Origin of the sequence: Pseudoalteromonas ruthenica, from assembly GCF_008808095.1 — a bacterium.
Classification (GTDB): domain Bacteria; phylum Pseudomonadota; class Gammaproteobacteria; order Enterobacterales; family Alteromonadaceae; genus Pseudoalteromonas; species Pseudoalteromonas ruthenica.
Genome location: NZ_CP023396.1, coordinates 517,753 through 633,095 on the forward strand (window position 1 = coordinate 517,753; position 115,343 = coordinate 633,095).

A 115,343-nucleotide genomic window follows, 5' to 3' on the forward strand; every position below is an offset into this window, starting at 1 on the left:
CAAGGGCAACTAATAACGCAAGCAAATGTGGTGGTTGATACTCATCTGCCACAGCGCTTTTCGTTGACCTGGTTAGGACACAATGCGCGCCAAGCGAGTGTCAATCTCGGTGAGCTGCGCAGTAACAAAGAGTATCATCACCTTCCTAGTTTACAGGTGCGTAGCAACACTGACTTGCGGTTATTGATGCGTTCACAAAACCAAGGGTATTTACTGCATGATACGCAAAAATCTGCTTGGCGTATTGGCTATTCGCTAGCTGTGGCTGGGCGTTGGTACGACCTACAACATGCGCGACAATTGCCAATCGCTGCACAGCAGTCTACTCAATTGCTGCCGCTGGCCATTCGCTTACAAGATTTTGAACGTCAAGTGGCAGGCCGATACAGCGATATTATTTACTTTCGAGTAGAGCCTCGCGAGTTGTAATTGTTCAGGTCAGATGCTGCTGCGACCAAAGCATGGCTTGTTGTTTGTTTTTCACACCGATTTTTTGATAAATCTTATGTAGGTGAACACGCACGGTCGCATCGCTGATGAATAATCGCTCGGCAATGCTAATAAGCGGCATTCCAGAGGCCAGTAACTTAAGTACCGTCATTTCTTTTTCGGTCAATAAAGACTTTTGGCTTTGCTGGTGCTCTTCTGTGGCTAGGTAATGGCGCATCCAGTGATCCGTTACTTTACGTGGGAACCACAGCTTTCCTTCAGCAATGGCCTGCAGGCCTTGCATCACTTGCTCATCAGTACTTGGGGCAATAAAAACACCGCGCAGATTAGGCCAACGTTTAAGGTGGCCGAAGTTCATATCGCTGGGCACATTGGCTATGACTAAGTGCTTTAACTTGTTTTGATGCATAAAGCGGGTAACGGAGGTTGGGTCAACTAAATCACTGATTACCTGATAATCAAGTAATAGGATATTGAATTGCGGGTAACTGCTGATTAGCCGGGTGGTCGTGTCCTTGACGTGCGCTGAAGTCATTTATCTCTATCCTTATCTTAACGACTTGCAACGGATACTAGCACATTTGTATTAGGGATGTGAATAAAGAAGGGACGCGCCACCATGCCATGACGCGTCGTAATCGCTTATTTAACTTCTTTACCTGCTGCTTGTTGGTCAGCATGATAGCTAGAGCGTACAAAGGGACCACAGGCTGCTTGGGTAAAGCCGATGTCATCTGCGTACGCTTTTAAAGCGTCAAATTCCGCTGGTGGCACGTAACGTTTTACCGGCAAGTGGTGTTTCGAAGGCTGTAAATACTGGCCTACTGTGAGCATATCGACGTTGTGCTCACGTAAGTCGCGCAGCACTTCTTCGATCTCGCTCATTTCTTCACCTAACCCTACCATTAGGCCTGACTTGGTGCGCACCTCAGGGTGTGCCTCTTTAAAGCGCTTTAATAGCTCTAAAGACCATTTATAGTCTGCGCCTGGACGAGCCAATTTATAAAGGCGTGGGGCTGTCTCTAAATTGTGGTTAAAGACATCTGGTGGTGTCTCGCTGAGAATCGCTAATGCTCGGTCCATGCGACCACGGAAATCTGGCACTAGAATTTCAATAGTAATGCCCGGGTTGTGCTTACGAATTTCGCGAATACAATCGGCGAAATGTTGGGCCCCTCCGTCACGTAAATCGTCGCGGTCTACCGAGGTGATCACCACGTAGTTGAGCTTCATGTCCTTGATAGTCAGTGCCAGCTTTTCTGGCTCTTGAGCATCAGGTTTCAGTGGACGACCATGAGCGACATCGCAAAACGGACAACGACGCGTACAAATGGCTCCTAAGATCATGAATGTGGCGGTGCCGTGATTAAAGCATTCAGAAAGGTTAGGGCAGCTCGCCTCTTCACACACGGAGTGCAAGCCGTGCTTACGCATTGCCTGTTTAATGCCATCAATGCGCTCGTTAGATTTAGGTAAGCGGATTTTCAGCCACTCTGGCTTACGTAGCATTTCGTCTTTTTCAGTCGGTAGGACTTTGACCGGGATAAGCGCCATTTTCTCAGCGTCACGTAATTTTACACCCGGTTGCATTCTTACTGATGATTTCGTCATTCTTTCGCTAACCCTTGTTGATACTCAACGTGTTCGGGGTTGAGTCGTTTAATTAATTGCTCGACAAGCCCTTGACCGGCTTGCTCTGTGGACTGAGGCCCATTTAAATCTTTACATTGCACCATTTGCATACCCGCATAGCCGCACGGGTTAATGCGCAAGAAAGGCTCCAAATCCATATTGACGTTCAAAGCCAAACCATGGAAGGAGCAGCCTCGACGCACGCGTAAACCTAAGGAGGCAATCTTGGCGTCATTAACATAGACCCCAGGTGCATCTTTTTTGGCGTAAGCGTCGATTCCATATTTACCAAGACTGTCGATGATACTGTCTTCTAGCCAAGTAACCAGGTCGCGTACACCGATTTTCAATCGACGTAAGTTGAAAAGTACGTACAGCATTTGCTGTCCAGGGCCGTGATAAGTGACTTGTCCGCCACGGTCTACTTTGACCACAGGAATGTCACCGGGCATTAGCAAGTGCTCGTCTTTGCCTGCTTGGCCTTGCGTAAATACAGGCTCATGTTCTACCAGCCAAATTTCATCGGCACTGGTCTCGTCACGGGTGTCTGTGAAGGTTTGCATTGCCTGCCAAATAGGCATGTATGGGCGAGAGCCCAATTGGCGTACTATTAAGGTGCTCAATGTCAGTCCTTAAAAGGCTTACAGAACGTAGCGTACATCATCAATGCTACCTAATTCAGTATAGATAACTTCGATATGCTCTTTTGATGTCACCGTGGCAACTAAAGTCACTGACTCATAATTACCTTTACTGCTCGGTTTCGTTTTTGGTGCATAGTCGCCAGGGGCGTGCTCTTGCATAACCGTTAATACCTGTTCCGTCAGGCTCACGTTAGCAAGACCCATCACCTTAAATGTGAAAGGACAAGGAAACTCTAGATATTCATCAAATTTGGTATTTTTGACCGGTTTGACCACGACAATAAACCCTCTTAACTACAGACGACGGTGTGTTTAAAGTATACGGAGCAAAGCTCTTAATAGTGCGTATTCTAGCATTTTTTAAGGTAAAAAAAACGCCCCAACAAGTGGGGCGCTCGGTAATGCGTGATCCGCTATAACAAATCAGCGGCGATTACATGATTTGTAAGCGCAAATAGTCGTAGATCTTGCTGAAAAAGCCACCTTCTTCAATACTTTCCAGTGTCACCAGTGGGTAGTTGGCCACATCTTCACCGTCAAGTTGTAAGTACAAAGTGCCTACTTTGGTGCCTTTCTCTAGTGGCGCTTCAAGTGTCGTATCGAGCTCAAAGTTTGCTTCTAGGTTCTTCTGTTGGCCACGAGGGATAGTGATAGGCGTGTCTTCTAAAATGCCTAACGCCACAGCTTCTTTGTCGCCCATCCAGATGCGTTGGTCGGCAAATTTGTCGCCAGCTTTATACGGTGTGATGGTTTCGAAGAAACGAAAGCCGTAGTTAAGCAGTTTTTTGCTTTCCACTTTACGTGCACGCTCAGAGCTAGCACCCATGACCACGGCTATTAAACGCATATCACCCTTAGTGGCAGAAGATACTAAGCTATATCCGGCTTCGCTGGTGTGACCAGTTTTAATGCCGTCTACGTCGAGGCCTTGATCCCACAGCAAACTATTGCGGTTAAATTGTTTGATACCGTTGTAGGTAAAGTCTTTTTCTTTATACAGTGCGTATTCGTCTGGCACATCACGGATAAGTGCAGCACCCAAGGTCGCCATATCCCGAGGGGTAGTGAAATGCTCGTTGGTATCTAAACCATGGCTGTTGATAAAGTGGCTGTTATCCATGCCAAGCTTCTGCGCGTGGGCATTCATGAGATCGGCAAATGCCGATTCACTTCCCGCAATATGTTCGGCCATCGCTACACACGCATCGTTACCCGATTGAATGATGATACCGCGATTTAAGTCTTCAACGCTTACTTGCTTACCGACTTCGATAAACATTTTTGATGACTCTGGGAAATTTTTCGCCCATGCATTTTCACTGACGGTCACCATATCTGAGGGGGAGATGTTACCGGCATTAATTTCTGTACCGATGACGTAGCTCGTCATCATTTTCGTAAGGCTAGCGGGTGCCAATTTAGTGTCGGCTTCGCCTTCGGCGATCACCTTGCCCGTTGTGAAATCGACAAGAAAGTGGCCCTTAGCGTTAACTTCAGGTGGAGCCGGAATGATCTGCGCTTGAGCGGCAAACACTGAGCTTGCACACAGTAATCCGCCTAGGCCTTTGAGAAGAGAATGTTTAATTGATTTCATTATGCTTTTAAATATATTTTAGGTGAAAATGCGAATTGGTTAATATCTTAAAGGGCATGGTCATCATAAAGCAAGAAAGCTTGGGCGAATTGGCCACTTTTTAATTGCTTCAATAGCGACTGTGCCTGATTTTCATCAGTTATTGGACCTAAGCGTAAGCGAAAAATTCCATCATTTTGCTTTTTAATATTCGTTGGTACGTGATACTGCTGCTCCAATTGATAAGCCAAAGCTTCAATATTAGCGAGTTTTGAGCCCGCAGCGACTTGAATATACTTAGTACGAGGTTTTGCGTCGGCAAGGGTAACTGCTTCGAGCTTAACCCGCGCTGTACCTTGGCGGTGATAGCCCAGTTTGTAGGCTGCTGAGTATGATAAATCAATAATCCGGTCGTCATGAAACGGGCCGCGATCATTGACGCGAACGATCACGCTTTTGCCGTTATCGAGGTTGGTCACTCGAACGAAGCTGGGTAAGGGCAGGGTTTTATGGGCTGCGGTCATGGCGAACATGTTGTAGGTCTCGCCATTGGAGGTGTGATAGCCATGAAACTTACGGCCATACCACGAAGCAATACCTTGCTGTGTAAACCCTCGTTCGTCAAAAATAGGCACGTAATGGCGCCCACGAACTTCATAAGGACGATTTGCAGCGGCACTTTTGGGTTCATCGGTGATCACCGCGTCTTGCAGCTCCAGCGCGGTAGGCTGGCGTAAAGGTGCGGCATCATGACGCATATGATAGCGCCCCGATGGCGTACTACAGGCACTTATTAAAAGCGTTATAAGAGTAAGAAAAAGCGCACGAACTGCCATTATTTATTTAACATCCGTTTTTCTGTGGCGATACTCATAATAATGCCAAAACCCGCCATCAGAGTCACCATTGAGGTGCCGCCATAACTGATCAGTGGCAAGGGGACGCCTACGACAGGTAATAATCCAGACACCATACCGATGTTGACAAACACATAAACAAAGAAAGTTAGGGTTAAAGCCCCTGCGAGTAACTTACCAAAGGCTTCTTGGGCATTCACGGCGATATAGAGGCCGCGAGCGATAATGAATAAATACACCCCTAAGAGGATTAACACGCCAATTAGGCCAAACTCTTCGCTCAGTACTGAGAAGATAAAGTCGGTATGGCGCTCGGGTAAAAACTCCAACTGTGATTGGGTGCCTTGCAACCAGCCCTTGCCTTCTATGCCGCCCGAGCCAATGGCGATTTTTGACTGAATAATATGGTAGCCAGCACCGAGGGGGTCGCTTTCCGGGTTTAAGAAAGTAAGGACTCGCTGCTTTTGATAGGCGTGCATACCATAGTGCCAAAATAAGGGAGCGCCGGCGCCAACGAGCACAGCCAAAGAGCCAACTAGCTTCCAGCTTACACCGGCTAGAAACAACACAAAAATCCCCGAGCTGGCGATCAGAATAGATGTCCCCAAGTCTGGTTGTTCTTTAATTGGCAAAGTGGGCACCATGACGATAACCAGCCCGATAAACAAATGCCCCAAGCGAGGCGGCAGATGATTGCGGCCAATATACCAAGCAACGCCCATGGGCACCGCAAGCTTCATAATCTCTGAAGGCTGAAAACGAATACCAATGTCGAGCCAGCGCTGTGCACCCTTGGAACTGACACCGACAAACAACACCGCGATGAGCATCAAGGTGCCCATCAGATACAAAGGCACAACAACACGCTTTAACGTAGGTGGAGAGACTTGTGCAAACACTAACATAGCCACTAGAGCGCCACCCATCCGGGTGCCGTGGCGCATCATCATATTCCAATCTTGGCCGCTAGCACTGTAGACGATGCACAAGCTTGCGAACATCATGGCGAGCAAGGCTAAAAACAGCGGCAGGTCGATATGCACGCGTTGCCATAAAGAGTTATGCTGATGTAATGGCGTCATTGCGATTCATCCTGTACTTCGCTGGCAATGGGGTTCGCAAGGAAATAGTAGTCCATTACCTCGCGGGCGATTGGGGCGGCCACCGAGCTGCCACCACCACTGTTTTCAACAATGACTGTGACAACGATTTGCGGGTCGTCAAACGGAGCAAAACCAACATAAATGGCGTTATCACGATGGCGCTCTTTGAGCTTATCAGCGTCGTAACGCTCGCCCTGGGCAATACTCACCACCTGTGCGGTACCCGTTTTACCGGCTGGATCATAATTAGTCCCTTTGAATGCCTTATGCGCCGTACCTGTGACTTTTTTCACGGTATTATGCATGGCATCTAAGGCAATTTGCCAATGCTCAGGATTTTGTAATTTTACCGGTGGCTTTTCGTCGTCATTAACGGTGGTAATATCGCTATCACGGCGTAATTGATGAACTAGGTGGGGCGGATTGTGTACGCCGCGATTGGCCATGATGTTGACGGCATTAGCAATTTGAATCGGGGTTGCTGTCCAATACCCTTGGCCGATTCCTACAGAAATCGTATCGCCACGCCACCAAGACTCGCGAAAACGGTCTTCTTTCCACTCCTTGGAAGGCAAAATAGCCGTCGTTTCCTCGTGGATATCAATACCGGATAAATCGCCAAAACCAAACTGCGCCATAAAATTACTAATTTTGGTTATGCCAGCACGGTATGCGATGTCGTAAAAATAAGTATCGCATGACTCTTCTATGGCTTTATAAACGTCGACATGGCCATGACCCCAGCGCTTCCAGTCACGCCATTTGTGTTCAACGTTGGGAATTTGGAAAAAGCCAGGGTCCCACATTTTTGTTTCTTCGGTCACCAACCCCTGCTCTAAGCCAAAAATCGCCATATGTGGTTTGATGGTTGACGCCGGGGCATAGCGGCCTTGGGTAGCACGGTTTATAAGCGGTCTATCAGGGTTAAGCAGGGCTTTGTAATTTGCTGAGCTAATACCGTGCACGAATAAGTTAGGGTCATAGCTGGGGTTAGAGTACAGCGCTAAGATGCCTCCCGTTTTTGCATCTAATGCGACAATGGCACCACGTTTATCTTTTAATGTCATTTGCGCGATTTGCTGCAGCCCAATATCGAGGGTCAGCATTAAGTCTTTACCGGGCACCGGAGGCGTTTCCTCAACGCGACGTAATACTCGGCCTCGGTTATTAATCTCCACCGATTGCGAGCCTACCTGACCATGTAACTGCGACTCATAAAACTTCTCAAGTCCGAGCTTACCGAAATCCCGGGTGGCGCGATAATTGGTGGCCAAGCCTTGCGCTTCCAGGTTGGTTAGCTCTTTTTTATTCAGTTTGGCAACATATCCAAGAGCATGAGTGAGGGTATCTCCGAAGGGGTAGTACCGGGCTAAGCGAGCCTCGACACTGAACCCTGGGAATTTATGTTGGTTTACAGAAAATAGCGCGACTTCTTTGTCATTCAAACGGCTTTTTAGCACCTGACTCTGGAAGCGGCGGTTGTGGCGGATATCGTCGAGAAACTCTGCACGCTGCTGCTCGCTAATATTGAGTAACGCGCTAATATCGTCCAGCGATTGTGTTAGGTCATCCACCTGTTCGGGGATCACCTCGAGGTTATAAACCGGCTTGTTCTCGGCCAGTAAAGTGCCGTTCCTATCGTAAATTAAGCCTCGGTTAGGGGCCACAGGCAGTACTTTAATTCGGTTATCGTTGGAACGGGTTTGATAGGTCTTGTGCGCCACCACCTGTAGGTTGTATAGATTCGAAATTAAAATGGCGACCAGAATAAGAACAAAAATAAAAGCCGTAAAAGAACGGCGCGCAAACAAATTGGCCTCGGCGGAATGATCGCGGATAGGAGTGCGTTTACGCAGCATAAAAACGGCTATTCTCGGTGATAGGGGTGATTGTTATTTAAGCTCCAGCCTCGATATAGGCTTTCCGCTACGATAATGCGAACCAGCGGGTGAGGCAAGGTTAAATTCGATAACGACCACTTTTGCTCGCTGCGGGCAATGCACTCGGGAGCTAGCCCCTCTGGGCCTCCGATAAGCAAACTGACATCACGACCATCGAGTTGCCACTTTTCCATGGCCTTGGCAAGCTGGTGCGTGTCCATCGCTTTGCCTGTCACTTCTAAGGTAACAATACGATTTCCCTTTGGAATGGCCGCTAAGGTGCGCTCACCTTCTTGCTGTAAAATACGTTTGATATCGGCATTTTTGCCGCGTTTACCAGCGGGTATTTCAATCAGCTCTAGAGCCATGTCCTTGGGAAACCGGCGTTGATACTCGCTAAACCCTGTCTCTACCCAAGATGGCATTTTGGTCCCCACGGCGACCAGTTGGATTTTCACCGTTAACCCCAGAGCTTCTCGAGTTGGTAAAAGTCACGAGTTTCATCTTGCATTACATGCACGACCACGTCACCTAAGTCCACCAATACCCATTCACCGATGTCTTGTCCTTCCATGCCTATCACATCTAAGTCATGTTCCTTGGCCTCTTTGGCAAGATGTTGGGCGATGGATTGAACTTGGCGTTTGGAATTACCCGAACAGACAACCATGAAATCAGTAATGTTCGATGTGTCGCGAACGTCCAAGGTAATGACGTCACGCGCTTTCATATCGTCAATTTTATCTAATGCAAAATCAAGAAGATTGTTGGTTTGCAAAATGCACTCTCTAAGTTAGTTAAAGCTTTCTAAGCGGCGTATTTTACCACTATTATCAACCTATATACAGGCGCTTATCGCGGATATATTGGTACACGGGCGGCGTAAGCAGTTCCTCACAAGGCTGCTGACGTTGCAATTTGGCGCGCACCTCGGAGGATGAAACCGCCAGCTGCGGGCCGGGTAAAAAGTAAACAAGCCCGCTGCGTTGGTTATTGAGCGCCGCCCCTTGCTGACACTGATGCTGTGATAAGTATTGCGTGAGTGTTGCGGAGAGGTCAAGGCGCTCTTGTGGACGCTGATAGACCACTAAATGACACAAAGATGTAATTTGCTGCCATTGATACCACGAATCAAAGCTGTTGAATGAGTCCAAGCCCATCAAAAAGAGTATTGGCTCTTGGTAATTACCGGCACTATCCAGTTCTTCACGTAACTCTTGTAGGCTCAGTAGTGAGTAGGATGGACCTTCCCGATGCAGCTCGCGCTCATCGATTTTAAAGCGCGGCTCGGAGGCTATGGCTAAGCGTAACATCGCCAGTTTGTCAGCATTACTGATGTTGCTCGCCTGCTTGTGAGCAGGGACGCGGTTGGGCATAAAAAATAGTTGCTCACTATTGAAGTGATTTAAGCACTGATTAGCCATATTAAGATGGCCGATATGAACCGGATCAAAAGTACCGCCGAACAGAAGCATATTTACTCCGAAAAAATAGGCGCAGAAAATGGTAAGGTGCGACAGAAGCTCATACTGATGTGTGCAAGCATGGGGTAGGGTGAAGATAACTTGCCGCTTTTAAACTGGCTATCAAAATCACTGAGTAAATCACAAAGTTGCTCTATACGTGCCATGTCTAAGCGCTGCAGGGCTCTTTGATACAAAGGTTGCTGATTCTTCCAAATCCCCAGTTTTTTACACGCGCTATTAAAATCCTGTCCTTGATGGCGCAACTCTGCGAGTGTGAGGAGTTGCTGCGCTTCCTTGCCAAGAGCCCAAGCGATGGCGGTGGGCTCGGTGTTATCATTTTGTAATCGTGCCAACACCTGCATCGCTTTGTCACCCTCGCCACCAAGGACCGCATTAGCCAAATCAAAAATATCAAACTTATTTTGATTCAATAACATGCCTGTAAGGGTACGCCCATCAATGGCTTTATTTGCGTACAGCAAAGCCAGCTTTTCTAGCTCTTGGTGACACGCCAGGAGGTTCCCCTCTGTGGTATCGAGCAGCACCTGCTTAGCATCCCCTTCAAGATTAAGACCTAGACGTTGACAGTGGTTATCAAGCCAGCGCCGTAAGTGATTGCCGGTTAGTGGGTAGCAGGGGACAAAGATGCCTTCTTTATCAAGCGCTTTAAACCAGGCTGAACGCTGGACGTCTTGCGATGCTTTCATGCCACGGATCACAATAATGCAATCAGGATTCACGCCTTGTGCACATTGCTTCAGGTGCTCGGCGCCGGTTTTCGCAGGCTTTTGGCCGTTTAAGTCTAATTCTATTAAGGTGCGGGAGCTAAATAGCGACAGGCTGTGGTAGTGGCCGTCTAACTCTTGCCAGTCAAATTGCGCTCCGGCGGTGAGTTTAATGACCTCATCAAAGCCTTGTTGGCGCGCATTTTGGCGAATATGGCGGATACACTCATCAACTTGAAAGGGTTCATCGCCAAACACCATGTAAAAAGGTGCCAGCCCACGGGATAGTTGCTGTGCCAGTTGATTCGCGTAGATGCGCATTAGAGCTGTGCTAACTCCCTAACAATGCGGCGACTCGCCTGTTTGCGTAGCTCCTCCAACAAAATCGTCATTTCATTGGCTTTAGCTAAGGCATTGTCTGGATCGTCTTGGTAATTGCGATAAAGCTCAAAATATTGCTCGATAGGGTCTTCACCTGCTCGCTTAAGCGTGTAAGACACCGAGTAAATAAGCTCGTATTCTGCGACCTGACCGTTTTTAAACAGCGACAGTGTTCGTCTATCTAGGCGGTCGGAGGTGAGTCGTAACATCGGAGAGTTAGCGCGCAACCCTTTATTGACCTGCACATTACTGCGTGCGAGTTCACTCAATAGTTGCTCATACAGAGCTGAATTAGGATCGCTGGCGTTGACTTCCAAAGTCATGAGATCTTGCGGTAGATCCGAGGCCTTTTTAAGGTGAAAACCACAGCTGCTTAGTAATAATACTAAGCAGCTGATCACTAGGCTATGGCGTAGTGCACTGGCAGCGAACATCTTAGTTCGCCACCACATTAAGCACTTTGCCTTTGATGTAGATGACTTTACGCACGGTGAGTCCATCGGTGAACTTCTGTACGTTGGCATCTGCAAAGGCTGCTTGCTCAACGGCCTGCTGATCTGCATCGGCCGCTAGAGTCAGCTTCGCGCGGACCTTACCATTGACTTGAACTACCACCAGTTTCTCACTTTCAACCATGGCTGATTGATCGGCAACAGGCCATTGTGCGTCAAGGATATCGCCAGGCTTGGCGAGGTCTTGCCACAACTGATGTGACAGGTGTGGGGTAATCGGTGCCAGCATAATCAGCATTGCTTCTAACGCTTCATTGGCTACGGCTTTGTCACCGTCATCAGCTAATGGTGCCTTGATCAGCTTGTTCGATAGCTCCATTACCGCTGCAATGGCGGTATTGAAGGTTTGGCGACGGGCTAAATCATCAGTGATTTTAGCGATGGCTTTGTGCAACTCGCGACGCAGTTCTTTTTGCGCTTTCGTTAAGCTGGTAACATCTAGCTCAACAAAGCCCGCTTGCTTCACATCATAGGCATACTTGTATACCCGTTTGATAAAGCGGTGCGCGCCTTCAACACCGGAGTCAGACCATTCCAGTGTTTGCTCTGGTGGTGCTGTAAACATCATAAACAAACGCACGGTATCGGCACCGTATTGGTCGATTACCGTTTGTGGGTCAATGCCATTGTTCTTGGACTTAGACATCTTGCTCATGCCGGCGCTTTCCACCGGTTGACCATCATCCTTGTGCCAAGCTTTAATAATACGGCCTTTGTCATCAGTTTCTACTTCGACATCACTGGGTGAGAACCAAATATCACCGCCTTTTTCGTCTTTGCGGAAGTAGGTGTCGGCCAGTACCATGCCTTGGCAAAGTAGGCGCTCAAATGGCTCATCAGAGTCGACCAAGCCAAAATCACGTAATAATTTGTGGAAGAAACGCGCATAAAGCAGGTGCAAAATTGCGTGTTCAATACCGCCAATATACTGGTTGACTGGCAGCCAATAGTTAGCTGCACCTGGCTCAAGCATGCCTTCGTCGTAACGTGGGCTGCAATAACGAGCGTAGTACCAAGATGATTCCATAAAGGTATCGAAGGTATCGGTCTCGTGGAACACGGTTTCACCGTTGACGCTTGCCTTGGCCCATTCAGGGTCTGATTTAATGGGGGAAGTCACGCCGTCCATCACCACATCTTCTGGTAGGCGCACCGGTAGCATATCTTCTGGCGCTGCCAGTTCGCTGCCATCTTCTTTATTCAACATTGGGATAGGTGAACCCCAATAGCGTTGGCGGCTAACGCCCCAATCGCGCAGGCGGAAATTAACCTTGCGCTCACCCACGCCAAGTTCAGCTAACTTATCGGCAATGGCATTAAAGGCGGCCTCAAAATCCAGACCATCGAATTCACCAGAATTGATGAGCGTGCCTTTTTCTGTGTAAGCGGCTTTGGATAAATCACACTCGTCACCTTCATTGGCAGCAATAACCTGCTTGATCTCTAGACCGTATGCTGACGCAAACTCAAAATCACGTTGATCGTGCCCTGGTACTGCCATAACCGCACCTGAGCCGTAGTCCATCAACACAAAATTAGCTATCCAAATCGGCACTTCTTTACCGGTTAGCGGGTGAACTGCGTTCAAACCCGTGGCGATGCCTTTTTTGTCCATAGTGGCAACGTCGGCTTCGGCTACTTTAGTGTTTTTACACTGCTCAACAAACGCCGCAACATCGGCATTGGTCTTCGCAGCTTCTTGAGCAATAGGGTGGCCTGCGGCAACAGCCACATAGGTAACACCCATGAAGGTATCGGGACGTGTTGTGTAGACGCTGAATTCGCCTTGGTTATCGGCGCGTTTGAAGGTAATGTCGACGCCTTCAGAGCGACCAATCCAGTTGCGCTGCATGGTTTTAACTTGCTCAGGCCAGTGCTCAAGCTTGTCTAAATCATCTAATAATTCTTGCGCGTAGTCGGTGATTTTAATAAACCACTGCGGAATTTCTTTTTGCTCAACCACAGCGCCAGAGCGCCAACCACGACCATCAATCACCTGCTCGTTTGCCAAAACAGTCTGATCTACAGGGTCCCAGTTAACAGTGGACATTTTTTTGTACACTAGGCCTTTTTCGTACAGCTTAGTGAAAAACCATTGTTCCCACTTGTAGTAATCTGGGTGACAGGTGGCAATCTCACGGTCCCAGTCGTAACCAAAGCCTAATAGTTTGAGCTGGTTACGCATGTAATCAATATTTTGATAGGTCCATTTGGCTGGGGCGGTGTTGTTTTTAATTGCGGCATTCTCTGCCGGCAAGCCAAAGGCGTCCCAACCCATGGGTTGCATAACATTTTTACCTTGCAAGCGCTGGAAGCGAGAAACAACGTCACCAATGGTGTAGTTACGCACGTGACCCATGTGTAGTCGACCACTCGGGTAGGGGAACATGGACAGACAGTAAAACTTCTCTTTTGAGTCGTCTTCACGAACTTGGAAAACCTTGTTTTCTTCCCAGTATGACTGGGCCTTAGCTTCTATTTCCTGCGGGTTATATTGCTCTTGCATCTACTATTCCAGACTTCTTGCAAAATGATGACAAATTTGCCGATAGCATACCCCAAATCGATATCTAATCACAGCAAGGCACAGGCTTTTTTATCGCTGTTATTGAATTGTCGGCAAGCGGGCTATAGTTACAAAGAGAGAGGCTGTTAAATTCAAAAGGAGCGAACATGGCAGATTATCGTCAATGGTTGGGTCAGTTTAGTGATTGGCTCAAAGATGTGAAAGAGCATGAAGTGAAAGACATGGTGTCCTCCTTTATGGAGTCAAAGCAGGCTTTGCAGGAGCTGAGTAAAGACAAGTACGAGCAATATAAACAATATTTACAGCGCGACATCGACCACCTCATTGAACACGAGAAACACTACAACGAGCTAGCATGGCAAGAACTTAAGGAGTCGCTGTGGTTCGAGTTATCACATATCGAAGATAAGTCACAATTGGAGTGGCAAGCGCTTAGCCAAGACTTTAAGCATAAAGGCATTTATCACGCTGGAGAATGGATAGCCATGGGGACCTTAGTGTGCCAAAATTGCCATCATCAGGTGGATATTTACCACGCCAGTGAGATTCAGCCTTGCAGTCAATGCGAAGGAATTCACTTCAGCCGTCAGGCACTGCAGCCATAACGCAGTGCTCAGCGGATAATAATTGGGGCCCTCTGATAGGGCCCACTACAAGATGTGTCGAATGAAAGATAAAAGCAATAACGGTGTTACTCCTCTTAGTGCCAATGCGTTGGCCCCACAAATTTCAGCAAATCATGTGCGCACTTGTTTAGCGCATCCCTACCCCGAGGACTTACCTTTTATCGGCCAGCAGCGTGCCGACAGTGCTTTGGAATTTGCCCTGGGTATGCAGCTTCCTGGGTACAATGCTTATGTGATGGGAGAGCCAGCGTTAGGGCGCTTTACGTTAGTGCAGCATAAGCTGCAACAACATGCCAAAGAGCGCGAAACGCCGCGTGAGTGGCTCTATGTTAATAATTACGATGATCACCGCGAGCCTATCGCCTTGTTAATGAATCCGGGCGAAGGACAAGTCCTAGTCGACGATATTGATGCGTTGCTGGATGAGATTCTTGATACCTTTCCGGCTGCGTTTGATAACCCTGGATTCCAACGCAAGAAAAAGTCCATTGATCGTGAATTTGAAGATAAGTACGAAGATGCGTTGGCTGCGGTGGAAGACTTGGCCAATGCCCGCAGTGTCGAATTGATCGAGGATGAGAATAACGTAGGTTTTGTGCCAATCGTCAACAATCAGCGTCTCAGCGATGAGCAATTCAGTGCCCTTGATGAGCCCACGCAAGAGCGCTTTCTCGACGCTATCGCAGAGCTTGAAGGCGCATTAATTGATGCCCTTATTGAGCTGCCAAAATGGAAGCGCGAGTCTAGCGAGGCATTGCGTAAGCTGAAGAAAAGCACCGCCGAAGCGGCAATCAAACCGCTTTTACGTGAGCTTGAGCACAAGTATGCCACCCATGTTGGGGTGTTGCGTTACTTAAAAGATTTACGCTCAGAATTAGTCGATACGGTACTCGAGTGGCTTGATGAAGAGCAAGGCAGTGAAGATAACAAAGATGAGTATGATCGTGATGAGATGCTCACCGAATTCTTTGCTCCCAATTTATTGGTGTCTTTTAAAGAAGACGACCCCGCGCCAGTTATTTATGAGCCTAATCCGACCTTTGGTAACCTGTTTGGCAAAATAGAATATTCAACATCGCAAGGGTCGTTGGTAACCAGTTATCGGAGCATTCAGCCTGGCGCACTGCACCGTGCCAATGGTGGTTATCTGATTATGGATGCGGAAAAAGTGATGACCAACGCGCAAGTGTGGGATGGCTTAAAACTATCATTAAAAACACATCAGATAAAAAATGATTTACCTTACCAAGACAGCTCGGTAGGTAGCAGCTTCACCTTACGGCCGCAATTGATCCCGCTGGATGTAAAAGTGATTTTACTGGGTTCTCGGGATTTGTATTACACCCTCAATGAATATGACGAAGAGTTTGCCGAGCATTTTCGCGTTCTGGCTGATTTTGATTATTACCTGCCAGGCTCAGATAAATACCAATATCAATTTATCACTAAAGTGATTGAGTACTGTCGAGAAAAGCTGAAAATTGAACCTAATAATGAGGCGATGGCACTGCTGTTGCGTTTCAGCCACCGCCAGGCTGAGCATCAACAAAAGTTGTCAGCACGTTTTGCCGATGTACTTGAGTTAGTGGCTGAAGCAAGCTTTTATGCTCGTCAAGACAGCAGTGAACAGATCCTAGCTGCCCACGTAGAGGAAGCAATTGCTGGGAAAGAGTATCGCACTGGGCAAATGAGCGAAAACATGCTGAGTGATATTCGTGAAGGACACATTCTTATTGATACACAAGGTGAGGCAGTCGGCATTGTTAATGGCCTTACCGTGTTGCACGTGGGTGATACCTCATTTGGCACTCCGGCGCGTATGAGCGCCTCGGTTTATGCAGGCAGTGATGGGGTGATTGATATTGAGCGCGAAGCCGAATTGGGTAAGTCTATTCACTCAAAAGGTGTCATGTTGCTAACCGGCTACTTAGGGAATAAATACGCGCAGGATTTCAGCCTGACTCTCAGTGCCAACATCGCAATTGAGCAAAGCTATGGCTATATCGATGGTGACAGTGCCTCGCTGGCTGAGTTATGTGCTTTGGTCTCAAGTATTACCCAAGTGCCCATAAAGCAAGGCATTGCACTGACTGGTTCAATCAACCAACGCGGTGAAGTGCAAGCCATTGGCGGTGTTAACGAAAAGATTGAAGGGTTCTTCAAACTTTGCCAAATGCGCGGTTTAGATACTCACCAAGGGGTCATTATTCCCAAGTCAAATTGTTTGAACCTGGTGCTCAATCAAGAGGTAATAAGTGCCGTTGAGCAGGGGAAGTTCCATATTTATCCAGTTTCGAGTGTCGATGAAGCCCTCAGTTTGCTGACTGGTAAGCAATGCGGGCAATTTCATCAGGGCCAATACCCCGAAGGAAGCTTGCACGACTTAGCCATGAAACGCTTGCGGGCTATAGCTGACATTGTTGCTGGTGAGGAAGAAAAGGATGATTAATGCGTTATTAATTCTCGCCATTGTCGTGTTGTTGGTACTGACCTTTCGCGGCCATCGGCGCAATCAAGCGGCGGCAGCAGAAAATGGCGATGCTGAGGCGCAATTTCTGGCCGAGAACAAACACAAAGAAGGCGTTGTGGAGCTTGATTGTGGGGTGCAAATGCTGTGGCATACTCGCAATCAGGCTGGTGAGCAGCCAAGCGCTAAGTCGAAAGTAACGGTGCACTATCGGGGCACATTGCTCGATGGCAGTGAATTCGATAACTCCCAGAAGCGAGGCCAACCCCTGACCTTCAAATTAAACCAAGTGATCAGTGGCTGGCAGCAAGGGTTGCTTGCCATGCATGCTGGAGAGCGGGCCACGCTGTATATTCCAGCTAAACTTGCCTATGGTAATCGCCGGGTGGGGAATATCGCCCCAGCAAGCTTGTTAATCTTCGACGTTGAGCTTATTGCTGTTAACTAAACTGTTGTAAATACGCTAGGTCAGCGTAGCTGATTTAGCGTGTGCCCCGTCAATTTTATGTCCCCTATATAAGTAAAATTGAAAATACAATGTAAAAATATATTTGACAACGCTGTCTTTGTGGCAACAATAAACGGTGGGAGGGCTCAGTGATCAGTGCATGAGCAGCTGGTCGGTCTTACAACGAAAAAATGAGTCAAATATGTCTACAACAACACAACTATTCACCGTGCTGGGGATCAGCGCAGCCGTCTCCACAGCGGCCCACGCCATTAATGTACAACCCGATCCACAGAACCCCGAGGGCTATGTCGTCGCCAAAGCCGATATTGAAGCCATGGCAGCGGCGAAAACAGCCGATCCTATGTATCAAGTGTGGGCGCAGGCACTGCGTACTCGCGACAATGCCGTGGTTGAAGCTATTGTCCCAGGAAGCGCCACAAACCCCGAAAACGTGCAGCGCGCACAACGGGTATTTCCACAGTAGCAGTGGGACTTTCTTACGCAAATGGCGGCGCCAGAGTACACCTACACGCGATTTTTAAGAGCAATAGGCAAATTCCCCGCGTTTTGTGGCGATTACAACGATGGTCGCGATGCCGATGCTATTTGTAAACGCTCAATAGTCACAGCCTTTGCTCACTTTGCCCAAGAAACTGGCGGTCATATCAGTAAAGACAACGTCTCTGATAACCCTTTGGGGTTAGAGGAGTGGCAACAAGCGTTAGTGCATGTGCGAGAAATGGGATGGTCCGAGGGCGAAGAGGGCTACACCACAGGCTGCGGTCAAAATGATTGGCAAAATCGCCGTTGGCCATGCGCTCCAGGTCAGGGTTACTTTGGTCGCGGCGCAAAACAGCTCTCTTATCATTTTAACTACGGGGCATTCTCAGAAGTCATGTTCGATGGTGACGCCACCGTATTGCTAACTAACCCGGCGTTAGTGGCGGACTCATGGTTAAACTTGGCTTCAGCAATTTGGTTTTTCCTCACTCCGCAAGCCCCGAAACCGGCAATGTTACACGTGATTGACCGTACTTGGGTGCCGTCGCAGCGTGAGCGTAATGCCGGGATTGGTTATGGCTTTGGCACCACCATTAATGTTATCAATGGTGGTATAGAGTGCGGCGAGCAAAATAAATATAAGGGCCAACCAGTCAATCGCATTCGTTATTGGCAGGGCCTCGCTCATCACTACAATATCGTTATAGAAAGTGACGAAGAGGACACCTGTTGGCAACAAACCCCTTATGGCAGTCTTAATCTTGAGGGCGCGACAGATGTGTTATACACCAATTGGGAGGGTGATTGGGGCTATTATGCCGACCGCCCCGGTGGCTATTCCTTCGAATGTAAGTTAGTAGGTTATCAAACGGCTTATTCGGCCTTGGTCCCCGGTGACTATGAGAAATGTGTTACTAACTTCTATCAGTCTCATGCCGGCTGGCCGCAAGTGCGCGTTAGCGACACCTTGCCTAGTGAGCCGCCCACAGAGCCGCCTGTGGATGGCGTTGCAGCGTGGGATGCAGCAACGGTCTATGTACAAGGTGAGCAAGTGAGCCAAGGTGGGCAAATCTATGAGGCCAAGTGGTGGACTCAAGGTGATGACCCTCTTAATGGTGGGCCATGGCAACTTATTGACAGTGGCGGCCAAAGCGAGCCGACACCGCCAAGCGATCCGGTAGACCCTGCACCCGGTGACGGGGCAAACACTTGGGATGCGGCGACTATCTACGTCGGGGGTGACCAAGCCAGCAAAAATGGTGTCCTGTATCAGGCTAAATGGTGGACACAAGGTGACGACCCCATCAATGGCGGGCCTTGGCAGCGCGCCAATAATTAAGCTCATGAGTATAGCCTGCCTTCGCGCAGGCTTTTTTATGTCATTGGTCGCAACCCACTGTTTTTCACCTAAGTGTTACATTAGCGTTAATATCGAGGTGTAACTACCCACCATTATTCAACAGGGGAACAATCCATGACAAAGCTTTCGGTTTTAGGCCAAGCGCTATTGCTGGCAGGTATGTTTAGTGTCACATCAAGCGTTGCGGCCGCTGATTTAGACCAACAAATTCAACAAGCCAATGAACAGGTTGCCGATAAGGTGATCACTTGGCGACGTCATATTCATCAATATCCGGAATTGAGTAACCGTGAGTTTAAGACCGCGCAGTACGTGGCCGAACACTTACAAAGCTTGGGCCTTGAGGTGGAAACCGGCGTGGCTCATACCGGGGTGGTAGCCAGGCTCAAGGGTGATAAACCGGGACCCTTGATTGCCTTGCGTGCGGATATGGACGCACTGCCTGTGACCGAGCAAGTAGACTTGCCTTTTGCTTCGCAGCAGAGTGCCACTTATCGTGGTCAAAAAGTGGGGGTGATGCATGCCTGTGGTCACGATGCCCATGTCGCTATCCTTATGGCTGTGGCTGAGTCCTTGGTGGCGTTAAAGTCTGAACTAGCTGGGGAAATACTGTTTGTGTTCCAACCAGCGGAAGAAGGCGCTCCTGAGGGAGAGCAGGGTGGTGCCGAACTGATGCTTAAAGAAGGCTTATTTGCACAAAAGCCTGAGGCGGTGTTTGGTTTGCATGTCACCTCGTCACTCAATACCGGGCAAATTGGTTTTCGCTCAGGGCCGTTGATGGCCAGTGAGGACTCATTTAACATCAAGGTCAAAGGTCGTCAGACTCATGGTTCACGACCTTGGAATGGAGTCGATCCCATTGTTGCTTCTAGCCAAATCATTATGGCTACACAAACCATTGCTTCGCGCCAAGTCGATGTCACCAAAGCGCCTTCGGTGATTTCTTTTGGTGCCATCAATGGTGGGGTACGCAGTAATATTATCCCTGATGAGGTGGAGATGGTGGGCACTATTCGCACCTTTGATCAGCAAATGCGCGCCGACATCAAGCAGCGTTTGCAAAAAACCGTGGAGTTAACCGCCCAGGCAGCCGGGGCAAAGGCTGATATCCATATCGACCATGGTTACCCGGTCACCGTGAATGATCCGCAGTTAACAAACATGATGACCCCCACGCTGCAACAGGCCGCAGGCAGTGACAATGTCATCACCACGGATCTGATCACCGGCGCTGAAGACTTCTCTTACTACGCCCTGGAAACCCCTGGACTGTTCTTCTTTTTGGGAGTGACGCCAAAGGATCAGGATGCCAAAACGGCGCCAAGCAATCACTCGCCGCACTTTTACATCGACGAGAAAGCGTTGCCGCTAGGGGTCAAAGCGATGACCAACTTGGTGTTTGATTACCTCGACAAGCAATAAAAAAAGCGCCGTTAGGCGCTTTTTTTAACTCTTCTAGAATAGTACAGACTCAGGCCCAGCAAGCACAGCAGCGCTAGCCACGTAGGCCAACGACCATACTGGGCGTATAGGCTGTCGCCAGAGATCAAGCGAACATCAGCGCGCAGTACATCCGCATCAAATTGCGCAAGACTAAGTTGTGATTGCGAAATCGGGTCATACACGCCAGTCACCCCAGTATTAGTCACTCGTACCAGTGGGCGCTGCAGCTCGAGCGCGCGCATGCGTGAGATTTGCATATGTTGATGAGGTCCGTGGGAGTCGCCAAACCAGGCATCATTACTCACGGTAAAGAGGATATCCGAATCACTGCGGTAATTATCTCTGACTAAATCGGGAAAGGCGATTTCGTAACAGATAGCGGCAAGGATGTGGTAGCCGTTGGCAATTAGGTTATCTTGCACGCGTTCACCGCGACTAAAACTCGACATTGGCAAGTCAAACAGCGGTGCCAAAGGGCGTAATAAGTCTTCAAAAGGCACAAATTCGCCAATAGGTAGTAACTGATGTTTGCGATAGCGGTTTTTATGGAGGTAGCGGTACTGACCTGCGCTGCTGTCTTGTTGTTTTTTACCCACCACCACTAAGGTGTTGTAAACATTGCGGGTATCATATTGATAGTCGACGATGCCGGTGATAAGCGCAGTATCATTAAACACCGCCGCCTTATCCAAGGATGTGAGGTATTCCCCCGCTAACTGTTCGAGCTCGGGGATCGCAGCCTCAGGCCACACCACCAGATCGGCATCCCAATGTAGGCGCGTCATATCTTGGTACTTGAGCATGGTGGGCCAGAAATTCTCGGGTTGCCAGCGCATGCTTTGCTTGATATTGCCTTGTACTAAGGCCACATTCAGCTGTTTGCCAGAATACTGGTTATAATTGAATACTGTGGCTAGGGCTGCAACTAGGGCGCCTGCGGCGAGTGTTGCCACAAGGGGTTGCCAGACCTTGGCACAAAATAAACGATAAAGGCCATAACCCACGGCCAGCACCAGCACACTTAAGCCAAATTCACCCACCATCGGCGCGAGAATATTTACTGGTGAATCGGTTTGGGTGTAGCCCAGTGATAACCAAGGAAAGCCGGTTAGTAGTGTGCCGCGCAGCCATTCGCTGAAGGCAAAGCTGATTAACAGCGGAGCCAGCCAAGCGCCGCTGTGTTTGTGTATAAACGCCGTGAGTGCCAGTGCCAGTGCAGGATAAAGTGCTAAATACACCACCAGTAAGGCCATAATGGCAATGGAGGCGAGCAGTGGCATACCACCAAACTGGGCTATGGAGACGTGCACCCAGCTTATTCCCGCAGCAAACCAGCCGATGGCAAAGATAAATCCGTACCAAGCAGCTTGTTTGACCGGTGCCTGATAACTGCAATAACACAGCACCGCAATACTAAAAAAAGCTAAAGGCCAGGCGCCGAAAGGGGCATAAGCAAAGGTTAAAACAAGGCCGGCAACCAGTGCCAGCCATGTTTTTTTATCACTAAATTGCTGTTTAAGCCGCGTCAGTATCTTCGCCATCGCTCGATTTCGGCAAGGTAACTTGCAGCTGCAAAATACGACGGCTGTCGGAATTTGTGACCTTAAACTGCAAAGGATCAATGTCTATGATTTCACCGCGCCCAGGCATATGGCCGAAGGCATGTAACACAATACCGCCAATGGTATCGGCTTCGCTGGTGTTGAAATCGGTTTTAAACACGTCGTTAAACTCTTCAATAGGCGTCAGAGCTTGTACAGAGTAAACGTGCTTAGAAACCTTACGGATGGCTTTACTTTCGTCTTCATCATCATGCTCGTCTTCAATCTCGCCGACAATGATTTCGAGAATGTCTTCAATGGTCACTAAGCCAGACACACCACCATATTCGTCGATAACAATCGCCATGTGGTAGCGCTGTTGGCGAAACTCGTTCAGTAGCGTATCAACCCGCTTACTTTCCGGGACGACTACCGCCGGGCGGAGCATATCGCGTAGGTTTGGTAAGGCGGCCTCTTTGTCCATCAGTAATGGCAATAAGTCCTTGGCCAATAAGATACCCTCGACGTGGTCTTTGTCTTCACACACCACCGGAAAGCGCGAGTGCGAGGACTCGATCATCATCGGTAGTTGATCGAACAGTGGTTTATCTACATCTAAGGTGATCATGTGTGAGCGTGGGATCATGATGTCGCGCACTTTCAGCTCCGACACACCCAATACGCCTTCCATCATTTCCTTGGTCTCAGGGTCAATCAGATCGCGTTCTTGCGCATCTGAGATGACTTCAACCAATTCTTCCTTATTTTGGGGTTCTCCTTGGAACATCTGGGTGATGCGATCCATCCACGATTTTCCAGAAGAACCCTCTCTACTATGCGAGTTTTCGTCGCTCATTAGCTTTATGCGCTCCAAGTTGAATTAATTCCGATAGTGAGCAGAGCCTCACTATTGGGATTAACACTCATCATCCCTGTATGGGTCGCTGATATCAATGGTTGCCAACAGGCGTTTCTCAATCGCTTCCATTTCTTGGGCATCAGCGTCATTTATATGGTCATAGCCAAGTAAATGCAAGCACCCGTGTACCACCATGTGGGCAAAGTGGTCATGAAAGCTTTTTTGCTGCTCCAAAGACTCACGATATACCACTTCGGGGCAAATAATCAAATCCCCAACTAAAGGTAGCTCTACACCTGGGGGGGCATCGAACTCAAAAGACAAAACATTGGTCGGTTTATCTTTGCCTCGGTAACTATGGTTGAGGCTTTGGCTTTCCTCTGCATCGCTGATACGAATAGTTATTTCGCTGTTGGGCTTAAGCTCATCAAGCACCAACGCGGCCCAGCGCTGAAATTGCTCAGCGCTCGGTAAATTATCAAATTCACAAGCAAGTTGCAGATCGACAGTGGTGGTCATGAGTCAGACTCTTTTTTATTTTGCTCTTTAGCGGCGCGTTTGGCGCGCTGTGCTTCATCATGGCTTTCGTAAGCTTCAACAATAGCAGCGACCACGGGGTGGCGCACCACATCATGAGCTTGGAAAAAGTTAAAGCTGATGGCCTCAACATCACTGAGCACCTCAATTGCATGACGCAGGCCTGAGCGCGCGCCGCGAGGCAAGTCGACCTGCGTAATATCACCGGTGATCACCGCTTTTGAATTAAAGCCAATACGGGTTAGGAACATCTTCATTTGTTCCACTGTGGTATTTTGGCTCTCATCAAGAATGATAAAAGCGTCATTCAACGTGCGACCACGCATATACGCCAACGGGGCCACTTCGATGACGTTTTTCTCTATGAGTCGCTCAACCTTCTCAAAGCCAAGCATTTCAAATAAAGCATCATAAAGCGGGCGCAGGTAAGGATCGATTTTTTGGGTAAGGTCACCAGGTAAAAAGCCTAGTTTTTCACCCGCTTCAACCGCTGGGCGGGTCAATAGAATACGGCGAATCTCTTGGCGTTCGAGGGCATCGACGGCAGCGGCTACGGCTAAGTAAGTTTTCCCGGTCCCTGCTGGGCCAATACCGAAGCTAATGTCGTGATTTAAGATATTAGCTACATACTGACTTTGATTGGGGTTACGCGGTTTGATGACGCCACGGCGGGTTTTAATAAACACTTCTTTACCCCACACACTGGGCTGCTCTTGTTCGAGCACATCAGCTTCGGTGATGGCTAAGTGTACGTGTTCAGGTTCGATCTCTTTTTGCTTACCTTTAACAGGAGCCGTATCAACGTAAAGATTTTTTAGAATTTCCCCGGCAGCTTTTGCAGTGTGCGGCTTGCCGGTGACTTTAAAGAGGTTTTCGCGGTGTGCAATTTCAACTCCCAGACGACGCTCGATGTGCTTAATATTTTCGTCGAAGGGTCCACACAAAGAAGAAAGGCGGGCATTGTCTGACGGTTCTAAGTATATATCGATATTCTTCAGCTGGTTACTCAAAGTTGCTTCCTGTTGCTTGGCGCTGCGTAAACGCAGCGCACGATTATTTTAATTCGGGGTGAATGTACCGACGCCGATGTCATTGGCTTGCGGCTCGCTCGGTGCTTTGGCAAGAATGTCGCTCGGCGCGACATCGCGACGTAGATTCATTTCATCTTCAGTGCGCAGCAGTTCTCCACGCAGTGAATTAGGCAACGCTTCAGTAATACGGACATCAACAAATTGGCCGATCACAGAATGTGGACCCTCGAAGTTAACTACACGGTTATTTTCGGTGCGTCCACGCAGCTCCATAGGATTCTTTTTCGAAGGCCCTTCCACCAAAATACGCTGCTCAGTAGCAAACATATCACGGCTGATTTTCTGTGCCATTTGGTTGATGCGATCTTGTAAAATGTATAGGCGCTGCTTTTTCTCGTCTTCGCTGACGTCATCCGGCAAGTCTGCTGCGGGTGTACCAGGGCGGGCACTGTAAATAAAGCTGAAGCTCATATCAAAGCCGATGTCGTTGATAAGCTTCATGGTTGCTTCAAAGTCTTCGGTGGTTTCGCCTGGGAAGCCGATAATAAAGTCTGAGCTCATACTGATATTAGGGCGAATCTTACGCAGCTTGCGAATAGTCGACTTATATTCAATGGCCGTGTGGCCACGCTTCATTAGGTTTAACACGCGGTCTGAACCACTTTGTACTGGCAAGTGTAAGTGATCAACTAACTCAGGTACATCAGCATAGGCATCAATAATATCAGGCGTAAACTCAACAGGGTGCGAGGTCGTGTAGCGAATGCGATCAATACCATCGATAGCGGCCACATAACGCAGTAAGTCAGAAAAGTAACAGATTTCGCCGTCATGCGTCTCGCCACGATATGCGTTAACGTTTTGACCCAGCAGATTCACTTCACGCACGCCTTGCTCAGCCAGTTGCGCAACTTCTAAAAGTACATCATCCAGAGGGCGGCTTACTTCTTCACCACGAGTGTAGGGCACCACGCAGAACGTGCAGTATTTTGAACAGCCTTCCATAATCGATACAAAGGCACTGGGTCCTTCCGCTTTGGGCTCTGGCAAACGGTCAAACTTTTCGATTTCAGGAAAAGTGATATCAACCACTGAACCTTCTTTCGCCTGCACTTGTTGAATCATTTCAGGCAAGCGGTGCAATGTTTGTGGGCCGAACACGATATCTACGAAAGGCGCACGTTGGCGAATGGTATCACCCTCTTGTGAAGCTACGCAGCCACCAACACCGATAACTAAATCGGGGTTTTGCTCTTTGAGTAGTTTCCAGCGGCCAAGTTGATGGAATACTTTTTCTTGTGCCTTCTCACGGATTGAGCAGGTGTTAAGTAAAATGACATCCGCATCGCTGGCTTCTTCGGTCAACTGATAACCATTGGTGTCATCAAGTAGATCGGCCATTTTCTGGGAGTCATATTCATTCATCTGACAACCCCAGGTTTTTATATGCAGCTTTTTACTCATTGAGATAATGCCTCGCTTTCAATCCGGTAGATAATGCACGACAGAGCTTTGGGTTGGACTAATGGCCCGAGCTTCGCCTAAAGGACGCGTATTTTATATGCTATCGCGCTATGAGCCAAGTATAGATTTGATATTTACACTGTGACACAGGATGACATCAAAGCAACACGCTTTAGCCTGCGCTTAGACTGCCACCATTGCCTTAACTGAGTTACAATCACCATAATATTGAAGCATTTAGAGGCAATAGGCCATGAGTGTAAAAAATGTGCTAATCGTCGGTGGCGGTATGGTCGGAGCTGCTTGTGCCATTAAGCTGGCGCAACAAGGCATTAAGGTGACGGTATTTGAGCGCCACTTTCCAGATGCCACTACTGATTTGCAAAACAGCCGTGTTGATATTCGTGTCTCAGCGATAAATCGTGCCTCCGAGCGATTGCTTGATGAGCTCGGAGCTATGGCGGCGATTAAAGCGACGCGTAGCGCGCCATACACAGAGTTAGAAGCCTTTGAGCAGCCCAACGCGCGTTTATTATTTACCGCAGAACAGCTGGGGTTAACCCATTTAGGTCACCTCATTGAAAACAACGTGATTCAAGCAGCGTTATGGCAACAATTCTCACAGTACGATATTACAGCTATCGAAAGTGCTGAGCCAATAAGTGCGATTGACGATGACGGTGAGCAAGTAACACTGACCTTAGGGGCAAAGCAGTATCAAGGCGATCTACTCATTGCTGCCGATGGCGGGCGTTCCGCTGTACGCTCGATGTTAGGAATAGGTAGCGAGGGGTGGCAATATCAGCAGCATTGTATGGGCATATTGGTTAAGCTTGATGCCCCGCAGCAGGTGCGTACTTGGCAGCAATTTCAGCGCACCGGGCCAGTGGCGTTTCTACCCATGCAGGCGCCTTATGCCAACTTGATTTGGTATCACCATGGTGATCACTTAGCTCGTTTAAAGGCTTTACCAAAAGAGCAACTGAAACAAGAGATTATTACTCATTTCCCAAGCTTGCCAGGTGATTTTGATATTGAGTCTGTGGCGGTTTTTCCGCTTACCAGAGCCCATGCTCAGCGCTATGTTCAAGGACGCTGCGTGTTAATCGGGGATGCCGCTCATACCATCAACCCGTTGGCAGGGCAGGGGGTCAATCTCGGCTTTGCTGATGTAGTGGCGCTTAATGCACAGTTACAAAATGACAACCCCATTGATATTGCATTGCAGCGTTATTGGCAAGCGCGCCGGTATGCCAACTTGGCTATGATGAGCACAATGGATGCATGTTATTGGGGGTTCTCTAATGAGAGTGGGCCATTAAAATGGGGGCGCAATCTATTTTTACGCGCAGCAAACCAGGCTGGGCCGATAAAAGATTGGGTACTAAAATACGCGATTGGTCACTAGATCAATCGCCATCTTGCAGCCGTGCCGGATTTTTTATTAAGTGAATTCTATAAATGCTTATAGGTGGTCGCGATAAGCAAGTAGTGCTTAGACTATGGTGATGTATAAAAGGTGAGATAATAAAAATGGTGCGGAAGGAGAGACTTGAACTCTCACATCCGAAGATACTGGAACCTAAATCCAGCGCGTCTACCAATTCCGCCACTTCCGCATTTTTTACTTTACCTAAAGAAACCTAATTAGAGCGTCTAGTTAGAGACACTAGGCTCATTCCTCAACTTTAGGAAAGTTGGCTGGAGTACCAGGATTTGAACCTGGGAATGGCGGGATCAAAACCCGCTGCCTTACCGCTTGGCGATACTCCAACGAAATCTCAAATCTATTTGTGGACCAGGATTTGAATCTGGGGGTGGATGAGTGAGGGATCAAAACCTCTCTCTTCTGCCCTTACCGCTTGGCGATACTCCAGCAATCCAGGATGATTATTTTAGTTCTTATCGAGAACATGGTGCGGAAGGTGAGACTTGAACTCACACATCCGAAGATACTGGAACCTAAATCCAGCGCGTCTACCAATTCCGCCACTCCCGCATAGTGTATTTTTCATTTTCTTATTGGTAGAAAGAAAATGGTGGCTACGCCCTGATTTGAACAGGGGACCCCATCATTATGAGTGATGTGCTCTAACCAACTGAGCTACGTAGCCAATGGCTGGAGTACCAGGATTTGAACCTGGGAATGGCGGGATCAAAACCCGCTGCCTTACCGCTTGGCGATACTCCAACGAAATCTCAAATCTATTTGTGGACCAGGATTTGAATCTGGGGGTGGATGAGTGAGGGAACAAAACCTCTCTCTTCTGCCCTTACCGCTTCCACTTCGTGGCGAGGCGATACTCCAATGAAATCAAATTTGATAATTTCAGTTCCTATCAAGAACATGGTGCGGAAGGAGAGACTTGAACTCTCACATCCGAAGATACTGGAACCTAAATCCAGCGCGTCTACCAATTCCGCCACTTCCGCAATATAATCTGGAGCATTTTGGAACTTAAGCCTAGGCTCATTCCTCAACTTCAGAAAAGTTGGCTGGAGTACCAGGATTTGAACCTGGGAATGGCGGGATCAAAACCCGCTGCCTTACCGCTTGGCGATACTCCAACGAAATCTCAAATCTATTTTGTGGACCAGGATTTGAATCTGGGGGTGGATGAGTGAGGGATCAAAACCTCTCTCTTCTGCCCTTACCGCTTGGCGATACTCCAGCTATAGAAAATGATAATTTTAGTTCTTATCGAGAACATGGTGCGGAAGGAGAGGCTTGAACTCTCACATCCGAAGATACTGGAACCTAAATCCAGCGCGTCTACCAATTCCGCCACTTCCGCAATATAATCTGGAGCATTTTGGAACTTAAGCCTAAGTTCATTCCTCAACTTCAGAAAAGTTGGCTGGAGTACCAGGATTTGAACCTGGGAATGGCGGGATCAAAACCCGCTGCCTTACCGCTTGGCGATACTCCAACGAAATCAAATTTGATAATTTCAGTTCTTATCGAGAACATGGTGCGGAAGGAGAGACTTGAACTCTCACATCCGAAGATACTGGAACCTAAATCCAGCGCGTCTACCAATTCCGCCACTTCCGCATAAAGTAATTTTCATTTTCTTATTGGTAGAAAGAAAATGGTGGCTACGCCCTGATTTGAACAGGGGACCCCATCATTATGAGTGATGTGCTCTAACCAACTGAGCTACGTAGCCAACTTTTACTTGTTCATCATCGCTGATGCGGGGCGTATTATGCTGATCTGCCGAAAGCGCGTCAACACCTTTTTAGTAAAAACATAACGAGGATGAATTGTTTGCCTGAAAAACAAGCGAAGCGAATAAAAAACAGCTTCTTTTTCTCACTCACAAACAAAAAAGCCCGCTAATAAAGCGGGCTCATTGAAGCGGTGTTTATTACACGTTGAACAAGAAGTTCATTACATCGCCATCTTTAACAATGTAGTCCTTGCCTTCTTGACGCATTTTTCCAGCTTCTTTTGCGCCATTTTCGCCCTTGTATTCAATGTAGTCATCAAACGCGATTGTTTGTGCACGGATAAAGCCTTTTTCGAAATCCGTATGTATTTTTCCTGCTGCTTGTGGCGCTGTTGCACCAACAGGAATCGTCCAAGCACGAACCTCTTTGACGCCCGCAGTGAAGTAAGTTTGCAGCTGTAGCAACTCGTAGCCGCCACGAATCACTCGGTTTAAGCCTGGTTCTTCAAGGCCTAAATCTTCCATAAATTCATTGCGCTCGTCTTCTTCAAGCTCTGACAGTTCAGCTTCTATGGCTGCACAAACCGGAATGACCACTGCATCTTCATTCGCAGCAATCTCGCGCACGGTTTCTAAATGCGGGTTATTTTCAAAGCCGTCTTCGTTGACATTGGCGATGTACATAGTTGGCTTAATGGTTAAGAAGTTTAAGTAATCAATGGCTGCTTTTTCTTCTTTTTCCAAGCGGAGTGAGCGCAGTGTTAAGCCTTCATCTAAATGCGCTTTTACTTTCTCAAGCACACTTATCTCGAATTTTGCGTCTTTGTCGCCGCCTTTGGCTTTCTTTGCTTGACGTAGTAGCGCTTTATCAGCACTGTCCATGTCAGCCAACACAAGCTCAGTATTGATAACTTCAATATCATCGGCAGGGTCGATTTGCCCGGCAACGTGGACAATATTGTCATTTTCAAAGCAGCGCACAACATGACCAATCGCATCGGTTTCGCGAATATTGGCGAGGAATTGGTTCCCAAGACCTTCACCTTTCGAAGCGCCTTTTACCAAACCAGCGATATCAACGAACTCCATGGTCGTAGGTAGAACACGTTGTGGGTTAACAATCTCTGCAAGCTGGTTTAAGCGTGCGTCGGGTACTGGAACAACGCCTGTATTTGGCTCGATAGTACAAAAGGGGAAGTTTTGCGCTTCAATACCAGCTTTGGTAAGCGCGTTGAAAAGGGTTGATTTACCAACATTAGGCAAGCCAACAATACCACATTTAAAACCCATATTATGTATACCTGTTTGTGTTCAAGCCACGCGTCATTATGGCTTAAATGAGTGGAGTCTGTTTTGTGCTTTAAGCACACCGTCTTTCGCCAAAATATCCATGCAGCGCACAGCCTCATCAACTGCGGCGTCGATCTTCTCCTGATCAGCTTGAGGCGCCTTGCCTAATACCCAACCGGTCACTTTATCACGGTGACCTGGGTGGCCAATACCTATACGCAAACGCATAAATTCTTTGTTGTTAGCCATTTTCGCAATGATATCTTTTAGTCCGTTGTGACCGCCGTGTCCACCGCCTTTTTTTAACTTAGCGATGCCCGGTTCTAAATCCATCTCGTCATGAGCAACAAGAATATGCTCAACGGGGATTTTGTAAAAGTTAGCTAAACTGGCCACAGATTTACCACTGAGATTCATATAAGTGGTTGGAATCAGAAGCTTAAATTCGCTGTCACCGATAATAACTTTGCCGGTTAATCCGTGATGTTTTGCGTCAGGTTTTAGAGTGCAGTTATAGCGTGCGGCCAGTTCTTCGATAAACCAGGCCCCTGCATTATGGCGGGTCTTTTGATATTCGGGGCCTGGATTAGCCAGGCCCACTAGCATTTGAATAGTATTCAAGGTGCTAACACCTTAAACCTTATTCTGCGTCGCTATCAGACGCTTCTTCTGAGTCTTCAGCTGGAGCAGCTTTGTTAGCGTTGACAGTTACAACCGCTTGGTCGTGGTCAGCGCCTTTAGCTAGTTCTACTGAAACAACACCTGCTGGTAGTTTGATCTCAGATAGGTGTAGTGAATCACCAGGAACTAGGTCAGCTACGCTTACTTCGATGAACTCAGGTAGCGCTTTAGGTAGACACGTGATTTCGATTTCAGTTAGTTGGTGAACAGCAGTTGCACCTTTTTTGCTAACTTCTTCATCACCGATGAAGTGAATTGGCACGTTAGTGTGGATCTTAGAGTTCGGGTCAACACGTTGGAAGTCTAAGTGAGTGATCTTAGGCTTGAACGGGTGACGGTGAATGTCTTTAAGAATCGCTTCAACAGACTCACCACCGATGTTCAGGGTAAGAATGTGCGTGTAGAAACCTTCGTGGTCTTGTGCTTGGTTCACTTTGTTGTGGTCAAGCGTTAGTGATACAGCGTCTTTGCCTGCACCGTAAAGGATCGCAGGAACTTTGTCTGCACGACGTAGGCGGCGGCTCGCACCAGTACCTAGCTCTGTACGTACTTCTGCATCAAATGTGTAAAAATCGTTAGACATGATGTCTCCAAATTATCAAATTAATATAGTGTAAGACCTTCGCGACCAAAGGCCTTAACCCAATTGGCAAGCGATGTAACACCACAGCCAATTAAAAAAGGCGCGCTATAGTACCACCGGCCTTGGTTAAAATAAACAGCAGAATAAAAAAAACACCGCCGAGGCGGTGTTTTCTATTTGAGCTCATCGGCGAAGCAGCTTTAGTGCTCAAACATCGCCGAAATAGATTCTTCGTTGCTAATACGGCGGATGGTCTCGGCCATCATATCAGCCAAGGTTAATACCTTGATATTGTCCAAGGCTTTAAGCTCATCTGACAACGGAATTGAGTCGGTGACAATGACTTCGTCAATTACTGAATTACGCAGATTTTCAGCTGCATTACCGGATAATACTGGGTGGGTGGCATAAGCAAACACGCGTTTAGCGCCATGTTCTTTTAATGCTTCAGCAGCTTTACAGAGTGTGCCGCCAGTATCAATCATGTCATCAACGATAATACAGTCGCGACCTTTGACATCACCAATGATGTGCATAACCTGAGACACATTGGCTTGAGGACGACGCTTATCAATAATAGCGAGGTCTTTGTCATCAAGTAACTTCGCAATAGCACGGGCGCGAACTACGCCACCAATGTCAGGTGAGACAACGACGACGTCGTCAAAATCACGCTGAGCCATGTCTTCGATAAGTACAGGGCTGCCAAATACGTTGTCCACCGGCACATCGAAAAAGCCTTGGATTTGCTCGGCGTGGAGGTCTACCGTTAGCACACGGTCGACGCCAACACTTGATAAGAAATCAGCAACAACTTTGGCAGTGATTGGCACACGAGCAGAACGCACACGGCGATCTTGACGGGCATAACCAAAGTACGGCAGTACAGCGGTGATACGCCCAGCTGAAGCGCGGCGCAGCGCATCAACCATGACGATTAATTCCATCAGGTTGTCGTTGGTCGGCGCACAGGTAGACTGGATAATAAAAACGTCCGAGCCACGGACGTTTTCATTAATAGATACACTGATTTCACCGTCGCTAAAACGACCAACTTCGGCATCGCCTAGTTCGATATATAAACGTTTTGCAACTTTTTGAGCTAGGTCAGGCGTTGCATTACCAGCGAAGAGCTTCATGTCTGGCACGGTAGGGTTCCTCGGGCACTGAAATTTTGGACTAACATGCAAGTGAATTTGCAGGCTAACTTAAACACTTTACTTCTACATTAGTTTAAACCAAGCGCTGTATGAGCAGGAGATTGATTTAAACTTTTGGCAACAAAGCCTTGCCACTCGGTGGGCAGCTTTTCTAGAACGTCTAACGCTGCGCGCTCGCTATCGAACGCGGCGAAACAACACGCCCCAGTGCCAGTCATTCTCGACGGGGCGTATTTTAGCAACCACTGCAGTGTTTTTTCAACCTCGCTGTAGAGCTTTTTGACCAGTGCTTCACAGTCATTTCTATGCTCTGCATGCTGCCATTGCTGTGGTAGGGGGGCGCTATCTCGAGGTAAATCAGGGTGGCCAAATACCGCTGCGGTGCTTATATGCACTTGTGGATGTACTACCAAATACCAGTGTTGTGGTACATCAACCGCTTGTAATTGTTCACCAACCCCTCGCGCTAGGGCACTGCGCCCGCCTATAAACACGGGCACATCGGCACCGAGTTGAATGCCTAATTCTGCTAGCTCATCCAGGCTCAGCTTGTTGCCCCACAGTGAATTAAGAGCAAGTAGGGTTGTTGCTGCATCCGATGAACCACCGCCGACGCCGCCGCCCATAGGCAATCGCTTGTCGATATCAATATTCACTCCGCACACTTCGAGACCACGCTGCTGATAGGCTTGGCGCAAAAGTTCGCCAGCGCGGAAAATAAGGTTATCCTCGTTGGCCACGCCATTCATTGGCGCCAACTCGAGGCGTGAGTCTTGGCGTGGTTGAAAGTGCAACTCATCGCCGTGGTCAAGAAAAGTGAAAAGGGTTTCCAATTCATGATAGCCGTCATCCCGACGCCCCGTTATATGCAAAAACAAATTAAGTTTAGCCGGTGCTATCACGCTAAGTGCACAAGAGTTCATTGCAGTTGCCATTCATTAATTAATAACTTCACGCGCAGAGTATCGTGGCTCAGGGTGATACGCGTGGGTAGCCAAACGCCCTGAATAGCCTCGTAATTTTGGTAACGAATCTGCCACTGACGATTATCCGGGCTCAGCCAGCTGGCGCTACGTACGCGTTGTTGTTGATCAAACTGAGCTGACTCGGCGTCGTAGGCCGCTAACAGCCATTGTTCTGGGGTATCTAAAGGTAACAGCCAACCGCTTAAACGATACACTAAGCTCTGTGCGTTATGTCCTTGATATTGTTCGCCATCGATATCCAGCTCAACGATATAGGGGTGGCGTTTTAAGCGCAAAACGTTGGTGCCGATAAAGGTGTTTAAATCGAGGCTGTATTCATCGCCTTGTTGTTGCCAAACAAAATTAGCTGATTGCCGCTTCTGTGGTGAAATAAACGCCATTTTACCTTCACTGCGAAAGTGTTTTATTTGCTTGAGGGAGGTGCGCCAAGTGTCGCTAGGTGGTGTGGATTCCGGGATTGTTTGTACACAGCCTGTGAGAAACAAAAAAAACACCAGCAAAATCAATCGAAAGTTAATCAAATGTCTTTCCCGCCTTTCCTTATTCGCTTGATTTTCGTAAAATTATTCGCTTGAAGCAGGTTCAGACCAATGTTATTGCAAGCGATTTTCATTTAGCGTCGACGAATTCGTTTACTGCCATCGATAAAATCTGTTTGGCAGAAGCTATCCATCTATGCGCTAATTTAAAGAATGAGTAAGTATTTAATAAAATTGGTTGTTAAGCAATAGTTGTCCACCATGACCATAGTCGCACTGGGTATTAATCACAAAACAGCATCGGTTGATTTGCGCGAGAGAGTAGCCTTCTCTCCTGAACAACTTGACCGTGCACTACGGCAACTCACAATGCAAGATGAGTTTGCCGAGTCCGTGATCGTCTCGACCTGCAATCGCACTGAAATATATTGTTCACTTGAGAGCGGTACTCCGGAGCAAGTGTTGCAGTGGCTCGCGCAGTTTCACCAACTTGATAGCAAAGAACTGGCGGAAAACGTGTACAGCTTTGATCACAGCCAAGCTATCTATCATTTGATGAAGGTGGCCTGCGGTCTTGATTCATTAGTACTGGGTGAGCCGCAAATTCTTGGGCAAATAAAACAAGCGTACGCCAGCGCTAAAAAGAATGGCGGCGTTGGGGTCTTATTCGAGCGCTTATTTCAAAAAACGTTCTCTGTCGCGAAACAGGTGCGTACCGAGACGAATATTGGTGCCAGTGCGGTGTCGGTGGCCTACGCTGCAGTGAATTTAGCCAAACATATTTATGGCAAGCTAGATAACACTCGTGTGCTACTCATTGGCGCTGGTGAAACCATTGAGCTGGTTGCCAGACATATTCATCAGCACTCACCCCAATCAATGACTGTTGCCAACCGTACCATCGACCGCGCCCGAAATTTAGCCGACGAGTTCGCCGCTGGCGTGATATCCTTAGCGCAGTTGCCGGAACAATTACCACAGGCCGATATTGTCATCAGCTCAACGGCCAGTACGTTGCCCATTATCGGTAAAGGGGTGATTGAGCAGGCGCTGAAAAAGCGTAAAAACAAACCTATGTTGTTGATTGATATCGCTGTTCCACGGGATATCGAAAGCCAAGTAGCGGAGCTGGATAACGCCTATTTATATTCAGTGGATGACTTGCAAGCGATCGTCAGCGAAAATATGGCAACGCGAGAGCAAGCAGCAAAAGAAGCCGAGCAGATTATCACTGCGCGAGTCAGCGAGTTTGATAATTGGCTAAAGTCTCTCGATTCAGTGGGACTCATCCGCGATTATCGTAATGATGTGACGCAAACGAAAGAACAACTCCTTGAGCGAGCAATGGCTCAGCTAGCCAGTGGCAAAGAGCCAGAGAAAATCATGGTTGAGCTCGCGAATAAACTCACTAATCGACTGATGCATGCGCCTACTAAGGCGATTAAAGATGCGGCCGAGAAAGGCGAAGTGGGGCAGCTGGCACAAATGCAAAAAATGTTAGGAATTAATCAGGAATAACAAACACATGAAAGAGTCGGTATACCGCAAGCTAGAAACCTTAGTGGAGCGTTATGAAGAAGTTCAAGCGCTACTGAGTGATCCTGAAGTGATAGGTGATCAAGATAGGTTTCGTGCTTTATCCAAAGAATATGCAGAATTAGAAGAAGTGGCTAAAGCCTTTACCGGCTATCAGCAAGCACAAGAAGATGTGGGCACAGCACAAGAAATGCTCAAAGATTCCGATCCTGATATGCGTGAAATGGCGCAAGAAGAATACAAAGAAGCAAAAGCTCAAGTGGAGAGCTTAGAAGAGCAATTGCAAGTATTGATGTTGCCTCGCGACCCTCGTGATAACAACAATGTGTTCTTAGAAGTGCGGGCCGGTACGGGCGGTGATGAAGCGGCTATTTTCGCAGGCGATCTATTCCGTATGTACAGCCGCTATGCAGAAACTCAGAAGTGGCAAGTAGAGCTAGTCAGCGCTAACGAAGGTGAACACGGCGGTTATAAAGAGGTGATTGCCAATATCAAAGGCGACGGCGTATACGGTAAGCTAAAGTTTGAATCCGGTGCGCACCGAGTGCAGCGTGTGCCTGAGACGGAATCGCAAGGGCGTGTTCATACCTCTGCATGTACGGTCGCGGTTATGCCTGAGATCCCAGAAGCCGAAGCCATCGAAATTAATACCGCAGATATTAAAGTGGATACCTTCCGCGCCTCGGGTGCCGGTGGACAGCACGTTAACAAAACCGACTCTGCTATTCGTATTACCCACATTCCTACAGGCGTTGTGGTTGAGTGTCAGGATGAACGTTCACAACATAAAAACCGCGCTAAAGCAATGTCGGTTCTTGCTGCTCGCTTAGAGCAAGCGGAAACAGAAAAACGTCAGGCAGAAGAGGCCAGCCAGCGTCGTAACTTGGTGGGCAGTGGCGACCGCTCAGAGCGTATTCGTACATACAATTACCCACAAGGGCGTATTACTGACCACCGTATTAACCTTACCCTGTATCGTTTGAATGAGGTGGTTGCCGGTGATTTAGGCGCTGTGATTGACCCACTATTGATTGAACACCAAGCCGATTTGCTTGCTGCAATGGGTGACGACTAATTGTCGAGTTCGACTATTGATGCCGTGCTGCGTAATGCAGCAACGGCGCTCGCAGACAGCAGTGAATCACCACGCCTAGATGCACAAGTATTATTATTACACGTGTTGCGTAAACCACGCTCCTACCTATTTGCTTGGGGCGATAAGGCCCTCGAAGAGCGTCAACTGCGTGAGTTTGAAAAGCTATTAAGTCAGCGTTTGCAGGGGGTGCCCGTTGCCCACTTAACGGGCACCCGCGAGTTTTGGTCCTTACCATTGGCCGTCAACAGTAGCACCTTAATACCAAGACCCGATACCGAGACGCTTGTTGAACAGGCGTTGGCGCTCGACCTACCTGAGAATGCGCAGGTTTTAGACCTCGGTACAGGCACAGGGGCAATTGCTTTGGCGCTGGCTAGTGAACGTCAGCAATGGCAGGTGCAAGGGGTTGATGCCAGTGCCGATGCCGTTACCTTAGCGATGCACAACCAACAGTCCCTCGGTATTGCAAACGTGCGCATCTACCAGAGCGATTGGTTCAGTGCTATTGCCGCCCAGCGCTTTGACCTTATTGTTAGTAACCCGCCCTATATCGATGAGAGCGACCCTCACCTGAGTGTTGGAGATGTGCGCTATGAACCTCTCAGCGCTTTGGTTGCCAACGACAATGGCTTGGCCGATATTGACCATATCATTGCCCAAGCACGCGCTTATTTGCACCCAGGTGCAACGCTGATGTTAGAGCATGGCTTCGAGCAAGGGCAGGCTGTACGGCAACTGTTGACTAATTACGGGTACGTTAATGCGCGGACAGTGGTCGATTTAGGTCAAAATGAGCGCATCACCTTGGCTGAATACACAACTTAGGCCTATGCTTAGGGAGTGACATTGGTCGTTGATTTTTAAAAGGAACTAACATGTCCGAAGACTTTTTATTCAGTGATGAGGAAATTGAAGAAGTCGAGCAAGATAGCCTTGGAACTTGGAAAATCCTCATTGTTGATGATGAACCAGAAGTCCATGCTGTGACGAAACTCGCGCTTAGTGATTTTGAGTTCCAAGAAAAACGGCTGGAGTTTATCAGTGCCTACTCAGGCAGCGAAGCGAAACAGCTAATTAATCAGCACCCAGATGCAGCCATTGTGCTACTCGATGTGGTTATGGAAACCGATGATGCCGGCTTGAAGGTTGCAGAGTACATCCGCCATGAAGCCAAAAACCATCATGTGCGCATTATTCTCAGAACAGGTCAGCCTGGCCAGGCGCCAGAGCGCCAAGTCATCGTTAATTACGATATCAACGATTACAAGTCGAAAACTGAACTGACAGCGCAAAAGCTGTTCACCGTAGTGATGTCCAGCCTGCGCTCGTATCGTGATATTTTAGCCATCGAGCAATCGCGCCAGGGGCTGGAAAAAATTATCACTGCTTCGCGAGATATATTTGCTTCCCACTCCATGGAAACCTTTATTCACGGAGTAATTCAGCAGCTCACTTCCTTACTCGGCTCAGTTGATAAGGCCATGTATGCGACCTCTTTAGTGGCCAGCAGTGAGCAAAAGGATGCGAAAAACTTAGTGGTTTTTGCCGGTCAGGGGGAGTTTGAACAAAGTGAGGGTAAATCTCTAGATCAAGTCCTCAGTGCAGAGCAGTTTAGCGCCTGTACACAAGCGCTCAATGAAAAAACCATTATCTATAAAGACGATTATCTGTTTGCCCATTGCTCTAGCCAATACAATAATAGCGCTTTGCTTTATATCTCCGGAGTGCCTAAAAACCTGACTACCACGCAACGACACTTAATTGAAATCTTTGCTCAGAACGTACAAATTGCGTATGAAAATGTACAGCTGCAATCGGAAATAGAAGACACTCAGCAGGAGTTGGTGTGGCGCTTAAGCGAGGCGTTAGAGCAGCGCAGTAACGAGACAGGCAATCACGTTCGCCGGGTGTCGCATATCTGCTATGAGTTGGCGCGGGGCTTGGGGTTGAGTGAGCAAGAGTGTGAACTGGTGCGCAGTGCGTCTCCTCTGCATGATGTCGGCAAAGTGGGCGTGCCTGACGCTATTTTACACAAGCCAGGGAAGCTTGATGAGAACGAATGGCAGGTGATGAAACAGCATGCGCAAAAAGGTTACACTATTTTAGCTAATTCTAAACGGCCCTTAGTACAAGCAGGAGCCACGATTGCTCAAGAGCATCATGAGTGGTGGGATGGCAGTGGCTATCCACAAGGTAAAAAAGGCCAAGATATTCACGTGTTTGGCCGCATAGTGGCGTTGGCAGATGTCTATGATGCCTTACGTCATCGGCGCAGTTACAAAGAACCTTGGGGTAAAGCCGAAGTCGTGGAAGAAATTCAACGCTTACGCGGGACCCAGTTTGAGCCCAAGCTCGTAGATGTATTTATTGAAAAACTAGACACGCTAGAAACAATTCTAGCGCGCTACCCAGATTAAGGAATGGTATGGATTATATTGCGCTAAAACACACCCATGTGTTGTTTGTAGTCTTGAGTGTGGTGCTTTTTTACACCCGCGCTTTCTCACGTATCGGTGGTGGTAAAATTGCTGCGAATAAAGCAGTATTTATATCCAGCCATATTGTTGACACCTTGCTGCTACTGAGTGCGATTGCGCTGCTTGTGGTGGCCAGTATCAACCCCCTTGCAGTGCCATGGCTATGGCAAAAAATTATTTTAGTGGTCGCTTACATTGTTATCGGTTTTAAGCTGCTTAAAGCGCCTACACAAGGCCAAAAATGGTTATGGTTAGGGGTTAATACCCTCGTGCTTTTAGCGATTGGCTACTTGGCTGGGTCGAAATCTGGCTTCTTTAGTTAACAATTAACCACTAAAAACCGCCGAAATTGGTATATCTTCACGATCCTAGGTAAACTAGCGCTCAGTTTTTTTAGCTCGTGAGATGTACCCTATTCTATGTCTGATGTGTGGTTAGATGACCAATTCGATCTAGAGCACAGCTACAGTGTCAGTGCCATCACTCAGTGTATTCAAGCTGAAGCTCGGTGGCATGCACAAGCTAATGTTGATGATGCCTTTGCTCAACTCAAACAGTTACAACAAGCCGCCAGCGAGGTGTATGCGCGTTACAGCGATAAACACCAAGCGCTTGATGCTATCGTTGATTGTTTTTACAGTGACTGGAGCTTCAGTGGCACGCAACAAGAGATGCCAGAGTATCGCCTAAACAGTGTTTATTTTACCTTGCTATACCGCACAGGTAACAGCCTATCATTGGCGATTGTACTGCAAGCCATTTTAGAACATTGTCGCTTTAACGCCGATATTGCACTGATTGATCAAAGTGTTATGGTGCAGGTATCGTTTAGTGCGCAGGAATACTACCTCATAGAACCCGCCTCTGGGCAACAGATATGGCATTTACAGCCTGAAAACGCGGAAACTGATAATGAGACATTACCTGAGATGGTGTTTGATGAAGAGGCATATAAGCTGTATCTGGCGCATCAAAAATGGGCTTTTATCGGTGCTGAACGTTTTGGCGACGCGCTTGCCTGTGTGGAATTACTGATTGAACTACTCGGTGATGATCCCTATGAGCGGCGCGACAGAGGGTACTTGCTCAACCAAATTGACCGACCAGAACTGGCCAAGGCTGATTTACGTTTTTTTGTCGATGAATGTCCCGACGACCCGGCCATTGAGCTAGTCCGTCATCAAATTGACGAGCTGGATAACAATAACAACACACTCCATTAGGGTAAGGATTTTTTATGGCTCAACCTCATGAGGCACTGATCACCAACGATGCGGTGGTGATGGGTATGCTCGCCGTGATCCTCGGCGTTATATTTAAAACGGCACATAGCCAGCATCGTTTCTGGCAAAAGTTTTATAAGTATGTTCCCGCGCTTTTACTGTGCTACTTTTTACCGTCGTTGCTTAATACTTTTGGCATCGTTGACGGCCACAGTTCCAATGTTTACTACGTTGCTTCGCGGTTTTTGCTACCTGCATGTTTGATATTATTAACCATTAGCATAGATTTAAGAGCGATTATTAATCTCGGCCCTAAGGCGCTGATTATGTTTTTAACCGGCACCGTGGGCATTGTGATTGGCGGGCCTTTAGCTATTTTAGTGATGAGTGCCATCTATCCTGAAGCGGTTGGCGGTCATGGCCCTGATGCCGTATGGCGGGGAATGACGACAATTGCCGGAAGCTGGATTGGTGGCGGAGCTAACCAAGCATCAATGAAAGAGATGTTCGAGGTTGGCGGCGATATTTTCTCGGCAATGGTGACTGTGGATGTGATTGTTGCCAATCTATGGATGGCGGTACTGTTGCTAATGGCCGGTAATCACAAAGCCATAGATGCGAAAACGGGTGCCGACACCACTGCCATTGAGGATTTGAAAAAGCGGGTCGAAGCCTACCATGCTGAGCATGCGCGTATGCCCACACTGAATGACTACATGACCATTATCGCCATCGCGTTTGGTATTACCGGTTTTGCTCATTTTTGCGGTGATCTGTTAGCCCCGTACTTTAACCAATTTGCATGGGCTCAGGAATACAGCCTAAATAGTAAGTTTTTCTGGCTCATCGTTATTTCGACTACCATAGGCATTAGCTTGTCTTTTACTCGGGTACGCCATATTGAGGCTTTTGGAGCGTCAAAGGTGGCCTCAAGCTTCCTCTATATTTTGGTTGCATCCATCGGTTTACACATGAATATTACCGCCATTTTAGACAGCCCGTTGTATTTCGTAGTGGGTGCTATTTGGATGCTTACCCATGCCAGCTTGATGCTGATTGTCGCGAAACTGATCAAAGCGCCGTTGTTCTACATGGCGGTGGGTTCGCAAGCCAATGTCGGTGGCGCCGCATCAGCGCCGGTGGTGGCATCAGCCTTTCACCCCTCCTTGGCTCCGGTGGGCGTACTACTGGCGGTGTTAGGTTACGGTGTGGGTACTTACATGGCTTATATTTGTGGCTTGATTATGCAATCAGTCGCCCCTTAAGGAAATGACAATGACGATTGAAAAGTTAACTATCGGTGCCATTGAGTTGGCAAACAAAAACCCCTTCGTGCTGTTTGGTGGTATGAACGTACTCGAATCTCGCGATTTGGCGATGCGTATCGCAGAGCACTATGTGGAGGTCACGAATAAACTCAATATTCCTTATGTATTTAAGGCCTCTTTTGACAAAGCAAATCGGTCGTCTATTTCCTCATATCGTGGTCCGGGTATGGAAGAAGGGCTGAAGATTTTTGAAGAGATTAAGCGTACTTTTGATATTCCATTGATTACCGATGTGCATGAACCCTATCAGGCAGCCCCTGTTGCTGAGGTCGTGGATGTTATTCAGCTCCCGGCATTTTTAGCACGGCAGACGGATTTGGTAACGGCCATGGCGAAAACCGGCAACGTTGTAAACGTCAAAAAGCCACAGTTTTTAGCCCCTCATGAGATGCGTCATATCATCAATAAGTTTGCCGAAGCGGGTAACGAGCAAGTGGCTTTGTGTGAGCGAGGAACCAGTTTCGGCTATAACAACTTAGTGGTTGATATGCTCGGCATGGACGATATGAAAGCCATGGCACCGGTTATTTTTGATGCCACTCATGCGCTACAACGCCCGGGTGGACGCAGTGACAGTGCCGACGGTCGCCGTGCTCAAGCGGCTGAATTGGCGCGCAGTGGTATGGCTCTTGGCATTGCTGGACTATTCATTGAAGCTCACCCAAATCCTAACGAAGCTAAATGTGATGGCCCATGTGCACTGCCATTGGCGAAACTGGAAGGGTACCTGAGACAAATGAAAGCCATTGATGATTTGGTAAAGAGCTTCCCGGCGCTTGATACCAGTGCCAGCGATGTAGATTAATGTCTCAGTTTGTATTGCGTTTTTCAGAGCCAGCGTGTTGCGCTGGCTTTTTTGTTAATAAGTGTTTTTCATATACTTGGGAAAAATCGTTGAAGTATTCACTTAACCAATTACTTTGATGTTGTCGGTACGACTCGCTGGGTAAAATATGGTCGCGGATAATAGGGTTAATACGGTTGATAAAGGTCGTAGCAAAGTCATTATCAGCGCGCTTGGCACAGCCGATAGCACCAAACACGAGACTTTCTTGGTTATTGGCTATGGGTAAAGTGACAAGCTGAGCGTCATGATGACGGTTGTAATAAGTGGCGATAAAGGGGTAGTCGATGCCGAAGTCGATGCGTTCGTTGACTAACATATCGCCTAACACCGAGGCCTGATCGGCACCACGGTAATTAAGCGTCACCGCTTGATTATTTTGTACTCGCGATTTGATTTGCTCAATCCATGGGCTGTATTTCCGTCCGGCACCTTGTCCATAGCGCAAACCTTTATCGTTTAAGAGCGAGTAAAGGCGCACGGGGCTGCCATGTTTTTCGGTTATAGAGCGCTGTTTCTGCGCTGTGGTGACGATACCCATTGGCGGATAAACGCTGGTGCGCGTAGAGAATGTCACTAAAGGATGATTGTCGCGTTTGATTAGGCAGGGCACACATACATTTTTGCCTTGTTCAAAATAACTCTTTAAGCGCATTTGCGGTAAATGAATGGAGTCATGTTTTAAATCCGGAGTCCGGGCGATAATCTCATCAACGATATCATCGCAAATGCCTGAATCAGAGCTGTTGGCGGGCATGGAAAATGGTGGCGCATTAATGCGTAACCAAGTCACATCGTAGTCATTGGCAAAAGCTGGAAAAGCAACACTTAGTAGCAAATATAGAAACTTCATAAAAGCAGATTATGACGTTTTTACTTATTAGTCTAGAGGGAGACGTTCTGTTGCTTTACCGAGCAGTGATTTTGGGCCGTGTTCTTAATCTGTCTTTTATCAAGTTTATTGTCTGCACCTAATCTAATGTTATACTTTACCCACATAAAAAAAACTAATCGTTAGTTATGGCTCGGCGACTCCCCCCTCTAAATTCTCTAAAGGCTTTTGAAGCAGCGGCAAGGCACTTAAGCTTTACCAAAGCAGCAGAAGAGCTGTATGTAACTCAAGCAGCCGTAAGCCACCAGATCAAAACCCTAGAAGAGCATTTAGGGTTGAAATTATTTTTGCGAAAAAATCGCTCCTTGCTATTAACTGAAGAGGGGCAAGGGTACTTTCTCGATATTAAAGAGATTTTTGCACAATTAGTGGATGCTACAGAAAAACTGTTAGCGCGTGGAGCCAAAGGGTCGTTAACGGTGAGCCTGACTCCAAGCTTTGCGATTCAGTGGTTGGTGCCTCGGTTAAGTTTGTTTAACGAGTTACACCCAGAGATCGATGTGCGTATTAAAGCGCAAGACCAGGACGACAATTCACTTCAAGATGATGTTGATATTGCTATCTATTATGGTCGCGGTCATTGGAGTGGCGTGGAAACTCATAAGTTGCACACCGAATACTTGGTGCCTTTGTGTAGCCCTATGCTATTGAACGGCCCTAAGCCGCTGAACGAGCCACAAGATTTGCAGTACCACACACTGTTGCACGATACCACGCGCCGACCATGGAAGTTATGGATGAAAACCGCTGGAGTACGCAATGTGCAAGTTAACCAAGGGCCGATATTCTCGCACTCGTCGATGGCGATGCAGGCTGCTGCCCACGGTCAAGGTGTGGCGCTTGGCAACTTGGTGCTGGCGAAACCAGAAATTGACGCGGGGCGATTAATTGTGCCGTTTAATCATACCTTAGAAAGTAAAAACGCTTACTACCTAGTCTTTCGCGAGTCGCAATCGGAGCTCGGTAAAATCGTCTCATTTAAAGAGTGGATGCTAGGGTTAGTTGAAAAAGAACAGGAGCAGCTTTAATGCAGTGGATTGAAGCGCAATCACCGATTGCCCAGTTTATTTTTGCCCACGGTGCAGGGGCAGGCAGTGACAGTAACTTTATGCAGCAAATGGCAGCGAACATGGCCGCTTTGGGTGTGAGCGTGGGGTTATTCGATTTTCCATACATGCAGCGTGCTAAGCAAGAGAACAAACGCCGACCACCGGAAAAAGCCGATAAGCTGTTAGCCAGCTTTAACGAACACCTTGAGCAGAGTCGCTCAGGCTTGCCGCTGTTTATTGGCGGCAAATCCATGGGCGGGCGCATGGCCAGTATGTTGGTTGCTGAGCACCCAAGTGATGTCCAAGGCGTGATTGCCTTCGGGTATCCGTTTCACCCGCCAGGAAAAAAAGACAAACTGCGCGTCGCTCATTTTGCCGATATCAAAGTACCTTTTTGTGTGCTGCAAGGAGAGCGCGACACTTTTGGCAAGCAATCAGAGTTGCTCGAGCTTGTCGATACGCGTCCCGCTCAGCTCCATTGGTTAGAAGATGGCGATCATTCTTTGGTGCCGCGCAAAAAAAGTGGCTTTACCCAACAACAGCAATGGCAAAAGGCAGCGGAGCTCGCCGTGAGCTTTATCAAGGAGCATTTATGAGTCAGTTATTTCTTATTAGTGGAGCGCTTTTCGCGGGGCTCAGTGTTATACTTGGCGCCTTTGCTGCCCATGGCTTAAAAAGTCGCTTATCGGAGTACGCGATTGGCGTTTTCCAAACCGGTGTTGAATACCAAATGTATCATGCCCTAGGGTTGATTCTGCTTGGCATATTGGCCAAGTTTGGTGTCAACCTTACCATTAGCGGCTACTTTATGATCGCCGGCATTGTGCTCTTTAGTGGCAGCTTGTATGCCTTAGCCCTAACAAGTATCAAGTGGTTTGGGCCGATTACTCCGATCGGGGGCCTGTGCTTTATTATCGCTTGGGCCGCCATGATCATTAAACTGTTACAAATGAAATAAGTCACCACCATGTCCTGTATTGTTATTTATTGTCGCGCTGGTTTCGAAAATGATGCCGCCGCAGAAATCACCCACCATGCCAGTCAACATGGCGTCGGCGGCTATGTAAAAGCCAAGCCAAACTCGGCATTGGTGGTGTATCACTGCTACAGCCATGATGAAGCGGAATACCTGCTTAAGAAAATTCCATTTAAAGATATGGTGTTTGCTCGGCAATGGTTTGTCGGCAAGCAAATAGCGCGTATGCCTATCGATGACCGTGTTACCAGCTTATGTGAAGCGGCCAAAGAGTTTCCATTATGTGGCGAACTGCGCGTGGAAACCTGTGACACCAACGACGGCAAAGAGCTTTCTAAGTTTTGTAAGAAAATTAGCACGCCACTGGCGAAAGGGTTAGAGAAACAAGAAACCTTACTGCGCCAGCAAGTGAAAAACCGACCGATATTACATGTGTTGTTTATCGCCAGTGACACAGCTTATGTGGGCTATTCGTTTAGTTTTAATAATTCAGCACTGTATATGGGGATCCCCCGTTTACGTTATCCGAAAGATGCACCGAGCCGTTCAACGTTGAAACTAGACGAGGCCTTTATGGTGTTCGTTCCAGAAGACGAACAAGAAGACAGGGTGCGCTCCGGAATGAAAGCGGTCGATTTAGGCGCCTGTCCTGGCGGCTGGACTTATCAGCTAGTACGCCGGGGGATGTTCGTGCAAGCCATTGATAATGGTCCTATGGACCAAGCGTTAATGGAAAGCGGGCAAGTGAAGCATTACCGCGAGGATGGCTTTAAGTTCCGCCCAGAGCGTCGCAACATCGATTGGTTAGTATGTGACATGGTAGAAAAACCCAGCCGTGTTACCGAGCTTATGATTGATTGGGCGGTGAATGGCTTCGCCAAAGAGCTCATCTTTAACTTGAAACTGCCAATGAAGAAACGCTTTGACTGTGTATATGAAAATATGCAGCGCATTGATCAAGAGTTGCGCGAGTATGGAGTGAAGTTTAACTTACAGGCTAAGCACTTATACCATGACCGCGAAGAGGTGACGGTGCATGTACAGGTGCTGCGCGTACCGCAAAACGTCTATAGCTAGTCAACAAAAGCCGGGCAATAACCCGGCTTTAATCTTTATCTCTCGGTTGGTTGTGCTTGTCGCTTCAATACCCATGCCAGCACCATACTAGCGGCAATAATACCGAGTAAATCGGCGCTTAAATCGACTAAATCAAATGTACGCGTGGCAATAAACGCTTGGCTTATCTCTTCAATCAGCGCAAATGCAAACACCAAAAGAGCGCCCCAATACACCTTCACTTTACCGTAAAGCGGCACTACTCTCGCGCCGAGCGCAAGCGTAGCTAACAGTGTAAAAGTCGCAAAAAGCACAAAGTGGCCAAGTTTGTCGCCGTAAGGTATCGCTGCGACCCATTGGAAGAAAAGGCTGTTTTGGCCGCTATTGGCCAAATAAATAATCCAGCCCAAGAATGCGGCAAAGGCTATTGCCGCAACAACAAATACAGCAGTGAAGTTCGGCTTTATCACAAGTTACGATACTGGCTGCGATAATTTTCTACCCATAATTTCGTGGCACCACAGACCGCCACAGGCATGATGATCATATTCAAAATAGGCACTGCAGCACATATCATCACTCCGGCACCAAAGCCGTAAGACAAGCCTTGGTGGGCTTTAAGGTCGCGTTTCATATCCTTGAAGCTGACCTTGTGATTATCAAACGCATAGTCTTTATATTGCACCGCAAACATCCAACAGGTGAACAGGGCCCAAATGATCTGTCCGATCACCGGTAAAAACCACATGAGGATGAAAAAGCCAAGGGCGCGAGGTAAGTAGTAGCATAGCTTAGTCCACTCTCGCCCAAGCATACGTGGCACATCGCGCATGGTATCGAGCAAGCCATCATCGTTAATGCGCTGCCCGGTTAAGTGCATCTCCACTTTTTCCGAGAGAATGCCGTTGAACGGCGCGGCAATAAAGTTAGTGATCACCGTGAACACCATAGAGTAGCTAAACAGCAGCACCAATATAGCCAATGGCCATAAAATAAATTCCAGCCAAGTCAGCCATTCCGGTAACTGTGCATTGAGCCAGGCAAACGCATCGGTGAGCCAGCCATAGATAAAGAATAAAGACGTGCCGAAAATCACTAAGTTGATCAACAGCGGGATAAGAACGAAGCGCTTAAGGCCTTTTTGGGTGATCAGCGTAAAGCCACTAAAAAAGTATTCAAAACCACGACCTAACTGCATGGCATACCTCTACTATTTGGATCTCGATGGTTCCGCAGTATAACTAAGGCGTAAACAAATAACAGACTCTATTCATGCTTTGTTGCAAAAAGGCCCAACTTGAGTTGGGCCATGGCCATTATTTATTTTCTTCTAGTTGCTGGGTGTCTTGGCGTTCACGAAAGCCGCCCGCTTTATCATCGCTCAGCTTAGGCGTGCCATCTTCGGCGCGCGAGGCTTGGTTCACCTTGAGTATATTTTCTGCGTGCTGGAGGTCGGCTGTATTGGAAAAACCAGCGATGGTCTCACGGCCTTTTAAGAAGCCATCTATTTCATCAACGATGGTATTGAGCTCTTGCTCGTTTTTCTCCATGGTCATCACATAACGCGGCATTTCCACATTGTCGCTGCCACTACTGGCAAAGGTGCTAGTGTGGATACGCGAGCTAACAATCCATGGCGTGATTGATGATTTAACAATGACATTTTCACTGCGAGTGGAATCGTGAATGGACATACCGGTTGAGATCTTAGACTCGGTAAAGGTGCCTTCCGTTTTCATATACAGCAGCAGCGAACTAAAGCGCAACTCGGCCCAAAATACATGGCTAAAGTTCTCCAGCATACGTCCGATGGTGCTGAATATTTGCCAGAAGAAAAAGCCACTGAGTAACGTCACGACCAATGCTGATAACTGCCCAAGCCACTGCTGCATTGCAGCACCGTCGCCTCGTTCGGCACTGCGCACAAAGCTGTCTACGTTGTCCCATGACTGGGCTAGAAAGTCGTACAAGCCCTGAACTTTTGCGGCCAAAGCAAACAACAAGCAGGCGCCGATGACCACGCAAAGTTGCGCCGCGATGGTGCTAAATAAGCGCGTCGCTTTGAACCCTTGCGGCGCTGGAGTTGGCGTGAACTCAGGCTGAGTTTCGATTAACAGCTCACCACGAAAATCGCCTTTGCCCTGCGACTGCTCATTCAGCGTGGGATCAAAGTCAATGTAGGTGCGGTTGGGGATCTCTCGATAGCGTCGATTGGCCAGCACGATATTTTCAATGTTGATAAAAATTTCATTTGGGTGCACCGACTCTTGTAAATTGGCGCGGTACTCACTTACTTCCGTTTGCGCGTTGCTTTGCTGCGCTCTCGTCGTCAACAAGTAAAACAGCGCGATACTGGCTATGGCACCCAGTGCCAATAAGGTGATAAGGCTAGGCCAGGCAGAAAAGCTAACGACTTGCTCGGTCACACTTTGCCATCGCTGCAACTCATGGGCTGAGGGAGCAAATACATGATGATAAATAAGACCGATGACCACGGGGAAAATCACCGAAAAGGCGATGACTTTCGCCAATGATGCGGCGCCCACATCTTTGAGCTGTTTAACGCGTTTAAGACTGACGGCCTTGGCTGCACTGCGCCAACATAGCAGTAGGTAGACTAAAATAAGCGCTGAAAAAATAGGAATAATGATATGGCCCGCTTTCCCGGCAAGCCCAGAAGAAGACACAAAATACGTCAATGCGAAGGCAATAAGCGCGAGTACTGTCTGCAACAGCACTGCGACAATTTCTTGTGCGACATTACGCATTGGATAAGGTAAAAACACCAGCTTTGGCATAATCGAATGCACCAAGCGGCCAACCCAACCTTTGGGTTCGCTAAACGTGGTGTTTTTGCGGCCCATCAGCATCGACTCTAGGGTTTTTGCGCTGTAGGCTAACGATCCCTTTCGGCGCTCCAACTCTGCGTTTTCTTGCTCGCTTTTAGTGAGGTTTAGCGCCAAGGAGCTAGGCACAGAACGACCAACAAAAAACTTAAACAACTGGAACAAGCCACTGCCACAGCGCTGTAACCCCATAATCAACAGCACAAGGCCAAAGCCAGCGTAGATCCAAGCCGCGACCAAGTTGTGCTCGGTGAGGGTGGTTACTTTAAAGAGGCTATATAGGCCTAATAGGGCGATACACAGGCCGCCGATGGAGCGAATTAACCCTTCCGCTTTAAAGGGGTTGGTTATGCCTAAGCCTTTTGAACCAAAATCATACGCCATAAGGGTTCCTTTTATTCTTGGGCTTGTTGAGCCCGTTCAATACGTTCAGAAATAGCAGGGTGAGACGATAAGTACTCCCACTGCGAATCTTGCTGAGGGTCCAACTCATGAGCCTGTGCGAGCGCTTCCATGGCCTCAGCAAAGGCTTTCGATGAATAGCCTAAGCGTTTAAGTTCGCGTAATGCGTAATCATCGGCTTGGCGCTCCATATCGCGGGAAAATTGCTGTTGTAGCAACGTCGAGCCGGTGCCCATGATAATCTCAGCAAACCCTTGCAAGTCGCCAAATAAGAGCGCCAACGATACCGAGGCACCCGCTGATTGCGCCGCTAAGGTGAGACCGTGCTGATACTCGACATGACCAATTTCATGCAACAGCACCGCCAGCAATGCGGTGTCGTTCTCTTTTAATGCATCGGCCAACTCATCAGTTAGCACGACTTGCCCGTCGGGCAGAGCAAAGGCATTGGCTCCGATTTTCGGTGCGCTAAAAAAGTGCAATTGTAAATGCGAAGGTGGATTCTCTATTTTCTTTATATGATTATGCCACAGAGTGCGAATATGCTGTTTACGCGCGTCACTCAGTTCGCTGGGTTCAAGGTAAAGGTATTTAACCGCTTCGAAACTTTGTTCAGAGGCAGCATGGACAATGGGTTCAGGCAGGGCGCGAGCCACCGTTGCAGCGGTGCTGGGAATAATTTTGAAAAATAAGGCCCAGCACAGTAAGGCAGCGGCCAAAACACAGACGCAAAGGGCCAACTTATGGCGCTCAATAGCTTCCAATGCTTTGTCCCAGCGCGACTCACTCGGCCAGCGATGCTGAGCGTCGTGAGGCACAAAGCGACTGCCATCGGCAAAGGTCAATTCCACCGGTAGGCCTGTTATTTGTTGCCCTTGCTGATAATCATCAAACTGCGCGATGAGCTCATCATCACTGAGCAGTTGCACACCAGCATCACAAAGCCAAAGCGTGGCGTGCACACTTTGGCTTTGCTTATGCAAGTAATAAACGCCCGTTACTTGCATGGCTTATCCTAATGAAAGGTCAACATCAAAGAAATCAGCTGCTTCTTCAGCAAATGATGAGTTTTGCTCACCTTGCGCGTCAGTCAGTGTTTGTGGATCGCATAAGAAGGTGATCTCAGTGGCTCGGCATAGCATTTTTGCAGTGCGCACTTTTGCCCACGGGATGGCTAAACCGAGAGTACATAACACGGCAAGGGCATTGGTGAGAGTCAGTAAGGTGTAATCCACTATGCGTAAGTCGGATTTAAAACTGGCGATACCTTCGATCTCACTGCTATTGAGCAAGTGGTTACGAACATGAGTTTGATACACACCCATGTAAACGGCAAAAATAGCGGTATAGCCAACAACGAATAAGATGATTAATGCCACTGCGCTAATGGCGGTGAGCGATTGTTCAAACCCTTCAGGGTCCAGCATCATGGTTTGTAAACTCAAACCAAATACGCCAGCGATAGTCATGACTATTACACCGACAATGGCACAGGCAACATAGGCCAAAATTACAGCCAAGTAATACTCACCGCCTTTGGTGTTCACAGTGATGGGTTTATCGGCATAGCTAATTTCGCTATGTAGGTATTTATCAATGCGCTTGAGTACGTAAGGCAGCAACAAATAAAGCGTGAATACACTTACGATAGGCAACACGATAAAATTCAAAAATGCATCGCCATAGTTACCGTTAAACGCAAAGCGTACATTGCGATAGCGACTCATGCGCATATTAAAACGCATGCCTTGATTGACCATCCACGGCATTAAAAATAGCAATCCGAACACCGCTAAAACACCGAGAATAGGCACAAATTGAGTACAAAACATATAAATAACAAATAAAATAAAGGCGAGAATGCGGCCTTTTAAAATTTGTATAGGCGATGCAAGGTAATCAAAACGGTGACCATCAAGCTGGGTGTGACCATAAAAATAGCGATAAGTGCGCACTTTGGCCCAAGCGGAGTATATGCCTAGCGTCAACAACGTGAGCACGATGTTAACGATCCAAATTGAGAAAAACTCTTTCCCGGAGCCGGAAAATTCTACGCGCCGAGAGTAGGCTTCAAACTCTTGCGAGCGCGCGGATGGGGTGGGGGTAGTATCTAAGTCCATTTAAACGTCCATAAGTCCTAAGTAAATTTAAGAGCGTTAATTTAGCGTTAAGCTTAAAATATTGCAACCTGTGCAATGCAACCTTTGATCAGGGCTCCGCTTTATGCTCGCGCATGTGTATAATCGCGACTATTGTCTAGGGGAATGACGAAGGCACTGTATGCTGTCCAAAAACCAACAAAAATATTTGCGCCAGTTAGGGCAAAAGAAATATCGCCGTCAACATCATATGTTTTTAGTACAAGGGGCGAAAAACGTCCTTGAGCTATTGCAAAGCGACCATGATATTGACAGTGTCTTTGCCAGCGAAAGTTTTTTAGCGCAGCATCACCAACTGCTGGGCTCTCGTCTCGATGCCCGCCATATTCACCAAAGCGATGAGGGGAGTCTCTCGAAAGTCAGTACGCTGGTGACCAATAACGAGGTTATTGCTGTTGCACCTATGCGCGATGTCACTATTCAGGAAACACCTTGGCAATTGGCCCTTGATGGTGTTAGCGACCCTGGCAACTTAGGCACCCTGATCCGTTTAGCGGATTGGTATGGCTTTTCGCAGATTTTACTTTCACCGAATTGTGCCGACCCATACAACCCTAAGGTGATCAGTGCCACTATGGGTTCATTTACGCGTGTGTCGTGCGCCACAGTTGATTTACCTGAGTACCTGCAACAGCTTGATAAACCTGTTTACGGTGCATTTCTAGGTGGCACTAACGTGCACCATGTCGAATTTGCTCAGCAAGGGGTGCTCGTTATGGGCAGTGAGTCTCATGGTATCAGTGAGGCGGTGGGTCAAGCTATCACAGAACGCATTACCATTAACGGGTACGGCGGGGCAGAGTCGCTGAATGTGGCTATTGCCAGTGGCATAATTTTAGATAATATAAAGCGTTGTAGCGGTTAGGCCGCAGCCACCAAACATAAAATCATAATAACTGGGGCATCAATGCGCTTAAGCAGCATTAAGCTGGCGGGGTTTAAGTCCTTCGTCGAGGCAACAAAAATACCTTTTCCCGACGCCATGACCTGTGTCGTCGGTCCTAACGGCTGTGGCAAATCGAATGTGATTGATGCCGTGCGTTGGGTGTTAGGAGAAAGCTCGGCAAAGAATTTACGTGGCGACGCGATGAGCGACGTTATTTTTAATGGTGCAGCCACCCGAAAGCCGGTCTCCCAAGCCGCCGTTGAACTCATTTTTGATAACACCCAAGGGCGTTTGCCCGGCACTATGGCATCACGTAACCAAGTAGCCATTAAGCGTGTTGTTACCCGCGATGGTCAATCCCTGTATTACCTCAATGGCAGTAAATGTCGCAAGCGAGATATTACCGATATTTTCCTTGGCACCGGCTTGGGCCCACGCAGTTACGCCATTATCGAGCAAGGGATGATTTCTCGGCTTATCGAAAGTAAACCTCATGAGCTGCGGGTGTTTATCGAAGAAGCCGCTGGCGTGTCGAAATACAAAGAGCGCCGCAGAGAGACACAGACCCGCATTCGCAGCACCCGCGAAAACCTTGAGCGCTTGCTTGATGTGCGTAGTGAACTGCAAGCTCAACTCGATAAACTTGATACTCAGGCGCAGCAAGCCCAGCAATACCGTGAACTCAAAGCCCGGCAACGACAGCTAAAAAGTGAACTGGCGGTGTTGAAATGGCAAAAACTGCATGCCCAGCAACTGGAAAAATCGCAACAACTCGCGCAGTTAAAAGAGCAGCTCACCTTTATTAAAGAAGCACACAGTGGTGAGCAAGATGTACTCAGCGCCTATCAACAGCAAGTTGATGATACCCAGCACGCTTTAGCCGCTGCACAGCAACAGCAGTTCCAAACCGATAATCAGTTGGCGCGAGTCGAGCAGCAACATATTCATAGCAAACAGCAGCTGCAGCAGTTGCATGCAACATTGCAGCAAAGTGATGAAAAGCACCAAGCGCTGGTGGTTGATAAGCGCCAGCAAAACGACGCGGTGGCGCAAAAACAGCAAGAGTTAGCGCAGGTGCGTGAACAGTTGGAATTACTGCAAGCACAAGCAGAGCAGTTAACTGAGCAGCACCTTGTCGCGCAAGAACAATTTGAGCAACTGCAAAACCAGCAACATCAACAGCGTGAGCAGCTGTACCAAAACCAGCAGCAAGTCCAACAAAGCCAGCATGAGTTGCACGCACTGAGCGCGGAGCAACGAAGTAACACTGAGCAACTGCAAGAAGTGCAAGAGCAACTCAAGGCGCACCACGAGCAACCTATTAATCAACAGCTGCAAGATAGTGAAGCTGAGGTCAAAACCTTGACCACCCAGTTAGCCAGTGCCAAAAGTGAGCAGCAGCGTGTCGAAAAGCAATTAACTGCGGCGCAACAGGCCTATCAACAGGGCAAAAACGAATATCAACAACACCAAGATCAAGCGCGTCAACTGAGTGCCAAACAACAAGCGATGGCGGAGTTGCTCGCACAGCACCAAGAGCAACAAAGTTTACTGTTTCAGCTCGAGGTGCAAAGCGGTTATGAAGCGATAATTGAGGCGGCACTGATGCAGTTACAGCATTTGCAGTTAACTGAGCAGCGCCAGGGGAGTTGGCTACAGCCCACCGAGCACCAGGTTAAAGCCGAGGCCGTCAGTGCGTTTATCCAGCAAGGCGAGTACCCGGACCTGCTTGACCGTATCGCTTATGTCGAAAATGGTGATGTTACGCTGTTGGCAGATGACTATTGGTTTGCGGTGGTTGACAGCCAAGGTACATTGCATGGTCGTCATTGGGCACTCGAAAATGAGCAAGCACAACAAGGCATCTTAGCTAAGCGTCAGCAACTGGCGCAACTTGATAGCCAGCTTGAGAGTGCACAGCGACAGCAACAACAAAGTGAGCAATATCTACAACAGCTGCATGAGGAGCGAGGGCAGTATACGCAGCAACTGGACAATAGTAAGAAGCAAGTGCATGAGCTTTCACGTAGCCATGCCAGCATGCAAACCCGTTTAGAATTATTGCGCGAGCAGCAACAACAATGGCAACAGCAACAACAACGCCTCAGTGAAAAACAACAAGCGTTGATGACCCGAGACCGTGAGCTTCAAGATAAGTATGCACTTACTGATGAGCAGTTCCAGCAGGCACAGGAACTGTTGGAACAAGCGCAGCAGCACAATGAGCAATTGCAGGGTCAGTACGAGCAGGGTCAACAGCACCTGCGCCAATGCGAGCAGCAGTTGCGGGAGCATCAAGCTCGAGTCGCAGATATGCGTCTTAGCGCAGAGCGTCAGCAAAGTGAGTTGTCCCTCAGTGAGAATAAGCTGGCACACATCGACAATGAGTTAAGCCGCTTGGCGTTAACGGTGGAGCAGGCTCAGGAGCAGCAGCAAGCGCTGGAGCAGCCGCTTGAGCAAATGGCCGAGCAAATTGAAACCTTGTTGCAGGAAAAAGAGCGCCTGAGCGAGCAGCAGGTTGATTTGCGCCATCAGCTTGATTCAGTACAGCAAAACTATGAGCAAAATAAGTCACGCTTAGCCCAAGGTGAGCAGCAGCGTGAGCAATTGCAAGAGCAGATTCAGCAGGCGCTATTAGCGGATCAAACCCTGACACTGAAAGCGCAGCAGGCGCTAGCACCATTAGAAGAGCTCAAAGTCACGCTCAAAGAGGTACTCGAAAGCCTTGATGACGATGCCGCAGTGGGTCGCTGGCAAGCGCAACTCACGCAAATTGATAAGCAGTTAGACACGCTTGGCGCTGTTAACCTGGCGGCGATTGATGAGTTTGCCAGTGCCAAGCAGCGCAAAGCTTACCTTGATGAGCAGCTACAAGATTTAACCGATGCCTTGGAGATTTTAGAGTCGGCGATTGCTAAAATTGACCGCCAGACCAAAGCGCAATTTAAAAGTACCTTTGATCAGATCAATGACGATCTCAAAGAGTTGTTCCCCAAGGTCTTTGGCGGCGGCTCAGCCTATTTGGAATTAACCAGCGATGATTTGCTGGAAAGCGGGGTCGCTATTATGGCTCGTCCGCCAGGCAAGAAAAATTCAACGATCCATTTGCTAAGTGGTGGAGAAAAAGCGCTGACCGCATTATCATTGGTGTTTTCAATATTCAGGCTCAATCCAGCCCCGTTTTGTATGCTTGATGAGGTGGATGCACCTCTGGATGATGCCAATGTCGGTCGTTTTTGTCGTTTGGTCGAGGAAATGTCGCAAACAGTGCAGTTTATTTATATAAGTCATAACAAAATAGCCATGGAGATGGCAGGGCGTTTAACCGGCGTGACCATGGCTGAGCCTGGTGTGTCGCGTATGGTTGCGGTGGATATTGAGCAAGCAGTGGAAATGGCTCAAGCCAGTTAAGTTAAACAAACACAGAATAAAGGTGAGGGGATGGCCGAAAATCTCAGATGGGTATTAATTTTAATCAGTGCAGTGGTCATTGGTGGTTTGCTAGTTCATGGCTTGTGGTCAGTACGCAAACGCTCTCAAGCAGTCGAGAACAAACCAGCTAAAGCTAAACCACAGCCAAAGGCAGAGCCCCATGAACCGCACAACACGCAAGACACGGTGAGTCGTTCTGAACCTGAGCCAGCATCAGTGCAGCATGACGAGCCCAGCTTTGGTGCTATCGACGATGAACCAAGCATTGGCGAAATTAACATTGATGACGAGCCCGCAACGGCGCGTGAAGAAACTGAAGCGAATAGTGACAGCGAGCAGCCAGCAGAAGATTTTGTGATCATTCACGTGCATATGCCTGAAGGGCTGCAAATGCAAGGGGCTAAGTTATTACCCTTAGTGCTGACCTTAGGGTTTAAGTATTCCGACGATGGCTTTTTCCACCGTCACGAGCAAGCCAGCGGTCAGGGCCCGGTGTTGTTCCGTATGGTTAACATGTACAACCCAGGCACGTTTGACGTCGACAATATGGAGCAGTTCAGCACTGCAGGCGTGAGCTTATTTATGACTTTGCCTAACGATGGTGAAGCCATGGCCACCTTTAATATGTTGCACAGCGCGGCAAAGAAAGTGGCAGATGAGTTTGGCGCTGAGTTATTAGATCATAACCGCCAGCCACTGAGCGTCAGCACCGTGCGTGAATACGTCGAAAAAGTACGTGAATACGCTTAATATCACATTCTGTAAGTAGTAGCAGCCACCCACTTGATGCGGTGGCTTTTTTATGAGGAACTTATGAGTAGCACGCCAGAGCAACGCATTGCACAATTGCGCCTTGAGATAGAAGAGCACAATTACAACTACTACGTATTGGATAACCCCAACATTCCCGATGCCGAATATGATCGTTTGCTGCGCGAGTTACAGGCGCTCGAAAAGGAACACCCACATTTGCTTAGCCCTGATTCTCCCAGCCAAAAGGTCGGCGGCACAGCACTGAGCAAGTTTGCTCAAGTCACCCACCAAGTGCCGATGTTATCCTTGGATAATGCCTTTGATGAGAGCGAATTCAACGCCTTTAATAAACGTATTCAAGACCGCTTGGCAGACACGCAAGCACTGGCGTTTTGCTGTGAGCCCAAGCTAGACGGTTTAGCGGTGTCGATTTTGTACCGCGACGGCGTATTAGTGCAAGCGGCAACGCGCGGCGACGGTCAAGTTGGTGAAAATATTACCGAGAACGTTAAAACCATTCGTAATATTCCTCTAAAGCTGCGGGGTGATTACCCACAAGAGTTAGAAGTGCGCGGCGAAGTGTTCATGGATTTAGCGGGTTTTGCGCGCCTTAACGAAGAGGCGACAAAAAACGAGGGCAAAGTGTTTGCCAATCCACGCAATGCCGCAGCGGGAAGCCTGCGTCAGTTAGACTCTAAAATTACCGCTAAGCGGCCATTGATGTTTTATGCCTACTCGATGGGGCAAATTACCGGGGCCGATTTGGCCGACGGCCACTATGAGCAGCTGCACCAATTAAAAGACTGGGGATTGCCGCTGTGCCCGGAGACCAAGCTTGTCAACGGCACAGAGCAAGCGATTGCTTACTATCAAGACATTTTAACCCGCCGAGGCGAGCTTAAATATGAAATTGATGGGGTGGTAATTAAAGTGAATAGTAAGGCTCATCAGCAACGTTTAGGCTTTGTCGCCCGAGCGCCGCGCTGGGCTATTGCCTATAAATTTCCGGCGCAAGAAGAGATCACCCAGTTACTGGATGTGGAATTCCAAGTGGGTCGGACTGGGGCAATTACCCCCGTAGCCCGCTTGCACCCGGTGTACGTAGGGGGGGTGACAGTATCCAACGCCACACTGCACAATGGTGATGAAATAGCCCGCTTAGGCGTAAAAGTTGGTGATACCGTGGTGGTGCGCCGAGCTGGTGATGTGATCCCTCAAATAACTCAAGTGGTGCTTGAGCGCCGCCCCGCAGATGCCAAGGAGATTGTCTTTCCGCAGCAGTGCCCAGTCTGTGATTCCCACGTTGAGCGTATAGAGGGCGAAGCGGTGGCGCGCTGCAGCGGTGGTTTGGTATGTGCTGCGCAGCGTAAAGAGGCCATTAAACACTTTGCCTCACGCAAAGCCATGGATATCGATGGCCTCGGCGATAAAATTGTTGAGCAGTTGGTGGAGCGCGAATTAATCCACACGCCAGCAGAGCTTTTTCAACTGCGTCAGGGTCATTTTGAGAGCCTTGAGCGTATGGGGTCCAAATCTGCAGCCAACCTAGTCAGTGCCCTTGAAGCGGCGAAAGAAACAACCTTGGCTAAGTTTATTTACGCGCTGGGGATCCGTGAAGTGGGAGAGGCCACCGCACAAAACTTGGCCATGCACTATCGCACCCTTGATGCGTTAATGCAGGCCGACGTCGAAAGCTTACAAGAGGTTAGTGATGTTGGTGAAGTGGTGGCTAAACACATAGTGAGTTTCTTTAGTGAGACGCTAAACCAGCAAGTGGTTGAGGAATTACTAAAGCAGGGGCTGCACTGGCCGGCCATTGAAGTGAAAGCCGATAACGAGCAACCACTCAATGGTCTAACCTATGTGATCACAGGTACCTTAAGCCAGCTAAGTCGCAATGACGCCAAAGCGAGATTACAAGCATTAGGGGCGAAGGTTGCGGGCAGCGTATCGGCTAAAACTCATGCCTTAGTGGCAGGGGAAAAAGCGGGCTCGAAGCTAACCAAAGCGCAAGAATTGGGAGTGGATGTGCTCTCAGAAGAGGCGCTGCTTGAATTGCTAAGCGAGCATGGCGGTTAATATGAGTGACTTCAGTAACTGGCTGAAATCAGGCCTTTATCAACTGGGACAATGGCTATCGCCTTATCTTGGTGATATTGCCTTGGTGTTTGTAGTGTGCATTATCGGCCTGTATGCCGCTGATGTGATCAAGGCGGTGAAAAAAGTAGTTGCTGCGAAGCACTTTATGCTGCGCACCTTAGTGTTTGTGCTGGTGAGTGCATTCGGCTTGGGAGCGCTTACGCTGTGGGTAAGTCCTCTGATCGCTAAATTATTGATGCTCTTTGGCAGCACTTATCTGCCACTGACGGTACTGGTGGCGTTTATATTGGTGGGTTTGTTAGCCGATAGGAAGTCGCAGCTGTGAATCGCTATGGCCCCGAGTACTGGGATAAACACGGTGCTTATCGCACCCCTATAGGCTTTACTTTGTCCCTACTGGTGCTGCTTCGGGCTTATCTAATTTGGGCGTTTGCAGCGATTTCGCGACGCCCCGAGCTTGATTTAGTCGCCTTGGTATACCAACAAAAACGTGACTTCTTTATTGCCTTAGGGATTGGTGCCATTGCCTTAGTCCCTGCGGTGCTTTACTCATTGCGCCGACCTAGCTCGAGCCTGAAACTCAAACCCCTATGGCGGTTTATGCGTTGGCCGTTATTAGTGTGCGCGATATTGGATTTTACTTGGATCATGCTTCAAGCCGCTCAGCAGTATTATCAGTTCTCCCTCCATTTAGCCCTACAGGGAGTCATGGTTGCGTGGGTCATACTGTATTTATTGCGTAGTCGCTACCTCAAAGTCTTTTTCGCTGACTGGCCGGATGAACTGGAAAGCAAAAAAGACGGTGCAGATAAGCGCTAACCAGATGAAGGTCGTCAACGCCGCCCGAGCTGTGGATGTAATGCTTGCTAAATACACCTTATTGGCTCTACCCGTGGTGGCGTTAATTATGTTTTTGACCTTATCTTGGCCTTGGTTAACACTGATCATCGGGGGTGGCTACTTGGTGGCGCTAAGCTCAAGCTTTTATCGGCTCACGGCGCTGTTCAGGACGCGCAACCCCATTAGCAATTTTATTCATCGTCAGCAGGGTCAACTCAGAGTGTGCTCACTAGCAGGAGTTTATGATCTCCATGGCCCGTGGCAGAGTATTCCCTTACATAATATCAGACACATTAGGGTGTACGACCATCGAATATGCATTGTCACTAGCAATAGCGAGTGTGAGCTGAGTTTAGTCGCTACGCGTGACGCGCTATTGGCATACATGCGCGCTATTATGGCCGATACACAGGTCGATATTACATAGCTCATGTGGCTAAGCAGTGGCCCTAAAAGCAGCCTCGCTGTGGCGTTAGCTTTGCTGTTCTATCATCTTAAGGCATTATCAAATTTAAGGAGTGTTTATGCTTAATTGGCAAGACATCATGCGTATGAGTGAAAAAGGCAATCCCGAGCCTCCTTATCGTGTGGAAAAAAGCGATGAACAGTGGCGGCAGCAACTCAGTGACGAAGCGTTTTATGTGACTCGCCAAAAAGGCACTGAACGTCCATATAGTAGCGATTCATGTACGCTTTTTGAGCCAGGGCGTTACCTTTGTGTGTGCTGCGATAACGTTTTATTCGCCGGTGATGAGAAATTCGACAGCGGCAGCGGTTGGCCTTCTTTTACGCAACCTGCACAAGCCAATGCTATCGCCTACATCAGTGATAGTAGCCATGGGATGCAGCGGATTGAAGCGGTGTGCAATGTGTGTGATGCACATTTGGGGCATGTGTTCCCGGATGGCCCGCCACCGTCTCACCTGCGCTACTGTATTAACGCAGTGGCCATTTATAAAGGCGAGGATTAAAGGAGTACGGGGCGAGCGCTCTCGCCCCATGCAAAGGTTATTGTTGACTGGCTATCCAAGCATCAATGTCTTGCTCAACAATCGCCATGGGACGTGCCCCAGGAGTGAGAATAACATCGTGAAACGCTTTTATGTCGAACTTGTCGCCTAGTGCTGTACGCGCTTTATCACGCAGCTCGACCAGTTTGATCATACCTAGTTTGTAACCCAAGGCCTGACCTGGCCACGCAATATAGCGGTCAATGGCAGAGACAACATCACTCATAGCGGTGCCTGTGGCCTCGGCAAAATAATCAATGGCTTGCTGGCGTGTCCATTTTTTATAGTGCAGGCCGGTGTCTACCACCAAACGTGCAGCGCGGTATACTTCAGCCTGTAATCGTCCTAAGTCACCAAACGGGTCGTCCTGATACATCCCCATCTCATAAGCGACGAGCTCGGAGTAAAGCGCCCAGCCCTCGACATAGGCATTAAAGGAGGCATTTTGGCGCATCAGGCCAATATCTTGTTGCAACATATTCAATGCGATTTGGAAATGGTGTCCCGGTACGGCCTCATGGTATGTGAGTGTTTTCATGCCGAAGCTGGGAACTGCTTTCATATCCTTGAGGTTAATAAAGAATACACCAGGGCGTGAACCGTCCAGCGATGGGCCGTTATAATAGCCGCCGGCGGAGCCTGCCTCAACAGCGACAGGAATACGACGCACCTCTACTTTTTGTGGTGGTAAGGTGGAGAAATACTGCGGCGCCTTGGCGACAATTTTGCTTATCTCACCGCGTAAAAAGGTGAGTAGCTCGGCTCGCCCTGCATCGCTATCTTCATATAAAAAGCGAGGTTCGTTATTGAGTTGCTGCATGCGCTTGCCAACGCTGCCTTCACTGTAGCCGTTGGCTTTAAGGATTTCATCCATACGTTCGGTAATGCGCGCGACCTCATCAAGGCCTAGCTGGTGGATTTGCTCGGCAGTGAGCGTGGAGTCCCCTAAGTAAGTGATTTCATGCTGATAGAAAGCATCGCCATTTGGTTGCGCCCAAATACCGACATCAGTGGGCGCGTGCTCTTCAAGCGCCGCCATGTCTTTGCTTACACCCGCAAACCCAGGATAAATCTCAGTGCGTACGAGTGTCTCGGCAGTGTTTATGTAATCCTGGCGTTGGCGCTCATCAAGACCGTCGATAGCACTTAGCTTGTCGGCGAATGAGGCAACAAGCGGGTGCTCGCTGGGTTGCACAGCGGTAAAATTAGTTAAATAACCCAATGTGTTTGCAAACAAGGGTTTCGGTAATATGACTCCAAGCTTGGCGTCGGCTTTAAGTTTTTCTCTGACCTGTGCAATAACCTCGGCAAAACCACTTAGACGAGCAAGGTAATTGTCAGCATCTTCAATGTCTGAGACCTCATGCTGATCTTTAAGCAGGTTGGGTAAATCGATGAGCGGGCCGGACAGTTGGTTGACCACGTAAGGTAGGTGCCCGCCCCAGGTATCGATATAGCCCGCTGCAAAGTCTTCGTCACCAGCATAATAGCGAGCAATTACCTCATTGACGCGCAGGTGCAATAACTCATCCGCAGCCAGATCAGGGTGTTGCAGTGCTGCTAATTGCTCGCCAGCGCGGCGCATATCTTTTTGCAGTTGCTGCATACCGGCTACCGAATAATCAGGGAGCTGGCGGTTATAGTCACCATAACTTTGCTCTGGTAGCTTAAGCGACGTGGCTAGGGCGCTTTGATGGCTGATAAAGGTTTTGGTGTATTGCTCTACGGCATTATGAACTTGTTCAGACGTTGGCGCTTGATTGCGTTGCTGAGTTGGTTGCTCTGCTTTTACAATGGTTTGGGGGGCTTCAGAGCAGCCTACTAAGGCCAAAGTGATGGCAAGAGCAAGGGTGTTGATTGGCTTCATTGTTGTCCGTGTTTTTTATTGTCGTTGGGTAGTGACTTAATATACACGCTTGGCATAGCAAAGCTAGCAAGGTGCGGGCAACAACCTCGGCGGCTAAGCAATATGTGAGTGCTTGTTAATATATTTCTGCTTTATCTTTTCAAAGCGCTCGCCCATCTCCGCATCTAAATCCGCCTGTTCCAGTAAGCTTACACACTTGTTGGCAAGTTGCTGGTTAAACGTCATGCCTTGGCGGGTGCTGCCTTCATACAAGCACTGCAATAAGTTTAGGGCAATACTGCGGTTTTTCGGCATCACCCGAAAAGCCTGAGTAAAAGCTTCTAGTGCCAATAAGTAATTGCCCTGTTTAAATTTCTCTACCGCATGGTTGTTCAACTCACGCGGCCCCATGCGTAAATCTCGGCGCTCACTTTGCTGTTGAATGACGCTTTTTAGTTGCAATTCAGAGCGTCTCTCAGGGTAGCGCTCACAATGATCGATAATCTTGTTAAACAATGCCTGGGCTTGCGTGTGAAAGCCTAGCTCATGGTATGCCTTGGCTTGATCAAGGGCACCATCAATAGAGCGAATAGGGGAGTCATCAATGACCAGCTGCTCGATAAGCATTTTGGCTTTGTGGTGTTCATCTTTTAAATAATGAAGCCGCGCGTTAAGAACATCCACCTGGGTTTGTTGCTGGGCATCAGGAAACTGCTTTTTTAGGTCATTAAGGTATTTGGTTGTTTGTCGGGTAACGCGGGATATTTGCTCGCCTTGATCGGTTGTCAGGGCATAATCAATACCTGCTCGAGCGGCATTAAGGTAGACCTCTGGGTTATCGTGTACTGAGTGGCGAGCAAACTTAGCAATATCACGTTTAGCTAGGTAGGTTTGTTCATAATCATGATTGATCTGCGCTACCTGCGACAAACTCTCTTGACGCTCTAGATTGCGCGGAGCCATAGTGGTAGCCGCACTTAAGTACTCTTGGGCCTGCTCGAATTGATTCAGTTTTATCTCTAACTGCCCTAATAAGTCATAAGCAACAAGACGGGTTTCAGTGCGCTCTAGCAGGGTTTTGAGCATGCGGTGGGCGAGGTTATGCTCGTTGTTTCCAATAAGCGCTTCAACTAAGCCAATGCGCGCCCAGGTAAATTTCTGAATATCCAATACAGATTTAAAGAAGGTTTTTGCCTGCTCATATTGCTGCTGCAGTAGCAGTGCATCTCCCTTAAGGCGCAGTAGCACAGCCGCATAACCTTGTTGGCTCGCAAGTTTAGTATCGATCATCTTCACCGCTTTGGAGTAATTCTCATCATCCATAAGCTGGAAAATATCCTTGAGCGCGCGTTTGCGTTTCACTACGCGCTCGATACGGCTTTTCAGTTCTAGGGTATTGAAGGGTTTTACTAAAAAGTCATCGGGATGTAGCTCAAGCACACTGTGTACTAATGCCCCCGAAGTTTCTGCAGAAATAAAAATAAAGCCGGTGGCGCCCTTGACCAGCTTATTTACCTTGAGCTCTTCATATAATTGATAGCCATCTTGGTGCTTGCTTAAGTTAAACGCACAGATGATCAAGTCGAAAGCGTCTTCTTTACATAATGTCTTGGCGACAACGGCATTTTCAGCAAAGCGTAAGCGTCTGTAGCCCAAACGCTCTAAAGATTGCTTCATATAGCTAAGTGCTAATGGCTGCTCTTCAATGATTAATATATGCGCTGAGCTGGAAACTTGCTGGGCCATACCGCTACTAGGGAGATGTTATTTAAACCGACTATATAAACTAGTCTAGCTGCTGACAAGTAAATCGCGAATAAAGCCAGAAAATGCTGGTGAAGAGAGTAAAAACTGTGCAGTCATGGTTAATGTGCAGGCGTTGGGTAATAAGAAGGTGGCATGTTGAGTACCTAAGGCTTTATATTACAAGGCGTTTATATATTGTGCTTTATATCTAAAGAGCATCTATATGGTGGGTTGTACTGGTTTTGAGCCAGTGATTTTTGCTTTGGAATAGGGAACGAGTGCAATGCTGAGCATCGAGGATTTTATATCTGGTGAGTGTCTATATGGTGGGTTGTACTGGGTTTGAGCCAGTGATTCTAGCCTTGGAATAGGACTGAGTGCGATGCCGAGCATCGAGGGTTTTATATCTGGTGAGTGTCTATATGGTGGGTTGTACTGGGTTTGAGCCAGTGATTCTAGCCTTGGAATAGGACTGAGTGCGATGCCGAGCATCGAGGGTTTTATATCTGGTGAGTGTCTATATGGTGGGTTGTACTGGGTTTGAGCCAGTGATTTTTGCCTTGGAATAGGGGCTGAGTGCGATGCCGAGCATCGAGGGTTTTATATCTGCTGAGTGTCTATATGGTGGGTTGTACTGGGTTTGAGCCAGTGATTCTAGCCTTGGAATAGGGAACGAGTGCGATGCCGAGCATCGAGAGTTTTATATCTGGTGAGTGTCTATATGGTGGGTTGTACTGGGTTTGAGCCAGTGATTTTTGCCTTGGAATAGGGGTTGAGTGCGATGCCGAGCATCGAAGGTTTTATATCTAAAGAGTATCTATATAGTGGGTTTTACTGGGTTTGAGCCAGTGATTTTTGCCTTGGAATAGGGAACGAGTGCGATGCCGAGCATCGAGGATTTTATATCTGGTGAGTGTCTATATGGTGGGTTGTACTGGACTTGAACCAGTGACCCTCGCCTTGTAAGGGCGATGCTCTCCCAACTGAGCTAACAACCCATATAGAGTGGTGCACATGAAGCACGGTAGAATGGTGGGTTGTACTGGACTTGAACCAGTGACCCTCGCCTTGTAAGGGCGATGCTCTCCCAACTGAGCTAACAACCCGGGTCTAAGTTATTCTATATGCGATACTCGAAGATGAGTAAATGGTGGGTTGTACTGGACTTGAACCAGTGACCCTCGCCTTGTAAGGGCGATGCTCTCCCAACTGAGCTAACAACCCGGGTCTAAGTTATTCTATATGCGATACTCGAAGATGAGTAAATGGTGGGTTGTACTGGACTTGAACCAGTGACCCTCGCCTTGTAAGGGCGATGCTCTCCCAACTGAGCTAACAACCCGGGTCTAAGTTATTCTATATGCGATACTCGAAGATGAGTAAATGGTGGGTTGTACTGGACTTGAACCAGTGACCCTCGCCTTGTAAGGGCGATGCTCTCCCAACTGAGCTAACAACCCATATAGAATAAACAGATGCGTCACTTAAAAAGTGGTGGGTTGTACTGGACTTGAACCAGTGACCCTCGCCTTGTAAGGGCGATGCTCTCCCAACTGAGCTAACAACCCACATCTGGCAACAAAGAGTGAGGAAACCTCTCTCGCTGTTGTGGGGCGCTATTATAGATAGAGACGAAAGACTGTCAACACTTGAGTTGCACATTTTGTTTTATATGCGGGTTTTATAAACAACCTGTTCATCAACTACGCACGCGAAGCCAGCACTCCCGCTTATGTGAGTCATAGTTGTGCGCGTGGTAACAAGGGATGTGCGTTCATAGGGCTATATAGGTATCGATACCAGCGCAATAATGAAGGTCTTATTTATGGAGCGCATTATGAATCACAGTCTTTTTATCTCCCACGGGGGAGGGCCGTTACCTCTATTGGCTGAACCAAGTCACACAGGTATGTGTGATGCATTAGCAAAACTAGCGACTCAAATCCCTAAGCCTCAGCTTGTTATTGTAATAAGCGCGCATTGGCTTTCACAGGAGGGAGTTGCTATTAATACCCAGCAACAGCCCAACTTACTCTATGACTATTACGGTTTTGATAGGGCGGCCTATGATATTGCTTATCCTTGCACGGGTCATACTCGAGTTGCCAACTACTTAGCCAGTTATTTACAACACCAAGGTATACCTATTCTTATTGAGCAGCAACGAGGGCTAGATCATGGTGTCTTTGTACCGTTAAAGTTAATGTATCCAGATGCAGACGTCCCTTGTGTACAAATATCATTGCATGGCGGTTTAGATGAGCGCTTTCACGTAGAGTTAGGGCAACACCTCGCAAATGCTGTTGCTGATCTTGATAACGTATTATTGCTTGGTTCAGGTTTCACCTTTCATAATATGGCTGCATTTAAAAAAGGGCCGATTGATGATACTCAGGGGTATAATCGACAGTTTGAAGATTGGCTCATACACACTTTGCAGGCGCCAATGAGTGAAAAGCAGCGCCAACAGCAGTTAATTGCGTGGCGAACAGCACCTGGTGCACTTTATTGTCAGCCCACGTCAGAACACTTGTTGCCTTTACACTGTGCATATGGAGCAGCTCGATGTCGACCTGATACCCATATCTCAACGGAAATTATGGGGTGGCAAGCCAGCTTTTTATTATGGCAACTAGAGGCATAAGTGCTCGTTGCGATTAAGGTGATACGTTGGCTGACGAAATAACCACAATAGATACCGATATTTGCCTGTCTCAAAGTAGGTAAGTGGTTAATAAAGAGCCATATTTGACTGTTTTTGTCTAACCTTTACGCGTCTTGGCTAAAATTGCTTCGGTCAGTAAAAAGTTACTTAAAAAGTGTTGACTTTGTTTAGGGGGGTGCATAGAATGCGCCCCGCACTCAACGAGATGAACACCGCAAGTTTGGCAGTTTATCTCAAGCTGTTTGGGGCTATAGCTCAGCTGGGAGAGCGCTTGCATGGCATGCAAGAGGTCGGCGGTTCGATCCCGCCTAGCTCCACCAAATTCTATAGTGCAACACACGTTTCTATCTCGGTAGGCTAAACTTCGAATGTTTAGGTGTGATACTCGTATGGTAAGAGTTTAAATAACCAGTCCTAGTGACATTAAATTCAGCGTTTTTGCTAAGGCCGCTTCGCCTCACTGGTTCGGCTCAGCCTTTACAAAAATTTATCGAAGTTATACTTCGATAGCGAAATTTGTGTCCCCTTCGTCTAGAGGCCTAGGACACCGCCCTTTCACGGCGGTAACAGGGGTTCGAATCCCCTAGGGGACGCCACTTTACTCGTATGGTAAGAGTCTAAATAACCAGTCCTAGTGACACAGAATGTAGTGAGCTTGTTGCTCTTACAGGTTCTGCTTGGATGAATAAGGCCATTCGCTTTCGCGGGCTCAAGCTCATCTTACGCAGAATAAGCAAAGTACACTTTGCTAAACCAATTCTGCGTCCCCTTCGTCTAGAGGCCTAGGACACCGCCCTTTCACGGCGGTAACAGGGGTTCGAATCCCCTAGGGGACGCCACTCTACTCGTATGGTAAGAGTTTAAATAACCAGTCCTAGTGACACAGAATGCAGTGAGCTTAGTGCTCGTACAGGTTCTGCTTGGATGAATAAGGCCATTCGCTTTCGCGGGCTCAAGCTCATCTTACGCAGAATAAGCAAAGTACACTTTGCTGAACCAATTCTGCGTCCCCTTCGTCTAGAGGCCTAGGACACCGCCCTTTCACGGCGGTAACAGGGGTTCGAATCCCCTAGGGGACGCCACTTTACTCGTATGGTAAGAGTTTAAATAATCAGTCCTAGTGACATTAAATTCAGCGTTTTTGCTAAGGCCGCTTCGCCGCACTGGTTCGGCTCAGCCTTTACAAAAATTTATCGAAGTTATACTTCGATAGCGAAATTTGTGTCCCCTTCGTCTAGAGGCCTAGGACACCGCCCTTTCACGGCGGTAACAGGGGTTCGAATCCCCTAGGGGACGCCACTTTACTCGTATGGTAAGAGTATAAATAACCAGTCCTAGTGGCACAGAATGTAATGAGCTTGCTGCTCTTACAGGTTCTGCTTGGATGAATAAGGCCATTCGCTTTCGCGGGCTCAAGCTCATCTTACGCAGAATAAGCAAAGTACACTTTGCTGAATCAATTCTGCGTCCCCTTCGTCTAGAGGCCTAGGACACCGCCCTTTCACGGCGGTAACAGGGGTTCGAATCCCCTAGGGGACGCCACTTTCTTCAAGTACTCACTTGAAAAAAAACATCTCTTCATAGCTATTAATATCCATCGCTTATAAAAAATTCCCGTTATTTTTTCTTGCCACAGAAGTGCGAATTAAAGCGTGGTTTATGGGAAGGATAGGAGCCAAGGGACAACCTTGACTCAGGAGCGTAGCTTAAAAGCTGTTATCAGCCTTTTTCTGGATCAGTTCAATTGCATAGCCATCAGGGTCTTTAACGAAGGCTATTTCTGTAGTGCCTCCTTTTACCGGACCCGGTTTCGCGGCTTACTACGCCACCGGCGGCACGAATTTGCTCGCAAGCCTGGTAAATGTCGTCATACTCAATGGCAATATGGCCATAAGCATTGCCGAGATCGTAGCTATCTTCATCCCAGTTATACGTAAGCTCTAACACGGTAGTGTCTTTCTCCTCACCATAACCGACGAAGGCGAGGGTGTAGCGGTATTGCTCGTTGTCAGCACGGCGTAGCTCTTTCATGCCCAGTACATTGGTATAAAACTCGATCGAGCGCTCTAAGTTGCCAACACGCAACATGGTGTGTAATAAACGCATTTATGCTACCTCAGTCTTGTCTTTAAATTCACATAAGTCTTCGATAATACAGCTGCCGCAGCGCGGTTTGCGCGCCACGCAGGTATAGCGGCCATGGAGAATAAGCCAGTGGTGTACATCAACCTTAAATTCTTTCGGCACGACTTTTTCAAGCTTTTGCTCCACCGCGACCACATCTTTACCCATAGCAAACTTGGTACGGTTAGAGACACGGAAAATGTGGGTGTCAACGGCAATGGTTGGCCAGCCAAAGGCGGTATTAAGCACGACATTTGCGGTTTTGCGACCAACGCCGGGTAATGCTTCTAGGGCCTCACGGTTTTCAGGGACTTCCCCCCCATGTTGTGACACCAAAATCTCGCACATTTTGTACACATTATTGGCTTTGGAATTATATAAGCCGATGGTTTTGATACTCTCACGCAGCGCATCAAGACCGATATCCAAGATAGCTTGCGGCGTATTGGCATGCGGAAAAAGTTTTCTGGTCGCCTTGTTGACGCCGACATCAGTGGCCTGTGCAGATAAAGTCACTGCCACTAAGAGCTCAAAAGGAGAGCTATATTCCAGCTCGGTTTCTGGGTGCGGATTGGCTTCGCGCAACCGCTCAAGGATGAGTCGGCGCTTATCTTTGTTCATTGTTGCCCCTTGATTGTATGTCGTTAAAACGAGCCTAATCTAAACTGGTCACTCGTGCTCGTGGACCTTTGACTTCCTCAGCGCTAGGCGCGTGTTTGGCTTTAAGCTGCGCGTCAATTAAGTTTTTAGCTGCAATCAGCAAGCCTAAACCAATAAATGCTCCCGGAGGTAAGATCGCCAGCAAGAATTGGTTATCAAAGTGAATAATGTCTAGACGCAGGCTTTGTGCCCATGGCCCCAGCAGTAAGTCGGCGCCATCGAATAAGGTACCTTGACCAATGAGTTCACGCATAGCACCCAATAGCACTAGGATCATGGCAAAGCCTAGGCCCATCATGAGCCCATCCCATGCACTCAACAACGCATTGTTTTTAGAAGCAAACGCTTCTGCGCGGCCGATAATGGCACAGTTAGTGACTATCAGAGGGATGAAAATCCCTAAAGACTGGTATAAACCAAAGGTAAAAGCGTTCATCAGCAATTGGATAATGGTTACAAACGCGGCGATGATCATCACAAACACGGGAATGCGGATATCTTTAGGCACCCATTGGCGCACCAGGGAGACCGTTACATTAGAGCCCACTAATACCAGTAATGTCGCTATTCCCAGTCCCAATGCGTTAGTGACTGTGCTGCTGACTGCCAGCAGCGGACAAAGGCCCAGCAATTGCACTAGCGCTGGGTTGTTGCCCCATACACCTTCTTTAAATAAGGTTTTATATTGGCTCATGATTGCTCCTCAGCTAAGCAATGATTGTCTGCTGTTGCGAGCGTGTCAAAGTGTTGTTGTGCATATAAAACGGTGCTTTTCACTGTTGTCACCACTGCGCGAGGAGTAATGGTTGCGCCGGTGAACTGATCAAACATGCCGCCATCTTTTTTCACTGCCCAACGCTCATCGTCTGCGCCTTGCACTTGCTTATTGGCAAACGAGTAAATCCAATCACTGCGTTTAGTTTCTACTTTATCGCCGAGCCCTGGGGTTTCGTTGTGTTTGGTAACTCGCACTCCACTGACGGTGCCATCAGGGTAAACGGCACTGATCATATCTATATTGCCACTGTAGCCATTTGCGGCGGTACTTTGTAGCACTAAGGCGATGACCTCACCTTGCCTGCGAGCACGATACACTGTGTAGCCCTCACGCGGGCCTAACTGCGGGGTATTGACGGTGGTGCAGTCTAAATAAAGATCGTTGTCATATTGCGATGCCGGCAACACTTGTTGTAACAAGCCTTGTAACTGCTTTTTCTCTTGGATCGCAATTTTGGGCGCGGTGTATTGCTGCACTAAGGTCACAGCACCTGTAGTAATAAGCGCGAATGCAGCTAAAATCCCACCATTTTTCGCCATCGAAGAAATAATCATGATTTTGCTCCGTGACCATAAGTACGAGGCTGGGTGTAATGATCTATGAGTGGCACTGCCATATTCATCAGTAACACCGCAAAGGCGACGGCATCGGGGTAGCCACCAAAGCTACGAATAAGATACACAATAACGCCTATGGCGGCGCCATAAATTAACCGGCCGCGATTCGTGGTTGATGCCGAAACCGGGTCGGTAGCAATGAAAAACGCACCGAGCATAGTGGCTCCGCTTAACATATGAAATGCCAGCCCAGGTTGGTTGCCCGAGTCGAAGATATAGCCGATGCTTGCACACACAGCCAAGGCACTGAGCATCGCCACCGGAATGTGCCAATTGATCACGCGTTGTTGTAGCAATAACACGCCACCAACGAGATAGGCCATGTTGACCCATTGCCAAGCGATCCCAGCGTACTCGCCAAACACAGGTTTTTCCATGCTCTCGGCTACAGTTAGGCCATGGCTAATATCGGTGCGTAGGGTATCCAGTGGCGTGGCCATGGTAACGCCATCAACACCGACACGGATCTGTTCGAGGCTAAAGCCGGCTTCGGTATAGTGTGTGAAGATGAGTGACAGCTCATCGCTAAAACTTAGCGTGTGCTGCATAAGCTCGCTAGGCGGCACCCATAAGGTCATTTGCACCGGGAAGGAAACAAGCAGTAGCACATAGCCTGCCATGGCTGGATTAAATAAATTAAAGCCCAGTCCGCCATAGAGCTGCTTAACAAAGACAATGGCAAAAAAACAGCCAATGACAATAACCCACCACGGGGCGAGGGGAGGAATACTGATAGCCAGCAGAAGTCCCGTGAGCCAAGCACTGCCATCTTGCAAGGTTGGCCAAATTTTACGCCCGCGAATCGCCAGCATAGCGGCTTCGAATACACTCACGCACACTAAGGCTAAAACTAATTGCACCACCACACCCGCGCCGAAAAAATACCACTGTGTGGCAATGCCTGGAAGCGCCGCGAGCGCCACCAAAAGCATTAATTCCGTCACTGATTTATGGCTGTGCTTATAAGGTGAACTCATCATATTGAGCTTCATGATGACTCCTCATCATCGTTTTTATCGGCTTCTCGGGCGGCTTTCTTGGCTTTGGCGCGAGCTATTGCGGCGGCCACAGCGGCTTTTTTCTTATCCTCAGGGGAGGGTGCCTCGGTCTCGCTTTCAACATTTTCAGCTGCCCCATCGGGCTGCTGCGTAGGTGCATCGGCTTTCGTGGCTTTCTTGGCTTTGGCTCGAGCTATTGCGGCGGCTACAGCAGCTTTTTTCTTATCCTCAGGGGAGGGTGCCTCAGTCTCGCTTTCAACATTTTCAGCTGCCCCATCGGGCTGCTGCGTAGGTGCATTCGCTTTTGCCGCCTTTTTCGCTTTGGCGCGAGCTATTGCGGCGGCCACAGCGGCTTTTTTCTTATCCTCAGCAGAGGATGCCTCGGTCTCGCTTTCAACATTTTCAGCTGCCCCATCGGGCTGCTGCGCAGATGCATCGGCTTCTCGGGCGGCTTTCTTGGCTTTGGCGCGAGCAATAGCAGCGGCCACAGCGGCCTTTTTGTTATCCTCAGCAGAGGATGCCTCGGTCTCGCTTTCGACATTTTCAGCTGCCTCGTTGGGCTGCTGCGTAGGTGCATCGGCTTTTGCCGCCTTTTTCGCTTTGGCGCGAGCAATAGCAGCGGCTACGGCAGCTTTTTTGTCTTCTGCGGCTGTGGGCTGGCTATCGCTTTGTTCACCTTGCTGGGCTTTTTTCGCCTTAGCACGAGCAACAGCTGCAGCGACTGCGGCTTTTTTGTCATCCGCTGTTGCGCTTGGCGCTTGCTCAGGCTGTTGTTTTTGTGCCTTGTATGCACGAGCCTGCTCTTTTCTTTGCGCACGAGCTTGAGCAACCTCTGAGTTATCTGGCTCAGGGGCTTCACCTTGCGCTTTTTTGGCTTTGGCGCGGGCAATCGCTTCGGCGACTTTTGCCTTGTTATCACCTGGCTCTGTTTTCTTTGCTTTCACGCGAGCCAGGGCTTCAGCCACTTTTTCCTTACTTTCACTGCTTTTAGCAGCGCTTCGGCTGGGCCGTTTGTGGCGGTTACGGCGCTCTTCTTGCTCGCGCTCTAAGCGTGCTTTTCTCGCTTCGAAGCGTTCGCGTGCACGCTCAGCTTTTACTTGCTCTATCTGTTGTTCGCGAATTTCAGCTTTTGCGACTCTGTAATACTGTACCAGCGGAATTTCACTTGGGCATACGTAGGCGCAAGCACCGCACTCAATACAATCAAATAACTTATGTTCTTCGAGTTTTTGGTACTCTTTGGTTTTGGCAAACCATTGCAGCTGCTGGGGTAATAAGCTAGCAGGGCAGGCGTCTGCGCAGGCACTGCAGCGAATGCAAGCACGCTCATCACCGGGCGCTGGCATTTCTTGGTTACTGGGAGCTAATATACAGTTGGTGGTTTTGACTACAGGTATGCGCACACTGGGCAAGGTAAAGCCCATCATTGGCCCACCCATAATCACGCGCTGCATTGGCTCAGGATTAAAACCTTGGAAAGCTAATAAATGCTTTATTTCCGTTCCCAGTAAAGCCCAGACGTTACCTTGTTGCTCAAGGGTTTCGCCTGCAAGGGTGACAACGCGTTCGATCAGCGGCTTGCCGAGCTCGACAGCTTGCTGTATCGCATATAAGGTGCCCACATTTTGTACCAGCACACCGATATCGGCAGGGATCCCGCCAGCAGGCACCTCTTTGGAGGTGAGTATCTGAATAAGCTGCTTTTCGCCGCCCGAAGGATATTTGGTTTCAATCGCTCGGACGATAATATTGTCGTAGTCGGCGCAGGCCTGAGTCATCGCCTCAATGGCCTTTGGCTTATCATCTTCAATACCAATGATAGTCAACTCAGGGCCCAGTAAGTGCTGGATGATATGGATACCGCGTACGATTTCTTCGCTGTGCGCTTGCATAAGCACATCATCGGCGCTGATATAAGGTTCACATTCGGCGCCATTAACAATCAAAATATCGATTGGCTGTTTGCTTGCGGTTTTAACATAGGTCGGAAAACCCGCACCGCCCATGCCAGAAATACCAGCATAATGAATGATATCAACTAGTCGCTCGGCACTAAGCTGCTGATAATTAGGGTGAGGCACAAGCTCACACCAAGTCTCTTGGCCATCGGGTTCAATAATAATACTCAGCTCAGGAATGGCTGAAGGGTGCGCCGAGGGCATAGGCGTGATATCCACTATACGCCCCGAGGTTGGTGCATGCACGGGCACTGACCAATTGGCATTGGGGCGAGTGAGAGCCTGGCCTTTTAATACCTGCTCACCTGCGTTTACTAATAACTGCCCCTCAGCACCAATGTGCTGTTTGATTGGCAGCACCAGTTTTTCGGGCAAAGGTAAGCTGTGAATAGGGAGCGAGTTCGTTTTATGTTTATGGGTAGGCGGGTGAATGCCACCAGGGCTTTGCCATAACTCACCGCGACGAATACGTGATAATAAAGAGTCCACACTACACCTCTTAATCTATCTGAGTCACGGGGATGGCATCGAGCTGCCATTTCCACGTTTGTTTACTTTGCGCTAGAGGAATCATATCTATGCAATCCACCGGGCAGGGCTCAACACACAAATCACAGCCAGTGCACTCATCTTTGAGTACGGTATGCATTTGTCGTGTTGCCCCAACAATGGCGTCAACCGGGCATGCTTGGATACACTTAGTGCAGCCAATGCATTCGTCCTCGCGAATGTAGGCAACTTTTTTCTCTGGCTCTGCTTCCTCGCCACCGGCGAGTGGCTTCGCTTCTACCCCCATTAAGTCGGCTAGCTTTTTAACAGTTGCTTCACCCCCTGGCGGGCATTTATTGACATCATCACCGTTGGCAATGGCTTCGGCATAAGGGCGACAGCCAGGGTAGCCGCATTGACCACATTGAGTTTGTGGCAAAATGGCATCAATTTGCTCGACAACAGGATCGCTCTCAACTCGGTAGCGCACAGCAGCAAAACCGAGGATCACGCCAAAAATAAGGGCCAGTACACCCAGGGCGATTAAGGCATAAAATAAGGTCATATTAAAACGTTACCAATCCGCTGAAGCCCATAAAGGCCATCGACATAAGTCCCGCCGTTACCATAGCGATTGCTGCACCTTTGAATGGCACAGGTACATCGGCACCGGCCAAACGCTCACGCATGGCGGCGAATAAAACCAGTACCAGAGAAAAACCAACGGCAGCACCAAAGCCATATACGGCAGATTCAACAAAACTATGCTGCTCTTTGATATTTAACAGGGCAACGCCGAGTACGGCGCAGTTAGTGGTAATTAACGGCAAAAAGATACCTAACAAGCGATAGAGCGTCGGCGAAGTCTTCTGCACCACCATTTCGGTAAACTGCACCACCACGGCGATCACCAAGATGAAACTCATAGTACGCAAAAAGGTGAGCTCTAAGGGCAGCAAAATATATTGATTAACCAGGTAGCTGGTGACGGAGGCCAGTGTCAATACAAAGGTGGTGGCCATAGACATGCCCACGGCGGTGTCCAGCTTACTTGATACGCCCATAAAGGGGCATAGGCCAAGAAACTGTACGAGCACGAAATTGTTTACCAACACGGTACTGACGAGCAGTAAGAGATATTCCGTCATAGCTACCCAAAAAACTGAAAAGAACCCGCGTATTATCCTTATTTCTCGGTCATTTCACAACAGTTGTAAGGGCTTATACGAACAATACAGCGGTGACGAGCACCGCTTTTAAGGCGTATACCTAGCTCAATGGGCCTGAGCTGTCGCGCATCACTAATGAGGGGGTAAAAGTGCGAATAATTTCTTTATCTTGATTACGGGCTCCCCGAGTCTTACTAAAAAGCAAGCGTGCGGCATGCTGAGAGATAACATCGTTATCCTGATGCGCGGTGGTCAGCTTTGGCCAAGTTTGTTTGGAGAAGGGCGAGTCTTCAAACCCCGTGATCGATAACTCATCGGGAATAGCCATATCCATAAGGCGTGCTGCAAAGAGTGCACCTGCTGCAATTTCATCGTTACCACCCATCACCGCACTGATATTCAAACGGTTCCCTTCTTTAAGCAGTGCTTTAGCACCATTGACGCCAGATTCAAATGAGTAATCGCCGCGATAAATTAGCTCTTCACGCACCTTGATACTATGATCTTGCAAGGCTTGCTCATAACCAGCGAGTCGTTCGGTGGTTGATTTGTGCCCTTGATCACCACAAATGAAAGCGATGTTACGGTGTCCTAAACTTATTAAGTGAGACGTAATTTCGTATGCAGCAGCGTAGTCATTTACATATATACACGGGCTAGTCTGTTCGCTATCACCACGGCCAGAGAGAATGCGCACATAATGCATACCCATCTCATCGAGCATATCAATCAATGCTTGCTGTTCTGAAAGGGGTGGGGTTAACACTAGGCCTGCGATACGCGAGCGCTTGATCATGGTTTTTAGTTCTTCTTGCATAGTGCTATCGGCATAACTGCAAGGGTGAATGACCAACTCATAACCCTCCTTTCGACAGTGAGACAACACCCCGTTTTGCATATCAATTACATAATAGGCGTTGGGGTTATCATACACTAGGCCAATGGCATAAGAGGATGTTCCTGCAAGGTTGCGGGCAGCTAGGTTAGGTTGGTAGTTTAATTCGTTTACAGCGGCCATAACGATATCGTGCGTTTTCTTGCGCACGGACGGCTCGTTATTTATTACTCGCGAAACCGTTTTCATTGATACACCAGCTAGTTTCGCGACATCATTTATCGTTACTTTCATGTTCTTTTCTTATTATGTCTGTGTTGGCACACAGGTGTTGTCATTAAGAGTAGCAGACACAGAGGTCACTATCGCGGTGGACCTGTTTTGCTTAAGCGTGCTCTATTATTTCCTTGCCGATAAAATCGCTTTGGCGTTGCTGTAGAGCATTTACATCGCTTAAAACGCATACATAGCCATGCTTCTCCATGAGTGTATCTAAAGTTAAATGCAAATAGCAGAGAAAATTTTAAATTTTCCTCATGATACCGGTGTCAAAGACGAAATTATGCGCTATGATCCCTCCACTAAAATCGCAAATTAGCAGATTGACAGCGTTGTCATTTTAACTTAGTGTTAACGCCGTTAGGTTGAATTTCGTATATTTGCAGGTAAAAAAGTATCTTCGCTGACAATTCACTTTTTCACAGCGAGCCTTTCATATTTTTACCTAGCGCTAATGATAGTAACAATAGCCCCATAAGCAAGGACTTAAAGGAAGTACAAAATGGTAGCAAGTCGTTCACAACTAGCGAGCTGGCAGAGCCTAGAAAAGCGCGCTCAGGAATTACAAAACACCCATTTGAAAACGCTTTTTGCAAACGATGATGCGCGTTTCAACACTTTCTCCGTTCAGGCTCCTGGCATTTTATTCGATTATTCTAAGCAGCTAATTAACCAGCCGGTGAAGGACGATTTACTTCGTTTAGCAGAGGACTGTGAATTAGCGCAGTGGCGCGACAAGATGTTCGCGGGTGAAAAAATTAATTTTACCGAACAGCGCGCCGTTTTGCATAGCGCGCTGCGCAACCGTGACCAATCGGCGATTATCGTTGATGGCGAAAATGTGAGCGAGCAAGTCGAGACTGAATTGAAGAAAATGCGCGCCTTTGTTGCCAAAGTGCGCTCAGGTGAATGGCTCGGATTTAGCGGCAAGGCTATTCGCCATGTTGTGAGTATAGGCGTGGGTGGCTCAAACCTGGGTCCACAAATGGCCACTGAGGCTCTCGCAAGCTTTGCCGATGACACCCTAGACGTACATTATGTTTCCAACGCCGATGGTGTACAAATTGCGAAAGTATTGGATGCAGTTGACCCTGAAACCACACTGTTCGTTATTTCCTCAAAGACTTTTACCACCTCTGAAACCATGACCAACGCCCAAACAGCGGTGCAATGGTTACAAGATGCTACGAGCGAAGCGGGTGCAATTGCTAAGCACTTCGTTGCTGTGAGCACCAATTTAGAGAAAACCTCTGCATTTGGCATTGCGCCTGAGAATGTATTTACCATGTGGGATTGGGTTGGTGGTCGATTTTCAATGTGGAGCGCAATTGGTTTACCTATCGCTTTATATTTAGGTTTCGATGCCTTTATCGAGTTGCTTGAAGGGGCATTTGAAATTGACCAACACTTTAAAAACCAGCCAATGGCGAACAACATCCCGGTGCTGATGGGGTTATTAAGTGTCTGGAATACCACTTTCTTAGACCATAAGGCGCAAGCTATTTTACCCTATGACCAAGCATTGCATATGCTCCCCGCCTATTTGCAGCAGGGGGAAATGGAAAGTAACGGTAAGTCAGTTAATTTTTCCGGTTCTCGCGTTAATTACACCACAGTCCCGTTAATTTGGGGCATGACGGGAATAAATGGTCAGCACGCGTTTTATCAATATTTACATCAAGGCACCACCATCGTTCCCGCTGATTTTATTGGCTCGATTAAGCCGCAAGTGGAAGTGGGTGAGCATCACCGCGTATTGATGTCGAACTTTTTTGCGCAGACCGAAGCCATGATGAATGGTGTCAGCGCTGAGCAAATCCGCGATGAGCTTAAAGCAAAAGGGATCAGCTCCGAGGAAATTGACCAATTGGTTGCTCACAAAGTACATCAAGGCAATCGTCCTACTTCTTCGATACTGTTAGACACCGTGGATGCGAGAGGACTTGGCCGCCTCATTGCGTTGTATGAACATAAAATTTTTGTCCAAGGTATCATCCTTGAAATTTGCTCTTTTGATCAGTGGGGTGTGGAATTAGGCAAAGGATTGGCTAAAAGCATTGAAGCTGAGCTGAGCGATGGCCAAGTCGGCGATCACGATAGTTCGACAGCCGGATTAATGAATTATTATCAAAGTAAACGATAAACAGAATTTGCTGCCTAGGCAGCACAGCCGAGTAGCGCTGGAGGGCTTAGAGGGGCAGTGTGGTTTTACTGACCCTCTAAGACTCTATTTCCTTTACGGACCAGCACAAAAGAATACCTTTGAACGGGTAGCGCTGGAGTCTTTAGGGCCTGTATGTTTGTGAGAGGACGTATGGTTACCCTAAGACTCATTTATTCTAAAGCTCCGATAACACGAAAACTGTGTCGGAGCTTTGCCATTTTCATTTAGGTGGATTTGGCTGCTGACTTCGTATTCATCGATGTCAGTGTGAAAACTGTCACAGGATAGAGCCGCGAAAGGTTATACTGTCCTCATAATAACAAGTATTATTGGCTCGATAGATAGCCGATGAGAGCAGCCCCTAGGGTGTGAATCTGCATCCACACGAAATGGGCACCAAACAGGTAGAGAGTAAATCATGCTAAATCCTTTTGATATTATCATTTTTGGCGGCGGTGGCGATTTGGCCTTGCGCAAATTGCTTCCGGCGATGTATCGCGCTTATCAGGAAGGGAACCTACCACAAGGGACACGCATCCTCCCCACTGTTCGTGGCGCTGATAAACGTGACGAATATATTGATACCGCTCATAAAGCAATGAAAGAGTACTTGGCCAAAGGTGAGTACAACGCCAAAGATTGGAAGGCGTTCGCAGAGTTCTTAGTGCCAGTCGTTGTCAATGTGACCGAGGCTGACAGTCATTGGGATGAGCTAAAAACGATTTTAGATGAGCACGAAGCAGATAAATCACGTGTATTCTACTTATCATTGCCGCCAGCAGTGTATGGCACCTGCTGTGAAATTCTCTCTGCTAAAGAGTTGATTACTGATACCTCGCGTGTGGTGGTTGAAAAGCCCATCGGCTACTGCGGTAAGTCAGCAGAAGAGATCAACGCGAAAATTGCACAATTCTTCAGTGAAGAGCAGATTTTCCGTATTGACCACTATTTAGGTAAAGAGACGGTTCAAAACCTGATGGCGTTGCGCTTCTCTAACTCTTTGTTTGAGAATTTATGGGATGCCAAGTCGATTGATAATATTCAAATTAGCATCTCGGAAACGGTGGGCCTTGAAAGCCGCGCGGGCTTCTATGATAAAGCCGGCGCGCTGCGTGATATGGTGCAGAACCACTTGTTACAATTACTTTGCTTGGTGGCGATGGAGTCGCCGCATAAGCTCAATGCGAACTCCATTCGCACTGAAAAATTAAAAGTGCTTGAGGCGCTAAGGCCGTTGGTGGGTGAGCAAGTCGATGAAAATATCGTACGTGGCCAATATGTACCAGGCGATCTCGACGGTAAACTCGTACCGGGGTATTTAGAAGAGCTGGGCGAAGGCTCAAGCGCGACAGAAACTTTTGTCGCTATCAAAGCGCATATCGATAACTGGCGTTGGGCTGGCGTGCCATTTTATTTGCGCACAGGCAAGCGTATGCATAAGCGTTGTGCGGAGATTGTTGTTGAATACAAGCCGGTCTCGCACAATGTGTATGAGCAAGATGTCGGTCCTATCCAGCCTAATCGCCTGGTGATCCGCCTGCAACCAGAGGAAAGCATCCAACTTACGCTGATGTCTAAGCGTTTGGACAATCTAGAAATGCAACTAGAGCCTGTTACGTTAAATATCGAGCTTTCAGAAACCTACTCAAAGGGTTTCCATTCAGATGCCTATAAGCGCTTAATGTTGGATGCGGCGGCCAATAACCCAGCGCTATTTATTCATCGTGATGAAGTGCGTCAAGCATGGAAATGGATTGATCCTATTATCGAACGTTGGCAGGAAAAAGGGATCCCGTCCCTATACCGAGCTGGCTCATGGGGCCCAGATGATGCAGATGAGCTTTTAGCAACAAATAATCACCGTTGGTTTAACACCGGGGGGGGCGCGTAATGGCGAATATTACAGAACACTTCTTTGATTCCAAAGAGCAGATGACCGCCAGTTTGGCAGAGTCACTAGAGCAGCGCTTAACCCAAGGTTTAGCTGAGAATAGCCGTGCAGCGCTGATGGTATCTGGCGGCTCATCGCCGGCTCCGGCCTATAAGTACCTATCAAACCTTGATATTGATTGGCACAAAGTGGATGTTGCTATGGTTGATGAGCGCTGGGTTGATGCCAGCCATGAGAAAAGTAACGAGACTTTCATCAACAATACCTTGCTACAAAATAAGGCTGCGCGCGCTAACTTTATCACCATGAAAAACGCAGCCCCGACTGCTGAGCAAGGCGTTGAGGCATGTGAGCAGCACTATCAGCAAGTGCACCGCCCTTATGATGTAACCATTTTGGGCATGGGACCGGATGGTCATACTGCGTCTCTTTTCCCGCACGCGCAGGGTTTAGAAATTGGGCTTCAAGCAGAGCAACTGGTATGTGCTATTAATGCGATTGAAAGTGAGGTGACAGGAGCGATTACCGAGCGAATGACATTAACGGTGCATGCTATTGCCCAATCAAAGGTCGTGAAGTTACTTATCAGTGGTGAGCAGAAGCTTGCAACTTATAAAGCGGCTAAGCAGCAAGGAGATGTTGCAGAGATGCCGCTGCGAGCAATATTGCAGCATCCCGATATTGAGCTCGAGGTGTATTGGGCTCCTTAACCGTATGACTATCAATAATGAATAACAAAAGCGCGGCAATAGCCGCGCTTTTGTTTTTTAGGGATGTAAGCTAAATGGCTGACAGTTTAGCTTTTGGTATCCTGCTAGAAGGCGCTAATCAATGGCTGCAAAATCGTGCCTCCAAGTTTTTGTAAGCAAATATAGATTTAATTGCAATGGGCACTAGACGGCAGCAGAATATTTGCATAGAATAACAATGACAGCGCTGTCATTGTTATTGATAATTAATTGTGACCCCTGAAAAGATACAAACGCTTCTGCCCGATGCTCTGTATTAAAGCGCCGCTCAACTAATATCTTTTGTATAAAAATAGTGCTATGAGAATAGTTGTTGTTAAAGTTATCCAACTGGGAGTAGAACAGGGGATACTTTAAGCATTTTAAAATTATTCTTACTTTTACAGGTACTTAGTCGCTCACTTAGCGGTAAGTAGAATCAAAACTGCCCTCTTATTTACCTTAATCAGAAACCAAGTTGCCAATTAGGCTTTACTTTTGTTGTCACATTTGTGTTATATTCATCTCGATTTCACACTAGCAGAGCTAAATTCACCTCTATTAAATGTTCACTAAATCATAGAGTTAAAGATTAACTCGCGGTTTTTTTAAACAAAAAAGCCAAAAAGATGTAGCGAAATTGTAATTTAGGGTGTATGGTTTGTTAGTAGATGACAGCGTTGTCATCATCACTGGGCAGAAGTGATAAAAAAATCAACAAAATGATTCAAGGGGAATCCTGTGTTAGCTAAAAATTTTAAAAAAAGCTTATTAGCAGTGAATATCGGCCTTGCTATGGGTGCTGGTTTTTCCGGCGCAGCAGTAGCGGCTGATGCACAAACTCAAGCAAAAGAAGATGTTGAAGTCATTGAAGTGCGCGGTATCCGCCGCTCATTAGAAGCGTCAATGAATACCAAACGCTTTGCTAATGCCGTGGTAGACGCGGTGTCAGCAGAAGACATTGGTGAATTTCCTGATAATAACCTTGCCGAGGCTCTAGGTCGTGTACCTGGTGTTACTGTTTCTCGTCAGTTTGGTGAAGGTTCAGCCGTCTCTATTCGTGGTGCGTCAAACTCGCTGACATTAACCACGCTAAATGGTCAGAATGTGGCCTCTACGGGTTGGTATTCACAACAAGCCATTGACCGTACCTTCAACTACTCTATGCTTCCACCAGAAATGATCGCTGATATGGAAGTGTACAAGTCATCGCAAGCAGACCTGTTAGAAGGTGGTGTTGGCGGTACTGTAATCGTAAATACCCGCAAGCCTCTAGATTTAGAGCCAATGACTATTTTTGGCAGCGTTAAAGGTTCGGGTTCTAGCCAGTCAGATGAAATTGATCCAACCGTTTCAGGGTTAGTCAGTTGGAAAAACGAAGCTGAGAATTTTGGTGCATTAATTTCTGTTGCACAATCGGACTATACACTGGAACGTCGCGGTGATGAGGCGTTACCCATTTGGGGTGGTCGTATTGCGCCAACTGCTTTTGTGCAAGAGCGTGAGCGCACAGCCTATGATATCCAGCTCCAATACGCACCAACTGATGCACTTGAGTTCGGCGTACACTATATGAACCTTGAGTTGGGTGCTGATGGCGTAAATAACCAAGTATGGATCCCACAAGATACGTCTAACTGCGAAGCGCTGAATGCCGATGGTGTGCCAGAGCGTTGTACTTCATCGCAACAGTGGTTTGACGACACAGGTTTAGGTGCAAACAGCTATTGGGACGTGCGTCCACGTAACGCAACAATGGAAACTGAACTGATTGCCGCAGACATGAAGTTCTTAGGCGATGGCTTCACGGTTGAAGTTCAAGTGGGTACATCAGAAGCCACGGGCGGTACCAATTTTGAAACCAACGTTGCTTATATTTCGGGCCTAGGCGGTTCGGTAGGCACACTTGATGGCACGGGCACGAATTGGATTTTTGATACCGAAGATCAATCTTATCCATTGCCTGCGGCTGGCGAGTATGTTGGCTGGGAAGGCTTACAGCCGGGCGCGATTGTTAATGAGCCGCGTACGGATGAAGAAACGTATGCACAGGTAGATGTTGAGTTCGAAACAGACTTTGAATACATCACGTCAATTAAAACCGGTTTACGTTGGTCAGATCACGATGTTGTTCGTGACAAAAACCGTCCAAACTTGAACTTTGATGGTGCCGCAGAGGCCGAAATCGTTGATGCTGACCGCTTCACCGATGGCCGAATTGATGCTGGCATGAGCGATATCTCTATCCCTAATGGTGATGGCGCTGAGATGATTGCTTATACTCAAGAGTTCATAGAAAGCTGGGCTCGTGAACGCTCAGGGTATGCATCACTAAATGAAGAAACGGTTGCTGCCTATGTAATGGCTAATTACTCAGGTGAAAATTTCCGTGGTAACTTCGGTTTACGTTATGTGTCAACTGAAGCAACCTCGCAAGCCTATGCTTTAGCACCTGGTTTTGTCGACCCAACGCATGCATTTAATAATGGTTACTCGACAGCTTTAACAACTGAAGAACATGACCATTCAGAGGTTTTACCTAGCTTTAACTTGGCTTATGACCTTTCTCAAGACATGATCTTACGTGTATCTGCTGCGACCGTTATTTCTCGTCCAAACTACAATGACATGTTCAGTAACGCTGCATTAGCAGGTTATGACGACAACGACGATAACAACCAGTCGGTCACCAAAGGTACTCCGTCACTGAGCCCATTTAAAGCGAACCAAGCTGATGTTGGTGTTGAGTATTACTACGCACCGTCTAGCTTAATTGCAGGTAGCTTCTTTTGGAAAGACGTTGACACCTTTACCACAAATACAGAACAACCAGGTCAAAGTATTGGTATCGTTGACCCAGGAACAAACACCGACAACTGGCGTGTAGAAACGTACACAGACGGTGACGGTGGCACCATTTATGGTGCAGAGTTCCAGTTGCAGCATACGTTTGATAACGGTTTCGGGGCTGTTGTAAACTACACTTACTCTGATTCAGATGCCAATGCAGAGAACTTCGTAGATGGCAACTCTGTATTCTCTGATGCATCAGAGCACACAGTGAATACAGTGGCGTTTTATGAGACCGACGCACTATCATTACGTGCAGCCTATACTTGGCGTTCAGAGTACATGATTCGTGAAACGGGTTTCTACGGTAGTCGTCTACACGAAGACTTTGGAACATTGGACTTAAGTGCGAGTTACGATATCAACGAGAACTTCACTATTATCGCCGATGTTACAAACCTTCTAGAGGAAGACAGCATCCAGGTTGGTAACCACCAAAACTGGACTGACACTGATAACCCACGCTTCAGTCGTGGATACCCAGCGTATAATTATCAGGGTGAGTCGCGTTACTCTGTTGGTTTACAATTCCGCTTCTAAAGCGATATTGTTGATAAAACCCGAGCTCATGCTCGGGTTTTTTGTTTAGGCAAGTGGCAGTTTGAAAATGAAAAAATTGAGAAAAGTCGTTATTGTCGGTGGTGGTACATCTGGCTGGTTGGCTGCGAATCACATTGGCAAGAGACTATTAGGCAGCGATATTGAGGTGTGCTTAATTGAGTCACCTACTATTCCAACCATTGGCGTCGGTGAGGGCACTGTGCCGATGATGGTCAGTACCTTACAAAGTTTTGGTATTTCCGAGCAAACCTTTATTACCCAGTGCGATGCGACGTTTAAACAATCAATAAAGTTCATAAACTGGCTTGATAAACACCACCATGGTGAACACAACTATTATCATCACTTGTTCGAATACCCCTTTCCAAATAATCAAGATGTCACGCAAACTTGGCTCAGTGACACAACAACCGCCTCATTCGCCGAAACCGTTTCGTTTCAACACATGCTCTGTGAGCACGGTGTCGGCCCTAAGGCGATAACTCAAGCGCAATACACTGGCCACGCCAGTTATGCCTATCACCTTAATGCGCTCAAGTTTGCCCAACTATTAAAGGACAATGCCACATCTCGGTTTAACGTGAAGTTACTGAAAACCAACGTAACAGCGGTAAAGTGCAATGATGAAGGCCATATCAGTGAGCTGCAAACTGACGATAGTGGCCAAGTCAGCGGCGATTTTTTTGTTGATTGCAGTGGCTTTTCGAGCATTTTGCATCGACAAGCCTTGGGCGTTAAATCAGTGGATGTAAGTGATCAGCTGTCGATTGATAAAGCCATTACGGCCCAAGTCCCGACCTCTGCAGATGATGCGATCCCTCCTTACACGCTGGCCACAGCACATCAGGCCGGGTGGATATGGGACATTGCCCTGACCACACGACGTGGAACCGGCTTTGTGTATGCCAGTGACTACTTAACAAAAGAGCAGGCATATACCAAATTTGAACGTTATTTAGGTCAGCCGTTATCTGGCTTAAAAGTACGGGAAATTGACATGAAAGCGGGGTTCGCTGAGCGGGCTTGGCATAAGAATTGTGTGGCTTTAGGGCTTGCTCAAGGCTTTGTTGAGCCTTTAGAGGCAACCTCCATTCTGCTGACTGACTTTAGTGCAAAGCTGTTGGCCGAGAATTTGCCAGTGCAGCATCATGCGCTAGCGTTAGCCGCTAAGAAGTATAACGAAATTGTCGATTATGCATGGCGCCGAGTCGTCGACTTTATCCAATTGCACTATTATCTTTCAGATCGTCAAGACTCTGCGTTCTGGCGGGCAATGAAGTCAACTGACAGCATGTCTGTGGTGCTCAAAGAACGTCTTGCGTTGTGGCAATACCAAGTCCCTAAAAAGTCTGACTTTAACTCTAAATATGAAGTGTTTGAGCTAGAGAACTACTTGTACATTCTTTATGGTATGCATTTTAAGCCATGCGCTCATTTAGTTGCCAAGGCTGAGCATAAAGAATTGATTGCTATGTTAACAAGCTATGGTGAGCAGCTGCTAAAGCAGCTGCCTAAGCACCGAGCCTTGCTTCACAATATAGCCCAACATGGGCTGCAGAAAATTTAGCTTTTACACGATGCACCAAACGCTTCGAGCAATGCTCTATTTGACAAGAGCTTGCTTGCGGCACTGCGTTTTTGTGCGGCGATTGAGGCAAATGCCTTGTCGATGATCTCCTCGTTGATTGGCGCTTTTTCAACGTAGTTAGGTAAAAACTCTAATCCATAGAGAATGTATTGCCAACTAGCGAGAGTGAACAGGTCGTATTTGTAGGGTAAGTCGCCATCGGTAATACCATAATGCTGCCAAGCCTTGAGCTTTTCCTGTAGTGAGGCAGGAATGGTCTCGGGGTTTTTCTGCTCTCGCCAAAAAGGGGTATCATCGCGCTTGGTGAGACAATAATGCAGCTTAATGAAATCGATAATGTTGTCCCAACGGGATGTGAAAATACGATTGTATTGCTTTTCTCTCTCGAGCATTGCTTCTCGAGTTGCAGGGAAACGGGCGGCAAGAGAGCGCACTCCCGCCTCAACCATGGCTATAGCAGTTGCTTCCAAAGGCTCGACAAAGCCACTGGAAAAACCGATAGCACAGCAGTTCTTGGCCCACGATTTTTCTCGGTAGCCGGTTTTGAAGCTGATATGACGATAGCGCTTCTCACTATCATGGGCAATACCATGATAATCGCACAAGGTTTTCTCAGCCTGCTCTTTGGAGCAGTAGTGTGAATTGTAAACATAACCGGTGCCTCGGCGATTTTGTAAGGCAATATCCCAAATCCATCCGGCGTCTTGCGCCGTGGACACCGTATGGGTCGTGATAGGGGTCTCGGCATCGGCATATTCCACAGGTAACACAACGGCGGTATCGACTGTGAGGTAGTGGCTCTTATCAACAAAGGGCACGTTTAGAGCTTTTGCTAACAGCAAAGAGGAGAAGCCCGTACAGTCGACAAAAAAATCAGCGTCATGCTGGCGTTGCTGCTTATCAACTAAGTGCGCGATGAAACCTTGCTCATCAAGCTCTACTTGCTCAATATCTGCAACAATATGCTCAACCTGTAACTTGTTCATTGCATGCTTTTTGAGTAACTGGCCCAGCTTGGCGGCATCAAGGTGGTATGCATACTTGGCAAGCCAAGCATATTCTCCCGTCTCAGGTGTCTTAGGTGCGAGGTTTTCGTCGCACAGGAATGACTGCACCGACGTCGCGTGGGCAAAATCTTGCTGCATCGTGCCTTGGTGTTTTCGGCTCACCCAATATGCGCTCAAATCAAGGCCTTTTGGTTTGGCGGGGGGATCAAAAGGGTGGTAATAGGCATGAGGTTTTTCGTTTGGGTTATACAGCCAATTTTTAAAAAGAGCACCTTGCTTAAAGCTGGCGTCACACTCAGCGATAAACTCTTTTTCAGAAAGGCCAATCTCATACAAGGTATTGACGATAGTAGGGAAGGTGCCTTCGCCAACGCCAATTGTGGGGATAGTGTCTGACTCAATAATACTGACTTTAATATCCCGTCCGGTTCGCTTAAAACTACTGGCTAAGTAGGCTGCGCTAAGCCAGCCAGAAGTGCCACCGCCAACGACAATAACACGTGATAAATCTTTCATTCTTATTCCTTTATTTTTTATTCTAAGTAGAAAAAGGAAGCGACACTCAGGCGACCATTATCTATATCATCCTGCTGATTATGTTGTCCCTTTAAATCAGCGCTGTGCAATATATTGCCCTGATAAATAATGATTCTATTGAATTTCGCCGGCACACTCAGTACTCGCTCGAAAAGGTCAGAGTCGCCCTGAATATAACCATCAAAACTATGCGCATGATGCTGAATTGATTTAAGCATGTTTTTGACAGCGTTGTCATCATTAAACTGCGCCATCCCCGTTGGCCGGTAGCAGTAAAAGGAGGTGCCGCCATGTTGCTCAGAGTATAAATAGTGCACGGTTGCATAGTCTTTATTATCTAAGCTATCGATATGGGGGGCTTTTTGAAAGAGCGAAAGTTGAGACTCTTTCACCGTGGTCAGAGATAACTCGTTTCTGTAAATATCTACTTTACCGTCAAGTTGCAACACTCCTCTGTCGCGCAGACTATTGAGTAATTCTGATAGCGCGCGTTTATAGGGCAAAGGCATTTTGTCGCGTTTACCTGGATAAAAAGAGCGGTCCGTTCCCGGAGGGTTAAAGTATGCGGTGGTTTTGGCATAGTGAATGACTTGTTCAGGGTTAGCTAAGAAGTCATCAACGACGACCACGCTTTCATTGGTTGCAGGAATTGCAATGACGTTCGCTTGGTAATCTAAATTCAGTGTATACATTGGTTTTAGCTTGTAACGGGTTAGACAGCATTATGTTAGCCAAAATCAATTAGAGTCAAATGCGATGTTCCGTTGCCACAAAATTTTCACTTCCTTTTTCCTAGTAAAACCGCTAGCCTTAGTGCCACTAGATAAGTAACAAATACGTAAAATTAATGGAGCAGTAATATGGCGGAGCAACAAGTGCAGCCTTTGCATAACGAAAAACATGCCAACACAAAAATCAAAAATGGCATTAACCTAGAATTTTTGAAAACTCAGCACCTCGTTCCTGTAGTTGCTCACGAGTTTGGTCGTGTTGCTAACGAATTTCCGATGGCATTCGTAAAAAATAATGAAACGGGTAAATTCCAAGCGGTAGCGATTTTTGGACTTGAACCAGGTGAAAACCTATTTGTAGATGGCGATCAGTGGGTAGCAGGTTTTGCCCCATTAGCTGTGACTCGCTATCCGCTAGGTCTTGTTAAGCACCCAGAAGAAGAGCAGTACGGTGTAGTTATCGATGAAGCTAGCCCGTTGGTAGGCGAGGAAGACGGTAATGCGCTATTTGAAAATGGCGAAGAAACTGAATACCTGAAGCGTCGCAAAGATGCACTTGTGTCGTTCATTGAATTCTCTGGCGTGACTGAAACCTTCACTCAGTATCTTGCAGATAAAGAGCTATTGGTACCACAAACGCTGACTGTGGATATCAAAGGCGAAAAGAAAGATATCTCAGGTATCTATCTAATTGATGAGAAAAAGTTAAATGAGCTAAGCGACGAAGCTTTCTTAGAGCTTCGCAAGCGCGGTTACTTAGCGCCTATTTATTCGTTCCTAACGTCTACTCACCAAGTGGGCCGTCTGGCGCGTTTAAAAGCTCAGCGTGATGCTGACGCATAAATCGTATAAAGCGTGAAAAAGCCCAGCAATTGCTGGGCTTTTTTGTACCCGCTTGTTCAGTTATTACACGAATATGAAAATTGGACCAAAGTTTTATCTCTTTACCCTTGAGTAACGTCGGCCCATGTGAAAAAATTTGAGTTTATTTTGTAACCCCAACTCAGACACGAGGAATCAATTATGCGCATCATCCTATTAGGCGCACCCGGTGCAGGTAAAGGCACGCAAGCTCAGTTTTTAATGGACAAATACAACATTCCGCAAATCTCTACTGGCGATATGTTGCGCGCAGCTATTAAAGAGGGCACACCGCTTGGCTTAGAAGCGAAAAAGGTGATGGATGCCGGACAACTTGTGTCTGACGAGATTATTATTGGTCTTGTAAAAGAGCGTGTCGCCAAGGCTGATTGTGAAAATGGTTTCTTGCTAGATGGTTTCCCACGTACCATCCCTCAAGCTGATGCAATGAAAGAAAATGGCATCGATGTCGATCACGTGATTGAGTTCGATGTGGCTGATGAAGTCATTGTTGAGCGTATGGGCGGACGTCGTGTTCACCCAGGTTCTGGTCGTGTTTATCATGTGGTTTACAATCCACCCAAGGTGGATGGCAAAGATGATGTGACCGGTGAAGATTTGATCATCCGTGACGACGATACTGAAGAAACAGTACGCAAACGTCTTGCTATATATCACGAGCAAACTAAGCCGTTAGTTGATTATTATCAAAAAGAAGCGGCTGCTGGCAACACTCAGTACCATAAACTCGATGGTACCCAAGCTGTTGAAGCAGTCAGCCAGCAGTTAGCCGAACTGCTAGGCTAACCCCGCACTAAAAAAACCGCCTGAAGGCGGTTTTTTTTGATCTTAGCGATTGTTTTCAAAGTATAATCACTTTTAATTTAGCGTTTAGGACTTCATTGCTATGTCACTTGCTTTATCGCAAAGCGCCAGCCGTTACGGGGTGCTGTTAGTTAATCTTGGTACCCCTGATGCGCCCACGTCAAAAGCCGTTCGTGTTTATTTGCGCGAGTTTTTATCCGACACTCGCGTCGTAGAGATACCGCCAGCTGTGTGGTTTTTTATTCTCAACGGCATCATTCTTCCTATTCGCTCGCCCAAGGTGGCTAAAGCATACGCATCAATATGGCAGGAGCAAGGCTCGCCGCTGCGCGCAATTACCGAGCAACAAAGCATTGCCTTACGGCAGCACTTAGAACAAGGGACGGGAGAGGCCATTCACGTCGACTATGCCATGACCTATGGCAACCCCAGCATCGCTAGCCGTATTAAAGATATGCAGGCGCGTGGCATCGATAAAATAGCGGTGTTGCCGCTTTATCCACAGTACTCTGCGACAACCACGGCTGCGGTATTCGACAAGCTGATGGCGCATCTAAAAACCGTGCGTAACTTACCGGAAATTCGTTTCCTTAAGCACTACTACGAGAAGCCTAGCTATATTAATGCATTGGCGCAATCTATTGCCGATTACCGCGCTCAGCATGGCGAGGCGGATAAACTGATTTTCTCTTTTCATGGCATTCCTAAGCGCTGTGTTAAAAAAGGCGATCCTTACTTTGAGCATTGCCAGGCTACGGCGCAAAATACAGCAGCCAAGTTGGGGCTCAGTGATGAGCAATGGATGATGACCTTCCAATCGCGTTTTGGTGCTGAAGAGTGGTTAAAACCCTATACCGATGAGACTTTGGAAGCGTTGCCAGAGCAAGGGGTGAAAACAGTGCAGGTGGTTTGCCCGGCTTTTGCTGCAGACTGCTTAGAAACCTTGGAAGAGATTTCCGTGGAAAACGCCGAAGTGTTTAAAGAGGCGGGAGGCGAGAGCCTAGACTACATTCCCGCGCTTAATGATAGCGAGGCTCATATCACCTTACTGTCTGAGCTAGCCCAGCAGCAATTGCAGAATTGGTAATACGAAAGGCGCCACATAAGGCGCCTTTTTACTATCACCAATAAAACTGAGTCTATAAGCTATTCAGTGCTCTGATCGCATGATCGTAATTAGGCTCTTTGGATAGGTCGCTAACAAGTTGTTTGTAGATGACTTTGTGGTCTTTGTCCAACACCAAGACGGCACGGCTAAGCAAGCCCATATCTTTGATAAGTAAACCATACTGCTCACCGAAATCTCGCCATACTGCATCTGAGAGAGTCTCTAGCTTGTCAATTCCCTCTGCGGCGCAGTAACGTTTTTGCGCAAAAGGTAAATCAGTGCTGACAGTTAACATAGCGACTTGAGGGAATTCGCTGGCCACTTTTTCATTGAAGTGCTTTGTTTGAATACTGCACACGCCAGTGTCTAAGCTCGGAACTACACTCAATAGAACCGCTTTGCCTTGGTAGTCATTTAAGCTGCGTGGTTCAAATTGGGCATTCACGGTACGAAAATCCGGTGCGGCATCACCCACTTTGACTCCTTTGCCTAACAGGGTGACAGGCTTTCCTTGGGCTGTGACTTTACCAGCATCAATGGTATTGATAGTCTCGCTTTGCTGAGCTAGCGCCACAGTGCTGCAGGTCAACAGGGTGCACAGTGCTAATTTCTTAAACATAACGCTCTCTTTTCTATTTTCTGCAAAATCCTATGAACTATTATATCTATACGCCAGTACAAAAGGATATAGCGGCGGTGGATATTTAAATTGTGTTTATTGTTATCTTTTATTAACATTAATACAGGCTAGTTTGCGATCAACAACAATAACAACGCATTCCGATACGACTAACCACCATTCAACGATCATGCGAGTGAGGTACTGCCTGTCATGAAAACACCAGTGTTAATTTGTGATGACTCCACAGTTGCTCGCAGGCAGTTAGCCCGATCCCTACCCGAAGATTGGGAAATAAAACTGGAATACGCCGTCAACGGCGAAGACTGCCTAGATAAATTGCAGTCGTTTTCACCGGAAATCTTGTTTCTAGACCTCAACATGCCAGGCATGGATGGTTATCAAGTCTTGCAGGCCATCAAAGAGCGTAATATTCAGGTGCTCGTTGTGGTGGTCTCTGGTGATATCCAACCGACAGCGCACGAGCGTGTCCTTGCGCTTGGTGCGATTGATTTCATTGCTAAACCGTGCGATGCCAGCAAATTAGAGCAAATTATTGATCAGCACGGCATAAAAGATAAGGCGGCACGCCAACGTTTAGCCTTGCAGCTCGGGGAACAGCTTGACCCGGATATTCGTGACATTTATCAAGAGATCACCAATGTGGCGATGGGGCAAGCGGGTGACTTGCTCGCGCGGCTACTTAATGTATTCGTAAAGCTGCCCATTCCTAATGTAAACGTACTTGAAGTGAATGAGCTGGCAATGGCACTTCGCTCAATCGACCAAAATGCGGCAACTTCAGGCATCTGTCAGGGCTTTATTGGTGGGGGGATCTCGGGCGAGGCGTTGTTATTGCTTAATGACTCCAGCTTTAAAGAAATTGCTTCACTGATGAATTACGAGGGAGAGATCACCGATGCGGTCGAGCTCGAACTATTAATGGATGTCAGCAATATTTTAGTGGGCTCGGTACTTACCGGCTTAGCCAAGCAGCTTGATGTGGGTTTTTCCCAAGGCCACCCAGTGGTGCTCGGTCAGCATCGTGAAGTTGAAGAATTGGTCTCGGCCAATCGCTCGCGTTGGTAACGTACATTGGCGATAGAAATCAGCTATGGAATCGAGGACCACGATATAAATTGCGACCTCATGTTGTTGTTCACAGAAGATTCCCTGAAAACTCTCAAATACAAAGTCGAATACCTATTGGAAGATTAATTTATGCCTGCAGCTGATTTTAATATGCACGAAATACACTGGCTCATGGATATGTTTAATACCGTGGATGTGGGCCTTGTGGTATTGGACCGCAAATACCGGGTGTGCATATGGAATGGCTTTATGGAGAATCACTCTGGGCTGCTGCCTAGTGCAGTGAAAGACAAAGACTTATTCGACTTGTTCCCCAGCATTGATGAGAAGTGGTTTCGAACCAAAACCGAGTCAGTGTTTGTACTGAAAAATCGCTCATTCACTATTTGGGAGCAAAAGCCCTATATTTTTCGCTTTAAGAACTACCGTCCGATCACTGGTAAAGCGAACCATATGTACCAAAATGCGACTTTCATCCCGTTAACCAGTACCACCGGAGATGTGACTCACGTATGCATCATTATTTATGATGTAACCGACGAGGCAGTGAATAAAATCGAATTGGAAGAAGCCAATCGTATGCTAGAGCAAATCAGTCGCACTGACGGGTTAACACAATTACCTAATCGCAGCTTTTGGGAAGAAAGTCTGCAAAAAGAGTTTAAGCGTGTGAGTCGCTCACAAGGGCATGATAGCTTGTTAATGCTAGATATCGATCACTTCAAAAATATTAACGACAGTCATGGCCATGCGGCAGGAGATGAGGCGTTAAGACACATAGCCAACATTATAAGCAACACCTTGCGCGAAAGTGACATGGCTGGGCGTTATGGCGGTGAAGAGTTTGCTATTACTTTATATGATACAGATGCAGAAGGCGCCAAAGTATTTGCCGAGCGCTTGCGGGCACAGGTTGAAAGTTCGCAAGTGGTTGTTGACGAGGAAGTCATTAAAATGACTATCAGTGTAGGGATCGCTCAGTACGACAGCACTTTTGAGCAACATGAGCAGTGGGTCGCCGCAGCAGACAAAGCGCTGTACAAGTCGAAACAAGAAGGGCGAAACCGCATTTCTATCGCTAACAACGGCGCTTAATTAAGCGTCGCTGTTTTGCGCTGCAGGGCACTGACTAAGCAGTTGGGTGCTGCCATCTTGTTGCTCTTGCTCTAACCTCACCGCAAACCCCCATAACCGGTATAGGTGCTTCATCACTTCATCGCTTGAGTCCGCTAAAGGAATCGATTGATGTGGTACATAACGTAAAGTTAAAGAACGATCCCCTCTAATATCAACATCATAGATCTGAATATTAGGCTCATGATTACTGAGGTTGTACTGCGCTGATAGGGTTTCCCTAATTGCTTGGTAACCCGCTTCATCGTGAATAGCCCCGACTTCCAAGTGAGGTTGTTGAGCATCATCAACGATGGAAAACAATTTGAACTCCCGCATCATACGAGGAGAAAGGAATTGGCTGATGAAGCTCTCATCTTTGAAGTTTTGCATGGCAAAGTGCAGGGTCTCCAGCCAGTCACTGCCAGCATACTCCGGAAACCATTGTTTATCCTCATCCGTTGGGTTTTCGCAGATTCGGCGAATATCCGTCATCATGTTAAACCCTAAGGCGTAAGGGTTAATCCCCGAGTAGTAGTTACTGTTGTAGGGAGGTTGATACACCACATTAGTGTGGCTTTGCAGTACTTCGAGCATAAAGCCGTCGGTGACCTTTCCTTCATCATACAGGTGATTAAGTATGGTGTAATGCCAAAAAGTAGCCCAGCCTTCATTCATTACTTGGGTTTGTTTTTGTGGATAAAAGTACTGCGAGATTTTGCGTACAATACGCACAATTTCTCGTTGCCACGGTTCCAGTAAAGGCGCATTTTTTTCGATGAAATAAAGAATATTTTCTTGCGGCTCACGAGGAAAACGCTCGCGCTTTTGTTTACTGTGCGACTCAGCCTCTGGAATTGTGCGCCATAACTCATTAACCTGAGACTGTAAGTAGTCTGCTCGCTCTTTCTGTCGTCTCTTTTCTTCGAACAAAGAGATTTGCTGTGGCCTTTTATAGCGATCCACACCGTAATTCATTAGCGCATGGCAGGAGTCGAGAATATTCTCCACTTCATCAATACCGTATTTTTGCTCGCATTCGGCAATGTAGTTTTTGGCAAAGAGTAAATAGTCAATAATGGAACCAGCATCCGTCCAGGTTTTAAACAGATAGTTACCCTTAAAAAATGAGTTGTGGCCATAGCAGGCATGAGCCATGACTAGGGCCTGCATCGGCATGGTGTTTTCTTCCATCAGGTATGCGATACAAGGGTTCGAGTTAATCACAATCTCATAGGCCAGTCCCATTTGTCCGCGCTTATAGTTTTGCTCAGTTTGGATAAATTTCTTACCGTACGACCAATGGTTGTAGCCAATAGGCATACCGACACTGGAGTACGCATCCATCATTTGCTCAGCGGTGATCACTTCAATTTGGTTCGGGTAAGTATCAAGCTTATAGTGTTGTGCAACGCGTTTTATTTCGTCGCGGTATTGCTCAAGCAAATCAAAGGTCCAATCTGGACCATCACTTAATGGCTTTCGAGTCATAATCGCCCCTCATTACTAGGCGCTACGCGCCGTTTTGTTGGCGTTTTTCTTAAATAGCTCTCGGAAAATAGGATAAATATCATCAACAGCACGAATGTGCTCTATGGCAAAGTTGCCGAATTGAGCCGCGAGTTGCTCATATTCTCGCCACAAGCTTTGGTGTGCACGATTGGTGATTTCGACATAGGCATAGTATCGCACCATGGGTAAGATTTTGTTGCTCAGCAAATCGGCGCATTGCGGTGAATCATCTGCCCAATTGTCGCCATCGGACGCCTGCGCTGCGTAGATATTCCATTCACTGGATGCGTATCGCTCACTCACTATTTGATGCATCAGTTTTAATGCGCTGGAGACGATGGTGCCGCCAGTCTCTTGCGAGTAAAAAAACTCTTGTTCGTCGACCTCCTTGGCTTGAGTATGATGGCGGATATACACCACCTCAATGTTTTCATAGCTGCGGGTAAGAAATAGGTAGAGAAGAATATAAAAGCGTTTCGCCATGTCTTTGGTGGCTTGATCCATCGAACCAGAGACATCCATAAGGCAAAACATAACGGCCTTAGAAGTAGGGTGCGGACGCTTTTCGTAGTTGCGAAAGCGTAAGTCGTAATTATCAATAAAAGGTACCGCAGATATCTTTCGCTCAAGCACTTCTATCTGCTCAAGGAGCGCGTTAATTTTGGTTTGCTCTGGTACGGGGGCATGCTCAAGTTCAATCAATTGCGCTTTTAGTTCAGCGAGCTCGCGTCGCTTTGCTGCGGTCATCGCCACTCTTCGGGCAAGCGAGCCTTGTAAAGAACGAACAATATCAATATTGCTTGGCATGCCATCGCTGCAAAAACCAGCTCGGTGCGTTTTCATTTGTACCAGCTTATCGACACTGGTTTCTTGTAAGTTCGGTAGTTCTAAATCTTCAAATAATAAGTCTAGATACTCATCCTTTGAAATTGAGAATACAAACTCATCTTGCCCTTCACCTTGATCGCTGGCTTCGCCCTCACCAGCGCCGCCGCCTTGACCCTGCGGCGGGCGTTTTATTTTATCGCCTTTATTAAATTGGTCGTTGCCCGGGTGCACCTGCTCACGATGCCCCCCGCGACCTTGATGAAAAAAAGGCTCCTTGATGTCTTTGGCGGGGATAGAAATGCTTTCCCCGCTAGAGACATCAGTAACACTGCGTTTATTTATAGCGTCTGAAACGGCTTCTTTAATTTGCTTTTTATAGCGGCGAATAAAGCGCTGTCTATTTAACGTGCTTTTATTCTTGCCGTTCAGGCGCCTGTCGATAAAGTGCGCCATAAAACCTCCCTCAACTCACTACGTGCTGGTTACTGCGATTTGCGAACGCGCAAATACCACTCAGACAGTAAGCGCACTTGTTTCTGGGTGTAGCCTTTTTCAACCATTCGGTTAACGAAGTCTTCGTGTTTTTTCTGATCCTCTGCTGATGTCTTGGTATTAAATGAGATAACCGGCAGTAAGTCCTCGGTGTTGGAGAACATTTTTTTCTCAATCACTGTGCGCAGTTTCTCGTAGCTAGTCCAAAGCGGATTCTTACCGTTGTTGTGAGCGCGCGCTCGTAAAACAAAATTAACGATCTCATTGCGGAAGTCTTTGGGGTTAGAAATACCCGCAGGTTTTTCGATCTTCTCCAGCTCAGCATTGAGTGCGGCGCGGTCGAATAGCTGTCCGGTGTCAGGGTCGCGGTATTCTTGATCTTGGATCCAAAAGTCGGCATAGGTGACGTAGCGATCGAAGATATTTTGCCCGTACTCGGAGTACGACTCTAAATAAGCTGTTTGTAGCTCTTTACCGATAAATTCGACATATTGAGGGATCAGGTAGCCTTTTAAGTGCGACAAGTAACGTTCTTGCACTTCGGCGCTGTATTGCTCCCGCTCTATCTGCTGTTCCAATACATAGAAAAGGTGGACCGGGTTGGCAGCCACTTCACTGTGATCAAAGTTAAACACGCGCGACAAGATTTTAAATGCAAAGCGGGTTGATAACCCAGTCATGCCCTCATCGACGCCGGCATAGTCGCGGTACTCTTGGTAGGATTTGGCTTTAGGGTCGGTATCTTTCAGGCTTTCACCATCGTAGACCCGCATTTTTGAGTAAATGCTGGAGTTTTCAGGCTCTTTTAGCCGCGATAACACCGAGAACTTGGCTAAGGTTTCTAAGGTGCCTGGAGCACACGGAGCGTCGCTTAGCTCGCTGTTGTGTAGTAACTTATCGTAGATTTTTACCTCTTCAGTGACGCGTAAGCAATACGGCACTTTCACAATGTAAACCCTGTCTAAAAAGGCTTCATTATTCTTATTATTCTTAAACGTTTGCCACTCTGATTCATTTGAGTGAGCCAAAATAATGCCATTAAAGGGCAGGGCGGAAATCCCCTCAGTACCGTTGTAGTTGCCTTCTTGGGTGGCAGTTAGCAGCGGATGCAGTACTTTAATGGGCGCTTTGAACATTTCGACGAATTCCATCAAGCCTTGGTTGGCAAGACATAAAGCGCCTGAGTACGCGTACGCATCTGGATCGTTTTGCGCGTAATGTTCAAGTTTACGAATATCAACTTTACCCACTAGGGCGGAGATATCTTGGTTGTTTTCATCACCAGGCTCAGTTTTGGCAATGGCCACTTGATTTAAAATAGAGGGGTAGCGCTTTACCACCTTAAATTGACTGATGTCACCATTGTATTCTTTTAATCTTTTCGCTGCCCAAGGCGACATGATGGTACGCAAATAACGCTTTTTAATGCCGTATTCTTTTTCTAGCAGTTCGCCGTCTTCAATGGCATTAAAAAGGCTCAGGGGGTGATCATTCACCGGTGAGCCTTTAAGACAGTAAATAGGCACTTGTTGCATCAAGTACTTAAGCTTTTCAGCAATCGATGATTTACCACCGCCCACAGGACCAAGCAAGTATAATACTTGTTTACACTCCTCTAGGCCTTGTGCGGCGTGTTTTAGGTAGGAAACAATCTGCTCAATGGCATCTTCCATTCCATAAAACTCATTGAATGCGGGGTATCTTGGTACAACTCGGTTAGAGAAAAGCCGACTTAACACCGCATCTTGCGATGTATCGACCATTTCTGGCTCGCCTATGGCTGTTAGCAGGCGCTCTGGTGCCGTGACATAGGCTGTCTTGTCTTTTTTGCACAGCTCTAGAAACTCGCTAATGCTGTACTCTTCTTCCTGGGATGCTTCAAATCGTGATTGATAATGCTCGAAAATTGTCATACCGACCTCCAAGTTACCCGAAGCTGAGATGAAAGGGTGGAAAGATGCGACTCGGTACTTAAAGCGTAGACAGTAAAGTGAAATTTTGCGAAATATATTAGGAATTTAGTTATTCATATTTAGCGCTATGAACAGCCACAAAAAAGCCGCATGAGCATGGTGCGCACACGGCTTTTATCAACTTAGAACAAGCAGGTGAAAAAATTTCACCTATTTATATCAGCGGTTAAATTAAGCGCTGAAGTTCTGGTTTGCGAAGTCCCAGTTTACTAGCGACCAGAAGCCTTTAAGGTAATCTGGACGTACATTGCGGTAGTCAATGTAGTAAGCATGTTCCCAAAGATCAACGGTCAGAATTGGAGTTACGCCTTGCTCAGTTAGAGGCGTAGCTGCATTTGAGGTGTTAACGATATCCAATGAACCGTCTGCAGTTTTAACTAGCCAAGTCCAGCTCGAACCGAAGTTGTTTACTGCTTTGTCATTGAATGCTTCTTGGAACGCTTCAAAAGAGCCCCATTTAGCGTTAATCGCATCGGCTACAGCGCCGGTTGGTGCACCACCACCGTTTGGAGAAAGGCTGTGCCAGTAGAACGTGTGGTTCCAGATCTGAGCAGCATTATTGAAAACACCGCCTTCAGATGAGCATACGATTTCTTCGAGAGATTTACCTTCGAAATCAGTACCAGCAATAAGGCCATTTAGCTTTTGCACGTAGGTGTTGTGGTGTTTACCGTGGTGATACTCAAGCGTCTCTTGAGAGATATGTGGCTCTAATGCATTGATTTCGTATGGTAGTGACGGTAGTTCAAATGCCATGTTTTTCTCCATCTATCATTATTTGAAAAAAGGGCAAGCAGCTGCGCGCGGACTGCGCAAAGTGTACTGAATGCCATTATAGTGGTACTATAATTCCTGAGTATTTTACTCAAGTTTTAGCAAACAGCAACGCCAAAACGGCGACAAGTGCCTGATCCTGCGTTTACAGTAAACGTCTTATACGACGATTTTGCTACATCAGAGCAAAAAATATCGTGGTTGCCTTCATCACCGTCATGCTACGGTATCAACAGCGCGCTGTTTGCTTTAAAATTACTGCTAACGATAGACATTGTGGTCAAAGTGATGGATTTCAACACTTACCGTCACATTTAACAGAAATTGAGGTTGTACATGGAAACCGTTGAAAAGATTAAACAGCAAATTGCTGAAAATCCCATTCTGCTTTATATGAAAGGCTCTCCAAAACTACCAAGCTGTGGCTTTTCTTCTCAAGCAGCGCAAGCGATGATTTCTTGCGGCGAGCAGTTTGCTTACGTTGATATCCTACAAAACCCGGATATTCGTGCTGAGTTACCAAAATATGCGAACTGGCCAACTTTTCCGCAGTTATGGGTGGAAGGTGAGTTAGTCGGTGGTTGCGACATTATTATTGAGATGTTCCAACGCGGCGAGTTGCAGCCTCTTATTGAGCAAACAGCAGCAAAGTACAAAGACGCTGATAGCGAATAAGAGTAAAAAAGCCAGGTTCTCCTGGCTTTTTTATTAAGAGCCCTGTTCAGAGGCTTTGACTGATACCATCGATCAGCAACGCATTTCTCACTAAAAAAGCAATTTTTCGAATCCCTCGGTAAAAACTTTCTATCTGCACATCTTCGGTTAAACTTTGTTATTAATAGCAGTTTATTGGGCGTGCCTTGTATGTTCATGCTTTATATTCGTATGACCGTTTTAATTTTGGCAGTGGCCTTACTCCCCGCTAGCTACTCCTACGCGCAGCGTCAATCTATTACGATTGACTATCAAGTAAATGATGCAACCATGAGTTACACAGGCTTTTGGCGCGGCAGTACCTTTATTGTCGATGCAGGGTTCGAGCGTAATGTGATTGTCGCGACGCTTGATTGGCCTCCTTACTTGGGGCGTAATCAATGTCAGGGTGGCTGGCTATTGCATTATATGGCGGCGTTGCTATTGCAGGCTGGGTATAATCCTGAGTTCAGGTTTTTGCCTTGGGCTCGAGCGGTGCGCATGACTGAATTGGGTCATGCGGACATTTTAGCTCCTGAGTATGAAATAGAATCATCCGCGCCCTCAGACGTCATCCCTGGCAGCACGCGGCTTAATCACCTCGCATTGTCCTTAGCATTAGCGCATGCACCGGTGCATTATGTGGCTGCAGCAGACAGTGCTATCACCCAGGCCCCGCAAATATCGGAATTGCCCAATTACTCTCTTGGTATCGTTCGTGGCTATCAAAATGCCCCCCAGGTAGATCAAGTGATCGACAGTGGCCAAGTCATTGTTCAACAAGCTATAGATGATGCGCAAAACCTTAACTTAGTGGTTAACGGGCGCGTTAACCTCATTATTGGCGATCCCTTAGTATTACATACCGTTGCCAGTGCAAACGGTATTGACCGCGCTGCCTATCGAGTATTGCAACCAAGCATAACCAATCAGCCATTGTATTTTGCGCTATCGAAAACGCGGCCACAGTGGCAAGTGTTGATGCAAGATATCAATCAAACCATTCCTGTTGCCAATGCTCAGCAATTGCGCCAACAGCTTACTGAGCGTATTGACGAGCACTGTGCAGCTCAGGGCACATATTAAGGTGAATTTTTATTCGCAACATGAATAATTATTCATGCTTGTCCCATCTTTACGTTAACGTAAACGTCCGTTTTTAGGGTCGCTATTTACACGATTTGTAAATATGACACTGGTGTCATATAAAAAATAACGAGTATAAATAGTAAAAATACCTCTATACCCCCTTGCTTCGCATATGTTTACAAAGCGTGAAAAATATTCAAGAATGTGAATATGTATTCATAATTTCATTGACACTCTGTTTGCAAAGCGTTAGCGTTGACGGTCTGCTAGGCCGCCTGTGAGGGTTGCTTGCAACGCGGTTAGCACGCAGTAGCAAGGGGAGAGGAGTCCGCAAATGTTATATGACTCAGCATTAGAAAAAGATAATTGTGGCTTTGGCTTGATAGCCCAAGTCAATGGGCAAGCCAGCCATAAGTTGATTCGCACCGCGATCACGGGTCTTGCCCGTATGGAACACCGGGGTGGTATTTCTGCAGACGGTAAAACCGGTGATGGTTGTGGCTTGCTGATGCAAAAGCCAGACAGCTTTTTTCGAGCTGTAGCCAAAGAAAACAACTGGTTACTGGGCAAGAACTATGCTGTGGGAATGGTTTTTCTAAGCCAAGATCCGGTTCAAGCCGAAGCGGCAAAACGCGTTATCACCAAAGAATTAGAACAAGAAACACTGACCCTACAAGGGTGGCGTGAAGTGCCGACCGATACCAGTTACTTAGGCGATATTGCCTTGAAGCAATTGCCACAGTTTATGCAGGTTTTTGTCAGCGCCCCGGAAGGATGGCGACCAAAAGATTTGGAACGTCGGCTGTACATTGCCCGCCGACGTATCGAAAAACAGTTAGAACAGGATAAGGATTTTTACATTGCTAGCCTGTCTGGGTTAGTCACTGTATACAAAGGCTTGATGATGCCAGAGGACTTGCCAAATTTTTATCTCGATTTAGCAGATATCCGCATGACCTCGGCAATTTGTGTTTTTCACCAACGTTTTTCCACCAATACCCAGCCGCGATGGCCTCTAGCACAGCCGTTCCGCTATTTGGCTCATAACGGTGAAATCAACACCATAACGGGCAATCGACAATGGGCTCGGGCTCGTGCTTATAAGTTTTCCTCACCACTGCTGCCTGATTTGCAAAGTGCCGCCCCTTTTGTCAACGAGAGTGGCTCAGACTCCTCAAGCTTGGACAACATGTTGGAGTTGTTTTTAGCCGGGGGGATGGACCTGTTCCGCGCGATGCGTATGTTAGTGCCACCGGCATGGCAAAAGAACCGAGCGATGGATGATGATCTGCGCGCATTTTATGATTTCAACTCTATGCATATGGAGCCTTGGGATGGACCTGCAGGCATTGTGATGTCCGATGGTCGCTTTGCGGCATGTAACCTCGACCGTAACGGCTTGCGACCTGCTCGCTATGTGGTGACCCAAGACGGGTTTATCACCTTGGCCTCAGAGGTCGGGATTTGGGATTATGCCGCCGATGAGGTGGTGGAGAAGGGCCGTGTTGGTCCCGGTGAACTGATGGTGGTTGATACCTTGCATGGCAAGGTATGGCACTCAGGAGAAATCGATCAAGACCTCAAAGCAAGGCACCCTTACAAACAATGGCTGGAGCAAAACGTTAAGCGCCTCACGCCTTTTGAGAAGCTGACCGACAAAGAAGCCGGTAACCGTTCGTTTGACGCTGATACGCTACTGATTTACCAGAAAATGTTTGCGTACACCAATGAGGAGTTGGACCAGGTCATTCGGGTGATGGGTGAAAATGGCCAAGAAGCCACCGGTTCAATGGGCGATGACACGCCATTTGCGGTACTTTCTGAAGGCCATCGCTCCTTGTATGATTATTTTCGACAAAAGTTTGCTCAGGTCACGAATCCGCCTATCGATCCACTGCGCGAAAACCATGTCATGTCACTAACGACCTGCATTGGCCGTGAGCAAAATGTTTTCAATGAGACCACAGGACACGCTAAGCGCTTGCAATTTGATTCGCCAGTGCTGATGTACTCGGATATGGTGCAGCTGCGCAGTGCCAACGATGAGCACTATAGCCACAGCCAAGTGGACCTAAACTATACCAGTGATGAGACCTTAGAGCAGGCGTTGGAACGCGTTTGTGATGAGGCGCAGCGTAAGGCTGAAGAAGGCGCGGTGATGGTGATTTTAACCGACCGCCATATTACCCAAGACAGCCTGCCTATTCCGGCGGCAATGGCCGTTGGTGCGGTTCAGCAACGTTTAGTGAATAACAACTTGCGTTGTGACACTAACATAATTATTGAAACTGCAAGCGCACGCGATCCTCATCATTTCGCGGTGTTACTTGGTTTTGGTGCAACCGCTATTTACCCTTACCTCGCCTATGAGTCGCTGGTGGCGATGAGCGATAACAAGGTGATCGACAAGAGCTACCGCGAAGTGACGCTGTCTTATCGCAATGCTATCAACAAAGGGTTGTTTAAGATTATGTCGAAAATGGGGATCAGTACCATTTCGTCATACCGGTGCTCTATGTTGTTCGAAGCGGTGGGATTATCCGATAAAGTGGTCGAGCTATGCTTTAATGGCGTGGCGAGTCGTATCGCTGGTGCCTGTTTTGCGGATTTTGAGCACGACCAAGGCAAGTTGCGCAAACTAGCATTTAGTGCACGTAAACTGCTCTCCCATGGTGGGCTGTTAAAATACGTTCATGGCGGCGAATATCACGCTTATAACCCCGATGTGATCCAAACACTGCAAACCGCAGTGCGCTCAGGAGACTATGCGGACTATCAACGTTATGCGGCCCTGGTAAACAATCGTCCCATCACTAATTTGCGCGATATGCTCGCGCTGCGCAGCGATACTAAGGCCATTAGTGTCGATGATGTTGAGCCGGCAGAGGCGCTTTATCAGCGTTTTGATTCCGCCGCCATGAGTATCGGCGCGTTATCGCCAGAAGCGCATGAAGCTCTGGCAATTGCGATGAACCGCTTAGGCGGGTGTTCTAACTCGGGCGAGGGTGGCGAGGACAAGCTGCGCTTTGATACCGAGAAAAATTCACGTATTAAACAAGTGGCATCAGGACGCTTTGGCGTCACTCCGCACTATCTGCGCAGTGCTGATGTTATCCAAATCAAAGTCGCCCAAGGCGCTAAGCCTGGCGAGGGAGGCCAGCTGCCCGGTGAGAAGGTCACACCTTATATCGCAAAACTTCGGTATTCGGTACCAGGTGTGACCTTAATTTCACCTCCACCACACCACGATATTTACTCTATTGAGGATTTGGCGCAGCTGATATTCGACCTCAAGCAGGTGAATCCAAGTGCAATGATCTCGGTTAAGTTAGTGTCAGAGCCAGGGGTCGGCACCATTGCTACCGGTGTGGCCAAAGCTTACGCCGACCTTATCACCATAGCCGGGTACGACGGTGGCACCGGGGCCAGCCCACTGACATCAGTGAAGTATGCGGGTAGCCCGTGGGAGTTGGGATTAGCGGAAACGCAGCAAGCCCTAGTTGAAAATGGCTTGCGTCACCGTATTCGCTTGCAAACAGACGGCGGTTTAAAAACCGGCTTAGACATCATCAAGGCGGCCATTCTCGGCGCTGAAAGCTTTGGTTTTGGCACCGGACCTATGGTGGCTCTGGGGTGTAAATACCTGCGTATTTGTCACCTCAATAACTGTGCAACCGGTGTAGCGACGCAAGACGAGACATTACGGGCCAAGCATTATCATGGCTTGCCTGAGATGGCGATGAACTACTTTAAGTTTATTGCCCAAGAAGCGCGAGAAATCATGGCATCTCTGGGCGTCACGCGACTAGTGGATTTAATTGGTCGCACCGAATTACTCGAAGCCATTGAGGGCAAAACGCCGAAACAGCAAAAAGTCGACCTCAGTCATTTATTGGAGAAGCCCAATAATATCAGCGGTGAGACCCTATACTGCTCGGTGCACAATACTTCGCATTATACGGGGCGCTTGAATGAGGAGCTGCTCGATAAAGCCAAGGAGGCCATTGATAACTTATCGGGTTTAAATTTGGTGAGCCGCATTAATAACACCGATCGTTCCATTGGTGGCATGCTTTCCGGCTATATTGCCTCGAAGCACGGTAACCAGGGTATGGCCGCTGATCCAATTCGTCTTGAGCTACATGGCACTGCCGGGCAATCCTTTGGTGTGTTTAATGCCGGTGGTCTCGAGATGACCCTTATTGGCGATGCCAATGATTATGTCGGTAAAGGCATGGCCGGTGGGCGCTTAGTCGTTCGCCCACCAATGGGCTCATGTTTCCAATCACACCAAGCGGCAATTATTGGCAATACCTGCCTATATGGTGCAACTGGGGGTCATTTATATGCTGCTGGTTGTGCTGGCGAGCGCTTTGGTGTGCGTAACTCCGGCGTCACCGCTGTGGTTGAAGGCTTAGGAGATAATGGCTGCGAATACATGACCGGCGGCGTCGTATGTGTGCTTGGTAAGGTTGGGGTGAACTTTGGTGCAGGGATGACAGGTGGTTTTGCCTATGTACTCGACGAAGCCCAAGACTTTGATAAACGCATCAACCCAGAGCTGGTGGAAATTGTCGAACTGGATAACTTAGTAACACATCATGAGCACCTCCGTGGATTGATAGCTGAACACTTAGAACTCACCGGTTCGCAGCGAGCCGAGGCTATTCTTGCTAGCTTTGATCTGTATCTACCGCTGTTTAAGTTGGTGAAACCAAGATCCAGTGATGTGCAGAGTTTATTGGGCCACCGCGCCCGCAGTAGCGCGGAGTTGCGCGTACAGGCGCAATAGGAGGAAGTATGAGTCAGAATGTTTATCAATTTATTGACGTGCAGCGCGTGGACCCAAGGAAAAAGCCGATTTCCACACGCAAGCAGCAGTTTGTCGAGATTTACGAACCATTTTCGCAAAACCAAGTCGACTCTCAGGCGGATCGCTGCTTGGATTGCGGCAACCCCTATTGCGAGTGGCAGTGCCCGGTCCATAATTACATCCCGCAGTGGCTAAAGCTGATCCGCACTGGGCGTATACTCGAGGCAGCTGAGCTGTCTCACCGCACCAATAGCCTGCCAGAGGTGTGTGGTCGGGTATGCCCGCAAGACCGTCTTTGTGAAGGCGCTTGTACGCTCAATGAAGACTTTGGCGCGGTGACAATAGGAAATATAGAAAAATACATCACCGATACCGCGTTTGCTATGGGCTGGAAGCCTGATATGAAGCACGTGGTGTGGACCGATAAAAAAGTCGCCATTATTGGTGCTGGCCCCGCTGGCTTGGGGTGTGCTGATGTGTTGGTACGCAATGGCGTTAAGCCGGTGGTATTTGACCGTCACCCGGAAATCGGGGGGTTGCTAACCTTTGGCATTCCTTCTTTCAAGCTTGAAAAAGAAGTAATGCAGCGTCGTCGTGAAATCTTCACCGAGATGGGAGTGGAGTTTCAACTGAATACCGAAATAGGCAAAGATATTGAATTGCAAAGTATTATTGATCAATACGATGCAGTCTTTTTAGGTGTTGGCACATACCAAAGCATGCGCGGCAATTTAGCCAATGAGGATGCCGAAGGCGTCTATGACGCATTACCATTTTTAATTGGTAATACGAATCGCGTGATGGGCTATGATGAAAGCCAAACGCCTTTTGTTGATATGCAAGGCAAGCGCGTTGTCGTGCTCGGCGGTGGAGACACCGCGATGGATTGTGTGCGTACCTCGGTGCGTCAACAGGCAAACCATGTGATCTGTGCCTATCGTCGCGATGAAGAAAATATGCCGGGCTCAAAGCGCGAGGTGAAAAACGCCAAAGAAGAAGGCGTGGAATTCATGTTCAACGTTCAACCTAAAGGTATTGAGGTGAATGAACAAGGCATCGTCACCGGTGTGAAAATGATAAAAACCCAACTCACAGAGGCGGATGAAAATGGTCGGCGCCGCGCCGAAGAAGTCGCGGGCTCTGAACATGTCGTGGCCGCTGATGCCGTGCTCATGGCTTTTGGCTTCAAACCCCACAAGATGGAGTGGTTATCGCCGTTTGGTGTCGAAATCAATAGCTGGGGTGGGATCACTGCGCCTGAGCAAGGCGAATATACTCACCAAACGACTAATCCAAAGATTTTCGCTGGCGGTGACGCGGTACGAGGATCCGATCTGGTCGTCACCGCGATCTTTGAAGGTCGAAACGCCGCTGAGGGCATCATGGACTACCTCGAGGTATAAAGTTCTTTTCTGGGAAAATCAAAGCGGGCCCTTGTTGGCCCGTTTTTTTATAGCTAACAGTGACTGAAAAAGGATAAGCTAAAAACCGCTCAACCGGTTTTTCATCCGTAAGTGCAAATTATGACAGGGAGGTAATGAGCTATGGAATATGTGTTAGCGGTGACTCTGTTTGCCATTTCTGCTTCCATCACCCCAGGACCCAACAATATTTTAGTGATGACTTCTGGCGTTAACTTTGGCGTTAAGCGTAGTCTGCCGTTACTGACAGGCATTTGCGTGGGCTTTGCTGTTATGTTGTTGCTTGTCGGCCTCGGATTTTCTTATGTATTTAGCAGATACCCAAGCCTGCACTTTGTCATAAAGTGTTTAGGTGTTCTTTATTTACTCTACCTTGCGTTCGTTATTGCTTTTTCATCCGCTGCCATTGAGGGGAAGGAGCAGCATCGACCTTTATCATTTATCAATGGTGCGTTATTTCAATGGGTTAATGGTAAAGCTTGGGTTGTTGCTAGCGGCGCTATTGCCGCTTTTACGAGTGTTGGAGGGGAATTTAGTGGCGACAATATTGTTATCGTCCTGACTTTCTTATTGGTGTCATTTCCCTGCGTTGGCGTGTGGCTAATGTTTGGTTCAATGCTTAAAAATCTACTCAACACCGCAAACAGACGTCGCTGGTTTAACCTGACGATGGCATTGTTACTGGTGTTATCGGTGATACCTGTGCTTAAGGAAATAGTAACAGCACTTTAGTGCACAGCCTCAATCCATAAGACCGTACACATTGCTAATGTCGAGTTGTTAGCGCTCTGAGCGCTCATATAGAGTTAATCGAGTGTAATCCCTCACCCGTGTGCGGCAATCAACTCTTTGGCGTTAGCCAGAGTTGCTTTACTAATGTTGTCCCCTGCTAATAACCGCGCAATTTCATCGACTCGCCCTTGCTTATTCAACGGCTGCATTTGCGTGTAGGTCTCATCATTGGCCACTTCTTTGGCGACAAAAAACTGGTTCATAGCACTGGAAGCCACTTGCGGTAAATGGGTCACACAGATTACTTGTGTTGATTCACCCAAACGACGTAATAACTTACCTACCGCAGCGGCTGTCGGGCCAGAAATACCTACATCCACTTCATCAAAAATAAGAGTAGGCGTGGTAACCCGTTGAGCGATAATTACTTGAATCGCTAAACTGATGCGCGATAACTCGCCTCCGGATGCTACTTTGCTAAGCGCCTGTAAGGGCTGGCCTGGGTTGGTACTGACCATAAACTCTATGCGATCTTGGCCTAGCTTACTGGGGGTTCGTTCGTTGTCGTAATCAAGCTCAATGGCAAAGCGGCCATTTTCCATCGATAATTCATGCATACTGGCGCCAATTAACTCGCCCAGTTGCTCAGCCGCGTGTTTGCGGCTGTCTGAAAGGGCTAAGCTGTGCTGCTGATAAGCAGCCAGTGCCGAGGCTATTTCTTCGTCTAATTGGGCTAAACGTTGGTCATCAACGCAAATAGCTTCTAACTCAGCCTTAATATGCTGATGGTGCTCTACTAAGGCTTCGGGTTCAACCATGTGCTTTCTTGCCAGAGTTACTGCGGTGCCAAGACGCTCATCTAGATACTGTAAGCGCTGTGGATCCAGCTCGGCGCCATCGCAATAAGCGCGTAACTCGCGGCTAGCCTCTTCCACTTGCACACACGCATCATTGAGCATAGTCGCTACGCCCTCGAGCGCGTTATCAATGTTGGCCAGTTCGGCGATAGCAGCGGCGCTTTGTTGCAATGCACCGTTAATGGTTTGTTCTTCGCCCTCATACAAGGCATAAAGCTGTTGTTGTGAGCCTTCTAGTAACTGCTGTGAATGACTGAGTTTGTGATGCTCAACTTCAATGTCAGCGTATTCACCCTCATTGAGGGAGAACTCATCAAGCTCAGCAACTTGATATTCAAGCAGTTGCTTCTGTGCTTGTTGTTGGGCGTGCTTAGCTTCTAGCTGCTGGCGTTCACGATGGAGATTGGTATAAGTATGATGTGCGTTGGCCACTTGCTCAAGTAGTGCACCGTGGCCTGCGTATTCGTCTAGCAAATGCAGCTGCTGATCGCTTTTTAACAACAGTTGATGAGCATGTTGGCCGTGGATGGAAAGTAAATATTGGCCCAACTCCTTTAGCTGTCCAGCGGTGACGGCAATGCCATTAACGTAACTTTTACTACGGCCATTTTTAGCAACCACGCGACGCAGCAAACACTCGTCATCATCACCCTCTAACATATGCTCTTGCAAATACTGTTGTGCTTTAGGCAGCTGGCTAATATCAAACCGCGCGCTAATATCGGCTTGCTTTGCCCCTGGGCGCACTGCGCCAGCGTCAGCGCGTTCACCTAAACACAGCGACAGCGCATCAATAGCAATGGATTTACCGGCCCCTGTTTCACCGGTTATGGCAGTCATGCCACTGCGCCATTGGGTTTCCAATTCGCTTACAATGGCAAAATTAGTAATTTTTAATCCACACAGCATACTGTTCATCCATCCAGTTATGTATAACTGTTAATCTATACAGTGTTTGTGGTTTTTGCAAATTAAATTTTAAACAGTTTCGTGCCGAGCTGATGAGTGCTCTTGCTGCTCATCGACGTCGTCCTCAGTCTCATCAGGCTCGTCTTTAAGCTGCTCGTGGTCACTGAGATCGCTGGAGGTAAGCTGCGTCAGCAGGGTAGGGAGGATGTCATGGTAAAACGCAGCATTAAACTCGATACCGCGTGTGGGTAATTCACTAATAAAGTATTGAATCCGCTCTGCTAGGGTATCTATGTCGTTACGCACATAAGACTTAGCTAACTCGCTGTCCAACGTCTGCAGCACACGTTCACTGATGTATTCTAAATACGTGAGGTTATCCTCATTGTGCCCTTGAACAACGAAGAAGTTGCTGCAGATAGCATTGAGTTGCGGCACATGTTTGGGACGTAGAATGCGAGCTTCTTCATACTCATGCAGATGGCTTTGAAAGCGTTGTTGAACTTGCTTGACCCGAGCGTTAAACATACGTCGTTGAGCCTCTCGCGCTTTCTCACGGTTGCGCTCAATGACCATATACACACCAAGCAAGGTAATAAGTAAAATAAGTGTCAAGATGACGACGAAAACCATGAGGATACGAGTGGGAACCGAAAACAACGAATGCCCTATTCTTATGTAAATAGGGTCTAATTGCAATAAAAACTGAACGCTAAGTTAACGCTGGCTAATACAAGCGTGAACCCCAGTTTAGCTTTTGCCTCAACACGTTATAGTACGAATAGTCAGTTGGATGGACTAGCCGTAAAGGCTTTTCAGCCTTTTTAATAACAACCTCATCACCAGGGAGCAGGGCCAGTACCACGTGACTATCACAACTCACTTGCAGGCTATCGGTATTACTAGGACTGAGTTGCAAACGCACCACACTGTCGCCATCAACGACGAGCGGGCGGCTGGAGAGGGTGTGTGGGAACATAGGTACTAGCGACATGGCATTTAGACCTGGCGTGAGTATGGGCCCGCCACCAGAAAGTGAGTAGGCTGTAGAACCCGTGGGCGTGGACACTATCAGGCCATCTGATTTTTGCGAAAAGACAAAATCATCGTTGATAAAACACTCAAATTCAATCATATGAGCCACTTTATCGGCGTGCAGTACGGCCTCATTCATGGCTGAGTTGGCACTTTTTAGCTCGGCATGGCGAAACACTTCGACTTCCAATAAAAAGCGTTTTTCTTCTATATACTGACCGCTGAGAACCTGCTCTAAAGAGGCTTCAAAGCTATCGGGGTTTAAATCGGTTAGAAAGCCTAAGTTACCTCGGTTTACGCCGATCACCCCAACATCAAAGCGGGCAAGCACCCGAGCGGCACCGAGCATGTTACCATCACCGCCGACAACAATCGCCAAGTCGGCCCGTTCACCCAACTCCACTAAGTCCACCAAAGTGGCTTCTTTCGCGTCTTCAAGTTGGCCGCCATAGTGGTGCTCGACCAAAACCTTGTAGCCTAGTGCTTGCAAAAAGGTATAGAGGCGTTGTAATGTCAGCGCCGCGCCTTCATGATTGGCTTTACCAATTAAGCCTATGGTTTTAAAAGATGCGCTCATAAATGTGCCAAGACCGAACTAACTCCTTATAGAGTAACGCAAAAGTCAGGGTGTTGAAACTGAGGCAAAGAGCCTAAATTATAACTATATGAAATTATCACCACGTGACGAGCAGATTTTCTCTGCTGTAATGAGCTTGTATTGCGACGGCGAAGGTAATCCTGTCGCCTCGACCCGCATTGCCAAACAAAAAGGCATGGCGGTGTGCAGTGCCACCGTGCGCAATGCCATGTCTCGACTTGAAAAGCTCGGTTTACTGTACTCACCTCATACCTCTGCGGGGCGTATTCCTACTGAGCAGGGGTTTGCGTTTTGGTTTGACAGCTATTTCGACCTCGACCAACTCGGCTTGTATTGGCAGCCCCCGCAGGACAAACTGATTGAGTTTGCGCATCACCTCGCGCGACGCTTTAAAGTGTGCGTCTGTGTCGGCCTACCACAGGTAACGACGCAAGTTGTGTTTCGAGTTGAAGTACTTGATTTTGACCGCAAACATTGGCTGGTGCTGCTGCTTGACCGGCACGGGCAAAGCCATAACATTCTTATTACTAAGCCCGTCGAAGCCAATGACGACATTCGCTATCAGTTTGCAACTTGGCTGAATTCGGTGTTTGCCCAGCAAAACCTGCTCGAGGGGATCCACCGCATGAAAGCGATGAGTCGCACTGCACCGCATTATTGTCATGGTTCGCTGGCTCAGTGGACGCGAGAGCTGGGTAATAAGTTGGGCACTGATAACAGCATCGTGGTGGGCGAGAATAACCTCTACGCTCACAGCCAGCACGACCAAGAGTATGCTATTGGAGTGCGCTTTTTACATGCGGTTGAAGATAAGCTGGCCTTTCGCAATGGTGTGTCGGTGCTACTAGGTAACAGTGTGCCGATGCCGGGATTTAATGACTTCTTAATATTGAGTTTGGCGTACTTTGCGAATCACGAATACCAAAGCCGGTTTTGTGTGATTGCTCCGAAATCAGCAGAGATCGAAGCAATTATTCAAGAATTTGCGCAAATCGAAGAAGTGGACCTTGAAACCACTTAAACCATCCCCATAATGAAACGCAGTTAAGCAGTTTTTGGAGAACAGATAAATGTCCGAGCAAACACAGGCGAAAGAAAACGAACAGGACAACCCGCAAGAAGCGGTGGAACAAGAGCAGGCGAGTGAGCAACAAGCTCAAGGCGATGATAACAGCGCAGAAGCTGAAATCGCTGCGCTTCACGCAGAATTAGAAGCGGCTAAGCAAACGATAGAAGATCAAAAAGATAGCGTTGTTCGCGCTGCTGCCGAAGTGGAAAACATTCGTCGTCGTGCGGCTCAAGATGTCGACAAGGCGCACAAGTTTGCACTGGAAAAGTTTGCCGGTGATCTGCTTCCTGTGCTCGATAACCTTGAACGTGCCATTGAGTTCGCTGATAAAGACAACGAGGCTATTAAGCCTATGCTCGAAGGCGTTGAAATGACAGCGAAAAGCTTTGTCGAAGCGCTTGGCAAATTTAACGTTGAAGTGGTTGAGCCACAAGGCGAAACATTCAACCCTGATTTACATCAGGCAATGAGTATGCAACCCAGTGAAGACGTAGCACCTAATACTGTGCTTGCAGTGATGCAAAAGGGCTACACACTCAACGGTCGCCTATTGCGCCCGGCTATGGTGATGGTATCAAAAGCGCCATAAGGGCCGACCAGATAATGCTTTAAATGCCCGCTTAGCGGGCATTTTTTTTGTGATGCCAAAACTGGGTAAGCAGAATAAGTACTAGGGCACTGAACATCATACTTGAAAATGGCACCGCATTTTCAGGGTGGATCAGGGCGAGAATAGGCCCTACCAGCGCGCCGCTACCAAAACGCAAGGTACCAATCACGGCGGTTGCCGTGCCGGAGTTGCGTTCAAATTCCATTAAAATAAGGGCATCAGCATTGCTGGCAATGATACCCAAACTCATCATTAATGGCGCAATACTAAAGACGATAAAGTACAGTGACTGCTGCATTAGGCTCACTGTGAGTAAGGTGCCGCCGGCAATAAAAGCCAGAGCTAAGCCGATAAACAACATGCGCCGAGAACCCACTTTTGGTACCACACGGGTATTGACGAAGTTGCCTATCATCAGCGCTATTACGTTAAAGGCAAATAACACCCCAAACAATTGCTCTGACACTTCAAAGTAATCTAAATAGATAAACGGCACTGAGGTCAAAAAGCAAAAGAAAGCGAATGACGCCAACATTGAGGAGAGTATATCTGCCCGGGCTTTAGGTTCGCTTAGTACTACCGAGTAGCTTTCAAAAAACAGCCTCAAGCCACGCTTTTCGCTGCGATAAATGGGAATATCGATCAGGTGCATTTGCACCCACACAAGAATAAATACGGCATAGCCCGCTAACGTTAAGAAAATCACTTGCCACTGCGCCAGAGAAAGGATCAGCGAGCCAATACTCGGGGCAATGAGCGGTGCAATCATCATAATCATCGACACATAGCTCATGCCTTTAGCGGTATTTTGC

The 115,343-nt window shown here is 47.7% G+C and carries 95 protein-coding genes, 23 tRNA genes and 3 pseudogenes (2 of these 121 only partly in view); 51 read left to right on the forward strand and 70 right to left on the reverse strand.

What is annotated here, in order from left to right; translation table 11 throughout:
- On the forward strand, nt 1–429 hold the 3' portion of the coding sequence (locus PRUTH_RS02470; protein ID WP_151172448.1) for a hypothetical protein. 402 nt of this gene lie to the left of the window's left edge; the window shows 429 of its 831 coding nt (coding positions 403–831); its start codon lies beyond the left edge, outside the window; the stop codon is at nt 427–429.
- Nucleotides 430–433: 4 nt separating this feature from the next.
- Here PRUTH_RS02470 and PRUTH_RS02475 read toward each other — a convergent pair whose 3' ends face one another.
- The 14 genes from PRUTH_RS02475 to leuS all read right to left on the reverse strand — a co-directional run bounded on the left by PRUTH_RS02475 (nt 434) and on the right by leuS (nt 13,729).
- Nucleotides 434–985 carry a LuxR C-terminal-related transcriptional regulator gene (locus PRUTH_RS02475; protein ID WP_257221002.1) on the reverse strand — a complete coding sequence of 184 codons (552 nt, stop codon included), beginning with the start codon at nt 983–985 and terminating at the stop codon, nt 434–436.
- A gap of 107 nt (nt 986–1,092) precedes the next feature.
- The gene (lipA, locus tag PRUTH_RS02480) at nt 1,093–2,061 is read right to left on the reverse strand and encodes a lipoyl synthase (RefSeq protein ID WP_022946387.1); all 969 of its coding nucleotides are present in this window, start codon (nt 2,059–2,061) and stop codon (nt 1,093–1,095) included.
- A complete protein-coding gene (gene lipB / locus PRUTH_RS02485) occupies nt 2,058–2,711 on the reverse strand; it encodes a lipoyl(octanoyl) transferase LipB (protein WP_151172449.1) in 654 nt (217 codons plus the stop codon). Before lipB ends, lipA begins: the two co-directional genes overlap by 4 nt.
- Before the next feature lie 12 nt (nt 2,712–2,723).
- Entirely contained in the window at nt 2,724–3,002 is a 279-nt protein-coding gene (gene ybeD, locus PRUTH_RS02490; protein WP_022946385.1) for a DUF493 family protein YbeD, read from the reverse strand.
- Between the two features lie 157 nt (nt 3,003–3,159).
- Nucleotides 3,160–4,320 (reverse strand): serine hydrolase, encoded by a 1,161-nt coding sequence (locus PRUTH_RS02495; RefSeq protein ID WP_151172450.1) that lies wholly within the window; start codon nt 4,318–4,320, stop codon nt 3,160–3,162.
- A gap of 47 nt (nt 4,321–4,367) precedes the next feature.
- The gene (locus PRUTH_RS02500) at nt 4,368–5,135 is read right to left on the reverse strand and encodes a septal ring lytic transglycosylase RlpA family protein (protein ID WP_045979817.1); all 768 of its coding nucleotides are present in this window, start codon (nt 5,133–5,135) and stop codon (nt 4,368–4,370) included.
- Nucleotides 5,135–6,238, reverse strand: a complete 1,104-nt coding sequence (rodA, locus tag PRUTH_RS02505; RefSeq protein WP_151172451.1) for a rod shape-determining protein RodA — start codon at nt 6,236–6,238, stop codon at nt 5,135–5,137. The genes PRUTH_RS02500 and rodA overlap by 1 nt, the downstream gene beginning before the upstream one ends.
- Nucleotides 6,235–8,118, reverse strand: coding sequence for a penicillin-binding protein 2 (gene mrdA / locus PRUTH_RS02510; protein ID WP_138547599.1), 1,884 nt, complete (start codon nt 8,116–8,118; stop codon nt 6,235–6,237). The genes rodA and mrdA overlap by 4 nt, the downstream gene beginning before the upstream one ends.
- A gap of 8 nt (nt 8,119–8,126) precedes the next feature.
- Nucleotides 8,127–8,597, reverse strand: a complete 471-nt coding sequence (rlmH, locus tag PRUTH_RS02515; RefSeq protein ID WP_022946380.1) for a 23S rRNA (pseudouridine(1915)-N(3))-methyltransferase RlmH — start codon at nt 8,595–8,597, stop codon at nt 8,127–8,129.
- A 2-nt stretch (nt 8,598–8,599) separates the two neighbouring features.
- A complete protein-coding gene (gene rsfS / locus PRUTH_RS02520) occupies nt 8,600–8,917 on the reverse strand; it encodes a ribosome silencing factor (protein ID WP_022946379.1) in 318 nt (105 codons plus the stop codon).
- Nucleotides 8,918–8,972: 55 nt separating this feature from the next.
- A complete protein-coding gene (nadD, locus tag PRUTH_RS02525; RefSeq protein WP_151172452.1) occupies nt 8,973–9,614 on the reverse strand; it encodes a nicotinate-nucleotide adenylyltransferase in 642 nt (213 codons plus the stop codon).
- A gap of 2 nt (nt 9,615–9,616) precedes the next feature.
- Nucleotides 9,617–10,651 (reverse strand): DNA polymerase III subunit delta, encoded by a 1,035-nt coding sequence (holA, locus tag PRUTH_RS02530; protein WP_151172453.1) that lies wholly within the window; start codon nt 10,649–10,651, stop codon nt 9,617–9,619.
- Nucleotides 10,651–11,145, reverse strand: coding sequence for an LPS-assembly lipoprotein LptE (locus tag PRUTH_RS02535; RefSeq protein ID WP_022946376.1), 495 nt, complete (start codon nt 11,143–11,145; stop codon nt 10,651–10,653). Before PRUTH_RS02535 ends, holA begins: the two co-directional genes overlap by 1 nt.
- A 1-nt stretch (nt 11,146) precedes the next feature.
- Nucleotides 11,147–13,729, reverse strand: coding sequence for a leucine--tRNA ligase (gene leuS / locus PRUTH_RS02540; RefSeq protein ID WP_151172454.1), 2,583 nt, complete (start codon nt 13,727–13,729; stop codon nt 11,147–11,149).
- A gap of 167 nt (nt 13,730–13,896) precedes the next feature.
- Between leuS and PRUTH_RS02545 the strand changes: the two genes are divergently transcribed.
- The 5 genes and pseudogenes from PRUTH_RS02545 to PRUTH_RS02565 all read left to right on the forward strand — a co-directional run bounded on the left by PRUTH_RS02545 (nt 13,897) and on the right by PRUTH_RS02565 (nt 20,577).
- Complete coding sequence (locus tag PRUTH_RS02545) at nt 13,897–14,355, forward strand: zinc ribbon-containing protein (RefSeq protein WP_151172455.1); 459 nt, start codon at nt 13,897–13,899, stop codon at nt 14,353–14,355.
- A 61-nt stretch (nt 14,356–14,416) separates the two neighbouring features.
- Nucleotides 14,417–16,825, forward strand: coding sequence for a Lon protease family protein (locus PRUTH_RS02550; RefSeq protein WP_151172456.1), 2,409 nt, complete (start codon nt 14,417–14,419; stop codon nt 16,823–16,825).
- The gene (gene bamJ / locus PRUTH_RS02555; protein WP_022946372.1) at nt 16,818–17,291 is read left to right on the forward strand and encodes a BamJ family beta-barrel-assembly machinery protein; all 474 of its coding nucleotides are present in this window, start codon (nt 16,818–16,820) and stop codon (nt 17,289–17,291) included. The genes PRUTH_RS02550 and bamJ overlap by 8 nt, the downstream gene beginning before the upstream one ends.
- A 202-nt stretch (nt 17,292–17,493) precedes the next feature.
- Nucleotides 17,494–19,134 (forward strand): annotated as a pseudogene (locus tag PRUTH_RS02560) (chitinase).
- Between the two features lie 135 nt (nt 19,135–19,269).
- The gene (locus PRUTH_RS02565; RefSeq protein ID WP_239409072.1) at nt 19,270–20,577 is read left to right on the forward strand and encodes an amidohydrolase; all 1,308 of its coding nucleotides are present in this window, start codon (nt 19,270–19,272) and stop codon (nt 20,575–20,577) included.
- 11 nt (nt 20,578–20,588) lie between these two features.
- Here PRUTH_RS02565 and lnt read toward each other — a convergent pair whose 3' ends face one another.
- Genes lnt through miaB form a run of 5 tightly spaced genes read right to left on the reverse strand, consistent with a single transcriptional unit; the run spans nt 20,589 to nt 26,030 of the window.
- On the reverse strand, nt 20,589–22,139 hold the full coding sequence (gene lnt / locus PRUTH_RS02570) for an apolipoprotein N-acyltransferase (RefSeq protein ID WP_151172457.1): 1,551 nt from the start codon (nt 22,137–22,139) through the stop codon (nt 20,589–20,591).
- Entirely contained in the window at nt 22,114–22,995 is an 882-nt protein-coding gene (gene corC / locus PRUTH_RS02575; protein WP_022944677.1) for a CNNM family magnesium/cobalt transport protein CorC, read from the reverse strand. The genes lnt and corC overlap by 26 nt, the downstream gene beginning before the upstream one ends.
- Before the next feature lie 60 nt (nt 22,996–23,055).
- Complete coding sequence (gene ybeY / locus PRUTH_RS02580) at nt 23,056–23,517, reverse strand: rRNA maturation RNase YbeY (protein ID WP_053911201.1); 462 nt, start codon at nt 23,515–23,517, stop codon at nt 23,056–23,058.
- Nucleotides 23,514–24,545 (reverse strand): PhoH family protein, encoded by a 1,032-nt coding sequence (locus PRUTH_RS02585; protein WP_022944679.1) that lies wholly within the window; start codon nt 24,543–24,545, stop codon nt 23,514–23,516. Before PRUTH_RS02585 ends, ybeY begins: the two co-directional genes overlap by 4 nt.
- 48 nt (nt 24,546–24,593) lie before the next feature.
- Nucleotides 24,594–26,030, reverse strand: a complete 1,437-nt coding sequence (miaB, locus tag PRUTH_RS02590) for a tRNA (N6-isopentenyl adenosine(37)-C2)-methylthiotransferase MiaB (protein WP_022944680.1) — start codon at nt 26,028–26,030, stop codon at nt 24,594–24,596.
- A gap of 253 nt (nt 26,031–26,283) precedes the next feature.
- Between miaB and PRUTH_RS02595 the strand changes: the two genes are divergently transcribed.
- Complete coding sequence (locus PRUTH_RS02595; protein WP_151172458.1) at nt 26,284–27,438, forward strand: FAD-dependent oxidoreductase; 1,155 nt, start codon at nt 26,284–26,286, stop codon at nt 27,436–27,438.
- Between the two features lie 126 nt (nt 27,439–27,564).
- Here PRUTH_RS02595 and PRUTH_RS02600 read toward each other — a convergent pair.
- From PRUTH_RS02600 to lolB, 17 genes are all read right to left on the reverse strand, one after another.
- Nucleotides 27,565–27,649 (reverse strand) — tRNA-Leu (locus tag PRUTH_RS02600).
- Between the two features lie 79 nt (nt 27,650–27,728).
- Nucleotides 27,729–27,803, reverse strand: a tRNA-Gln gene (locus tag PRUTH_RS02605).
- Between the two features lie 141 nt (nt 27,804–27,944).
- Nucleotides 27,945–28,029: transfer RNA gene (locus tag PRUTH_RS02610), tRNA-Leu, on the reverse strand.
- A gap of 38 nt (nt 28,030–28,067) precedes the next feature.
- A tRNA-Met gene (locus PRUTH_RS02615) sits at nt 28,068–28,144 on the reverse strand.
- A gap of 2 nt (nt 28,145–28,146) precedes the next feature.
- A tRNA-Gln gene (locus PRUTH_RS02620) sits at nt 28,147–28,221 on the reverse strand.
- Between the two features lie 157 nt (nt 28,222–28,378).
- Nucleotides 28,379–28,463: transfer RNA gene (locus tag PRUTH_RS02625), tRNA-Leu, on the reverse strand.
- Between the two features lie 60 nt (nt 28,464–28,523).
- Nucleotides 28,524–28,598, reverse strand: a tRNA-Gln gene (locus tag PRUTH_RS02630).
- A 142-nt stretch (nt 28,599–28,740) separates the two neighbouring features.
- Nucleotides 28,741–28,825 (reverse strand) — tRNA-Leu (locus tag PRUTH_RS02635).
- A 60-nt stretch (nt 28,826–28,885) separates the two neighbouring features.
- A tRNA-Gln gene (locus PRUTH_RS02640) sits at nt 28,886–28,960 on the reverse strand.
- Nucleotides 28,961–29,000: 40 nt separating this feature from the next.
- Nucleotides 29,001–29,085 (reverse strand) — tRNA-Leu (locus PRUTH_RS02645).
- Between the two features lie 38 nt (nt 29,086–29,123).
- Nucleotides 29,124–29,200 (reverse strand) — tRNA-Met (locus PRUTH_RS02650).
- A 201-nt stretch (nt 29,201–29,401) separates the two neighbouring features.
- Complete coding sequence (ychF, locus tag PRUTH_RS02655; protein WP_022944682.1) at nt 29,402–30,493, reverse strand: redox-regulated ATPase YchF; 1,092 nt, start codon at nt 30,491–30,493, stop codon at nt 29,402–29,404.
- A gap of 36 nt (nt 30,494–30,529) precedes the next feature.
- A complete protein-coding gene (gene pth, locus PRUTH_RS02660; protein ID WP_022944683.1) occupies nt 30,530–31,114 on the reverse strand; it encodes an aminoacyl-tRNA hydrolase in 585 nt (194 codons plus the stop codon).
- A gap of 19 nt (nt 31,115–31,133) precedes the next feature.
- Nucleotides 31,134–31,757, reverse strand: coding sequence for a 50S ribosomal protein L25/general stress protein Ctc (locus PRUTH_RS02665; protein WP_022944684.1), 624 nt, complete (start codon nt 31,755–31,757; stop codon nt 31,134–31,136).
- 200 nt (nt 31,758–31,957) lie between these two features.
- The gene (locus PRUTH_RS02670) at nt 31,958–32,905 is read right to left on the reverse strand and encodes a ribose-phosphate pyrophosphokinase (protein WP_022944685.1); all 948 of its coding nucleotides are present in this window, start codon (nt 32,903–32,905) and stop codon (nt 31,958–31,960) included.
- 80 nt (nt 32,906–32,985) lie between these two features.
- Nucleotides 32,986–33,840: a 4-(cytidine 5'-diphospho)-2-C-methyl-D-erythritol kinase gene (gene ispE, locus PRUTH_RS02675; RefSeq protein ID WP_138547607.1), complete on the reverse strand. Its 855-nt coding sequence runs from the start codon at nt 33,838–33,840 to the stop codon at nt 32,986–32,988.
- Complete coding sequence (gene lolB, locus PRUTH_RS02680; RefSeq protein ID WP_151172459.1) at nt 33,837–34,424, reverse strand: lipoprotein insertase outer membrane protein LolB; 588 nt, start codon at nt 34,422–34,424, stop codon at nt 33,837–33,839. The genes ispE and lolB overlap by 4 nt, the downstream gene beginning before the upstream one ends.
- A 219-nt stretch (nt 34,425–34,643) precedes the next feature.
- On the opposite strand from lolB, the gene hemA reads away from it, so the two are divergent.
- From hemA to kdsA, 8 genes are all read left to right on the forward strand, one after another.
- Nucleotides 34,644–35,900 carry a glutamyl-tRNA reductase gene (hemA, locus tag PRUTH_RS02685; RefSeq protein ID WP_151172460.1) on the forward strand — a complete coding sequence of 419 codons (1,257 nt, stop codon included), beginning with the start codon at nt 34,644–34,646 and terminating at the stop codon, nt 35,898–35,900.
- Nucleotides 35,901–35,907: 7 nt separating this feature from the next.
- Nucleotides 35,908–36,993, forward strand: a complete 1,086-nt coding sequence (gene prfA / locus PRUTH_RS02690) for a peptide chain release factor 1 (protein WP_151172461.1) — start codon at nt 35,908–35,910, stop codon at nt 36,991–36,993.
- On the forward strand, nt 36,994–37,839 hold the full coding sequence (gene prmC / locus PRUTH_RS02695) for a peptide chain release factor N(5)-glutamine methyltransferase (protein ID WP_151172462.1): 846 nt from the start codon (nt 36,994–36,996) through the stop codon (nt 37,837–37,839). It abuts the gene before it with no gap.
- Nucleotides 37,840–37,889: 50 nt separating this feature from the next.
- Nucleotides 37,890–39,431 (forward strand): response regulator, encoded by a 1,542-nt coding sequence (locus PRUTH_RS02700; RefSeq protein WP_045979732.1) that lies wholly within the window; start codon nt 37,890–37,892, stop codon nt 39,429–39,431.
- 8 nt (nt 39,432–39,439) lie between these two features.
- A complete protein-coding gene (locus tag PRUTH_RS02705; RefSeq protein WP_022944692.1) occupies nt 39,440–39,814 on the forward strand; it encodes a SirB2 family protein in 375 nt (124 codons plus the stop codon).
- 96 nt (nt 39,815–39,910) lie between these two features.
- Nucleotides 39,911–40,714 (forward strand): tetratricopeptide repeat protein, encoded by an 804-nt coding sequence (locus PRUTH_RS02710; RefSeq protein ID WP_022944693.1) that lies wholly within the window; start codon nt 39,911–39,913, stop codon nt 40,712–40,714.
- Nucleotides 40,715–40,728: 14 nt separating this feature from the next.
- Complete coding sequence (locus PRUTH_RS02715; protein ID WP_138547611.1) at nt 40,729–41,979, forward strand: DUF819 family protein; 1,251 nt, start codon at nt 40,729–40,731, stop codon at nt 41,977–41,979.
- A gap of 10 nt (nt 41,980–41,989) precedes the next feature.
- Nucleotides 41,990–42,847: a 3-deoxy-8-phosphooctulonate synthase gene (gene kdsA / locus PRUTH_RS02720; RefSeq protein ID WP_151172463.1), complete on the forward strand. Its 858-nt coding sequence runs from the start codon at nt 41,990–41,992 to the stop codon at nt 42,845–42,847.
- 4 nt (nt 42,848–42,851) lie between these two features.
- Here kdsA and PRUTH_RS02725 read toward each other — a convergent pair whose 3' ends face one another.
- Nucleotides 42,852–43,739 carry a hypothetical protein gene (locus tag PRUTH_RS02725; protein WP_151172464.1) on the reverse strand — a complete coding sequence of 296 codons (888 nt, stop codon included), beginning with the start codon at nt 43,737–43,739 and terminating at the stop codon, nt 42,852–42,854.
- A 167-nt stretch (nt 43,740–43,906) separates the two neighbouring features.
- Here PRUTH_RS02725 and PRUTH_RS02730 point away from each other — a divergent pair, with 167 nt between their 5' ends.
- The 4 genes from PRUTH_RS02730 to rlmM are packed head-to-tail and all read left to right on the forward strand — an operon-like array spanning nt 43,907 to nt 46,880.
- Nucleotides 43,907–44,806 (forward strand): transcriptional regulator GcvA, encoded by a 900-nt coding sequence (locus tag PRUTH_RS02730; protein ID WP_022944697.1) that lies wholly within the window; start codon nt 43,907–43,909, stop codon nt 44,804–44,806.
- A complete protein-coding gene (locus tag PRUTH_RS02735; protein WP_151172465.1) occupies nt 44,806–45,423 on the forward strand; it encodes an alpha/beta fold hydrolase in 618 nt (205 codons plus the stop codon). The genes PRUTH_RS02730 and PRUTH_RS02735 overlap by 1 nt, the downstream gene beginning before the upstream one ends.
- Nucleotides 45,420–45,785, forward strand: coding sequence for a DUF423 domain-containing protein (locus PRUTH_RS02740; RefSeq protein WP_022944699.1), 366 nt, complete (start codon nt 45,420–45,422; stop codon nt 45,783–45,785). Before PRUTH_RS02735 ends, PRUTH_RS02740 begins: the two co-directional genes overlap by 4 nt.
- A gap of 9 nt (nt 45,786–45,794) precedes the next feature.
- Nucleotides 45,795–46,880, forward strand: a complete 1,086-nt coding sequence (gene rlmM / locus PRUTH_RS02745) for a 23S rRNA (cytidine(2498)-2'-O)-methyltransferase RlmM (protein WP_053911877.1) — start codon at nt 45,795–45,797, stop codon at nt 46,878–46,880.
- A 35-nt stretch (nt 46,881–46,915) separates the two neighbouring features.
- Here rlmM and PRUTH_RS02750 read toward each other — a convergent pair whose 3' ends face one another.
- The 5 genes from PRUTH_RS02750 to PRUTH_RS02770 form a co-directional block, all read right to left on the reverse strand.
- Nucleotides 46,916–47,329, reverse strand: a complete 414-nt coding sequence (locus PRUTH_RS02750; protein WP_257221005.1) for a VanZ family protein — start codon at nt 47,327–47,329, stop codon at nt 46,916–46,918.
- Complete coding sequence (cysZ, locus tag PRUTH_RS02755) at nt 47,326–48,057, reverse strand: sulfate transporter CysZ (protein WP_022944702.1); 732 nt, start codon at nt 48,055–48,057, stop codon at nt 47,326–47,328. The genes PRUTH_RS02750 and cysZ overlap by 4 nt, the downstream gene beginning before the upstream one ends.
- Nucleotides 48,058–48,175: 118 nt before the next feature.
- Complete coding sequence (locus PRUTH_RS02760; RefSeq protein WP_151172466.1) at nt 48,176–50,089, reverse strand: hypothetical protein; 1,914 nt, start codon at nt 50,087–50,089, stop codon at nt 48,176–48,178.
- Nucleotides 50,090–50,100: 11 nt separating this feature from the next.
- Nucleotides 50,101–51,114, reverse strand: coding sequence for a M48 family metallopeptidase (locus PRUTH_RS02765; RefSeq protein ID WP_138589160.1), 1,014 nt, complete (start codon nt 51,112–51,114; stop codon nt 50,101–50,103).
- Nucleotides 51,115–51,117: 3 nt separating this feature from the next.
- Nucleotides 51,118–52,227, reverse strand: coding sequence for a YjgN family protein (locus PRUTH_RS02770; protein ID WP_151172467.1), 1,110 nt, complete (start codon nt 52,225–52,227; stop codon nt 51,118–51,120).
- Between the two features lie 160 nt (nt 52,228–52,387).
- Here PRUTH_RS02770 and PRUTH_RS02775 point away from each other — a divergent pair, with 160 nt between their 5' ends.
- The 8 genes from PRUTH_RS02775 to msrB all read left to right on the forward strand — a co-directional run bounded on the left by PRUTH_RS02775 (nt 52,388) and on the right by msrB (nt 61,248).
- Nucleotides 52,388–53,131, forward strand: coding sequence for a TrmH family RNA methyltransferase (locus PRUTH_RS02775; RefSeq protein WP_151172468.1), 744 nt, complete (start codon nt 52,388–52,390; stop codon nt 53,129–53,131).
- A 42-nt stretch (nt 53,132–53,173) separates the two neighbouring features.
- Nucleotides 53,174–56,563, forward strand: coding sequence for an AAA family ATPase (locus PRUTH_RS02780; protein ID WP_151172469.1), 3,390 nt, complete (start codon nt 53,174–53,176; stop codon nt 56,561–56,563).
- A gap of 30 nt (nt 56,564–56,593) precedes the next feature.
- Complete coding sequence (gene zipA / locus PRUTH_RS02785) at nt 56,594–57,334, forward strand: cell division protein ZipA (RefSeq protein WP_151172470.1); 741 nt, start codon at nt 56,594–56,596, stop codon at nt 57,332–57,334.
- A 63-nt stretch (nt 57,335–57,397) separates the two neighbouring features.
- A complete protein-coding gene (gene ligA, locus PRUTH_RS02790; protein ID WP_151172471.1) occupies nt 57,398–59,416 on the forward strand; it encodes an NAD-dependent DNA ligase LigA in 2,019 nt (672 codons plus the stop codon).
- A gap of 1 nt (nt 59,417) precedes the next feature.
- Entirely contained in the window at nt 59,418–59,762 is a 345-nt protein-coding gene (locus PRUTH_RS02795; RefSeq protein WP_151172472.1) for a DUF3392 family protein, read from the forward strand.
- Nucleotides 59,759–60,256, forward strand: coding sequence for a DUF2919 domain-containing protein (locus PRUTH_RS02800; RefSeq protein WP_022944711.1), 498 nt, complete (start codon nt 59,759–59,761; stop codon nt 60,254–60,256). The genes PRUTH_RS02795 and PRUTH_RS02800 overlap by 4 nt, the downstream gene beginning before the upstream one ends.
- 4 nt (nt 60,257–60,260) lie before the next feature.
- On the forward strand, nt 60,261–60,704 hold the full coding sequence (locus PRUTH_RS02805) for a hypothetical protein (protein ID WP_151172473.1): 444 nt from the start codon (nt 60,261–60,263) through the stop codon (nt 60,702–60,704).
- A gap of 97 nt (nt 60,705–60,801) precedes the next feature.
- Nucleotides 60,802–61,248 (forward strand): peptide-methionine (R)-S-oxide reductase MsrB, encoded by a 447-nt coding sequence (gene msrB, locus PRUTH_RS02810; RefSeq protein ID WP_053911887.1) that lies wholly within the window; start codon nt 60,802–60,804, stop codon nt 61,246–61,248.
- Between the two features lie 37 nt (nt 61,249–61,285).
- Here the strand turns inward: msrB and PRUTH_RS02815 are convergent, their stop codons facing one another.
- From PRUTH_RS02815 to PRUTH_RS02850, 8 genes are all read right to left on the reverse strand, one after another.
- Nucleotides 61,286–63,154 carry a DUF885 domain-containing protein gene (locus PRUTH_RS02815; protein ID WP_151172474.1) on the reverse strand — a complete coding sequence of 623 codons (1,869 nt, stop codon included), beginning with the start codon at nt 63,152–63,154 and terminating at the stop codon, nt 61,286–61,288.
- Between the two features lie 93 nt (nt 63,155–63,247).
- Nucleotides 63,248–64,879 (reverse strand): response regulator, encoded by a 1,632-nt coding sequence (locus tag PRUTH_RS02820; protein ID WP_151172475.1) that lies wholly within the window; start codon nt 64,877–64,879, stop codon nt 63,248–63,250.
- Between the two features lie 922 nt (nt 64,880–65,801).
- Nucleotides 65,802–65,877 (reverse strand) — tRNA-Val (locus PRUTH_RS02825).
- Nucleotides 65,878–65,909: 32 nt separating this feature from the next.
- Nucleotides 65,910–65,985, reverse strand: a tRNA-Val gene (locus tag PRUTH_RS02830).
- A gap of 42 nt (nt 65,986–66,027) precedes the next feature.
- Nucleotides 66,028–66,103: transfer RNA gene (locus PRUTH_RS02835), tRNA-Val, on the reverse strand.
- A gap of 42 nt (nt 66,104–66,145) precedes the next feature.
- A tRNA-Val gene (locus tag PRUTH_RS02840) sits at nt 66,146–66,221 on the reverse strand.
- 42 nt (nt 66,222–66,263) lie between these two features.
- Nucleotides 66,264–66,339: transfer RNA gene (locus PRUTH_RS02845), tRNA-Val, on the reverse strand.
- Nucleotides 66,340–66,371: 32 nt separating this feature from the next.
- Nucleotides 66,372–66,447 (reverse strand) — tRNA-Val (locus tag PRUTH_RS02850).
- Between the two features lie 269 nt (nt 66,448–66,716).
- On the opposite strand from PRUTH_RS02850, the gene PRUTH_RS02855 reads away from it, so the two are divergent.
- From PRUTH_RS02855 to PRUTH_RS02885, 7 genes are all read left to right on the forward strand, one after another.
- Nucleotides 66,717–67,523 carry a DODA-type extradiol aromatic ring-opening family dioxygenase gene (locus tag PRUTH_RS02855; RefSeq protein ID WP_162197084.1) on the forward strand — a complete coding sequence of 269 codons (807 nt, stop codon included), beginning with the start codon at nt 66,717–66,719 and terminating at the stop codon, nt 67,521–67,523.
- Nucleotides 67,524–67,788: 265 nt separating this feature from the next.
- Nucleotides 67,789–67,864, forward strand: a tRNA-Ala gene (locus PRUTH_RS02860).
- 200 nt (nt 67,865–68,064) lie between these two features.
- Nucleotides 68,065–68,140, forward strand: a tRNA-Glu gene (locus PRUTH_RS02865).
- A 167-nt stretch (nt 68,141–68,307) separates the two neighbouring features.
- Nucleotides 68,308–68,383: transfer RNA gene (locus PRUTH_RS02870), tRNA-Glu, on the forward strand.
- A gap of 167 nt (nt 68,384–68,550) precedes the next feature.
- A tRNA-Glu gene (locus tag PRUTH_RS02875) sits at nt 68,551–68,626 on the forward strand.
- A 141-nt stretch (nt 68,627–68,767) separates the two neighbouring features.
- Nucleotides 68,768–68,843: transfer RNA gene (locus tag PRUTH_RS02880), tRNA-Glu, on the forward strand.
- Between the two features lie 167 nt (nt 68,844–69,010).
- Nucleotides 69,011–69,086: transfer RNA gene (locus PRUTH_RS02885), tRNA-Glu, on the forward strand.
- 164 nt (nt 69,087–69,250) lie between these two features.
- On the opposite strand, the pseudogene gloA reads toward PRUTH_RS02885, so the two are convergent.
- The 9 genes and pseudogenes from gloA to PRUTH_RS02930 all read right to left on the reverse strand — a co-directional run bounded on the left by gloA (nt 69,251) and on the right by PRUTH_RS02930 (nt 77,466).
- Nucleotides 69,251–69,650 (reverse strand): annotated as a pseudogene (gloA, locus tag PRUTH_RS02890) (lactoylglutathione lyase).
- Entirely contained in the window at nt 69,651–70,289 is a 639-nt protein-coding gene (gene nth / locus PRUTH_RS02895; RefSeq protein WP_151172477.1) for an endonuclease III, read from the reverse strand. It lies immediately after the preceding pseudogene.
- Nucleotides 70,290–70,323: 34 nt separating this feature from the next.
- Entirely contained in the window at nt 70,324–71,022 is a 699-nt protein-coding gene (locus PRUTH_RS02900) for an electron transport complex subunit E (RefSeq protein ID WP_022944718.1), read from the reverse strand.
- On the reverse strand, nt 71,019–71,660 hold the full coding sequence (gene rsxG, locus PRUTH_RS02905) for an electron transport complex subunit RsxG (protein WP_151172478.1): 642 nt from the start codon (nt 71,658–71,660) through the stop codon (nt 71,019–71,021). Before rsxG ends, PRUTH_RS02900 begins: the two co-directional genes overlap by 4 nt.
- On the reverse strand, nt 71,657–72,715 hold the full coding sequence (rsxD, locus tag PRUTH_RS02910) for an electron transport complex subunit RsxD (protein WP_151172479.1): 1,059 nt from the start codon (nt 72,713–72,715) through the stop codon (nt 71,657–71,659). Before rsxD ends, rsxG begins: the two co-directional genes overlap by 4 nt.
- On the reverse strand, nt 72,712–75,168 hold the full coding sequence (gene rsxC, locus PRUTH_RS02915) for an electron transport complex subunit RsxC (protein ID WP_151172480.1): 2,457 nt from the start codon (nt 75,166–75,168) through the stop codon (nt 72,712–72,714). The genes rsxD and rsxC overlap by 4 nt, the downstream gene beginning before the upstream one ends.
- A 10-nt stretch (nt 75,169–75,178) precedes the next feature.
- A complete protein-coding gene (gene rsxB, locus PRUTH_RS02920; RefSeq protein WP_022946146.1) occupies nt 75,179–75,733 on the reverse strand; it encodes an electron transport complex subunit RsxB in 555 nt (184 codons plus the stop codon).
- A 1-nt stretch (nt 75,734) separates the two neighbouring features.
- A complete protein-coding gene (rsxA, locus tag PRUTH_RS02925; protein WP_022946147.1) occupies nt 75,735–76,316 on the reverse strand; it encodes an electron transport complex subunit RsxA in 582 nt (193 codons plus the stop codon).
- 121 nt (nt 76,317–76,437) lie between these two features.
- On the reverse strand, nt 76,438–77,466 hold the full coding sequence (locus PRUTH_RS02930) for a LacI family DNA-binding transcriptional regulator (RefSeq protein WP_151172481.1): 1,029 nt from the start codon (nt 77,464–77,466) through the stop codon (nt 76,438–76,440).
- Between the two features lie 487 nt (nt 77,467–77,953).
- Between PRUTH_RS02930 and pgi the strand changes: the two genes are divergently transcribed.
- The 5 genes from pgi (at nt 77,954) to PRUTH_RS02955 (ending at nt 87,212) form a co-directional block, all read left to right on the forward strand.
- Complete coding sequence (gene pgi, locus PRUTH_RS02935; protein ID WP_151172482.1) at nt 77,954–79,594, forward strand: glucose-6-phosphate isomerase; 1,641 nt, start codon at nt 77,954–77,956, stop codon at nt 79,592–79,594.
- A gap of 439 nt (nt 79,595–80,033) precedes the next feature.
- A complete protein-coding gene (gene zwf, locus PRUTH_RS02940) occupies nt 80,034–81,506 on the forward strand; it encodes a glucose-6-phosphate dehydrogenase (RefSeq protein ID WP_151172483.1) in 1,473 nt (490 codons plus the stop codon).
- The gene (gene pgl / locus PRUTH_RS02945) at nt 81,506–82,216 is read left to right on the forward strand and encodes a 6-phosphogluconolactonase (protein ID WP_151172484.1); all 711 of its coding nucleotides are present in this window, start codon (nt 81,506–81,508) and stop codon (nt 82,214–82,216) included. The genes zwf and pgl overlap by 1 nt, the downstream gene beginning before the upstream one ends.
- 759 nt (nt 82,217–82,975) lie before the next feature.
- Entirely contained in the window at nt 82,976–85,624 is a 2,649-nt protein-coding gene (locus PRUTH_RS02950; protein ID WP_151172485.1) for a TonB-dependent receptor, read from the forward strand.
- Between the two features lie 67 nt (nt 85,625–85,691).
- Entirely contained in the window at nt 85,692–87,212 is a 1,521-nt protein-coding gene (locus tag PRUTH_RS02955) for a tryptophan halogenase family protein (RefSeq protein ID WP_151172486.1), read from the forward strand.
- Here PRUTH_RS02955 and PRUTH_RS02960 read toward each other — a convergent pair.
- Both PRUTH_RS02960 and PRUTH_RS02965 read right to left on the reverse strand, forming a co-directional pair.
- The gene (locus PRUTH_RS02960; RefSeq protein WP_151172487.1) at nt 87,209–88,756 is read right to left on the reverse strand and encodes a tryptophan halogenase family protein; all 1,548 of its coding nucleotides are present in this window, start codon (nt 88,754–88,756) and stop codon (nt 87,209–87,211) included. The two genes, PRUTH_RS02955 and PRUTH_RS02960, sit on opposite strands and share 4 nt — an antisense overlap.
- Before the next feature lie 17 nt (nt 88,757–88,773).
- Entirely contained in the window at nt 88,774–89,469 is a 696-nt protein-coding gene (locus PRUTH_RS02965) for a DUF6445 family protein (RefSeq protein ID WP_151172488.1), read from the reverse strand.
- Nucleotides 89,470–89,637: 168 nt separating this feature from the next.
- Here PRUTH_RS02965 and PRUTH_RS02970 point away from each other — a divergent pair, with 168 nt between their 5' ends.
- The 3 genes from PRUTH_RS02970 to hemH all read left to right on the forward strand — a co-directional run bounded on the left by PRUTH_RS02970 (nt 89,638) and on the right by hemH (nt 92,281).
- Nucleotides 89,638–90,351: a SapC family protein gene (locus tag PRUTH_RS02970; protein WP_022946155.1), complete on the forward strand. Its 714-nt coding sequence runs from the start codon at nt 89,638–89,640 to the stop codon at nt 90,349–90,351.
- A 180-nt stretch (nt 90,352–90,531) separates the two neighbouring features.
- A complete protein-coding gene (gene adk, locus PRUTH_RS02975) occupies nt 90,532–91,176 on the forward strand; it encodes an adenylate kinase (RefSeq protein WP_022946156.1) in 645 nt (214 codons plus the stop codon).
- Nucleotides 91,177–91,276: 100 nt separating this feature from the next.
- Entirely contained in the window at nt 91,277–92,281 is a 1,005-nt protein-coding gene (hemH, locus tag PRUTH_RS02980; RefSeq protein WP_045980309.1) for a ferrochelatase, read from the forward strand.
- Nucleotides 92,282–92,333: 52 nt separating this feature from the next.
- On the opposite strand, the gene tpx is transcribed toward hemH, so the two are convergent.
- A complete protein-coding gene (gene tpx, locus PRUTH_RS02985; RefSeq protein WP_022946158.1) occupies nt 92,334–92,921 on the reverse strand; it encodes a thiol peroxidase in 588 nt (195 codons plus the stop codon).
- Nucleotides 92,922–93,134: 213 nt separating this feature from the next.
- On the opposite strand from tpx, the pseudogene PRUTH_RS02990 reads away from it, so the two are divergent.
- Both PRUTH_RS02990 and PRUTH_RS02995 read left to right on the forward strand, forming a co-directional pair.
- A pseudogene (locus PRUTH_RS02990) lies at nt 93,135–94,139 on the forward strand (response regulator).
- Nucleotides 94,140–94,142: 3 nt separating this feature from the next.
- Nucleotides 94,143–95,108 carry a sensor domain-containing diguanylate cyclase gene (locus tag PRUTH_RS02995; protein WP_045980310.1) on the forward strand — a complete coding sequence of 322 codons (966 nt, stop codon included), beginning with the start codon at nt 94,143–94,145 and terminating at the stop codon, nt 95,106–95,108.
- On the opposite strand, the gene PRUTH_RS03000 is transcribed toward PRUTH_RS02995, so the two are convergent.
- The 4 genes from PRUTH_RS03000 to PRUTH_RS03015 form a co-directional block, all read right to left on the reverse strand.
- Nucleotides 95,109–96,617, reverse strand: coding sequence for a SpoVR family protein (locus tag PRUTH_RS03000; protein ID WP_045980311.1), 1,509 nt, complete (start codon nt 96,615–96,617; stop codon nt 95,109–95,111). It abuts the gene before it with no gap.
- A 15-nt stretch (nt 96,618–96,632) separates the two neighbouring features.
- Nucleotides 96,633–97,919 carry a YeaH/YhbH family protein gene (locus tag PRUTH_RS03005; RefSeq protein ID WP_045980312.1) on the reverse strand — a complete coding sequence of 429 codons (1,287 nt, stop codon included), beginning with the start codon at nt 97,917–97,919 and terminating at the stop codon, nt 96,633–96,635.
- A 29-nt stretch (nt 97,920–97,948) separates the two neighbouring features.
- Complete coding sequence (locus PRUTH_RS03010) at nt 97,949–99,871, reverse strand: PrkA family serine protein kinase (RefSeq protein ID WP_022946163.1); 1,923 nt, start codon at nt 99,869–99,871, stop codon at nt 97,949–97,951.
- A gap of 231 nt (nt 99,872–100,102) precedes the next feature.
- Complete coding sequence (locus tag PRUTH_RS03015) at nt 100,103–100,687, reverse strand: superoxide dismutase (protein WP_022946164.1); 585 nt, start codon at nt 100,685–100,687, stop codon at nt 100,103–100,105.
- A 354-nt stretch (nt 100,688–101,041) separates the two neighbouring features.
- Here PRUTH_RS03015 and PRUTH_RS03020 point away from each other — a divergent pair, with 354 nt between their 5' ends.
- The 5 genes from PRUTH_RS03020 to PRUTH_RS03040 all read left to right on the forward strand — a co-directional run bounded on the left by PRUTH_RS03020 (nt 101,042) and on the right by PRUTH_RS03040 (nt 109,453).
- Nucleotides 101,042–101,380 (forward strand): Grx4 family monothiol glutaredoxin, encoded by a 339-nt coding sequence (locus tag PRUTH_RS03020; protein ID WP_022946165.1) that lies wholly within the window; start codon nt 101,042–101,044, stop codon nt 101,378–101,380.
- Nucleotides 101,381–101,569: 189 nt separating this feature from the next.
- A complete protein-coding gene (locus tag PRUTH_RS03025; RefSeq protein WP_151172489.1) occupies nt 101,570–102,484 on the forward strand; it encodes a substrate-binding periplasmic protein in 915 nt (304 codons plus the stop codon).
- A gap of 337 nt (nt 102,485–102,821) precedes the next feature.
- Nucleotides 102,822–107,279, forward strand: coding sequence for a glutamate synthase large subunit (gene gltB, locus PRUTH_RS03030; RefSeq protein WP_151172490.1), 4,458 nt, complete (start codon nt 102,822–102,824; stop codon nt 107,277–107,279).
- An 8-nt stretch (nt 107,280–107,287) separates the two neighbouring features.
- Entirely contained in the window at nt 107,288–108,703 is a 1,416-nt protein-coding gene (locus PRUTH_RS03035; protein WP_151172491.1) for a glutamate synthase small subunit GltD family protein, read from the forward strand.
- Nucleotides 108,704–108,844: 141 nt separating this feature from the next.
- Entirely contained in the window at nt 108,845–109,453 is a 609-nt protein-coding gene (locus PRUTH_RS03040) for a LysE family translocator (protein ID WP_045980315.1), read from the forward strand.
- A gap of 92 nt (nt 109,454–109,545) precedes the next feature.
- Here the strand turns inward: PRUTH_RS03040 and recN are convergent, their stop codons facing one another.
- The 3 genes from recN to nadK form a co-directional block, all read right to left on the reverse strand.
- Nucleotides 109,546–111,219: a DNA repair protein RecN gene (gene recN, locus PRUTH_RS03045; protein WP_151172492.1), complete on the reverse strand. Its 1,674-nt coding sequence runs from the start codon at nt 111,217–111,219 to the stop codon at nt 109,546–109,548.
- Between the two features lie 69 nt (nt 111,220–111,288).
- Nucleotides 111,289–111,834, reverse strand: coding sequence for a hypothetical protein (locus PRUTH_RS03050; protein ID WP_179954352.1), 546 nt, complete (start codon nt 111,832–111,834; stop codon nt 111,289–111,291).
- 112 nt (nt 111,835–111,946) lie between these two features.
- Nucleotides 111,947–112,831: an NAD(+) kinase gene (nadK, locus tag PRUTH_RS03055; RefSeq protein WP_151172493.1), complete on the reverse strand. Its 885-nt coding sequence runs from the start codon at nt 112,829–112,831 to the stop codon at nt 111,947–111,949.
- Nucleotides 112,832–112,919: 88 nt separating this feature from the next.
- Between nadK and PRUTH_RS03060 the strand changes: the two genes are divergently transcribed.
- Together PRUTH_RS03060 and grpE are read left to right on the forward strand one after the other, a co-directional pair.
- The gene (locus tag PRUTH_RS03060) at nt 112,920–113,873 is read left to right on the forward strand and encodes an HrcA family transcriptional regulator (protein WP_045980317.1); all 954 of its coding nucleotides are present in this window, start codon (nt 112,920–112,922) and stop codon (nt 113,871–113,873) included.
- A gap of 49 nt (nt 113,874–113,922) precedes the next feature.
- Nucleotides 113,923–114,510: a nucleotide exchange factor GrpE gene (gene grpE / locus PRUTH_RS03065; protein ID WP_022946174.1), complete on the forward strand. Its 588-nt coding sequence runs from the start codon at nt 113,923–113,925 to the stop codon at nt 114,508–114,510.
- A gap of 31 nt (nt 114,511–114,541) precedes the next feature.
- Here the strand turns inward: grpE and PRUTH_RS03070 are convergent, their stop codons facing one another.
- On the reverse strand, nt 114,542–115,343 hold the 3' portion of the coding sequence (locus tag PRUTH_RS03070; RefSeq protein WP_045980318.1) for a multidrug effflux MFS transporter. The gene runs 392 nt beyond the window's last position; 802 of the gene's 1,194 nt are visible here — the last part of the coding sequence; its start codon lies beyond the right edge, outside the window; the stop codon is at nt 114,542–114,544.

Bases quoted from the DNA above. Each gene is read 5' to 3' on its own strand.
- PRUTH_RS02475 (WP_257221002.1), bottom strand. From the start codon at position 985: ATGACTTCAGCGCACGTCAAGGACACGACCACCCGGCTAATCAGCAGT.
- lipA (WP_022946387.1), bottom strand. From the start codon at position 2,061: ATGACGAAATCATCAGTAAGAATGCAACCGGGTGTAAAATTACGTGAC.
- PRUTH_RS02495 (WP_151172450.1), bottom strand. From the start codon at position 4,320: ATGAAATCAATTAAACATTCTCTTCTCAAAGGCCTAGGCGGATTACTG.
- PRUTH_RS02500 (WP_045979817.1), bottom strand. From the start codon at position 5,135: ATGGCAGTTCGTGCGCTTTTTCTTACTCTTATAACGCTTTTAATAAGT.
- rodA (WP_151172451.1), bottom strand. From the start codon at position 6,238: ATGACGCCATTACATCAGCATAACTCTTTATGGCAACGCGTGCATATC.
- mrdA (WP_138547599.1), bottom strand. From the start codon at position 8,118: ATGCTGCGTAAACGCACTCCTATCCGCGATCATTCCGCCGAGGCCAAT.
- nadD (WP_151172452.1), bottom strand. From the start codon at position 9,614: ATGCTTCTGTTCGGCGGTACTTTTGATCCGGTTCATATCGGCCATCTT.
- holA (WP_151172453.1), bottom strand. From the start codon at position 10,651: ATGCGCATCTACGCGAATCAACTGGCACAGCAACTATCCCGTGGGCTG.
- PRUTH_RS02535 (WP_022946376.1), bottom strand. From the start codon at position 11,145: ATGTTCGCTGCCAGTGCACTACGCCATAGCCTAGTGATCAGCTGCTTA.
- leuS (WP_151172454.1), bottom strand. From the start codon at position 13,729: ATGCAAGAGCAATATAACCCGCAGGAAATAGAAGCTAAGGCCCAGTCA.
- PRUTH_RS02545 (WP_151172455.1), top strand. From the start codon at position 13,897: ATGGCAGATTATCGTCAATGGTTGGGTCAGTTTAGTGATTGGCTCAAA.
- PRUTH_RS02550 (WP_151172456.1), top strand. From the start codon at position 14,417: ATGAAAGATAAAAGCAATAACGGTGTTACTCCTCTTAGTGCCAATGCG.
- bamJ (WP_022946372.1), top strand. From the start codon at position 16,818: ATGATTAATGCGTTATTAATTCTCGCCATTGTCGTGTTGTTGGTACTG.
- PRUTH_RS02565 (WP_239409072.1), top strand. From the start codon at position 19,270: ATGACAAAGCTTTCGGTTTTAGGCCAAGCGCTATTGCTGGCAGGTATG.
- lnt (WP_151172457.1), bottom strand. From the start codon at position 22,139: ATGGCGAAGATACTGACGCGGCTTAAACAGCAATTTAGTGATAAAAAA.
- corC (WP_022944677.1), bottom strand. From the start codon at position 22,995: ATGAGCGACGAAAACTCGCATAGTAGAGAGGGTTCTTCTGGAAAATCG.
- ybeY (WP_053911201.1), bottom strand. From the start codon at position 23,517: ATGACCACCACTGTCGATCTGCAACTTGCTTGTGAATTTGATAATTTA.
- miaB (WP_022944680.1), bottom strand. From the start codon at position 26,030: ATGAGTAAAAAGCTGCATATAAAAACCTGGGGTTGTCAGATGAATGAA.
- PRUTH_RS02595 (WP_151172458.1), top strand. From the start codon at position 26,284: ATGAGTGTAAAAAATGTGCTAATCGTCGGTGGCGGTATGGTCGGAGCT.
- ychF (WP_022944682.1), bottom strand. From the start codon at position 30,493: ATGGGTTTTAAATGTGGTATTGTTGGCTTGCCTAATGTTGGTAAATCA.
- PRUTH_RS02665 (WP_022944684.1), bottom strand. From the start codon at position 31,757: ATGTCTAACGATTTTTACACATTTGATGCAGAAGTACGTACAGAGCTA.
- ispE (WP_138547607.1), bottom strand. From the start codon at position 33,840: ATGAACTCTTGTGCACTTAGCGTGATAGCACCGGCTAAACTTAATTTG.
- hemA (WP_151172460.1), top strand. From the start codon at position 34,644: ATGACCATAGTCGCACTGGGTATTAATCACAAAACAGCATCGGTTGAT.
- prfA (WP_151172461.1), top strand. From the start codon at position 35,908: ATGAAAGAGTCGGTATACCGCAAGCTAGAAACCTTAGTGGAGCGTTAT.
- PRUTH_RS02700 (WP_045979732.1), top strand. From the start codon at position 37,890: ATGTCCGAAGACTTTTTATTCAGTGATGAGGAAATTGAAGAAGTCGAG.
- PRUTH_RS02705 (WP_022944692.1), top strand. From the start codon at position 39,440: ATGGATTATATTGCGCTAAAACACACCCATGTGTTGTTTGTAGTCTTG.
- PRUTH_RS02710 (WP_022944693.1), top strand. From the start codon at position 39,911: ATGTCTGATGTGTGGTTAGATGACCAATTCGATCTAGAGCACAGCTAC.
- PRUTH_RS02715 (WP_138547611.1), top strand. From the start codon at position 40,729: ATGGCTCAACCTCATGAGGCACTGATCACCAACGATGCGGTGGTGATG.
- kdsA (WP_151172463.1), top strand. From the start codon at position 41,990: ATGACGATTGAAAAGTTAACTATCGGTGCCATTGAGTTGGCAAACAAA.
- PRUTH_RS02725 (WP_151172464.1), bottom strand. From the start codon at position 43,739: ATGAAGTTTCTATATTTGCTACTAAGTGTTGCTTTTCCAGCTTTTGCC.
- PRUTH_RS02730 (WP_022944697.1), top strand. From the start codon at position 43,907: ATGGCTCGGCGACTCCCCCCTCTAAATTCTCTAAAGGCTTTTGAAGCA.
- PRUTH_RS02735 (WP_151172465.1), top strand. From the start codon at position 44,806: ATGCAGTGGATTGAAGCGCAATCACCGATTGCCCAGTTTATTTTTGCC.
- PRUTH_RS02740 (WP_022944699.1), top strand. From the start codon at position 45,420: ATGAGTCAGTTATTTCTTATTAGTGGAGCGCTTTTCGCGGGGCTCAGT.
- rlmM (WP_053911877.1), top strand. From the start codon at position 45,795: ATGTCCTGTATTGTTATTTATTGTCGCGCTGGTTTCGAAAATGATGCC.
- cysZ (WP_022944702.1), bottom strand. From the start codon at position 48,057: ATGCAGTTAGGTCGTGGTTTTGAATACTTTTTTAGTGGCTTTACGCTG.
- PRUTH_RS02760 (WP_151172466.1), bottom strand. From the start codon at position 50,089: ATGGCGTATGATTTTGGTTCAAAAGGCTTAGGCATAACCAACCCCTTT.
- PRUTH_RS02765 (WP_138589160.1), bottom strand. From the start codon at position 51,114: ATGCAAGTAACGGGCGTTTATTACTTGCATAAGCAAAGCCAAAGTGTG.
- PRUTH_RS02770 (WP_151172467.1), bottom strand. From the start codon at position 52,227: ATGGACTTAGATACTACCCCCACCCCATCCGCGCGCTCGCAAGAGTTT.
- PRUTH_RS02775 (WP_151172468.1), top strand. From the start codon at position 52,388: ATGCTGTCCAAAAACCAACAAAAATATTTGCGCCAGTTAGGGCAAAAG.
- PRUTH_RS02780 (WP_151172469.1), top strand. From the start codon at position 53,174: ATGCGCTTAAGCAGCATTAAGCTGGCGGGGTTTAAGTCCTTCGTCGAG.
- zipA (WP_151172470.1), top strand. From the start codon at position 56,594: ATGGCCGAAAATCTCAGATGGGTATTAATTTTAATCAGTGCAGTGGTC.
- ligA (WP_151172471.1), top strand. From the start codon at position 57,398: ATGAGTAGCACGCCAGAGCAACGCATTGCACAATTGCGCCTTGAGATA.
- PRUTH_RS02795 (WP_151172472.1), top strand. From the start codon at position 59,418: ATGAGTGACTTCAGTAACTGGCTGAAATCAGGCCTTTATCAACTGGGA.
- PRUTH_RS02805 (WP_151172473.1), top strand. From the start codon at position 60,261: ATGAAGGTCGTCAACGCCGCCCGAGCTGTGGATGTAATGCTTGCTAAA.
- msrB (WP_053911887.1), top strand. From the start codon at position 60,802: ATGCTTAATTGGCAAGACATCATGCGTATGAGTGAAAAAGGCAATCCC.
- PRUTH_RS02815 (WP_151172474.1), bottom strand. From the start codon at position 63,154: ATGAAGCCAATCAACACCCTTGCTCTTGCCATCACTTTGGCCTTAGTA.
- PRUTH_RS02820 (WP_151172475.1), bottom strand. From the start codon at position 64,879: ATGGCCCAGCAAGTTTCCAGCTCAGCGCATATATTAATCATTGAAGAG.
- PRUTH_RS02855 (WP_162197084.1), top strand. From the start codon at position 66,717: ATGAATCACAGTCTTTTTATCTCCCACGGGGGAGGGCCGTTACCTCTA.
- nth (WP_151172477.1), bottom strand. From the start codon at position 70,289: ATGAACAAAGATAAGCGCCGACTCATCCTTGAGCGGTTGCGCGAAGCC.
- PRUTH_RS02900 (WP_022944718.1), bottom strand. From the start codon at position 71,022: ATGAGCCAATATAAAACCTTATTTAAAGAAGGTGTATGGGGCAACAAC.
- rsxG (WP_151172478.1), bottom strand. From the start codon at position 71,660: ATGATTATTTCTTCGATGGCGAAAAATGGTGGGATTTTAGCTGCATTC.
- rsxD (WP_151172479.1), bottom strand. From the start codon at position 72,715: ATGAAGCTCAATATGATGAGTTCACCTTATAAGCACAGCCATAAATCA.
- rsxB (WP_022946146.1), bottom strand. From the start codon at position 75,733: ATGACCTTATTTTATGCCTTAATCGCCCTGGGTGTACTGGCCCTTATT.
- rsxA (WP_022946147.1), bottom strand. From the start codon at position 76,316: ATGACGGAATATCTCTTACTGCTCGTCAGTACCGTGTTGGTAAACAAT.
- PRUTH_RS02930 (WP_151172481.1), bottom strand. From the start codon at position 77,466: ATGAAAGTAACGATAAATGATGTCGCGAAACTAGCTGGTGTATCAATG.
- pgi (WP_151172482.1), top strand. From the start codon at position 77,954: ATGGTAGCAAGTCGTTCACAACTAGCGAGCTGGCAGAGCCTAGAAAAG.
- zwf (WP_151172483.1), top strand. From the start codon at position 80,034: ATGCTAAATCCTTTTGATATTATCATTTTTGGCGGCGGTGGCGATTTG.
- pgl (WP_151172484.1), top strand. From the start codon at position 81,506: ATGGCGAATATTACAGAACACTTCTTTGATTCCAAAGAGCAGATGACC.
- PRUTH_RS02955 (WP_151172486.1), top strand. From the start codon at position 85,692: ATGAAAAAATTGAGAAAAGTCGTTATTGTCGGTGGTGGTACATCTGGC.
- PRUTH_RS02960 (WP_151172487.1), bottom strand. From the start codon at position 88,756: ATGAAAGATTTATCACGTGTTATTGTCGTTGGCGGTGGCACTTCTGGC.
- PRUTH_RS02965 (WP_151172488.1), bottom strand. From the start codon at position 89,469: ATGTATACACTGAATTTAGATTACCAAGCGAACGTCATTGCAATTCCT.
- PRUTH_RS02970 (WP_022946155.1), top strand. From the start codon at position 89,638: ATGGCGGAGCAACAAGTGCAGCCTTTGCATAACGAAAAACATGCCAAC.
- adk (WP_022946156.1), top strand. From the start codon at position 90,532: ATGCGCATCATCCTATTAGGCGCACCCGGTGCAGGTAAAGGCACGCAA.
- hemH (WP_045980309.1), top strand. From the start codon at position 91,277: ATGTCACTTGCTTTATCGCAAAGCGCCAGCCGTTACGGGGTGCTGTTA.
- tpx (WP_022946158.1), bottom strand. From the start codon at position 92,921: ATGTTTAAGAAATTAGCACTGTGCACCCTGTTGACCTGCAGCACTGTG.
- PRUTH_RS02995 (WP_045980310.1), top strand. From the start codon at position 94,143: ATGCCTGCAGCTGATTTTAATATGCACGAAATACACTGGCTCATGGAT.
- PRUTH_RS03000 (WP_045980311.1), bottom strand. From the start codon at position 96,617: ATGACTCGAAAGCCATTAAGTGATGGTCCAGATTGGACCTTTGATTTG.
- PRUTH_RS03005 (WP_045980312.1), bottom strand. From the start codon at position 97,919: ATGGCGCACTTTATCGACAGGCGCCTGAACGGCAAGAATAAAAGCACG.
- PRUTH_RS03010 (WP_022946163.1), bottom strand. From the start codon at position 99,871: ATGACAATTTTCGAGCATTATCAATCACGATTTGAAGCATCCCAGGAA.
- PRUTH_RS03015 (WP_022946164.1), bottom strand. From the start codon at position 100,687: ATGGCATTTGAACTACCGTCACTACCATACGAAATCAATGCATTAGAG.
- PRUTH_RS03020 (WP_022946165.1), top strand. From the start codon at position 101,042: ATGGAAACCGTTGAAAAGATTAAACAGCAAATTGCTGAAAATCCCATT.
- PRUTH_RS03025 (WP_151172489.1), top strand. From the start codon at position 101,570: ATGTTCATGCTTTATATTCGTATGACCGTTTTAATTTTGGCAGTGGCC.
- gltB (WP_151172490.1), top strand. From the start codon at position 102,822: ATGTTATATGACTCAGCATTAGAAAAAGATAATTGTGGCTTTGGCTTG.
- PRUTH_RS03035 (WP_151172491.1), top strand. From the start codon at position 107,288: ATGAGTCAGAATGTTTATCAATTTATTGACGTGCAGCGCGTGGACCCA.
- PRUTH_RS03040 (WP_045980315.1), top strand. From the start codon at position 108,845: ATGGAATATGTGTTAGCGGTGACTCTGTTTGCCATTTCTGCTTCCATC.
- recN (WP_151172492.1), bottom strand. From the start codon at position 111,219: ATGCTGTGTGGATTAAAAATTACTAATTTTGCCATTGTAAGCGAATTG.
- nadK (WP_151172493.1), bottom strand. From the start codon at position 112,831: ATGAGCGCATCTTTTAAAACCATAGGCTTAATTGGTAAAGCCAATCAT.
- PRUTH_RS03060 (WP_045980317.1), top strand. From the start codon at position 112,920: ATGAAATTATCACCACGTGACGAGCAGATTTTCTCTGCTGTAATGAGC.
- grpE (WP_022946174.1), top strand. From the start codon at position 113,923: ATGTCCGAGCAAACACAGGCGAAAGAAAACGAACAGGACAACCCGCAA.